General features: G+C 70.6%; 60 protein-coding genes and 6 pseudogenes (2 of these 66 running past the window's edge). 32 read left to right on the plus strand and 34 right to left on the minus strand.

The window, feature by feature from the left end; translation table 11 throughout:
* From ACZ7LV_RS04275 to ACZ7LV_RS04285, 3 genes are all read right to left on the minus strand, one after another.
* Positions 1-4,195: the 5' portion of a type I polyketide synthase gene (locus ACZ7LV_RS04275; RefSeq protein ID WP_471935513.1), read on the minus strand. Its footprint begins 1,397 nt before the window's first position; only the first 4,195 of its 5,592 coding nucleotides appear in the window; the start codon lies at positions 4,193-4,195; its stop codon lies off the left edge, out of view.
* A gap of 79 nt (positions 4,196-4,274) precedes the next feature.
* Positions 4,275-7,790 carry an acyl carrier protein gene (locus tag ACZ7LV_RS04280; RefSeq protein WP_471935516.1) on the minus strand — a complete coding sequence of 1,172 codons (3,516 nt, stop codon included), beginning with the start codon at positions 7,788-7,790 and terminating at the stop codon, positions 4,275-4,277.
* Entirely contained in the window at positions 7,783-10,158 is a 2,376-nt protein-coding gene (locus ACZ7LV_RS04285) for a lantibiotic dehydratase (RefSeq protein ID WP_471935519.1), read from the minus strand. The genes ACZ7LV_RS04280 and ACZ7LV_RS04285 overlap by 8 nt, the downstream gene beginning before the upstream one ends.
* Before the next feature lie 284 nt (positions 10,159-10,442).
* Between ACZ7LV_RS04285 and ACZ7LV_RS04290 the strand changes: the two genes are divergently transcribed.
* The 6 genes from ACZ7LV_RS04290 to ACZ7LV_RS04315 all read left to right on the plus strand — a co-directional run bounded on the left by ACZ7LV_RS04290 (position 10,443) and on the right by ACZ7LV_RS04315 (position 18,469).
* Positions 10,443-11,537, plus strand: coding sequence for a hypothetical protein (locus ACZ7LV_RS04290; protein WP_471935523.1), 1,095 nt, complete (start codon positions 10,443-10,445; stop codon positions 11,535-11,537).
* Positions 11,534-13,483, plus strand: a complete 1,950-nt coding sequence (locus ACZ7LV_RS04295; RefSeq protein ID WP_471935525.1) for a non-ribosomal peptide synthetase — start codon at positions 11,534-11,536, stop codon at positions 13,481-13,483. The genes ACZ7LV_RS04290 and ACZ7LV_RS04295 overlap by 4 nt, the downstream gene beginning before the upstream one ends.
* Positions 13,480-15,252, plus strand: a complete 1,773-nt coding sequence (locus ACZ7LV_RS04300; protein ID WP_471935527.1) for a beta-ketoacyl synthase N-terminal-like domain-containing protein — start codon at positions 13,480-13,482, stop codon at positions 15,250-15,252. The genes ACZ7LV_RS04295 and ACZ7LV_RS04300 overlap by 4 nt, the downstream gene beginning before the upstream one ends.
* A complete protein-coding gene (locus tag ACZ7LV_RS04305; RefSeq protein WP_471935529.1) occupies positions 15,249-16,607 on the plus strand; it encodes a DUF6002 family protein in 1,359 nt (452 codons plus the stop codon). The genes ACZ7LV_RS04300 and ACZ7LV_RS04305 overlap by 4 nt, the downstream gene beginning before the upstream one ends.
* A 267-nt stretch (positions 16,608-16,874) precedes the next feature.
* Positions 16,875-17,894: a winged helix-turn-helix domain-containing protein gene (locus tag ACZ7LV_RS04310; protein WP_471935531.1), complete on the plus strand. Its 1,020-nt coding sequence runs from the start codon at positions 16,875-16,877 to the stop codon at positions 17,892-17,894.
* A gap of 149 nt (positions 17,895-18,043) precedes the next feature.
* Positions 18,044-18,469: a hypothetical protein gene (locus ACZ7LV_RS04315; RefSeq protein ID WP_471935533.1), complete on the plus strand. Its 426-nt coding sequence runs from the start codon at positions 18,044-18,046 to the stop codon at positions 18,467-18,469.
* Positions 18,470-18,726: 257 nt separating this feature from the next.
* On the opposite strand, the gene ACZ7LV_RS04320 is transcribed toward ACZ7LV_RS04315, so the two are convergent.
* The 9 genes from ACZ7LV_RS04320 to ACZ7LV_RS04360 all read right to left on the minus strand — a co-directional run bounded on the left by ACZ7LV_RS04320 (position 18,727) and on the right by ACZ7LV_RS04360 (position 32,689).
* Entirely contained in the window at positions 18,727-21,276 is a 2,550-nt protein-coding gene (locus ACZ7LV_RS04320) for a beta-galactosidase (RefSeq protein WP_471935535.1), read from the minus strand.
* Positions 21,277-21,435: 159 nt separating this feature from the next.
* Positions 21,436-22,215: a formylglycine-generating enzyme family protein gene (locus ACZ7LV_RS04325; RefSeq protein WP_471936111.1), complete on the minus strand. Its 780-nt coding sequence runs from the start codon at positions 22,213-22,215 to the stop codon at positions 21,436-21,438.
* A 149-nt stretch (positions 22,216-22,364) separates the two neighbouring features.
* Positions 22,365-24,017, minus strand: a complete 1,653-nt coding sequence (locus tag ACZ7LV_RS04330; RefSeq protein ID WP_471935537.1) for an alpha-amylase family glycosyl hydrolase — start codon at positions 24,015-24,017, stop codon at positions 22,365-22,367.
* Positions 24,018-24,029: 12 nt separating this feature from the next.
* Positions 24,030-25,466: a sulfatase family protein gene (locus ACZ7LV_RS04335; RefSeq protein WP_471935539.1), complete on the minus strand. Its 1,437-nt coding sequence runs from the start codon at positions 25,464-25,466 to the stop codon at positions 24,030-24,032.
* A gap of 138 nt (positions 25,467-25,604) precedes the next feature.
* Positions 25,605-27,752, minus strand: coding sequence for a glycoside hydrolase family 3 N-terminal domain-containing protein (locus ACZ7LV_RS04340; protein ID WP_471935541.1), 2,148 nt, complete (start codon positions 27,750-27,752; stop codon positions 25,605-25,607).
* A 287-nt stretch (positions 27,753-28,039) separates the two neighbouring features.
* Entirely contained in the window at positions 28,040-28,933 is an 894-nt protein-coding gene (locus ACZ7LV_RS04345; RefSeq protein WP_471935543.1) for a carbohydrate ABC transporter permease, read from the minus strand.
* Complete coding sequence (locus ACZ7LV_RS04350) at positions 28,930-29,985, minus strand: carbohydrate ABC transporter permease (protein WP_471935545.1); 1,056 nt, start codon at positions 29,983-29,985, stop codon at positions 28,930-28,932. Before ACZ7LV_RS04350 ends, ACZ7LV_RS04345 begins: the two co-directional genes overlap by 4 nt.
* A gap of 3 nt (positions 29,986-29,988) precedes the next feature.
* A complete protein-coding gene (locus tag ACZ7LV_RS04355; RefSeq protein ID WP_471935547.1) occupies positions 29,989-31,236 on the minus strand; it encodes a sugar ABC transporter substrate-binding protein in 1,248 nt (415 codons plus the stop codon).
* 406 nt (positions 31,237-31,642) lie between these two features.
* The gene (locus ACZ7LV_RS04360; RefSeq protein WP_471935549.1) at positions 31,643-32,689 is read right to left on the minus strand and encodes a LacI family DNA-binding transcriptional regulator; all 1,047 of its coding nucleotides are present in this window, start codon (positions 32,687-32,689) and stop codon (positions 31,643-31,645) included.
* A gap of 414 nt (positions 32,690-33,103) precedes the next feature.
* Here ACZ7LV_RS04360 and ACZ7LV_RS04365 point away from each other — a divergent pair.
* A pseudogene (locus ACZ7LV_RS04365) lies at positions 33,104-33,479 on the plus strand (transposase); the annotation flags it as partial.
* A 6-nt stretch (positions 33,480-33,485) separates the two neighbouring features.
* On the opposite strand, the gene ACZ7LV_RS04370 reads toward ACZ7LV_RS04365, so the two are convergent.
* Together ACZ7LV_RS04370 and ACZ7LV_RS04375 are read right to left on the minus strand one after the other, a co-directional pair.
* On the minus strand, positions 33,486-34,985 hold the full coding sequence (locus ACZ7LV_RS04370; protein WP_471936113.1) for a hypothetical protein: 1,500 nt from the start codon (positions 34,983-34,985) through the stop codon (positions 33,486-33,488).
* A gap of 417 nt (positions 34,986-35,402) precedes the next feature.
* Positions 35,403-35,527 (minus strand): annotated as a pseudogene (locus ACZ7LV_RS04375) (helix-turn-helix domain-containing protein); the annotation flags it as partial.
* A 124-nt stretch (positions 35,528-35,651) separates the two neighbouring features.
* Between ACZ7LV_RS04375 and ACZ7LV_RS04380 the strand changes: the two are divergent.
* Positions 35,652-36,368 (plus strand): type 1 glutamine amidotransferase, encoded by a 717-nt coding sequence (locus ACZ7LV_RS04380; RefSeq protein WP_471935551.1) that lies wholly within the window; start codon positions 35,652-35,654, stop codon positions 36,366-36,368.
* Between the two features lie 109 nt (positions 36,369-36,477).
* On the opposite strand, the gene ACZ7LV_RS04385 is transcribed toward ACZ7LV_RS04380, so the two are convergent.
* Positions 36,478-37,050, minus strand: coding sequence for a TetR/AcrR family transcriptional regulator (locus tag ACZ7LV_RS04385; RefSeq protein ID WP_471935553.1), 573 nt, complete (start codon positions 37,048-37,050; stop codon positions 36,478-36,480).
* A 92-nt stretch (positions 37,051-37,142) separates the two neighbouring features.
* Between ACZ7LV_RS04385 and ACZ7LV_RS04390 the strand changes: the two genes are divergently transcribed.
* From ACZ7LV_RS04390 to ACZ7LV_RS04410, 5 genes are all read left to right on the plus strand, one after another.
* Positions 37,143-37,487, plus strand: a complete 345-nt coding sequence (locus ACZ7LV_RS04390; RefSeq protein ID WP_471935555.1) for an EthD domain-containing protein — start codon at positions 37,143-37,145, stop codon at positions 37,485-37,487.
* Between the two features lie 333 nt (positions 37,488-37,820).
* Positions 37,821-38,060, plus strand: a complete 240-nt coding sequence (locus ACZ7LV_RS04395; RefSeq protein ID WP_471935557.1) for a hypothetical protein — start codon at positions 37,821-37,823, stop codon at positions 38,058-38,060.
* Between the two features lie 428 nt (positions 38,061-38,488).
* Positions 38,489-38,701 (plus strand): MbtH family protein, encoded by a 213-nt coding sequence (locus ACZ7LV_RS04400; protein WP_471935559.1) that lies wholly within the window; start codon positions 38,489-38,491, stop codon positions 38,699-38,701.
* A gap of 467 nt (positions 38,702-39,168) precedes the next feature.
* Complete coding sequence (locus ACZ7LV_RS04405) at positions 39,169-55,158, plus strand: non-ribosomal peptide synthase/polyketide synthase (RefSeq protein WP_471935560.1); 15,990 nt, start codon at positions 39,169-39,171, stop codon at positions 55,156-55,158.
* 70 nt (positions 55,159-55,228) lie between these two features.
* Entirely contained in the window at positions 55,229-78,403 is a 23,175-nt protein-coding gene (locus ACZ7LV_RS04410) for a non-ribosomal peptide synthase/polyketide synthase (protein ID WP_471935562.1), read from the plus strand.
* Between the two features lie 68 nt (positions 78,404-78,471).
* Here ACZ7LV_RS04410 and ACZ7LV_RS04415 read toward each other — a convergent pair whose 3' ends face one another.
* Entirely contained in the window at positions 78,472-79,248 is a 777-nt protein-coding gene (locus tag ACZ7LV_RS04415; RefSeq protein ID WP_471935564.1) for a thioesterase II family protein, read from the minus strand.
* A 497-nt stretch (positions 79,249-79,745) separates the two neighbouring features.
* Between ACZ7LV_RS04415 and ACZ7LV_RS04420 the strand changes: the two genes are divergently transcribed.
* Complete coding sequence (locus ACZ7LV_RS04420; RefSeq protein ID WP_471935566.1) at positions 79,746-79,958, plus strand: MbtH family protein; 213 nt, start codon at positions 79,746-79,748, stop codon at positions 79,956-79,958.
* A 53-nt stretch (positions 79,959-80,011) separates the two neighbouring features.
* Positions 80,012-81,286, plus strand: coding sequence for an MFS transporter (locus tag ACZ7LV_RS04425; RefSeq protein ID WP_471935567.1), 1,275 nt, complete (start codon positions 80,012-80,014; stop codon positions 81,284-81,286).
* Positions 81,287-81,369: 83 nt separating this feature from the next.
* Here the strand turns inward: ACZ7LV_RS04425 and ACZ7LV_RS04430 are convergent, their stop codons facing one another.
* Complete coding sequence (locus ACZ7LV_RS04430) at positions 81,370-81,861, minus strand: SRPBCC family protein (protein WP_471935568.1); 492 nt, start codon at positions 81,859-81,861, stop codon at positions 81,370-81,372.
* Positions 81,858-82,247, minus strand: coding sequence for a metalloregulator ArsR/SmtB family transcription factor (locus ACZ7LV_RS04435; protein WP_471935570.1), 390 nt, complete (start codon positions 82,245-82,247; stop codon positions 81,858-81,860). Before ACZ7LV_RS04435 ends, ACZ7LV_RS04430 begins: the two co-directional genes overlap by 4 nt.
* Before the next feature lie 202 nt (positions 82,248-82,449).
* Here ACZ7LV_RS04435 and ACZ7LV_RS04440 point away from each other — a divergent pair, with 202 nt between their 5' ends.
* On the plus strand, positions 82,450-82,965 hold the full coding sequence (locus ACZ7LV_RS04440) for a putative immunity protein (RefSeq protein WP_471935574.1): 516 nt from the start codon (positions 82,450-82,452) through the stop codon (positions 82,963-82,965).
* A 93-nt stretch (positions 82,966-83,058) separates the two neighbouring features.
* Here ACZ7LV_RS04440 and ACZ7LV_RS04445 read toward each other — a convergent pair whose 3' ends face one another.
* Positions 83,059-83,484 (minus strand): SRPBCC family protein, encoded by a 426-nt coding sequence (locus tag ACZ7LV_RS04445; RefSeq protein ID WP_471935576.1) that lies wholly within the window; start codon positions 83,482-83,484, stop codon positions 83,059-83,061.
* 363 nt (positions 83,485-83,847) lie between these two features.
* Here ACZ7LV_RS04445 and ACZ7LV_RS04450 point away from each other — a divergent pair, with 363 nt between their 5' ends.
* Positions 83,848-86,211: a glycoside hydrolase family 95 protein gene (locus ACZ7LV_RS04450; protein ID WP_471935578.1), complete on the plus strand. Its 2,364-nt coding sequence runs from the start codon at positions 83,848-83,850 to the stop codon at positions 86,209-86,211.
* Positions 86,212-86,433: 222 nt separating this feature from the next.
* Here the strand turns inward: ACZ7LV_RS04450 and ACZ7LV_RS04455 are convergent, their stop codons facing one another.
* Entirely contained in the window at positions 86,434-86,631 is a 198-nt protein-coding gene (locus ACZ7LV_RS04455; RefSeq protein ID WP_471935580.1) for a hypothetical protein, read from the minus strand.
* A 52-nt stretch (positions 86,632-86,683) separates the two neighbouring features.
* Here ACZ7LV_RS04455 and ACZ7LV_RS04460 point away from each other — a divergent pair, with 52 nt between their 5' ends.
* From ACZ7LV_RS04460 to ACZ7LV_RS04475, 4 genes are all read left to right on the plus strand, one after another.
* Positions 86,684-90,202 carry a S8 family serine peptidase gene (locus tag ACZ7LV_RS04460; RefSeq protein WP_471935581.1) on the plus strand — a complete coding sequence of 1,173 codons (3,519 nt, stop codon included), beginning with the start codon at positions 86,684-86,686 and terminating at the stop codon, positions 90,200-90,202.
* Between the two features lie 253 nt (positions 90,203-90,455).
* Positions 90,456-90,740, plus strand: coding sequence for a hypothetical protein (locus tag ACZ7LV_RS04465; protein WP_471935582.1), 285 nt, complete (start codon positions 90,456-90,458; stop codon positions 90,738-90,740).
* Between the two features lie 98 nt (positions 90,741-90,838).
* Positions 90,839-91,171 carry a hypothetical protein gene (locus ACZ7LV_RS04470; protein ID WP_471935584.1) on the plus strand — a complete coding sequence of 111 codons (333 nt, stop codon included), beginning with the start codon at positions 90,839-90,841 and terminating at the stop codon, positions 91,169-91,171.
* A 132-nt stretch (positions 91,172-91,303) separates the two neighbouring features.
* Complete coding sequence (locus tag ACZ7LV_RS04475) at positions 91,304-92,074, plus strand: Stf0 family sulfotransferase (protein WP_471936116.1); 771 nt, start codon at positions 91,304-91,306, stop codon at positions 92,072-92,074.
* 292 nt (positions 92,075-92,366) lie between these two features.
* Here ACZ7LV_RS04475 and ACZ7LV_RS04480 read toward each other — a convergent pair whose 3' ends face one another.
* Positions 92,367-92,627, minus strand: a complete 261-nt coding sequence (locus tag ACZ7LV_RS04480; RefSeq protein ID WP_471935586.1) for a hypothetical protein — start codon at positions 92,625-92,627, stop codon at positions 92,367-92,369.
* 72 nt (positions 92,628-92,699) lie between these two features.
* Positions 92,700-92,867, minus strand: a complete 168-nt coding sequence (locus ACZ7LV_RS04485; RefSeq protein ID WP_471936118.1) for a TetR family transcriptional regulator — start codon at positions 92,865-92,867, stop codon at positions 92,700-92,702.
* Between ACZ7LV_RS04485 and ACZ7LV_RS04490 the strand changes: the two are divergent.
* Positions 92,790-93,023, plus strand: a pseudogene (locus ACZ7LV_RS04490) (IS630 family transposase); the annotation flags it as partial. The gene ACZ7LV_RS04485 and the pseudogene ACZ7LV_RS04490 sit on opposite strands and share 78 nt — an antisense overlap.
* Positions 93,024-93,053: 30 nt before the next feature.
* Here the strand turns inward: ACZ7LV_RS04490 and ACZ7LV_RS04495 are convergent.
* Together ACZ7LV_RS04495 and ACZ7LV_RS04500 are read right to left on the minus strand one after the other, a co-directional pair.
* On the minus strand, positions 93,054-93,371 hold the full coding sequence (locus tag ACZ7LV_RS04495) for an Imm51 family immunity protein (RefSeq protein ID WP_471935588.1): 318 nt from the start codon (positions 93,369-93,371) through the stop codon (positions 93,054-93,056).
* Between the two features lie 169 nt (positions 93,372-93,540).
* A pseudogene (locus tag ACZ7LV_RS04500) lies at positions 93,541-94,307 on the minus strand (transposase).
* A 67-nt stretch (positions 94,308-94,374) separates the two neighbouring features.
* Here ACZ7LV_RS04500 and ACZ7LV_RS04505 point away from each other — a divergent pair.
* Positions 94,375-94,977, plus strand: a complete 603-nt coding sequence (locus tag ACZ7LV_RS04505) for a hypothetical protein (protein ID WP_471935590.1) — start codon at positions 94,375-94,377, stop codon at positions 94,975-94,977.
* A gap of 460 nt (positions 94,978-95,437) precedes the next feature.
* Here the strand turns inward: ACZ7LV_RS04505 and ACZ7LV_RS04510 are convergent.
* A pseudogene (locus ACZ7LV_RS04510) lies at positions 95,438-97,436 on the minus strand (PA14 domain-containing protein).
* Here ACZ7LV_RS04510 and ACZ7LV_RS04515 point away from each other — a divergent pair.
* Entirely contained in the window at positions 97,357-97,542 is a 186-nt protein-coding gene (locus tag ACZ7LV_RS04515) for a hypothetical protein (protein ID WP_471936154.1), read from the plus strand. The pseudogene ACZ7LV_RS04510 and the gene ACZ7LV_RS04515 overlap by 80 nt on opposite strands.
* A 95-nt stretch (positions 97,543-97,637) precedes the next feature.
* Here the strand turns inward: ACZ7LV_RS04515 and ACZ7LV_RS04520 are convergent, their stop codons facing one another.
* Positions 97,638-97,829 (minus strand): hypothetical protein, encoded by a 192-nt coding sequence (locus ACZ7LV_RS04520; RefSeq protein WP_471935592.1) that lies wholly within the window; start codon positions 97,827-97,829, stop codon positions 97,638-97,640.
* Between the two features lie 524 nt (positions 97,830-98,353).
* Here ACZ7LV_RS04520 and ACZ7LV_RS04525 point away from each other — a divergent pair.
* Positions 98,354-98,986, plus strand: a complete 633-nt coding sequence (locus ACZ7LV_RS04525; protein WP_471935594.1) for a hypothetical protein — start codon at positions 98,354-98,356, stop codon at positions 98,984-98,986.
* Between the two features lie 370 nt (positions 98,987-99,356).
* On the opposite strand, the gene ACZ7LV_RS04530 is transcribed toward ACZ7LV_RS04525, so the two are convergent.
* On the minus strand, positions 99,357-100,031 hold the full coding sequence (locus ACZ7LV_RS04530; protein WP_471935596.1) for a TetR/AcrR family transcriptional regulator: 675 nt from the start codon (positions 100,029-100,031) through the stop codon (positions 99,357-99,359).
* Positions 100,032-100,177: 146 nt separating this feature from the next.
* Between ACZ7LV_RS04530 and ACZ7LV_RS04535 the strand changes: the two genes are divergently transcribed.
* The 5 genes and pseudogenes from ACZ7LV_RS04535 (at position 100,178) to ACZ7LV_RS04555 (ending at position 106,642) form a co-directional block, all read left to right on the plus strand.
* A complete protein-coding gene (locus ACZ7LV_RS04535; RefSeq protein ID WP_471935598.1) occupies positions 100,178-101,602 on the plus strand; it encodes an aldehyde dehydrogenase in 1,425 nt (474 codons plus the stop codon).
* A 1,285-nt stretch (positions 101,603-102,887) separates the two neighbouring features.
* On the plus strand, positions 102,888-103,598 hold the full coding sequence (gene uppS / locus ACZ7LV_RS04540) for a polyprenyl diphosphate synthase (protein ID WP_471936120.1): 711 nt from the start codon (positions 102,888-102,890) through the stop codon (positions 103,596-103,598).
* Positions 103,595-105,058, plus strand: a complete 1,464-nt coding sequence (locus tag ACZ7LV_RS04545) for an oxygenase MpaB family protein (protein WP_471935600.1) — start codon at positions 103,595-103,597, stop codon at positions 105,056-105,058. The genes uppS and ACZ7LV_RS04545 overlap by 4 nt, the downstream gene beginning before the upstream one ends.
* A gap of 170 nt (positions 105,059-105,228) precedes the next feature.
* Positions 105,229-105,648, plus strand: a pseudogene (locus ACZ7LV_RS04550) (endolytic transglycosylase MltG); the annotation flags it as partial.
* A 535-nt stretch (positions 105,649-106,183) separates the two neighbouring features.
* The gene (locus tag ACZ7LV_RS04555) at positions 106,184-106,642 is read left to right on the plus strand and encodes a cupin domain-containing protein (protein WP_471935602.1); all 459 of its coding nucleotides are present in this window, start codon (positions 106,184-106,186) and stop codon (positions 106,640-106,642) included.
* A 75-nt stretch (positions 106,643-106,717) separates the two neighbouring features.
* Here ACZ7LV_RS04555 and ACZ7LV_RS04560 read toward each other — a convergent pair whose 3' ends face one another.
* The 4 genes from ACZ7LV_RS04560 to ACZ7LV_RS04575 all read right to left on the minus strand — a co-directional run bounded on the left by ACZ7LV_RS04560 (position 106,718) and on the right by ACZ7LV_RS04575 (position 109,885).
* Entirely contained in the window at positions 106,718-107,584 is an 867-nt protein-coding gene (locus ACZ7LV_RS04560) for a hypothetical protein (protein ID WP_471935604.1), read from the minus strand.
* 121 nt (positions 107,585-107,705) lie between these two features.
* On the minus strand, positions 107,706-108,203 hold the full coding sequence (locus tag ACZ7LV_RS04565) for an allene oxide cyclase barrel-like domain-containing protein (RefSeq protein WP_471935605.1): 498 nt from the start codon (positions 108,201-108,203) through the stop codon (positions 107,706-107,708).
* 276 nt (positions 108,204-108,479) lie between these two features.
* Positions 108,480-109,697 carry an NAD(P)/FAD-dependent oxidoreductase gene (locus ACZ7LV_RS04570; RefSeq protein ID WP_471935607.1) on the minus strand — a complete coding sequence of 406 codons (1,218 nt, stop codon included), beginning with the start codon at positions 109,695-109,697 and terminating at the stop codon, positions 108,480-108,482.
* Positions 109,694-109,885 carry a hypothetical protein gene (locus ACZ7LV_RS04575; RefSeq protein ID WP_471935609.1) on the minus strand — a complete coding sequence of 64 codons (192 nt, stop codon included), beginning with the start codon at positions 109,883-109,885 and terminating at the stop codon, positions 109,694-109,696. The genes ACZ7LV_RS04570 and ACZ7LV_RS04575 overlap by 4 nt, the downstream gene beginning before the upstream one ends.
* 74 nt (positions 109,886-109,959) lie before the next feature.
* Here ACZ7LV_RS04575 and ACZ7LV_RS04580 point away from each other — a divergent pair, with 74 nt between their 5' ends.
* Both ACZ7LV_RS04580 and aceE read left to right on the plus strand, forming a co-directional pair.
* Positions 109,960-110,445, plus strand: a complete 486-nt coding sequence (locus ACZ7LV_RS04580) for an RrF2 family transcriptional regulator (protein WP_471935611.1) — start codon at positions 109,960-109,962, stop codon at positions 110,443-110,445.
* Positions 110,446-110,560: 115 nt separating this feature from the next.
* Positions 110,561-113,236 carry a pyruvate dehydrogenase (acetyl-transferring), homodimeric type gene (gene aceE / locus ACZ7LV_RS04585; RefSeq protein ID WP_471935613.1) on the plus strand — a complete coding sequence of 892 codons (2,676 nt, stop codon included), beginning with the start codon at positions 110,561-110,563 and terminating at the stop codon, positions 113,234-113,236.
* A 152-nt stretch (positions 113,237-113,388) separates the two neighbouring features.
* Here the strand turns inward: aceE and ACZ7LV_RS04590 are convergent, their stop codons facing one another.
* The 3 genes from ACZ7LV_RS04590 to ACZ7LV_RS04600 form a co-directional block, all read right to left on the minus strand.
* On the minus strand, positions 113,389-114,114 hold the full coding sequence (locus ACZ7LV_RS04590) for a hypothetical protein (protein ID WP_471935615.1): 726 nt from the start codon (positions 114,112-114,114) through the stop codon (positions 113,389-113,391).
* Between the two features lie 71 nt (positions 114,115-114,185).
* Positions 114,186-114,857, minus strand: coding sequence for a hemerythrin domain-containing protein (locus ACZ7LV_RS04595; RefSeq protein ID WP_471935617.1), 672 nt, complete (start codon positions 114,855-114,857; stop codon positions 114,186-114,188).
* A gap of 422 nt (positions 114,858-115,279) precedes the next feature.
* A protein-coding gene (locus ACZ7LV_RS04600) for a TetR/AcrR family transcriptional regulator (RefSeq protein WP_471935619.1) crosses the window boundary here: on the minus strand, positions 115,280-115,343 show its final stretch. Its footprint extends 560 nt past the window's final position; only the last 64 of its 624 coding nucleotides appear in the window; its start codon lies beyond the right edge, outside the window — the gene reads right to left on this strand; the stop codon is at positions 115,280-115,282.

Here is a 115,343-nt window from a genome sequence, read left to right on the forward strand (position 1 = left end):
CCGGGTGGGCGATCGGTATCACGCCGCTGCGGCCGGCCTCCGCCGCGGGTGCGGTCGTACCTCCGGAGGCACCGAGCCGTCCCAGGATGTCGCGGTCGGTGGAGCGGGCGGCCATCCCGATCCGCCCCCAGGCGCCCCAGCCCAGTGACAGCACTCGGGTCGGCCAGCCGTGCTCCGAGGCGGCATAGGCGTCCAGGAAGGCGTTGGCTCCGGTGTAGTCCGTGTCGCCGATACCGCCGACCACCGACGACACCGAGGAGAACAGCACCACCGTGTCCAGGGGCAGGTCGCCGAACGCGTCCTGCAGTGCCAGCGTTCCGGCCAGCTTCGGGGCGAGCACCGCGCGAGCGGCGTCGAGCGCCTTGACCTCGAGCATGCCGTCGCCCGGCAGGCCCGCCGAGTGCACGATGCCGTCCAGCCGCCCGAACCGTGCCAGGAGTTCCTCGCGGACCCTGCGCAGGGCGGCCGGGTCGCACACGTCGGCGGCCACCGGCAGCACCTCGCCGCCCGCGGCCTCCATCCGCTCCACGGCGGCGACTGCGGTGCCGGCGCGGCCCGAGGTGCCCCGCAGGGCGGACCACCGGTCCCGCGGCGGCAGTCCGGAGCGGCCCAGCAGCACCAGCCGTGCCTGGAAGCGGCGGGCCAGGTCCTCCGCCACGGCCAGTCCCAGTCCGTCGTAGCCACCGGTGATCAGGTAGACGCCGCCGGTGCGCCACGGGCCGTTGGCGGCGTCCGGCAGCGGCACCCGGTCGAAGCCGCGCACCCACAGCCGTCCGCCGCGCAATGCCAGGGGCCGGTCCCGGTCGTGGCCGGGGTCGCGCCACAGCGCGGCGACCGACCGGTCGGCGGCCGGCTCGGAACCGGTCTGTCTGGCGTCGAGGTCGAGATGGCGGGCGGTGACGGCGGGCAGCTCCCGGTTGACGGCCAGCATCGCTCCGGCCACGGTCGCGTGCTCGGGGCGCCGCCCGTCGCCCCCGACGACGTCGTGCACCCCGGCGGTGACCACATCGAGGTGCAGGGGGACGTCGGCGGCCTCGGCGGCCAGGGCGCGGGCCAGACAGACGAGGCTGAGGTAGCCGTGCTCCTGGGCCGACCACGCGGCCGCGACGCGGTCCTCACCGCTCCCGGGTGCAACCGACCAGGCGTGGACGATCCGTACGCCCTCGGTGAGGACGCCGTCGGCCAGCAGGGCCCGCACCAGGGCGAGATAGTCGTCCGGCTCGGCGGGACGCACGGTGTGGTCGCCGACTCCGTCGCGGGTGTGGCCGGTGCCCGTGCGCACCCGGGTCACGGCGGTCCCGGCCCGGGTCAGCGCGGCGAACAGGCCGTTCGCTCCGTCCTCGGTGTCGAAGAGCACGCAGACGGGGGCCGGCCGGGCCGCAGGGGTCGGGGCAAGCTGCCGCCACACGGGTACCTGGAACCAGTCCGCCGGATCGGCAGGGATCAGGTCGTCGGCCTCCGCGTCGGTGGCGTCGTCCGCCCGCGCGGCCGCGGGGGCCGGCGGATCCGGCTCGATCCAGCAGCGGACCCTCTCGTACGGGTAGGCCGGCAGCGGCACCCGGGCCGCCTGCTGCCCGAACGCCTCGGGGTCCAGCGGGAATCCGCGGGTCCACAGCGTGCCCGCGGCGGTGTAGCAGACGGTCGGGTCGTCTGCGGGCTCGGTCGGTCCGGGCAGGCTGGGCAGGACGAGCGCGTCGCGGCCGGTCTGCATCCGCACCAGTCCGGCGAGCTGGCGGCCCGGGCCGCACTCCACGAACGCCCACTCGCCGTCGGCCAGCAGGGTGCCGACACAGTCCCCGAAGCGGACGGTGTCGCGCAGGTGACGCGCCCAGTACGCCGGGTCCGTGGCGTCCTCCGCGGTGAACCATGTGCCCGTCACGTCGGACAGGAAGGGCAGCCGTGGCGCCTGCCGTGGCACCGCGGCCACGGCGGCGGTGAACTCGGTGAGGATCGGCTCCATCATCGCCGAGTGGAAGGCGTGCGAGGTGCGCAGCTCGCGACTACGGACGCCGTCGGCCTCCAACCGCGCGGCGAAGTCCGCTACGGCGGCCGCCGGGCCGGCCACCACGCACACGCCCGGCCCGTTGACGGTGGCCACCGATAGCCCCTCGGGCAGCCGCGGCACCACCTGCTCGGCCGCCCGCTGCACGGCGAGCATCGCCCCGGCCGGCAGCGCGTCCATCAGCCGTCCGCGCAGCGCCACCAGGCGCAGCGCGTCAGGGAGTGCGAACACTCCGGCGAGCGTGGCGGCGACGTACTCACCGATGGAATGCCCGATCATCGCGTCGGGGGAGTGGCCCCACGAGCGCCAGAGCACCGCCAGCGCGTACTCCACTGCGAACAGCGCCGGCTGGGTGTAAACGGTGCGCCGCAACTGCTCGTCGGCGGCGTCCCGTTCGGCCTGCGCGGCCTCGGTGTCCGGGCCGTTGCCGTCGGCGAACAGCAGCGTTCTCAGGTCCAGGCCCAGCTCCGGGGCGAGGAGTTCGGCACAGGTGTCGACGGCATCCCGGAAGACCGGCTCGGTGCGGTAGAGCGCAGCGCCCATCCCCGCGTACTGGGCGCCCTGGCCGGAGAAGAGCCAGGCCAGCCGGGGGCGATCCGGTGCGGCCTCGCCGGCAGGCCGGCGCTTGCCCGCCCTGAGCGCGGCCACGGCCGCTGTGCTGTCGGCGGCGACGACCGCCGTACGGTGCCGGTGTGCGCGACGGCCGACCCGCAGGGTGTGCGCCACGTCGGAGACGGGAAGTTCGGGCCGCCCCTCCAGGTGCGCGGCGAGTTCGTCCACCGCCGTTGCCAGGGCCTCGGGGGTGCGCGCGGACAGTTGCAGCAGGTGCGCGGGCCGCTCCGACGGGGTGCTCGCCGGGCTCGGCGCCTCCTCGAGGAGGACGTGCGCGTTGGTGCCGCCGATGCCGAACGAGCTGACGCCGGCCCGGCGCGGGGTGCCGTCGGTGTCCCATTTGGCCAGCGTGGCGTTGACGTAGAACGGGCTGGTGTCGAAGTCGATGGCGGGGTTGGGCGACTTGTAGCCGACGCTGGGCGGGATCATCCCGTGGCGCAGGGCCAGTGCCGCCTTGATCAGTCCGGCGGCCCCGGCGGCCTGACTCAGGTGGCCCATGTTGGACTTGAGCGAGCTCAGACCGCACCAGCCCCGGTCGGCGCTCTGTCGGCCGTACGCCTGTGACAGCGCCCGGACCTCGATCGGGTCGCCGAGGTTCGTGGCCGTGCCGTGCGCCTCGACATAGCCCACCGTCCGGGGATCGACGCCGGCCACGGACAGGGCCGTCGACACCACGGCGGCCTGTCCTTCCACACTGGGCGCGGTGAAGCCCACCTTGCCGGCGCCGTCGTTGTTGACCGCGCTGCCGCGGATCACCGCGTGCACGTGATCGCCGTCGGCCAGGGCGTCGGACAGCCGCTTCAGCAGCACCATGGCGCCGCCGGAGGCCCACACCGTGCCCGTCGCGCCGGCGTCGAACGGGCGGCAGCGGCCGTCGGCGGACTCCACCCCGCCGTCGGTCTGCAGATAGCCGTGGTTGAGCGGCAGTTCGATGGACGCGCCGCCGGCCAGGGCCAGATCGCATTCCCCGCCGCGCAGCGACTCGCAGGCCGTGTGCACGGCGACCAGCGAGGTGGAGCACGCCGTGTGCACACTGATGCTCGGACCGCGCAGGTCGAGGTGGTACGAGGTGGTGGTCGTGACGTAGTCCGCCAGGTTGGCGTTGGACAGGGCCATCGAGCCGTCCAGGGCGTCGGTCACTGCCCGGTTGGCGCCCAGGTGCCGCCAGTAGTACCGGGTGGGCCCGACCCCGCCGTAGACACCGATGTCCCCGTCGAAGCGCGCCGGGTCGTAACCCCCGTGCTGGAGCGCGGTGTTCGCCAGCTCCAGGAAGAGACGGATCTGGGGATCGGCCAGCTCCGCCTCACGGCGTGTCATCCCGAAGTAGCCGTAGTCGAAGGACTCGGGGTGGTCCAGGGACGACACCACCGGCACGTAGGACGGGTCGTCGATCTCCGCGGCGGGCACCCCCGCGGCGAGCAGTTCGGTGCGCGGCACGGTACGGGTCGACACGACGCCGTCGACGAGGTTGCGCCACAGCGTCTCGACGTCGGCCGCACCGGGGAGGCGGCACGCCATTCCCACGATCGCGATCGGTTCGACGTCGCCTTCGCCGCCGGGGATGTCCTGCGGGGTCGTCATTGTTGCCTCTCCGAGTCCGGAAGCGGGGCGGTGCTGCTGAGCGGGGCCCGCGCCGCCGTGCCGCGCGGGGCGGTGCTGTTCAGAGGGGCCCGCGCCGCCGGGCCGCGCGGCCGGGGGCCCGGCGGCGGCGCGCGAGGCCTCGGTCGGTGCCGCGGTCCGCGCCGGACGCCTGTGCGGCACCGTCGAGATGGGCGGCGAGCGCACGGACACTGGGGTGGTGGAACAGGTCCACGACCCGCAGCTGCCGGCCGAGCACGTCTTCCAGTCGCTGCCGCACGGTGACCAGCAGCAGCGACGTTCCCGCGGCATCGAAGAAGTTGTCGGTCACCTTGATGTCGTCGCGCTCCAGGACCTGCCGCCAGACTGCCAGGACGGCAGCCTCGGTGCCGCCGTCGGGGACAGGGGGGGCCAGGAGGGCCGGTGGCGCGGACGGCGCGGGCCCGGCGGTGGTGCCCTCGAACAGTTCGGCGTACGGGTCGAGGTCGATCTCCCCGGCCGGGCGGTCCGGAGATTCGAGGAAACCATTCAGCAGGTGTACGTAGGCGGCGAGGAGTTGTTCCGCACGGGCGGTCGTGAAGCGATCCGTGTTGTGGACGAGTTCGATTCGGTAGCCGCCGTCGGCCTCCGCGGCGTACAGCGTAAGGTCGAACGGGGCCCCGGGTGCCGGGACGGGCTCCGCCGTGACGTCCAGTCCGGGCATCTCGAGTCGCGGCTGCGGGAAGTTGTAGGCGTTGAACAGCACCTGGACCAGTGGCTGGCGGGAGGCGTCGCGGGGCAGGCGCAGCGCCTCCACCAGACGCTCGACGGGCGCCTCGGGATGGGCCAGGGCGTCGAGCAGTTCGTCGCGGGTGTCGCGCACCTGCGTCCGGAAGCTCCGCCCGGCGGCCGGGCGCAGCCGCAGCGGCACCACCTCGATGAAGAAGCCCACGAGATCCAGGAACGCGGGGTGCCGACGGTCCACCGCGGGCGTGCCGATGACCAGGTCGTCGCGCCCGGCGAGCCGTCCCGCGAGCTGGCCGAGCACAGCCAGCAGCACCGCCGACGGCGTCGCCCCGCAGTCCCGCGCCAGCGCGTGCACCGCCGCGGTGGTCGCGGCCCCGAGGGCAGTCTCCACACGGCCGCCCCGGAAGGTCTGCTCGGCCGGGCGGGGGTGGTCACCGGGCAGTTCCAGAACCGGCGGCACGCCGTCGAGGTGCCTCAGCCACCAGCCCAGGTCGGTGTCGGCGCGGCGGCTCGCCCGGTCGGAGCGCCAGGCCACGTAGTCGGCGAACGACGCCGCCGCCGGTGGCAGGGGCGCCGCACGGCGCGCGTACGCCGTCCCCAGGTCGTGCAGGAAGAGTCCCTGCGACCAGCCGTCGAAGACCGCGTGGTGGGCGGTGACCGCGAGGACGTGCTCGTCGTCGCCGACCCGGAGCAGGAGGGCCCGCCACAACCGGTCGGCGGCCAGGTCGAAGCGGTCCTCGGCGGCCAGCGCGAGCCGCGCGGCCAGGGCGCCGGCCCGCTCCCCCGGCGGCAGCGTCGTCAGATCGGTGATCGGCAGGGGCATGTCGGCGGGAGGGTCGATCACCACGGTCGGCGCGCCGTCGACGGTCGGTATCCGCCAGCGCAGCACCTCGTGCCGCCGGGCGACCTCGGCCAGCGCGGACCGCAGCGCCGCAGCGTCCAGCGGGCCCCGCAGCCGTTGCGCCAGCGCGATGTTGTAGGCGCCGCTGTCCGTCGTGAGCTGGTCGAGGAACCACAGCCGCCGCTGTGCCGCCGACAGCTCCGGCGGGTTGCCGCGGGTCAGTTCCGGTCCGGCGGGCGCGGCGGCGGCCAGAGCGGCGGCGATGCCGTCGACCGTACGGCCGCGCAGGACGTCCTCGATCCGTACGTCCCGGTCCATGTCGGCCCGCAGCCGGGCGACCAGCCGCATCGCACCGAGGGAGTGGCCGCCGGCGTCGAAGAAGGTGTCGTCGCCGGAGCGCACCGGCACTCCCAGCACGTCGGACCAGGCCCGGGCGACCACGGCGGCCTCCTCGCTGTCCGGCTGCCATGCGTCACCGGGTTCCGCGGTCGGTGACGACGCCAGCGCGTGCAGCGCCGCCCGGTCGGTCTTGCCGGACGCGTTGCGCGGCAGCGCGTCGAGCCGGACGAAACGCGAGGGCACCATGGCGGGCGGCAGCAGCCGGGCGCAGTGCTCGCGCAGGGCCGCGTCCGACGGCGTCCGCGCGGGGGTGAGGAAGGCCGTCAGCAGGGGTTCCGCGGCGGTCGGGACCAGATCGACGACCGCCTGGCGGACCTCGGGGTGGAGCGTCAGGGCCGCCTCCACCTCCCCGGGCTCCATGCGGTGACCGCGGACCTTGAGCTGCCGGTCGACACGGCCGAGGTAGCGCAGGGCTCCGTCGGGCTCCCAGACCGCCAGGTCGCCGGTGCGGTACAGCCGTCCGCCCGACCCGTCGAAGGGGTCGGCGACGAACCGCTGCGCGGTCAGCGCTGGTTGTCCGAGGTACCCGCGGGCCAGCCCCGTGCCTCCGACCAGCAGCTCGCCCGGCACGCCGACGGGCACCGGGCGCAGCGCCGCGTCCACCACGTACGCGCGCAGGTTCGGCAGCGGGCGGCCCATCGGGACCGGCCGGGTCCACTCGCCGACGGCGTCGTGGGCGGTGGCCTCGACCGTCGTCTCCGTCGGGCCGTAAGCGTTGATGAAGCGCAACCTCGGCGCCTCGGCGGTGCCCGCCCACCGCAGCACCTGATCGGGTGCCACCGGTTCGGCGGTGGCCACGAGCACCCGCAGTGCGGCGAAACCGGCCGGGTCCAGGAAGGGCAGCATCGACACCGGCGGACTGGCCCAGGTGACCTTGTGGGCGGCGGCGAAGCTGCCGAGCCGCTCAGGTGAACGGCGGTCGGCCTCCGGCACCAGGGCGACGGTGCCACCGGCGGCCAGCGTGGTGAAGACCTCCAGCACGCTCACGTCGAAGCCGAACGACGCGGTGGCCAGGGCGACGGTGTCGGCTCCGATCCCGAATCGATGGGCGGAAGCCGTCAGGAATGCCGTCACGCTGCGATGGGTGACGACCACGCCCTTCGGGGCGCCGGTCGAACCGGAGGTGTACATCACGTACGCCGGGTTGTCCGGGGACAGGGCCTCCAGGGCCGGGTTGTCCGAGGAGGCGGGGCCCCCGGCCGGCGCGGTCACGAACAGCCGATCCGGCGCCGCGTCGGCGAGCAGCGCACGGCCCTCGGCGTCGACGACCACCAACTCCGCACCGGCGTCGTCGAGAACGGCCAGAAGCCGGTCACGGGGGTGTGTCGGGTCCAGCGGCACATAGGCGCCGCCCGCGAGCATGACGCCCAGCATCGCCGCGATCGTGTCCGGCCGGCGCCGGCCGCACACGCCTACCGTGGTCTCGGGACAGACGCCGAGTTCCCGCAGGCTCCGGGCGAGTTCACCGGCCGAGGCGACGAGTTCGGCGTAGGTCACCGCACGGCGGCCCTGCCGTACCGCGATCCCGTCGGAGTACCGACGAGCCGCCGCGAGCACGGCGTGCGCCACGGTCGGCGCGGCCGGCGCCAGCGACTCTCCTCTGCCCCAGTCCTCGCGCACGGCCTCAGTCATCGGCGCTCCCGGCGGCGTGCGGCGGAACGAGCGGATCGCGGATCTGCACGCGCAACTCCGAGTAGTAGGTGCGGCCGTCGGCATCCGGTACCCAGGTGTCCTCGGGGAGCGGCAGCACCTCGGTGACCACCACCTCGACGTCGGGCCCCGCGTCCAGACCTGCGCGGCGCACCATGGACGCGAGTGAGTACACCAGCGGCGGGCTGGTCAGATCCGTGTATGTGGGCTTGAGTTCGGTGCCGAGGCGGATGAACACCCGGTCCGGCAGACCCAGTTCCGCCGCCCAGCGCCGGGCCGCGAGATACCGCTCGGCATAGCCCTTGGCCGTGGCCAGGCCGGTCGCCCCGACCGTGCTGCGCCAGGTCTCACGCTCCACGACCAGTCGGTCGATCGTCACCCGGGGGGTGTGCGGGCCGGCAGAGACCAGTTTGAACGCGTCCGCCGTGTGCATCGACAGGAAGTCGGCGAACACCTCCAGCAGCGGCCACTCCTGCCCGTCGGCGTGCCGCGCCACCAGGTCGCCGTCCCGCTCGGTCACCGTCAACGCGGTGACCGGGAGCAGCCGGGAGTGCTCGGCGCCCGGCGCCGGCGCGAAGCCGAGCTGCCAGTTGTCCCGCGACCACAAAAGGTCGGCGACCCGGGCGGTCATCCTCGGGAAGTCCTCCGGCAGCAGCAGCTGCACCCGGTCCGTGCCGAGATCCCGGTCGATCGCGGACCGCAGGGCGCCCGGCCGGGGGTGCGCCCAGCTGAACACACCGGTGCACAGCGTCAGATACGCCGCGTGCAGCTCGCCCAGCACCACCGTGTAGTCGCCCGCGGCCAGTCTCTCCGGACTGGGTGCGGCGATCTGCAGATCCGGGCTGTGGATGCGGGCGGTGGACCAGCCGGGCCCCGGCGCGTCGAACAACTCGGCGGACAGGTCGACGAGTTCCGTCGAGCGCAGCCGCACCCGGCGGGTACCCGGTGCGCGTTCCGTCCCGCCCGTCAACTGGGCCCACCGGTCGGCGAAGGCGGCCACGACGTCGTCGACCGGCCGCCGGCCGGCACCGAAGAACAAGCCGTGCGCCAGATAGCGCAGATCGCCCAACGGCACCTCCCCGGCGCCGAGGTCGGCGCACAGGTCGGCGTACACCTCCCGCAACGCCTGACGGTACGCCGACGCCAGGGTGTGGCTGAGCCAGCGCGCGGCCGTGAGCAGCACGTCGAGCGCCGGTGCCAACTCCTCCAGCAGCGGCCGGCCGAACGACAGCTCCAGGTCGCGTACGGCGTCCTCGTGGCACAGCGTGCGCCCGGCGTACGTCTGTCCCGCTCTGCGACGGCTGTCGCGTCCGGTCAGCTCGGTGAACACCTGATCCAGCTGGAGCGTCGCGGCACGCAGGGCGGCCGGATCGCCGGCCGCGGCGGCCACCGCGGAGCGGGCGGCGTCCAGTTGGCCGAACTCCTCGCGTGCGGACGCGCGGGCTACCGGATCGCCGATCGCGTCGAGCGCCCCGCGCAGGGCCGCTTCGGCGGAGAGGTTCAGCGGCAGGTCGATGCCCCAGCGCAGCACACCGCGCTCGGTGAGTCGCTCCAGCAGCACGAACCCGTCCGCGCCGCGCCGGATGGGGTTGCCGCCGTCCGCGACAAGCTCGGCGACCAGCCCGGCGGCCGGGCGCGGCCCGGTCAGCAGGCCGAGCAGCGCCACCTCGGCGGAAGTGAGCTCCACCGGCGGCTCCACGGGCCGGTGCAACATCCCTGCCCGGACGGAGAGGTGGGGTTGCAGTGCCACGGGCAGGTGAGGCCGGAAGCGCGGATCCGAGGCCAGCCGGTCCGCGAACGCCGCCAGGGCCCACCACTCGAAGTACACCTGCCGCCCCGTCACCAGGCCGGGTCCCGGACGGGTCGCCACCACCGTGTCGTCGTCGGTCAGCCGGACCCAGCACACCGGGCCGAAGAAGCCGATCGTGTCGTTCTTGGCACAGTACCGCTGCCAGTACCGGGCCACCACCGCCTGCCGGCGACGGGTCTTGCGGTCCGGCGGGGCGTCGGGACCGGCCGCGCGCAACCCGTCCAGGAACGCCAGTACATCGGGGTTCTGCCAGGTGATCGCCTCGCGGAACAGGGGGTCGCCCGCCACCTCGTACAGCTGCGCGCCGACGACCCCGGCGGCCTCCGCGAAGGCCGCGCGGTAGCCCACGTCGTCGATGTCCCCGGCGAGACGAGCCTCGGCGGCCGAGGCGGCGGCGGCCGAGGCGAAGACACGCAGGCCCCCTGCGGGGAATCCGGTGGAGCGCAGGACGGCGTCGCGCCACACCTGCCAGCGGGTCCCGGGGAGGTCGGCGAGGGCGACCGGCTCCTGGCCGTTCTTGTGCACGGCCGGTGTGGACATCGGCGACATCAACCCAAGCTCCCCCCGGAAAACGCCCACAGGTGTCCGGTGGTTCGCCGCCGGCACCGCACCGCCGCCAGGAACACCGGCTGGACAGGGCATAGTTGATCTAGCACTGCGTGGGCATGCTAACGACGCCGTCGGGTGCTTGGGAAGTGTTCGAATACCTTGCCGCGGAGCCCTCCCGGGCGGCCGGTGAGGGGTTAGTATCCAGCCGTGCCGATACCGAAGATCACATTTGTGACCGCGAGACCGCACGAACGGGCGTCGGTGCGATGACGGCGGTGCCCACTGTCGTGGTCATCGGCAGCGGCTCCCTGGCCGCCTCCGTCTGCGCCGGCTTGGCGCACTCGGTCGGCCCGCCCCTGCGGGTGGTCGTGGTGGCCCGCGGGGAGAGCGTCCAGCACCTCTGCGAGCTGGCCGGTACACGCGCCGCGCTGGCCGGACGCGCCGTGCGCTTCCGGCCACGGAGGACCGGCCCGGACCTGCGGGCCGCACTGCCCGAGGTGATCCGCGAGGAGGCGCCGGACGGTGTGCTCCTGTGCGCCTCCCACCAGTCGCCGTGGGAACGCCGCGAGGCGCCGTCCGCCTGGACCGCCCTGCTCGGGCGCGGCGGCTTCGGGCTGACGCTCCCGCTGCAGGCGGATCTCGCCGTGGTGGCCGGCCGGGCGGCGGCCGAGAGCGGCTCCTGGTTCGTCAACGCCTGTTTCCCGGACGCGGTCAACCCGGTGCTGGCCGCGCTGAGAGTGCCGGTGCTGTGCGGTATCGGCAACGTGGCGCTGATCGCCGCGAGCCTGCAGGCCCGGCTCGGCCTGCCCGACCAACGCCGGCTGCGGGTGGTCGGCCACCATGTGCACCTGAACGCGCCCGGCCCGGCGGGCGAGGCCCTCGCCTGGCTGGACGACGGGCCGGTGGACGGTGTCACCGAGGCGCTGGCCGGTCAGCGTGCCTGCGACCGGCCCGCTCTCAACCAGGTGACCGGACAGGCAGGCGCGATGGTCGTCGACGCGCTGGCGGAAGGGTCGGAGCTGGACACCAGCCTGCCAGGCGTGGAAGGGCTGCCCGGCGGCTACCCGGTGCGGATAAGCGGTGGCCGCCTCTCCCTGCGGCTGCCGGCCGGACTCGGCCGGGCCGAGGCGGTGGCAGCCAACCAGCGGTGGTCTCAGGCCGACGGGATCGTCGTCGACGGCGAGCGGGTCAGGTTCGCCCCGTCCGCGGCGGTGGCGCTGGCGGAGGCCGAACCGGGCTGGGAGGCCGAGGAGTTCGTCGCCGAGCGGATCCCGGAGGTCTGCCGTCGGCTGCTCGCCCTGCGCGAGCGCCTGCGCCGCACTTCGCCGGGGCCGTCCGCCGTACCGGAAGGAACAGGTGCGGCCGGATGACCGCGACGACTCCGCACGACCGGCGGTTGCCCGTGGAACCGGAGAGCGCGCCGCCGCTGCCCTTCGCCGACCACCACCGGCAGCAGACCGGATACCGGCCGCTCGCCCGCCACGGGACGATCCCGGCGGCGTTCGCGGCACAGGCCGCCCGGCGCCCCGACGCCGTCGCGGTGCTCGGCGACGGCGAGCCGTGGACGTACCGCACGCTGGCGGACGCGGCGAACCGGACCGCGGCCGCGCTCCGGAACGCCGGGATCCGGCGCGGCGACCGTGTCGGCATCCTGCTGGACCACTCGCCGGAGACCGTCGCCGCGATTCTGGGCGTCCTGTTCGCCGGCGGCTGCTACGTACCGCTCGACCCGGCCCATCCCGAACCGCGCCTGGCCCAACTCGTCGCCCTCGCCGGAATCGACCTCGTGATCGCCGACGCGGCAAGGCCGGTGGACCGGCTGCGGGCCGCACCCCTGCGCGTGGTGCCGCCGCCGGGGCGGGCCGCCCCAGGAGACCCGGACGTTCCCTTCGACGAACAGCCGGGCAGTCCCGACGACGTGGCCTATCTCCTGTGCACCTCCGGCTCCACGGGCCGGCCGAAGGGCGTGCCGCAGACGCACCGCAACGTGCTGCACGGAGTCGCCAACCACATCGAGAACTTCCGCATCACCCCTGCCGACCGGCTCAGCGTGGTGTCCTCCTTCAGTTTCGACATGGCGGTGACCGACACCTTCGCGGCACTGCTCGCCGGCGCGGCCACCGTCGTCGTGGACGTGCGGCGGCACGGCCCGGCCCACCTCGCACAGGCCCTGGCCGACCGAGGGGCGTCGGTCTTCCACTCCACACCGACCGTGTACCGCTATCTGATCGACGCGCTCGGCGAGCGGCGCCTGGACACGGTCCGCGCCGTGGTGCTCGGCGGCGAGACCGTGACCCGGCACGACGCGCTGCGCTGCCGGGCGCACTTCGCGCCGGACTGCGTGTTCGTCAACGGGTACGGGGCCACCGAGGCCAGCTTCGCCGTGCAGGACCACCTGCCGCCGGACGCCGTCCTGGAACACGACATCCTGCCCATCGGGCACCCGTTGCCCGGATACACCATCTCGCTCCTCGGCCCCGGCGGCGAGCCGTCGGCCGACGAGGGGGAGATCGTCATCCACAGCCCCTACGTCGCCCCCGGCTACTGGCGGGCACCTGAACTGACCGCCGAGCGGTTCGGCCGCGGCGGCTCCACAGGACCTGGCATGTCGAGCTACCGCACCGGCGATCTGGGACGCCGGCTGCCGGACGGCAGGCTGGCGTATTTGGGCAGGCTGGACCGCCAGGTCAAGATCCGCGGCAACCGCGTCGAACTCGGCGAGGTCGAGTACCACCTCGCGGCACACCCCGGCGTGCTGCGGGCCGTGGCGGTCGCCCGGCCCGGCGAGACGGGCGGCACGGAACTGCTCGGCTACGTGCAGCCCGTCGCGGGCACCCGCCTCGATGCCGCCGAGCTGCGCCGCGCGCTGTCGGCCCAGGTACCGCAGCATCTGGTGCCGCGCCTGCTCACCGTCCTCGACACACTGCCGCTGACCAGCACCGGCAAGGTGGACACCCAGGCACTGCCGGCTCCGCGGACACCCCAGCCCGCGGGACAGGGCCCGGGGCCCCGTACCGCCACCGAAGAGGTGATAGCCCGGGCGTGGTGCACGGTCCTGAGGAGAGCGCATGTCACCACCGACACCAACTTCTTCGACCTCGGCGGCAATTCGCTCCTGCTCGCCGACGTACACCAGCTGCTGCGGGAAAACCTCGACGCAACCGTGCAGATGATGGACCTGTACCGGCATCCGACCGTCGCCGCGCTGGCCCGTCGTCTCGACGGCGACGCCGCTCCCCCCACCGCGCCCGATCTGCGCCGCGTCACCGAGCGGGCTGCGCGCCGGGCCCGCCGCGACGAAAGGGGACGACGGTGAGCGAGTACGACGACCGCGTCGCCGTCGTCGGCCTCGCTGGCCGGTTCCCCGGCGCGGACAGCGTGCCCGAACTCTGGCGGCTGCTGCGCGAGGGCGTCGACGCCGTCCACGACTACACCGATGCCGAGCTGCGACAGCTCGGAATCGCCCCGGAGCTGCTGAACGACCCGGCGCTGGTGCGGTCCGGCGGGGTGCTGCCCGGCGGAGCGCTCGACGGCGTCGCCGGCTTCGACGCCGAACTGTTCGGTTTCGACCCCGAGGACGCGGCCCTGCTCGACCCGCAGCACCGGCTGTTCCTCGAGTCGGCCTGGAACGCCCTGGAGGACGCCGGCTGCGACCCGCGTCGCTACGACGGTGACATCGGCGTCTTCACCGGCGTCTCCACCAACCGATACTTCCTCTACCACCTGCTGGGCAACCCCGCGGCCTCGGACGGCCGGGCCGACGACTGGGAGGCGCAACTCGCCACCCGCCCGGGCGCCGACTACCTGCCCGCGCAGGTCGCGTACCGGCTCGGACTGCGCGGACCGGCGATGGCCGTCCAGACCGCGTGCTCCAGCTCGCTCACCGCCGTCTGCGTGGCCGCGCAGAACCTCCTCGACTACGGCTGCGACCTCGCCGTCGCCGGCGGTGCGAGCGTCTCGCTGCCGCGCCACCGGCACACGCCCGAGGGACTGGTCTCACCCGACGGGCGATGCCGGGCCTTCGACACCGCGGCCGCCGGCACCGGATACGGCACCGGCGCCGCCGCGGTGGTCCTCAAGCGCTACGCCGACGTCGACCCGGACCGCGATCGCGTCCACGCCGTGTTGCGCGGCTGGGCGGTGAACAACGACGGCGCCCACCGCGCCGGCTTCGAGGCTCCGGGGGCGGACGGGCAGGCCGCGGTGATCGCCGAGGCACTCGCCCGTGCCGCGGTGAGCCCGCACGAACTCGGTTACCTGGAGGCGCACGGCAGCGCCACGGTCGTCGGCGACGCCATCGAACTCTCCGCACTCCACCAGGTCTGGCGGACGGCCGGCGCCGCACCCGCCGGGGCCTGCGCGCTCGGCACCGTCAAGGCCAACATCGGCAACCTGGACGCCGCTTCGGGTATCGCCGGACTCGTCGCCGCCGTCCGCGCCGTCACCGAGGGCACCCTGCCCGCCCATGTGCAGTTCAGCGAGCCGCACCCGGAACTCGCGATCGAGAGCGGGCCGTTCACCGTGCCGAAGACGCCACGGCCCTGGCCGCACGACGGCGGCCGGCTCGCCGGCGTCAGCTCGTTCGGGCTGGGCGGCAGCAACGCGCACGTGGTGCTGGAACAGGCCGCCCGGCCCGCTCCGGCATCGACGGCCGGCCTGCACCTGCTGCCGCTCTCGGCGCATTCCCCGGCCGCCCTCGCCGAAGCCTGCCGACGGCTGGCCGGACATCTGGAGACCGCCGGTCCCGAGCTGCGTCTGGCCGACGTCGCCTACACCCTGGCCACCGGCCGCCGCGTCCTGCCGTACCGTGCGGCGATCGTCGCCCGCGAGCCAGCCGAGGCGGCCGCCGCGCTACGAGAGGCCGCGGCCGGACGGTGGACCGGGCCACCGCTGCCGGCCGAGACCGGAGCGGAGCTGCACGCGGCCGCGGAGTCCTGGCTGCGTGGTGAGGACACCGACTGGGCGAGCCACCTCAAGGACCGCCCGGGACGGGTCTGCACGTTGCCCGCCTACCCGTTCCGGCGGCGGCGGCACTGGATCGATCCGCCGGCCCATCGGGCAGCTGACCGGGGAGGACCCGCATGACCACCGCACTCGTCGCCGAGCGCAACCTGATCCTCGACTACTACGAGCGGTTGCCGCAGGTTGTCGCGGCCCTGGTGAAGGACCCGGCGCCGGTCACCGAACCCGGCGCTTTCGCCCCCGGCTTCGCGCTGCCGGAAGCGGACGCCGGCGTGCGCGACCTCTTCGAGCCGGCCCGGGCACAGTGGCGGGAACTGGGCGCGTACGGCAGCCACCGGCTGGTCCTGCTGGACCTGGCCGGCAACCCCGGTACGCACACCACCAAGACCTTCCCCTCCCTGCTGATCGTCGCCCGCGCCGTGGAGTACATCCGCCGCACGGGCGAACCGGTGATGATCTTCACGCCCACGTCGGCGAACAAGGGGACCGCGCTCCGCGACGCCGTGGCGCGGGCACTGGCCGCGGGGCTGGCCACCCCCGACCAGCTGAGGATCGCCACGCTGGCACCGGCCTCCAGCCTGCGCAAGCTGCGCGCCGGCAGTCTTACCGACGACGCGGAACTCCGGGGCCGCAACCCGCTGATGGTGTACCACGGCGAGCGCGCCGAGGACGTCAAGGCGCTGGCGCGGCAGTTCACCGACGCCTACGCGGCGGACCTCAAACGACGCCACGGACTGAACCTGTGGTTCTCGCTGGACCTGCGCAACTACCTGGTGGCGGACACCGCACGGGCCTTCTTCGAGCAGGACGCGGACCCGACCGACGATGCCGGGCCGCGGCTGCACGCGCACGCCGTGTCGAGCGCGTTCGGACTGCTCGGCTACCACGCCGGCCGGGACGTGCTGGAAGCCGCGGGCGAGGTGCGCCCGTCAAGCCGTCCGGCCAGTCTGCTCGTTCAGCACCTGGGCACCCCCGACATGGTGCTCAGCCTGCGCCGGGGCAGCTTCGACCGGGCCGGACTGCCACCCTACGAGCGCGGCGACGACGGGCTGTGGCGCCAGGGGTCGGACCCCCACTTCCCGAGTGTCGCCGACGACGTGGACGAGGTGCTCGACCCGACCTTCTACACGCACCGGCCCGCGACCTCGCCGGCCATGAACGCCCTGATCGCCCGGCACGGCGGCGACGGCATCGTGGTCTCGCGCCGCGAGTGCCTCGAACGCTACCCCGCGCTGTGGAAAATGGTCGCGGACCATGCGCGGCCACTGCCGGGCGATCCGCGGGCCTTGCGCGAGTGGTCGCTGGTCATGGCGCTGACCGGCGTGTGCAACGCCATCGACCGCGGACTGGTCGAGGCGGGTCGCGACGTGGTGGTCCACGGTTCTGGCTGGTACTCCGACGAGGATGTGCGGAGCCCCGAGGCGTCCGCGCTGGTAACGGTGTCCACGGTCGAGGACATCGCGGCCGCACTGCTGTGAAGGGCAAGCGGTCCTGACCGCACCGCCGGACGGCGGAGTGCCGGGCCCGGCGTGACTGACGGCGTGGGTGGGCCGGTCGGCACACCTTCGACGGCCTCATGAGGGCACTGTCAGACGAACAGATCGTGAGGGCCGCGGATGGCGGCGCCGCCGCTGACCGCCATGTCGGGGTGACGTGCCGCCCGCCTCATGCCGGCCGAGACCGGTGTCGCGTACCGCGACCCGTGCGCCAGATCGTTCGGCGGGTAAGAAATTCTGGGAGGCGCTGTGCTCAGGATCTACTTCACGAGCGAGGACCTGGCGCGCACCCGGATCGCGGCCGCCCCGGATCCGTTGTGGGAATTGGTGCTGAGTCTGCAGATGCTGCGCCCGCAACGTGGTGACACGCTCTTCTCCGCTTGGCGACGTGAGGCCTGCGGCCGGGTACGTGCCGCGCGACTGGGTCCGATCATGGATCTCCTCCTGAGCCTCACGCCCAACGTCGGATACTTTCCGGATTTTCTGAATCCCATCGCATCCACGAGGGGTCTCGACGATGGTCTCGACGCGATCCTCGGTACCACGAGGACCGTCCTGGCACGGGATCTTGGCCGTCTGGCGCATTCGCGGTCTGTGACACGAGATGTGCGGCGCCTCGCCGCGGGAGACGCGGAACTACTCGTGGAACTCACCGAGGCGATGCGAGCGTGCTACGACCTGCTCGTCACTCCCTACCGGCGCAGTATCGACGACGCCATCGGCGCTGATCATGACCGGCGTATCGGCGCGTTCGGTGAGGCGGGCGTCGAAGGGTTGCTGGCGAGCCTTCGACCGATGGCCTCCTGGTCGCACGGGGAGTTGCGGATCGCCACATACCGGGATCAGGAATTACATCTCGGCGGCCGGGGCCTACTGCTCATCCCCTCGTACTTCTGCGTATGGTCGCCCTTGACCCTGTTCGACTCCTCCTTGCCGCCGGTGCTGGTCTATCCGGTGCTGACCGGCCTTGAGTCGCTGCCAGGCCTCCTGCCGACGCCGCACAGCCTGGATGCCCTCCTCGGGGTCACCCGTGCGGCGGTTCTGGAAGCACTGAGAGGCCGGCCGTCGACCACCACCACCGAGCTGGCGCGGAGTGTCGGGATCGCACCGGCGTCCGCGAGCGAGCACGCCCGGGTGTTGCGTGAGGCGGGCCTGGTCACCAGCCGCCGAGACCGGAACCGCATGTTGCACAGCCTCTCCAGCTTGGGTCGCGTTCTGCTCGCGCACAACCGTCAGGTGGAACCGAACCTTCCGCACTCGGCTCGCTGACCTCCGTCATTCGGCCTCACCCGAATGACGTGGAGATTCCGGCACATGGGGCGCAGGATCGTCCCTGCATCGTCTCGTGTTCGACTCGCGTTCGACGGAACAAGGAGGACTGGGTGTTGCGAGCAAGGAAATCTGTGGCATCGTCACGCATGACTGTCGCCGTGGGCCTGACGGCCGTGGCCACCGTTGCCGGAATGATCCTCGCCGTGCCCGCCGCGGCAGGAACGACGGGCACCAACTGCGGCAGCTCGCCCGGAAGCGCCTTCGACTTCGATGTCCGTACCAAGACCTGGACGGGCTACATCAACGGTGTCTACCGCAGCGCCCAGGTCGTCCTGCGCAACGAGCAGATCAGCGACCACTCCTACGGCCACATTCTGACCGGATACAAGTCCGGAGACTCGGTGTGGGTGGACCGTTCCTACGACGGCGGAACCAACTGGACGCAATGCGGTCCCTTCAGCGGTCAGTGGTCCAACGACCTGCTGAACCGGGGCAACTGGATGCGCGCCTGCATGCGCATCTCCGCGGCCGCCACGACCGTGTGCACGACCTGGTACTACGACGCGGACTGACTCTCACGAGCCGCACCCGCCTTCCTGGCCACCGATCAGATGGACGGCCCACGCGGCACGACGAGCGGGGCTGGCGGGGCGGGTCCCGTAGGCCCGGGTGCGAGCTCGGTCAGGCTCCTCACTCGCGGTGAGGAGCCTGGTGCCCGTTGACCCACCCCTCCGCAGCGAGCCACCGGCCCGGGACGGATCAGGCGGCCGGAGAGGAGCGAGCAGGCCTGCGGGGATGCCGCCACCTCGCTCCGGCCACCGTCGCGCGCCTAGAGCCCTTGGCCGAGCCGGATCCGCAGCCGCGCGCCGTCCGCGCCGCCCGGCCAGCTGACCAGTCGGCAGCCGTTCTCCGCCTCCGTCACCTCGGCGCCGCTGCCCTCGTCGACGAGAACCTCCCGACCGGTCTCCAGCAGGGCGCTGCCGGGGCCCTCGCCACGGCGCAGCAGGAGCGTGGAACCGTCGCCCGCGCCGTCCAGTTCGGCGGTCGCCCACCGTAGGACGGCGCCGTCCAGTCGGATGCCGAGCGGCAGCATCCGCCCGCTGCGCACCGGCAGCTCCAGCGCGGCTCCGCCGGCCAGCGGCACGCCGTCCACGTCCAGGGTGAACTTCTGCGGGACCTGGGCGACGTTGACCAGGTGGAGCAGGCGCCGGCCGGTCGCGTCCGCCGTGCTGGTGACGACGAGACCGGGCGCCTCGCCGTGCGTGACCAGGCGCCGGCGCACTCCGAGCCTGGCGCTCACGGCGCGCCAGAAGTCGAGGTGGCAGGGGTAGTCGCAGGCCATGACGATCGCGTGGCCACCGCCTTCCGTCCGTACCTCGAAGGCGACCGGCGAGCCGTCGGCGACGTCGAGCACGAGCGGTCGCGCGTCGGTACCTCCCGTGGAGTGCAGGCGTTGCAGGACGCCGACCCGGACCTCGGGCCGCGGGCCGGCCCAGTCGCCGGCGCGCACGGACGGGAAGTAGTGGACCGTGGCGTCGACGGTCTCGGTGACGGCGACGCCGAGGGCGTCGGCGAGGACCGTGCACGGTGTCCCGTCGTCGTCCAGGACGGGCAGCACGCCGTGCAGCAGCAGGCGTCCGCCGGCCCGGACGAACGCGGCGAGGCGTTCCTGCACGGCCCGGCCGAGGACGGGCGGCGTGGCCAGGGCCACGGCCGGTCCGGCCGGGTCGAGTGCGCTGCCGGCCGAGGTGGGGGCGGCGGACAGGTCGACCGCCCCGAAGGAGTGACCGCCGAGCAGCAGGGCGCGGGCCAGGATGTCGCGCGGGCCCATGCCCCGGTACCGCTCGATCTCGTGGACAAGCTCGCGGCGCCGGGCGGCTTCGGGGTGCGCGTACTCGGTGAGGTAGTGGTCCTGGACGTAGCCGAGGACGAGGTCGTCGTGCTCCTCGTCCATGTCGGCCAGCAGGTGCTCGGCGCCGTGGACGGCCCGGACCACGTTGCGGACGGCCGGATAGGTGGGGCTGAGCCGGCCCTCGGGGTCGACGGGCGCGGCGAATCCGTGGCGCTCCCCGGTGAAGGCGATCCGGTCGTTGCCGTCCCCGACAGGCTCGTCGAGGGGAGGGTTGTGACCGCCTGCGAAGAGGTAGTAGCTGATCAGCCGGTTGCCTTGGGCGACGCACAGCCGGGTCTTGAGCTCGGTGGCCTCCGGGCTGGCCTCCCGGCTGAGGTCCTCGACGTAGTTGCCGGTGCCGGACTCGAACTCCAGGGAGGTCAGGGGCTGGTCGGCGTCGTGGACGGCGGCCATGAACGCGTTCATGACGTACAGGTCCGGGACGTTCTCGACGGTCAGTTCGCCGAGGTAGTGGTCGGAGCCCGACGTGGTCTGCGGCATGCCGGCGTACGCCTGGGAGAGCTGGCTGATGCCGATCGGGAAGGTTCGGCCGCGCCCCTCGGACGTGCCGTGCAGATTGACGAGGAACGGCACACCGTGGATGCCGTGCCGCACGGCGCTCTCGCGCAGCCGCGACAGGTACCGGGCGTAGCGGTCGCGGTGGTGGGCGCCGAGGTCGTGGTGGAGCGCCAACTGCTGTGCCTCGCTGCCGCCCCGGGTTCCTCCCGCGCGCCACTGGGCATCCCATGCCTCGGGGTCGCGCGGGTCGGCGCCGTAGCGCTGTCGCGAGCCGTCGGCTCCCCACTGCTCGATCGCCCAGGACGCCAGGTCATGGAGGGTGCGGTCGGTCAGTTCGGGGGCGTTGGTGACCCAGGAGAGCATCCCGACCTCGTTGTCGAGCTGCACCGCGGCGACGGGTCCGCCGCGGGTGACCAGCCGGTCGGCGAGGACGGGAATGATCTCGCCGAACCAGCGCTCGGCCTGGGCGAGGTAGCCGGGTTCGAGATAGTCGAGGGTCTGTGTCGGGCCGCGCTCGCCGTCCCAGCCGAGGGGTACGGCAGCAGGGTGTTCGCGGTAGACGCGGAACGGTATGCCCTCGTTCTTGAGCTCGGCCATGATGAACGGGCCGGGGCGGGCGATGACCAGGAGGTCGCGCTCGGCGGCGAGGTCGAGGAAGCCGACGAGGTCGCGGTACTCGCTGGTGGCGCCGGTCAGGTCGACCTCGCCGGAGGCGGTCTCGTGGACGAGCCACGGCATGTAGGCGGCGACGGCGGTGCATCCCGCGGCGACGAGTTTGTCGAGCCGGTCCGCCCAGTCGCGGCGGTGGAGGCGGAAGTAGTGCACCTCGCCGGCCATCAGGATCCGCGGGGCCCCGTCGACGAGGAGTCGGCGCCGCTCCAGCCGCACTCCTTCCGCGGGTCGGCCGGGGGTGTCGGCGTGGCCGGAGATCATCGCGGACGGGGGGTTGTCTGCGGGGGATGTCTTCACGGAGGAGTCCTCGGGTGATCGTCAGGGGGTATCGGACGGGCGGTGGTCCGCGGTGCCGGCCGCGCTCGGCGACGGGGGCGCGCCACGGTCATACCGAGGGGAGGTCGCCGGCGACCGCGCGGTCCGGGCCGAGGTCGGCGGCGAGCGCGGCCGCTCGACTCAGAGTTCTCGCCTCTCGCGGCTCTCCGGTCCGCGCACCACCCTGAACCCCGTGTTCCCGCTGGAGCTGTCCGGGGTGTTGCCCATGCGGGCCGACGTGCGATACCGGAGGCAGTACGACTCGTGGCACAGGTGCGAGCCGCCCCTGAGGACGCGGGCGCCCGGGGCGAACCGGTCCGCGCACCACTCCCACACGTTGCCCGTCATGTTGAAGAGGCCATAGGCGTTCGGCGGGAAGGCGTCCACCGGGCAGGTCGCGCGGTACCCGTCGGCGGCGGTGTTGTGTCCCGGGAACGTGCCGCGGAAGATGTTCATGCGGTACTCACCGCCCGGATCGCGTTCGTCGCCCCAGGGGTACGGGCAGCCCTCCAGTCCGCCGCGGGCGGCGTACTCCCACTCGGCCTCGGACGGGAGCCGTACCCCCGCCCAGCGGCAGTACGCGAGGGCGTCGTCGTACGAGACGTGGACCACCGGATGGTCCCGGCGGCCGTCGAGGACGGATGCGGGGCCTTCCGGGTGACGCCAGTCGGCGCCGTGGACCTGCCGCCACCAGGGGGTGTCGGCCGCCGCGCGCGTCGGCGGGAAGTCGTCGGGGAGGAAGCCGCCGAAGACGAAGGACCAGCCGAAGCGTTCGGCGTCCGTCCGGTGGCCGGTGGCCTCGGCGAAAGCGGCGAACTCGGTGTTGGTGACGGCCGTCGCGCCGATGGCGAAGGCGTCGACCGTCACCTCGCGGACCGGGCCCTCGCGGTCCGCCGGGTACGGGGAGTCGTCGCTGCCCATGAGGAAGGCGCCGCCGGGCAGCTCCCGCCAGCCGCCGTGCGGGACGGCGGCGGCGGAAGCATGCTCGACGCGGATCGCGGTCGCCGCCGCCGTGCGTGACCGCGGGGGCCGCCGCGGAGCGCAGCAGGCCGAGCGATCCGAGTCGTGACTCACCGGGCGGCCCTCACCTCGGCGGGGCGGAGATCGAAGATCCCGTACCCGAAGCCCGCGACGGTCAGCAGGTCGTCGTTCACCTCGACTCCGGCGGCCTCGACGGCTTCGGCGACGCCGCTGGTGACGCCTTCGGGCAGCGTGAACTCCGCCCGCTCACGGCGGGGGTTGACGACGATGAGGTACCGCCCGCCGCGCACGTACACGAAGGGGTACCCCTCGTGCAGCACCCGCACGTCCGCCTCGCTGCCCAGCTCGGGCGTCGACTTGCGCAGGGCTATCAGGCGGCGCACCAGATGGAGGAGGGAGCCGGGGTCCTCGCGCTGGGCGGCGACGGTGGGGCGGGCGGGGTCCGGGTCCAGGGGGAGGTAGAGGCGTTCGGGGGCGGCGGGGGAGAAGCCTGCGTTGGCGGTGGAGTCCCACTGCATCGGGGTGCGCGAGCCGGCCCGGTTGTAGCGGGGGCCGAGGACACTGCCCTCGTGCTCCGGCAGGCCGGGGACGTAGCGCATGCCGATCTCGTCGCCGTAGTAGACGGCCGGGAGGGTCGGCCAGGTCAGCTGGAAGGCGAAGGCGGCGGGGAGCTGCTCGGCGGTGCGCGGTCCGCAGGCGAGGCGGGAGAAGTCGTGGTTGGCGGTGGGCAGGGCGACGAAGCCACCGCGCCCGGCGTCGGAGATCGCGGTGGTGGCGGCCCGCCATCCGTCGAGGAAGGTCTCCAGGGACCCGGTGCCGTCGGCGCCGAAGTAGGGCTCCAGCGGGGCCCAGCCCTCGCTGACGGTGCCGGTGTTGTTGTTCCACAGGGAACGCAGCTTGAGGCCGTCGTCCTCGGCGCCGAACTGCAGGAAGAAGTCGGCGTGGAAGCCGGCCGGCACGGACACGGCCGGGTCGCCCCACTCGGACAGCAGCGCGGCCTGCGGATGCCTGCTGTCGATCCAGTCGCGCATGTCGCGCCACAGGCGGGCCGACTCGGCGTGGCCGGGGTCGTCCTTGACGAGCGAGGCGGCCATGTCGACGCGGAATCCGGACAGGCCCAGGTCGAGCCAGTGCTCCATGATGTCGCGCAGGGCCTGGCGGTTGGCGCGCGGTCCGTCGGCGTCGACGGGCTGCCGCCAGGGCTCGTCCGGGTGGGTGCGCGCGTAACCGAAGTTGAGGGCGGGCTGGCTGGGGAAGAAGTTCGGCTTGTACCAGCCGGGCCGGGTGCCGGGCGAGGGCTGGAAGCCGTCGCCCGGGTCGGTGTCGCCCTCGGCCCAGATGTAGCGGTGGTCGGAGGGGTCGTCGGCGGACGCCGTGAACCACGGGTGCTGGTCGGAGGTGTGGCCCGCCACCAGGTCGAGCAGCAGGCGGATGCCGCGGCGCCGGGCACTGTCGGCGAGCCTGGCCAGGCTGTCGTTGGTGCCGTAGCGGGGGGCGACGGTGAGGTAGTCGGACACGTCGTAGCCCGCGTCCTGGAACGGCGAGGCGAAGCACGGGTTGAGCCAGACGGTGTTCACACCGAGCCAGGCGAGATGGTCGAGCCGCTGCTCGATGCCGGCGAAGTCACCGATGCCGTCGCCGTCGGCGTCGGCGAAGCTCTGCGGATAGATCTGGTAGAGGACCGCGTCGGCCAGCCACTCCATGGCCGGGCGGTTGTCGGGGCCGGAGCCGTTCGTCGTCATGGGATCGTCCCTTCAGGAGGTGGTCGGCGCGGGCAGCACGCCCTCCGGCGTGTCGCCGAAGTGGCGCTGGAGTTCTTCCAGTTGTGCCGTGAGGTCCTCGACGATGTCCGCGTACAGCGGGTCGTCGTAGCGGTTGTGCAGCTCGTGCGGGTCCTGGGTCATGTCGAACAGCTCCCAGGCGGGCGTGCGCGGCGCGTCCTTCGCCCCGTCCGCGCCGGAGCCGTGGCCCGGGTAGTGGATGAGCTTGTGCGTGCGGGTGCGGATGCCGTAGCAGGCTTGGACGTTGTGGCAGACGTCCAGATGCATGTAGTAGCGGTAGTAGACGGCGTCCCGCCACTCCTGCCCGTCCTCCCCCTTCAGCAGAGGTACGAGCGACCGGCCCTGCATACGGGCATGAGGTGCCGTGCCCGCCATGTCCAGCAGGGTGGGGGCGTAGTCGATGTTGGCCACCAGTTCGTCGTGGCGGGAACCGGCCTCGGTGATGCCGGGCCAGCGCACGACCAGTGGGATGCGCATGCCTTCCTCGTACATGAACCGCTTGTCGAACCAGCCGTGTTCGCCGAGGAAGAAGCCGTGGTCCGACGTGTACGTGACGGCGGTCGAGGCCTCCAGGCCGGTGACGTCGAGGTAGTGCAGCACGCGGCCGACGTTCTCGTCGAGGGCGGCGATCACCCGGAGGTAGTCCTTGATGTAGTGCTGGTAGCGCCACTCGCGTTCCTCGCGCGGTGACAGTCCGGGCGGCACCGGTACGCCCTTGAGGTCCTCGTCGTTGAGGTCCTCCATGCTCATCCGCGCCTCGTGCGCGGCGGGGGCGCGGCCGCCGAGGTCGTCGTGGAGGGTGGGCGGAGCGGGGATCTCCTCGTGTTCGTACAGGTGCCGGTGGCGTTCGGCGGGCTCGAACGGGCGGTGCGGCGCCTTGTGCTGGATCAGCAGGCAGAAGGGCTTGCCGGGGTCACGCCTGTCGAGCCAGCTCAGCGCGAGGTCGGTGATGATGTCGGTGACGTAGCCCGGGCACGTCCTCCTGCCGTGGGCGGTGAGGAACTCGGGGTCGTGGTAGACGCCGTGTTCCGGCAGGATCTCCCAGTGGTCGAAGCCCTCGGGGTCGTGTCCCTCGCCGTGGCCGAGGTGCCACTTGCCGACGATCGCGGTCTGGTAGCCCGCTTCCTGGAGCATCTTCGGGAACGACGGCTGCCTCGCGTCGAACTTGTGGTCCGGGCCCTCCAACGAGGTCATGCCGTTGACATGGCTGTAGGTGCCGGTCAGCAGGGTGGCGCGGGCGGGCGAGCAGATCGCGTTGGTGCAGAAGGTGTTCTCGAAGACCGTGCCCTCGGCAGCGAGGCGGTCGACCGAGGGCGTCTTGTTGATCACGCTGCCGTAGGCCCCGATGGCTGCGGGAGCGTGGTCGTCGGTCATGAACAGGATGATGTTCGGACGCTGGTCGATGGTCATGGGCGGTGGGCTCCGGTGAGGGGGTGAGAGCGTGCGTTCCGGTGTGGGAGCCGGGGTGGCACCGCGGCGAGAGGCGACGCGTACGCCGGGGGGTCACGTCCGCCGTCGCGAACGGCGGACGTGACCGGGCCCGGCGTGTCAGGCGACCGTCAGGGTGCAGCGGGCTTCGGCCAGGGAGCTCGTGCCGGCGTAGAGATCGATCCTGCCCGGCTCGACCGTGAAGTGGCCGGCCTGGTCGTTCGTCCAGAAGCCGAGGTCCTCGGCGCCGAGCGTGAAGCGCACCTGCGTGGTCCGTCCCGGCTCGAGCGTGACGCGACGGAAGCCGCGCAGTCGGCGCACCGGCTGGGCGATGCTCGCCACCGGGTCGTGGACGTAGAGCTGGACGACCTCGTCGCCGGTGAGTTCTCCGGTGTTCGTCACGTCCACGCGGACCTCGACGCACTCGCCGCGCTCCAGCTCGTCGACGGTGACCGACTGCCGGTCGAGCCGGGGCTCCCCGACGGCGAACGTGGTGTAGCTCAGCCCGTGCCCGAAGGCGAACTGCGGCCCGTCGGCGAGGTCCAGGTACTTGGAGACGTACTTCTCCTCGTCGTCGGCCGGGTCGTAGGGGCGTCCCGTCCTTTCCCGGTTGTAGTAGAGCGGGATCTGGCCGACCGCCCGGGGGAAGGTGACCGGCAGCTTGCCGCCTGGGTTCACGGCCCCGAAGAGCACGTCGGCGACGGCGTTCCCGGCCTCGATGCCCGGGTGCCACGCCTCGATGAGCGCCGGGACGCCGTCCACCCAGTTGCCGATCGTCAGCGGACGGCCGTTGAGCAGCACGACCGCGAACGGCCTGCCGGTGGCGGCCACGGCGGCGATGAGCTCCTCCTGCCCGTTGGGCAGGGAGATCTCGCTGCGCACCGCGGCCTCACCGCTGAGCTCGGGCTCCTCACCGACGACGACGACCGTGACCTCGGCGGCCTCGGCGGCGGCGACGGCCTCGGCCACGTCGGACCCCGCGTGCACGACCTTCGCGGCGGGGGCGGCGGCGCGTACCGCGTCGAGGACGCTGACCGTCGGGAACCGGCGGCAGCCGGGACCGGCCCAGGTGCCGTGCAGGTCCGTGTGGTCGGCGAACGGGCCCACCACCGCGATGGAGCCGGCTCCGGTGTCCAGCGGCAGCACGCCGTCGTCGTTCTTCATGAGCACCATGGAGCGGGCGGCGGCCTGCCGCGCCGCCGCACGTGCCTGCGGTGTCGGCGCGTCGATGGCCGCGGACTCGTCCGTGTACGGGTCGTCGAAGAGGCCGAGCGCGAACTTCAGCCGCAGGATGCGGGCGACGGCGTCGTCGATCCGGTCCTCGGTGATCCGCCCGTCGGCGAGCAACCGCTCGCCGTGGGCGGTGATGTTCGTGCTGACCATCTCCATGTCGAGGCCGGCCGTCAGGGCCAGCCGCGCCGCGTCGGCGCCGTCCTCGGCGTAGCCGTGGGCGATGAGCTCCTCGACGCCCGTGTAGTCGCTGACGACCACCCCGTCGAAGCCCCACTCCTCCTTGAGGATGCCGGTCATCGTGTGCGGGTTGCCGTGCGCCGGGACTCCGCTGACGGTGTTGAACGCCGCCATGACGGTGGCGACTCCGGCGTCGACGGCGGCGCGGAACGGCGGCAGGTACAGATTGCGCAGCCGCTGCTCGGAGACGTCGACCGTGTTGTAGTCCCGCCCGCCCTCGGCGCCGCCGTAGGCGACGAAGTGCTTCGCGCACGCGGCGACCTTGTCGTCGGCGGTGAGGTCGTCGCCCTGGTAGCCGCGGACCTTGGCCACCGCGAGGACGGCGTTGAGGTACGGGTCCTCGCCGCAGCTCTCCGCGATGCGGCCCCAGCGGGGCTCGTGGGTGACGTCCATCATCGGCGAGAACGTCCAGCGCACGCCGTTGGACCTGGTCTCTCTCGCCGAGACCTCGGCGTCGCGCTCGACCACGGCCGGGTCGAAGCTGGAGGCCTGCGCGAGCGGGATGGGGAAGGTGGTCCAGAAGCCGTGGATCACGTCGAAGCCGAAGAGCAGCGGGATGCCCAGCCGGGACTCCTCGACCGCCATGCGTTGCAGGGTGTTGGTGTGGGCCGCGCCGTGCAGGTTCAGCACCGAGCCGAGCAGGCCGGCACGGGCCGCGCGCTCGACCTCCTCGGTCTGCCCGCCGCCGGGGCCGGTGTCGCCGGTCCAGGTCAACTGCTGGAGCTGGCCCAGCTTCTCCTCGATCGTCATCGAGTCGAGCAGGTCCTTGACCTTGTCTTCGAACGGTCCGCCGAGCATCTCAGTCCTTCTACTCGTTCGCGCCGCCAGGGCAGGGCTGACGCCCGCCTGTAAGCGCATACATTCTCATTTGCACGATATCCCCCGCACCCGCGCATGGGGCAAATCCGGTGGGCGCGGCACCCGTTGGGTCCACCGTCGGCGTACGCGACGCGCCTCCCGGCCGCCGTGAGTCCGGCGGCGGCATGACGGCGCCACGCCCCGGTGGGTGCGCCCCGGAGGTGGGCGGTACGGGGCCGGCGGATGTCAGGGTGCCGCCGGCCCCGTACGGATCAGGGGCGCGCCCGCTACTTGATGCCCGCCGTGGCGATGCTCTGCGTGAAGTAGCGCTGCAGCACCATGAAGACGGCGAGCACCGGCAGAACGACGAGGAACGCGCCGGCCATCAGCACGCCGTTGGAGCCGTTGGCCTTGGTCGGGTCGGTGGCGAAGGTGGCCAGCGCCACCGGGAGCGTGTACTTCTCGACGTCGTTCGTGGAGATCAGCGGCCACAGGAAGTTGTTCCACGAGCCGAGGAAGACGAAGATCGACAGGGTCGCCAGAGCGGGCTTGACCTGCGGGATCACGATCCGCCAGAAGATGTACCACTCGCGTGCCCCGTCCACCCGGGCGGCCTCCAGCAGCTCGTCGGGGACGGCCGACATGAACTGCCGCATCAGGAAGACCCCGAAGGCACCGGCAGCGGACGGCAGGACGAGCCCCGCGTAGGTGTCGAGGAGGTTCATCTTGCTCACCATCACGAACTGCGGCATCAGCATCAGGTTGCCGGGCACCATCAGGGCCCCCATGACGACGCCGAAGATCACCTTCTTGCCCGCGAAGTTCAGCTTGGCCAAGGCGTACCCCAGCATGGAGCAGAAAAGCAGGTTGCACAGGGTGACGATGAGCGCGACCAGTGTCGAGTTGAAGAAGTAGCGGGGCACGTCCAGGAGGTCGAAGAGCTTATTGAAGTTGGCCAGCGTCCAGTCCGTGGGGATCCACACCGGCGGACTCGCCGAGAGGTCCTGAGGGGTCTTGAACGCGGACAGGCCCATCCAGATGAACGGCGCGGTCGTGACCAGCAGCCCGAGGCCGAGCAGGGCGTAGGTGACGCCCCTGGTCCGGCGGGTACGGCGGTCCCGCGCCGCGTATCCGTCCCGGCGAGCGGCGGTGGTGGCACTCGTGTCGGTCGTAGTGCTCATTTCGTCCTGTCCTTCAGCAGCCGCATCTGGAGCAGCGTGATGGCCAGGATGATCACGAACAGGATGTAGGCCATCGAGCTGGCGTAGCCCATGTTGAAGAAGTTGAAGCCCTCGCGGTACATGAGGAGCGAGACCGTCAGCGTGCTGTCCGAGGGACCGCCGTTGGTCATCACGAACGGCTCCTCGAAGACGTTGAGGAAGCCGATCGTCGTCATCACCGTGACGTAGAGCATGGTGGGCCGCAGCAGCGGGACGGTGATCCTGCGGAACTCCTGGAAGCTGCCGGCGCCGTCGAGCTTCGCCGCCTCCCGCACCTCGGTCGGGATCGCCTGCAGTCCCGCGAGGAACAGCACCATCGACGTGCCCATGTTGCGCCATACCGCCATCGCGATCAGCGACGGCATGGCGAGGGACTCGGAGGCCAGGAAGTCGGGGGCGGTGAGCCCCACCTGGGCGGCCAGGCCGGCGATCAGGCCCTCACCGGGGTCGAGGACGAAGCGCCACACCACGGCGACGGCGACGATGGCCGTGACCACCGGGGCGTAGAAGCCGACCCGGAAGAAGGTGCGGAACCGTTCGATGCCGGAGTTCAGCAGCACCGCCGCCAGCAGGCCGCAGCCGATGGTGAGCGGTACGCCGAGCACCACGAAGTAGCCGGTGTTGAACAGTGCCCGCAGGAACTGCTCGTCCCCGAACAGCTCGGAGTAGTTCTCCAGGCCGACGAACTCCGCGTCGAACGGGTTGGTGACGTTGCGCAGACCGAAGTCCGTGAAGCTCATCACCAGCGTCGCCACGATGGGGATCGCCATGAAGGTGACGAAGAAGGCCAGGAACGGGGTCGAGTAGAGCCAGCCGGCGAGGTTGTGCCGGGAGAGCCGGTCGGGCCGCAGCGGTGTGCCGCCCGACGTCGTCCGGGTGCCGGATCCGGCCGCCCTGCCCGGCGAACGGGCGGCCCCCTTGCCGGTCACGTCCGGCTGGGCCGGGAGTTCGGTGGCGCCGGCGACGGCCCGCCCGCCGGGGGCGGACCGCTCGGCGGAGTTCGTACCGCTCATGCCTCAGGACACCAGGCCCTCGGTCTTCTTCTGCAGCTCCTCGGCGAGCGCAGCCGGGTCGCCGCCCTTGGCGAGCTTCTCCAGGGTGACGTCGATCTCGTGGGCGACCTGCTCCCACTTCGCCAGCGGCGGGATCTCCCCGGCGCTGTTCAGTGCCTCCTCGAAGACCTCCACATCGGCGCTCTTGAGCGCCGGCTCGTCCCAGGCCTTCTTGTTGGCGGGCAGCGACTTCGACATCTCGTACCAGTCGGCCTGCGTCGCCGGGCTCGTGAGGAACTTGGTGAACTCCTTGGCCGCGGCCTTGTGCTCACTGCTCTCGAAGGTGACGAGGTTGGAGCCGCCGATGATGGAGGCGGGCTTGTCACCGGCCGGGAGCGGGACCGCCGCCCACTTGCCCTCGATCTGCGGGGCCTGGTCGGCTATGTTCTGCACCATCCAGGGGCCGGAGGGGAACATCGGCACGCTGCCCGCGCCGAAGTCCTTGATCACGTCATAGCCCGGGGCGGCGGGAGTGTCCTTCGCCAGTCCCTTCTCGAAGTACTTGGCGTACTCGGTGAACGCCGTGACCGCCTCCGGCGAGTCGAACGCCAGCTTGCCGTCCTTGTCCAGGATGGAGCCGCCCGCCGAGAACAGGTAGGGCGCCCAGTTCTGCCAGGAGCCCTGTCCGCCCGCGGGGTGGGAGAAGGCCCACTTCGTGGTGTCGAGCTTCTTGAACGCCTCGGCGAGGGCGAGCTGGTCGGCCCAGGTCTCCGGCGCCTCGGAAACCCCGGCCTTCTCGGCCAGGTCGGTGCGGTAGTAGAGGACGCGCGTGTCGACGTACCACGGCACGCCGTAGACCTGCCCGTCCCGCTCGCCGCCCTTCCAGGCGGCGGGGAAGAAGTCGTCCGCCTCGAACGCCTTGGTGTCCACCGGCTCCAGCACGCCCAGGTCCATGAACTCACCCATCCAGGTGGAGCCGAGCTGCGCCAGGTCGGGCAGCTCGTCGGCGGCCGCGGCGGAGACGAGCTTCTGGTGCGCGACGTCCCAGCCCACCGGGGTCACCTTGACGGTGATGTCCGGGTGCTCCTCGTTGAACTTCTTGGCGATGTCCGCGACCCGCTTGCCCTCCTCACCCATGGCCCACACAGTGAGGGTCTGCTTGGCATCCGCGCCCAGCTGATCGCCGTCTCCGCTGCTGCAGGCCGTCAGCCCGAGCGACACAGCCGCGGCGGTGGCGGCGACGGCGGCACGCGACAAAGCAATACGGGACATGCGAGCTCCTCCATGAGTACGCGCGTCTTTCTGTAAGCGCATACATGATCCTTCAGGACACGTTCGGACTCACGCAAGCGACGTTTGATAACGCTTCCGTAAAGCTGCCGAAACCTTGCCTACAGCGGCCGCCCACGCGTGTATGCGCAGGAGTGCCTGGACCGCCGTACGCCGGGAGGGACAGGGCGCGACGCACGGGCCGCGCCGCCGCGGCGGTGCGGGGGCGACGCACGGGTGGGCGGTGAACGCCGTCGGCAGGGGCAGCACTGGGACGGTTCGCTGCATGCGCGTACCGGGGCACCGGGTATGGGCGGGGCGGGGCGGCGTGCGCGGGGCGGCGCGGTGCGGGGAGGGGCGGCGCGGGGCGGGGTGGCCGGACGCCGGGGACGTCCGGAGGCGAGGTGTCCTAGACCCCGCACCCGCAGCTGGCGCGCAGGGCCAGACTGGTCGGCAGGGTGCGCGAGAGCGTGGGGCGGCCACGGTCGGCGATCCGCGCGACGAGCAACTCCACGGCCTCCTCGCCGAGTCGGCTCATGGGCTGCCGGACGGTGGTGAGCGCCGGGGTGACCAGCCGGCCCAGCGGAATACCGTCGAACCCGGTGACGGCGAGCTCCGTCGGAACGCGGATCCCACGCTCGGAGAGCGCCTGGAGCGCCCCCACGGCCATCTGGTCGTTCGCGAAGACCAGGCCCTGCGGGCGCGGCCCCTCCCGGTCCAGCAGCTCCACCGCGGCCTTGCGTCCGGAGAGCAGGGTCAGATCGCCGCGCGCGGCGGGCCGCTCGGGCAGCGGCAGCCCCGCCGCGAGATGGGCCGCCTGGAAGCCGCGGAACCGGGCCTCCGCGTCCGGCGAGTCCTCGGCGCCGCCGACGAACGCGAGGTCCGTCAGCCCGTGGACGTCGATCAGGTGCCGGGTGAGTTCCAGCAGGCCGTCGAAGTTGGCCACCTCGACGCTGTCGAGCCCCGCGGACAGCGGCCCCGCGAGCACGACCAGCGGCAGCCGCCGCGAAACGACGTCCAGCACCGCAGGCGGGATGCGCTGAGCGAGGATCGCCAGGCCGTCGACCCGGCCGGCGACGTCCGAGAGCACCTCTCCCGCCCGGTCGGCGTGGGCGGCGGAGATCAGCAGCGCATAACCGTGCCGCCGCGCGGCGCGCTCCATCCCCCGGATGACCTCGTCGCCGTAGAAGCTCAGCTCCGCCTGGTCGGCGTCCGGCGCCGTCCCCTCGGCCTCCGGATCGGCGAAGTCAGGGAAGCACAGGCCCAGCACCCCGGTGGCCCGGCTGGCCAGCCCCCGCGCGCTCGCACTGGGCAGGTAACCGAGATCGTAGGCCGCGGAAAGCACCTTCTCGCGCGTGGCGGCACGCACCGAGTCGGGCATGCGGTAGACGCGGGAGACCGTCGCGATGGACACCCCGGCGCGCTCGGCGACGTCGTAAACGGTGGGATCACCCATGCTGGAGCTGCCCGCCCTCGATATCTGCTGAGATTTTCACAAATCTGCGCCGTTTGACTGTGGAAGCGCATTCAGCCTAGTTGGCGCACTCCGGGACTGACAACACGCAGCGGACGCCCGCCACGCGGTGTGTGGTGCAGGGGAGGGGTCGGGCTGATGCCCGACAGGAGGACGCGGTGGGCCGGGAGACGTTCGCACGGCAGACGGCGGGCATGGCCCGCGACGTTCCGGCGCAGGACACCGCGATCTTCAGGCGCAGGACACGGTGGACGCCTCGCTGGAGCGGATCGCTGCGTCGGCCACCGAGCTGGTCGAGGGCTGTTTGCCGGCGTGCTGGTCCTCGGCGACATGCAGGCGCTCAGCCTTGCTCCCATGGCGCAGCTGGTGGTCGACAGCGATCAGCTTTCGCGAGTCGTCATCACGGACGGCCAGGGCATTCCGCGCGCGGTGTCGCTGACCGGCGGGAACCGCGGGCGACGTCACCCAACTCCTGCCCGTGCTGGACAAGATTTCGGCCGTGGCCGGGCTCGTCGGCCGGCCGCGCAGGCGGCCCGACATGCTCTTCGCGGACCGCGGCTACGTCCACGACAAGTACCGCCGGCTCCTGCGGCAGCGCGGGATCCGACCGGTGATCGCCGAAGGGGGCCAGCCGCACGGCAGCGGCCCGGGCACCTTCCGCTGGGTCGTCGAGCGCACGATCTCCTGGCTGCACGGCTTCCGCCGCCTTCGCATCCGGAGGGAACGACGCTACGACATCCCCGAGGCCTTCCTCGGACTCGCCGTCTGTTAGGGCCAGTTAGCGCTGGACGGCCCCCGGCGGGGTGGTGGTTTCGTTCAGGCAGTGGTCGAGGAGAGCGTGCATGCGTGGCACGGCGAGGGACGGATTGGCCGCAGCGCCCTCGGCGGTACGGGAGTCGGCGAGGAGGGTCTCCAGGGCTTCGGGTGACAGGCTGGGGTTGGTGGCCGCTGCCAGGCGCACCGACGCGTCGGGGTCCTCCACCGGGGGGACGGGCAAGGCGGGATCGGCTGCGGCCAGGGCCCTTACCTCGGGGTCCGGGTGGTGGATGAGGTGGGCCCTGCCGGTACGTGGGAACGCGGGCAGGGTCAGCAGGTGCGGACGGTGGGCCGGGCGGGTGACGAAGACGTCCAGGAGGAGGTGCGGCGGAGCCAGCGGGTGGTGGCAGGCCAGCCGGATCCTCACCTCCTCGTCGTCGTCCTGCGCGAGGGCTTCGACGAGTTCCGCCGACAGGTTCGGCCAGCTTGCCGCGACCCGGCGGAGCACCGGTTCCTCGGACACCGCACAGGTGGCGTACCAGTCCGGCGACGGCTCGGTGGCCGGCTGCGTAATGAAGCAGGTGCAGTCGGGCCCGTGACCGACGACCTTTCGGATTTCCTGGAATTCGTCCCAGGTACGGATGGAAGGCTGGAGTCGGGCACGCATCCGTACGTCCCCGTCCGGATCCTGCCTCAGCTCCGCCACCTCCGGTCCCAGGTCGGGCCGGGTGGCGACCAGCCTACGGATCTCTGCATCGGGGTGGCGGGCGAGCCGGGCGAGGGCGTCGGCCGGAGTATGCCGGTTTCGGGCCAGCGGGTGCACCTCGTCGGCCGCGAAGCACTGTTCGACGACCGCGGGTGACAGGGCGCACGTGCTGAGCACGGACACCGCGTAGCGTGATCCGATGGGCGGCAGCTCGGCCTGCACCGCCTCCGGGTCCAGCTGCCTGCTGCCCCTCCTGGCTGCTTCCCGTACGGCGGGGTCGGGGTCGTCGTGCAGGGCATGGCGCTGCGCAGCGGTGAGCGACTGCCACTGGAAGGCGGCGTACAGACGGAGTGCGGGGTGGTCGTGCCCGGCCATGTCCTGCGGGAAGGACAGAGGTACCTGCCGGGAAAACCAGAGCTCTTCGACGATCTCCTTTTCGGTGACCCTGCCGTCCTCGCCTCCTTCCTGGGCGGTCAGGAAGGTGACGAGGATGTCGTCCGGCAGCGGCCGGATCCACCGGGGCTGGAGCCGGGTGCCGCCGGCGAGATGCGCACGGACGAGTCCCGAACGGTCCGATGCCAAGGGAGCGAGTCGTGCGGGGTCGACGTGCAGGTTGCGGGCGAGGGCGCAGCGGATCCGCTCGACCGGGTGGCGGAGGGCCGCGTCGATGACGGCGTCGGGCAGGTCGCGTCCCTCGCACATCAGCAAGCCGGCCTCACCGGCCGCTTCGTCCAGGAGACGTATCAGCACGTCGGGGGGCGCCGCTGCGTTGAAAGCGATGCCGCGCAGCCACAATTCTCGAAGAGAGTCGGACACCACGACATCCTGCCACCTCGCCTCCTGAACCGGGCCGCCCCATGGCTCCCTCGTCGGCGCTGACCGGCGGCTCCGTCGGCAGGGCCTCGGCCCGCGTGGCGAGATCCGATGCTGCCGCGCGCATGTCGGCCCTGGAGGCGAGGAGTTCGGAGCCAGGCGCATGGGAGTGCTTGCCCACGACTCCACGTTCGCAGGCCGCGACCGGCGTCGCGTGCGCTGTGGCCAGCCCTGGCCCGGGCGCGGACCTTGTCCACGTCGGCGGTGCGGTACGGGCGGGCGGCGTTCAGCAGGCGGTGCACTGTCTTCACCGGGCACCCCGTCCTTGGTCGGTCTCCAGCCCGGCGATGTGACACGGCCCTGCCTGTGCCCTGGGCTCGATCCCCTATGCAAGGGGCCACTGCCCGGCATCGACCACGAGTCGGAGTTCAACGCGGCCCGCACCGTGTTCCGGACCACTCCCAACCGCCGCGCGATCTCCTTGGTCGGCACCCCCTCCGCTCGGTGCAGCCGACGTATTTCAGCTAGTCCTCCACTTTCAGCACCCTCCAAGGATCAGGAGGGCGTCAATTTCAGGAGCCGCTCAGGGGAAGTTTTCACGAGTCGACAACACTGCGTATGGCCGGATGCGTAACTCGGCGCACACGAATTTCCAAGAGAGGCCTGCCTGTGACTGCCCTTCCCGAAGTCCTCGTCATCCAGAACTCTTCGACGAGTGGCCCACGCCGACTGCTGGACTGGTGGCAGGGCCGCTTGTCCGTGCACCTCGTGCAGGGTCAGGACGGGTTGCCGGCATCGCTGCACGGGTACGACGGGCTCGTCCTGCTCGGCGGCGGACTTCTGCCCGACGACGACCGGCGCGCACCCTGGCTTGCGCAGGAGAGGCGGCTCGCAGCCGCCGCGCTCGACGCGGATCTCCCCACTTTCGGCATCTGTCTCGGCGCGCAGCTGCTCGCCCATGTCGCAGGGGGGACGGTCGAGGGGGAGTGGGGTGAACCCGAGCGTGGCGCGACGCGGATAGATGTGACGGAGGACGGTGGGGCGGACGGCGTGCTCGATGCGTACGCACCGTTCGCATACGTCGTCCAGAACCACCGGGACGCGATCACGGCGCTGCCGCGCGAGGCTGTTCTTCTCGCACGGAGCGCGAAGTGCCCCTACCAAGCGTTCCGGCTCGGCCGCCACGTGCGCGGTGTGCAGTTCCACCCCGAAGCAGGAGCCGTCGACCTTCGGCGATGGGACGAGGCCGCACTGCGTGGCGGCGGCTTGGACCTCACTGACCTCGTCCGTCGCGCGGAGGCGGTGGAGGAGGACTCCAGCCGCCGCAGTCGGGAGGCCATGAACAGCTTCGCCGATGAGGTCGCCGGCGCGCGGCCACGACGCTGACCTCATGTCCGGCAGCGACCGGCTCGGTGTGCTGACGCTGTTGTTGTTGAGGTGCTGCGCCGCTTTTTCGGCGTCCAGGGCGTCGGAGGAGGTGGCGAAGTCGAGGGCCCTACCGGTCGATCCCCTGGAGGATGAGGTCGAGCAGTCGGTGGGAGCGCTGGTCGTCGCCGGTCTCGGCGGCCGTGGCGACCGCGTTGACCAGTGCGAGCAAGTCGTCGACGTGCAGATCGGCGCGCACGGAGCCTTCCTTCATGGCGGCGAAGAGCAGGGATGTCGCTGTTGCCAGGACGGCTTCCCGGCATGCCGCTATGAGGGCTGAGTCCTCGGTGTGACCGGTGTTGAGGGCGGCGGCCAGGCCCCTGTGGGCGCTGACGTGCTGGATGTAGGACCGCATCCATCCGACGAGCGCGGCGCGGGGAGGACTGTCGGTGCTGAGACGGTCGCCGAGCGCACACAGCGCCTCGACCTCGTTGACGCAGACCGCGACGATGAGGTCCCGCCGCGTGGGGAAGTGCCGGTAGAGCGTGGCATTGCCGACGCCCGCGCGCCGCGCGATCACATCGAGGGGCGCGTCAGGTCCCTGCTCGGCGTAGACGTCGCCGGCCGCGGCGACCAGCGCCTCGTAGTTGCGGCGGGCGTCGGCGCGGAGCGGGGGCTGGGCGAATCGTCTTGCTTCGGTCACTGAGACCCTTCTTGTCAACCGGGGGATTCCCCGGTTAGCCTACCAAGCGTGTAACTGGGGAGTTCCCCGTTTTCGTCCAGAGGAGCCTGATCATGCTGAAGCGCCTGTCGTACATCAAGAAGCGGGACGACATGAGTACGGAAGCCTTCATCGACCACTACGAGAATCGGCACGTACCCCTGATCCTCAGCGTCGCCCCGACCCCTTTGGTCTACAAGCGCCATTACCTGGTGCGCGGCGACGCGTACAACCTTCGAGAAGAAGGTGTCGACTTCGACGTCGTGACCGAGATGGCCTGGGCGGACCGAGCCGAGCAGCTGGCCTGGTTCGCCAGGATTCAGGAGGCGGCCGACCTTGTGGCGGCCGACGAAGCAAGATTCCTCGACCGCTCCAGCATGCGCTCACTGCTTGTCGAGCAGAGAGTGACCGCGGGCTGACGGCCGGCCGGACCCCGACAGCGGCGGCGCGGCGCGGACAGCGTCTCCGCGCGCCCGTGGGTCCATACTCCAAGTCCCAGACCGGTCAACCAGGTTGGTACCGGCTCTCACGCACCGGCCTCACGAACGAGGAGCCTTGATGAAAGGCGCGCACGTCGCGATACCCCGCTTTGCCGTGAATACCGGGATCATCGTGACCACTGGGATCATCCTGGCCGGCTTCGCCGGCCTCACCGGCGGAACGGTCGGCTTTTGAGGGCCCGTCGGTGGATCTTTGCCGCCTGGGCTGGGCTGTGCCTGGCCGGCATCGCTGCCACCTCCGCCCTCAACGCCGTGCCGGACACGGACAAGAGGGAATCTCCGGCCGAGGAGCCGTCACCGACCGGCACGTACGTCGTCGACTGCCAGGCCCTTGCCGATGACATCGAACGAGCTCGCGCCAAGACGGAGCGAGAGCGGCGGGAAGCGCTCGACCCGTCCGCGACCCCGATGTACCCGGGCAGAGACACCTTGAAGGTAGTGGCGGTACCAGAGGAGTGCGCGGACGAGCTCGAAGAGCGCGGGCTGGGCTGAGCTTGGGGCAGGCTGCGCTGCGGCAGGCCGGTGACGAACCCGAACATCAGGATCCCCGCGCATGAGGGGTGCGCCGGCCTGTTGTGACAACGCACAACGCCGCGGCGACGCGACACGGTGTGCGGTGTGAGTCGCGATGAACGGTGTGCGGTGCCGGTGGCACGGGGCAGTGTGAACGCCGTAGGGCCGGGCCCTCCTGGGAGGGGAGGTGAAGTGTGAGTCCCCGGGGGCACGATGGCATCCAACACACCCACTGCACCCAACGAAGATCACCAACAGTGACGGAGCGTCACCAAAAAGGGTCTACTCACCATCGCAAGATCATCCCGCAGCCGACCGGGAGTACCTCCGTGTTCACTTGCGGTGGTTGTACTCCTCTGAGTCAAGTTCACCAAAAACACAAGTAATAAGTACTAGAAAGTCCAGATGTGACGAATCCGTTCGAGGATCAAGAAGCTACTTACCTGGTGCTGGTCAACCCGGAGAAGCAGTACTCGCTCTGGCCGACCTTCGTCGACGTCCCCGAGGGCTGGCAGGTCGCGTTCGGCGAGGCCTCGCGACAGGACTGCCTGGACTACGTCGAGCGCACTTGGACCGACATGCGGCCCCAGAGCCTGGTTGATGCCATGGGCGGGAATTGAGGGCTGCGACTCTTGTGGTCCGCTGGATCCCAGCGGACCACTCTCGGGGCCGCTCAGTCCCGGGAATCGGTGCCGTCGCGCGCTGCATGTCTTCGCCGACCATTTTCTTCACCGCCCGGACGTGAGCCCTGAGGCAGGTGCCCGATCCGCCGCCGGGGAAGGCGGACGTGGGCCGATGTGCGCCCACAGGTGACCCGTAGGGCATCGAATTGTTCGCGCGGGCCTTGTCCAAGGCGGCGGAGAATCGTTCTCAAACGACATCAGCGAACTCCCCCATAAGCGGGGAGGGTTCCAAGGCTTCGCCTGCGGCCACCCCTGGTGGTCCAGCATGACACCACGCTCACAGCCAGGCTTCCGAGAGCCGAAAGAGCGTGTAGACCACTTCTCTCGCTGACAGACGCCGAGTCTGCGCTGCACAGGTTTTTTCCTGATTTCTCGCTGGATACCAAGTACACGGGACATTCGATATGTCGAACCATGCCAAAAAGGCCCTGACCGCAGCTCAAGAAGGCATCTGGTACGCCCAGGCACTGGATCCGGAGAGCCCGGCCCAGAACATGGTGGACTACCTGGACATCGCCGGCGCTCTGCAGCTTGCCCTGCTGGAGAAAGCGTTCCACCAGGCGCTGGCCGAGACCGAGTTGTTGCGTGTGCGGTTCGGCCAGAGCGGCGACGAGCCGTGGCAGGTGGTCGACCCCCTGCTCGACTTCCGGTTGCCCGTGATCGACCTACGGCAGGAGCCCGAGCCGGCTGCGGTCGCAGAGGCATGGATGCGTACCGAGGCGGCCCGCCCCGCCGATCTCGAGGACGGCCGCATCTGGGCCCTCGCCGCGCTCCTGGTGGGCGAGGACAGGACCATGGTGTACCTGGGGGCCCATCACATCGCGCTGGACGGCATCGGATACTCGGTGTGGCTGAACCGGGTGGCGGAGATCTACACCGCACTGGAGGACGGGCAGGACTGCCCGTCCACGCCGTTCGCGACCCTCGACGAGATCGTGGCCGACGATACGTCGTACCGCGGGAGCGAGCAGTTCGCACGGGACCGGGCGTACTGGGCGGAGCAGATGGGGGACGCACCCGAGGCCGTGACCCTGGCCTCGAAAACGGCGTTCGCATCCCGTCACTCTCACCGCCGGACCGCCGTGGTCTCGGCCGAAGTCGCGCAGTCGCTGCGGCAGTTGGCCCGCGCGTCGGGCGTCGCCTTGCCCGCCCTGTTGATCGGGGCCGCCGGGCTGTACGTGCATCGGGTGGCGCAGGTGCAGGAGGTCGTGCTGGGACTGACCGTCACGGCACGCAAGGGGTCGCGTGTGCGGGGGTCGTTGGCGAGCATGGCCCAGGCGCTGCCGCTGCGTCTGCCCATGGCGCCGGGCATGAGCGTGCGTGACCTGGCTCGGGGGGCGTCCGCACGGAGCCGGGGGGTCCTCCAGCATCAGCGATACCGGTACGAGCACCTGCACCGCGACCTGAAGCTCGCGCGTACGGGCGGTCGCCTGTTCGGCCCTGTCATCAACTTCCTTCCCGACGACCGGACAATGCCCCGGTTCGGGCGATGCGAGACCACCGCGCGCACCTACCTGGCGAACGGTGCCGTGGACGACCTGACGATCCTCGTCTACGAGCGGGACGCAGGTCTGCGGGTGGACTTCCTGGCCAACCCCGCGCTCTACACCGAAGAGGAGAGCGCCGCCCACCAGACGCGCTTTCTTCATCTGCTCGCGGCCCTGGCCCGCTTGGAGCCGGATTCGCCGATCGCCCGGCTTGGTCTGGCCACCCCCGTCGAACACCACCGCACTGTGGTGGAGTGGAACGCCACTACCCGGGACGTTCCACCGCTGACGCTTCCCGAGCTGTTCGAGGCGCAGGTCGTGCGCACGCCGGACGCCACCGCGGTGGTGTTCGAGGACACGAGGACGACGTATGCGGAGCTGAACGCCCGGGCGAACCGTCTGGCGCGGCTGCTGGTCACCAGAGGTGTGGGGCCGGAGGGCCGGGTGGCCGTACTGATGGACCGCTCGGCGGAGTTGGTGGTCGCCCTGCTGGCGGTGATGAAGGCGGGGGCGGCGTACGTGCCGCTCGATCCGGGTCATCCGGTCGAGCGGATCGGGTATGTGAGGGACGATGCCCGGCCCGCGCTGGTGGTGACGACCCGTGCGGTGGAGTCGGTGCTGCCCGAGGGTGTGGCGCGGCTGGTCGTGGACGCCCCGGAGACGGTCGAGGCAATCGCACGCCTTGATGGCGGGGACCTGTCCGACGCCGACCGTGGCGTGGCGCTGCTGCCCGCTCAGCCCGCGTACGTGATCTACACCTCGGGTTCCACGGGCCGTCCCAAGGGTGTGGTGGTCTCGCACGAGGCGCTCGGCAATTTCGTGGCGGCCCTGCGTGAGCAGCTGATGTTGGACGCGGACGACACCCTTGTCGCGGTGACCACGGTGGCCTTCGACATCCATACGCTGGAGCTGTACGTACCGCTGGTGTCGGGCGCCCGCGTGGTGCTGGCCGACCGCGACACTCCTCGGGATCCGCAGGCGCTGGCCAGGCTGATCGAGCGGTCGGGTGCGACGGTGCTGCAGGCGACGCCCGCGGTGTGGCAGGCCTTGGCCGACGATGCCCCGGACGTGATCAGCGGGTTGCGGGCACTGGTCGGTGGTGAGGCCCTGTCCCCGGCGCTCGCCCAGCGGTTGATGGCGGCGGCGGTGTCGGTGACCAACCTGTACGGCCCGACGGAGACGACCGTGTGGTCGACCTCGGCGGCTTTGCATGCCGGACACGACGGCCGTGTGCCCATTGGTCAGCCGATCTGGAACACCCGGGTGTTCGTGCTGGACGCCACGTTGCGGCCGGCGCCGGTCGGGGTGGCGGGGGAGTTGTATGTGTCCGGGGCCGGTCTGGCCCGGGGATACTTCGACCGGCCCGCGCTGTCCGCGGAGCGGTTCGTCGCCAATCCCTACGGCGGGCCGGGCGAGCGGATGTACCGTACCGGTGACCTGGCCCGGTGGAGCAGCGACGGGCAGCTGGAGTATCTGGGCCGTACCGACGACCAGGTGAAGGTGCGCGGCTTCCGTATCGAGCTCGGTGAGGTCGAGGCGGTGTTGGCCGCGCACCCGGCCGTGGCTCAGGCCGCGGTCGTCGTTCGCGAGGACCGGCCCGGTGACAGGCGCCTGGTCGGCTACGTCGTCCCCGCCGGGGACTTCGCGTCGCACACGGACGGTTCCGCCCTGCGTGCCCACGTCGCGGGCTTGCTGCCGGACTACATGGTGCCCGCCGCGGTGGTGTTCCTGGACGCGCTCCCGCTCACGGCGAACCGCAAGCTCGACCGCAAGGCGTTGCCCGCCCCCGATTACGGCTCCGGTGTCACCGGCCGGGGTCCGGGAAGCGCGCAGGAGGAAATCCTGTCCGCGCTGGTCGCCGAAGTGCTGAACATGCCGTCGGTCGGTATCGACGACAACTTCTTCGAGCTGGGTGGGCACTCCCTGCTCGCGACCCGTCTGGTCAGCCGCATCCGGTCGGTGTTCGGGGTCGAGGTACCGATCCGGACACTGTTCGAGGCAGCGACGCTACGTGAACTGGCGAGCCGGTTGACCACTTCCGGTGTGTCCCGCTCCCCGTTGGCGCCCGTGGAGCGGCCGGAGTCGGTGCCGTTGTCGTTCGCGCAGCAGCGGCTGTGGTTCCTGGGCGAGTTGGAGGGGCCGTCCGCGACCTACAACATTCCGATGGTGTTGCGGCTGAACGGCACGCTGGACACCGAGGCCCTGCATGCCGCCCTGCGGGACGTGGTGGGCCGGCACGAAGTCCTGCGCACGGTGATCACCGCCGTGGACGGTCGGCCGTACCAGCGGATCATGGATGCCGAGGCGGTGGGTGACCTGCTCACCGTCGTCGACGCCGAAGACGTCACGCAAGCCGGAGTGACCCGCCTGGTCGCCGAGGCGGCGGAGCACCGGTTCGACCTCGCGGCCGAGATCCCCTTGCGGGCCTGCTTGTTGCGGACCGGTCCCGACGAGCACGTGCTCGTCGTGGTGATGCACCACATCGCGGGTGACGGCTGGTCCTTCGGCCCCCTGGCCCGTGATCTGTCGGCCGCCTACGCCGCCCGCACCACCGACGACGTCCCCACCTGGGATCCGCTGCCCGTGCAGTACGCCGACTACGGCATGTGGCAGCGAGACCTGCTCGGCGACGAGACCGACCCTGACAGTCTCCTGACCGAGCAACTCGCCTACTGGCGCCACGCGCTGCACGGGACGCCGGAGGAACTGACGCTGCCGGCCGACCGGCAGCGTCCGCCGATGGCCTCCCACCGCGGTGGCACCGTCGACCTGCACATCGACGCCGAAGTCCACCAAGCGGTAGTGTACCTGGCCCGAGCACAGGGTGTGACAGTGTTCATGGTGATGCAGGCGGCACTGGCCGCCCTGCTGCACCGCCTCGGCGCCGGGGACGACATACCCATCGGCACCCCCGTTGCCGGACGGACCGACGAGGCACTCGACGACCTGGTCGGATTCTTCGTCAACACCCTCGTCCTGCGCGCCGACGTGTCGGGTGATCCCACGTTTTTGGACATGCTGAGTCAGGCGCGAGAGGCAGCCCTTGGCGCCTACGCGCACCAGGACGTGCCGTTCGAACGCCTGGTGGAAGAGCTCACGCCGGCCCGGTCGATGGCCCGCCACCCGCTGTTCCAGGTCATGCTGACCCTGCAGAACAACATCACACCGGATCTCGACCTGCCCGGCCTGACCGTCGAGGTACTGCCCACCGGCAACGGTCCCGCCAAGTTCGACCTGGACGTCCAGCTCAGCGAACACCTCACCGACGACGGAAGCCCCGCGGGCCTGCACGGCGTCCTCACCTACGCCGCCGACCTGTTCGACCACCACACCGCCACCGGCTTCGGTGAACGACTCGTCCGGGTCCTGGAAACAGTGACGGCGACGCCGTCCGTCCTGGTGAGCCGGATCGCCATGCTCAGTCCGGCCGAACAGCACCGCGCTCTCGTGGAGTGGAACGACACGGCCCGGCAGGTGCCGCGGACCACGGTCACGGAGTTGTTCGAGTCGCAGGTCATGCGTACACCCTCGGCGCCGGCCGTGGTGTTCGAAGGCGTGGAGGTGTCCTACGCGGAACTCAACGCCCGCGCCAACCGGCTCGCCCGCCTGCTGGTGGAGCACGGGGTCCAGCCCGAGCAGCTGGTCGCGCTCGCGCTCCCTCGGTCCGTCGACCTCGTCGTCGCCATCCTGGCCACACTCAAGGCCGGGGCTGCCTACCTCCCGATCGATCCCGGTCACCCGGCCGATCGCATCGGGTACGTGATGGGCGAAGCCCGGCCCGCGCTGGTGGTGACGACCCGTGCGGTGGCGTCGGTGCTGCCCGAGGGCATGGCGCGGCTGGTCGTGGATGCCCCGGAGACGGTCGAGGCGATTTCCCGATGTGAAGGTGGGGACCTGACCGACGCGGACCGTGCCGCGGTGCTGCTGTCCGCTCACCCCGCCTACGTGATCTACACCTCGGGCTCCACGGGGAGGCCGAAGGGAGTGATGGTCTCCCACGAGGCGCTCGGCAACTTCGTGGCTGCCATGCGCGAGCACCTGACGTTGGACGCCGACGACACCCTTGTCGCGGTAACGACGGTGACGTTCGACATCCATACGCTGGAGCTGTACGTACCGCTGGTGTCGGGCGCCCGCGTGGCACTGGCAGACCGGGACGCCGCCCGAGACCCCCAGGCGTTGGCGGAACTCATCGACCGGTCGGGTGCCACGGTGCTGCAGGCGACGCCCGCGGTGTGGCAGGCCCTGACCATGGAGGCTGCGGACGCGATCAGCGGGCTGCGGGCACTGGTCGGCGGCGAGGCACTGCCTCCGGCGCTGGCGCAACGGTTGACGGCGGCGGCGGTGTCGGTGACCAACCTGTACGGTCCGACGGAGACCACCGTGTGGGCGACGTTGGCCCCCGTGGATCCCGGACACGACGGCCGTGTGCCCATTGGTCAGCCGATCTGGAACACCCGGGTGTTCGTGCTGGACGCCGCGTTGCGGCCGGTGCCGGTCGGGGTGGCGGGGGAGTTGTATGTGTCCGGGGCCGGTCTGGCCCGGGGATACATCGACCGGCCCGCGCTGTCCGCGGAGCGGTTCGTCGCCCACCCCTACGGCACGCCCGGCGAGCGGATGTACCGCACGGGCGACCTCGCCCGATGGAACAGCGACGGGCAGCTCGAATACCTCGGCCGTACCGACGACCAGGTCAAGATCCGCGGCTTCCGCATCGAACTCGGCGAGATCCAGACCGCCTTGCTCACCCACCCGTCCGTCGGCCAGGCGGCAGTGGTGGTGCGTGAGGACCACCCCGGCGACAAGCGCCTGGTCGGATACATCGTCCCGGCGAGCGGTCCGGACGGTGTGGACACCACGGACGTCCTTGCCGGGCTGTCGGCCGCGTTGCCGGACTACATGCTGCCGGCGGCGATCGTCGTATTGGACGCGCTCCCGCTGACGGCGAATCGCAAGGTGGACCGGAAAGCCTTGCCCGCCCCCGAGTACGGTGCCGGCGCCGTCGGCCGGGGTCCGGGAAGCGTGCAGGAGGAGATCCTGTGCGCGGTCTTCGCCGAGGTGCTCGACGTGCCCGAGGTCGGGGTCGACGACAACTTCTTCGACCTCGGCGGGCACTCCCTGCTCGCGACCCGTCTGGTCAGCCGCATCCGGTCGGTGTTCGGAGTGGAGGTACCGATCCGGACCTTGTTCGAGACCCCCACCCCGGCCGCCCTCGCGGGCAGGTTGACCACCTCCCGGGTCTCCCGGCCTTCGTTGGTGCCCGTGGAGCGGCCGGAGTCGGTGCCGTTGTCGTTCGCGCAGCAGCGGCTGTGGTTCCTGGGGGAGTTGGAGGGTCCGTCCGCGACCTACAACATTCCGATGGTGTTGCGGCTGACGGGCATGCTGGACACCGACTCCCTGCATGCCGCCGTGCGGGACGTGGTGGGCCGGCACGAAGTCCTGCGCACGGTGATCACCGCCGTGGACGGCCGACCGTACCAGCGGATCATGGATGCCGAGGCGGTGGGTGACCTGCTCACCGTCGTCGACGCCGAAGACGTCACGCAAGCCGGAGTGACCCGCCTGGTCGCCGAGGCGGCGGAGCACCGGTTCGACCTCGCGGCCGAGATCCCGCTGCGGGCCTCCCTGTTGGGGATTGGCCCCGACGAGCACGTGCTCGTCGTGGTGGTGCACCACATCGCGGGTGACGGCTGGTCGTTGGGTCCGCTGGCACATGACGTGTCGGCCGCCTATTCCGCCCGCTCCGCCGGTGGTGTCCCCACGTGGGTGCCGCTGCCCGTGCAGTACGCCGACTACGGCATGTGGCAGCGAGACCTGCTCGGCGACGAGGCCGACCCTGACAGCCTCCTGGCCGAGCAACTCGTCTACTGGCGGGAGGCATTGGACGGGGTGCCCGAGGAGTTGGCGCTGCCGGTCGACCGGCAGCGTCTGCCGGTGGCCTCGCATCGCGGCGGCAGGGTCGAGCTGCACATCGACGCCGAAGTGCACGAGGCGTTGGTCGAGTTGGCGCGGGCACAGGGTGTGACCGTGTTCATGGTGGTGCAGGCGGCGCTTGTCGTCCTGCTCAACCGCCTCGGTGCGGGGGAGGACATCCCCATCGGCACCCCCGTTGCCGGACGGACCGACGAGGCACTCGACGACCTGGTCGGGTTCTTCGTCAACACCCTTGTCCTGCGCTCCGACGTCTCAGGCGACCCCGGCTTCACCCAGCTCCTCGGGCGGATCCGTGAGCGCGCGCTGAACGCCTACGCGCACCAGGACGTGCCGTTCGAGCGGCTGGTGGAAGAGCTCACGCCGGCTCGTTCGATGGCCCGCCACCCGCTGTTCCAGGTCATGCTGACCTTGCAGAACAACACGCAGGCCAAGCTGGACCTGCCGGGCCTGACCGTCGAGGTACTGCCCACCGGCGACGGTCCCGCCAAGTTCGACCTGGACGTCCAGCTCGGCGAACACCTCACCGAGGACGGAAGCCCCGCGGGCCTGCACGGCGTCCTCACCTACGCCACCGACCTGTTCGACCACGACACCGCCGCCGGCATCGCCGAACGCTTCCTCCGCGTCCTGCACACCGTGACCGCGAATCCGTCGGTGCCGGTCAACCACGTCGAGGTACTCGACACCGCCGAACGCCATCGCGTCCTGGTGGAGTGGAACGACACAGCCCGGCAGGTGCCGCGGACCACGGTCACGGAGTTGTTCGAGTCGCAGGTCATGCGTACCCCCTCGGCGCCGGCCGTGGTGTTCGAAGGCGTGGAAGTGTCCTACGCGGAACTCAACGCCCGCGCGAACCGGCTCGCCCGCCTGCTGGTGGAGCACGGGGCCCAGCCCGAGCAGCTGGTCGCGCTCGCGCTCCCTCGGTCCGTCGACCTCGTCGTCGCCATCCTCGCCGTGCACAAGGCAGGGGCTGCCTACCTCCCGATCGATCCCGGTCACCCGGCCGATCGCATCGCCTATCTCCTTTCCGAGGCACGACCCTCGGTCCTCATCGCCGACGATGCGACGTGGGAGCGTCTGACGGGCGTCGACGTGGCCCGTTTGTCACTCGACGATCCCCAGTTGAGGCAGGACCTGTCGGGCCGCGCCGATCATGATCTGTCCGACGGGGAACGGCGCGGGCCGCTGCTGCTCGACCACCGCGCGTACGTCGTCTACACCTCCGGCTCCACGGGGCGTCCCAAGGGCGTGGTGGTCACGCACCGCTCGCTCGCCAACAACATCGCCGCCGTCGTGCCGGAGTACCGGATCGACGCGCGATCGCGGGTGCTGGGCGCGACGGCGTTCAGCTTCGACGTGTCGGTACAGGACCTCTTCCTCACCCTGACCTCCGGCGCGGCCTTCGTGCTCGCCGCCGATGAGGACCGGGTCGACCTCGACCGCCTCCAGGGATTGATGCGTACGCAGAGCGTGTCGATGGCGCATGTGACGCCCGGCGTCGCGCGGTCGCTGGACCCCGCGCGGTTGCCGGAGCTGCGGTTGCTCGTCGTGGGGGGTGAAGCGCCGGACGGGGGTCTGATCGACCGGTGGGCCACTGCCGATCGGGAGTTCTACAACAGTTACGGGCCGACGGAGACGACCATCGGTGCCACGCTGATGCGGTGTGCCGCGCCCTCGGAGGGCCGTACGCCGCCCATCGGCCGTCCTCTGGCGAACACCCGGGCCTTTGTGCTGGATCGATCGTTGCGGCCGGTGCCTGTGGGGGTGGCCGGTGAGTTGTACCTGGCCGGTGTCCAGCTGGCGCGGGGATACCTGGACCGTCCCGGGTTGACGGCGGAGCGGTTCGTCGCGAACCCCTTCGGAGGGCCGGGGGAGCGGATGTACCGGACCGGGGACCTGGTCCGGTGGAACGCCGAGGGGCAACTCCACTTCCTGGGCCGTACCGATGACCAGGTCAAGATCCGCGGCTTCCGCATCGAACTCGGTGAGGTCGAGACCGCCTTGCGCAGCCACCCGTCCGTCGCCCAGGCGGCGGTGGTGGTGCGTGAGGACCAGCCCGGCGACAAGCGCCTCGTCGGCTATGTCGTTCCGGCGAGCGGTCCGGACGGTGTGGACCTCTCGGACGTCCGTGCCGGCCTGTCGGCCGTGTTGCCGGACTACATGCTGCCGGCGGCGATCGTCGAACTGGACACGCTCCCGCTGACGGTGAACCGCAAGCTGGACCGCAAGGCCCTGCCCGCCCCCGACTACACCGCCGCGAGCCCGGGCCGGGAAGCACGGACTCTCCAGGAGCACCTCCTCGGCCAGGCCTTCGCCGACGTCCTCGGTCTCCCGCACGTCGGGGTGGACGACAACTTCTTCGACCTCGGCGGCCATTCGCTCCTGGCGACGCGTCTGGTCAGCCGCATCCGCACCGCCCTCGGGGCCGAGATCCCGGTGCGGGCTCTGTTCGAAGCCCCCACCGTCGCCGGACTCGCCCTCCGTCTCGCCACGACCGGCGCCGGCACCGCACGCCTGCCGCTGACGGTCCGGCCCCGGCCCGGCACGGTGCCGCTGTCGTACGCCCAGCAACGCCTCTGGTTCCTGGAGCAGTTGGAAGGGCCTTCCGCGCTCTACAACATCCCCGTCGCCCTCCGCCTGACCGGGGACCTCGACATCGATGTCCTGCGCACCGCGCTCAACGACGTCGTCGCCCGCCACGAAGTCCTCCGCACCGTCTTCGGACATGCCGACGGCGTACCTGAGCAGCGAGTCCTCACCCAGCAGGCGAGCGACCTGCCGTTCCTTATGGAGGAGACGCCGGAGGGTGAGTGGGCCCGGGCAGTGGTCGAAGAAGCGCGTCGCCCCTTCGACCTCACCAATGAACTCCCGCTTCGGGCACGGCTGTTCACCGTCACGCCGCAGGAGCACGTGCTGGTCCTGGTGCTGCACCACATCGCCGGCGACGGCTGGTCCCTCGCACCGCTCGCCCGCGACATCTCCACGGCCTACACCGCCCGCGTAGGCGGCCGGACGCCGGACTGGGAACCGCTCCCGGTCCAGTACACGGACTACACCCTCTGGCAGCGCGCCCTCCTGGGCGAGGACCACGACGCGGCGAGCATCCTCAACCACCAACTGGACTACTGGCGTGAGACCCTCGCCGACCTGCCGGAGGAACTCACCCTGCCCACCGACCGGCCCCGGCCACCGGTGGCCACCCACCGCGGCGGCACCGTCGGCCTGCGCATCGACGGCGAACTCCACCAGCGGATCGCCGGTCTGGCCCGCGCCGAAGGCGTCACCGAGTTCATGGTGCTCCAGGCCGCCCTCGCGACCCTGCTCTTCCGCCTCGGCGCGGGCACCGACATCGCCATCGGGACGTCACTGGCGGGACGCACCGACGGAAGCGTGGACGAGCTGGTCGGCTTCTTCGTCAACACCCTGGTCCTGCGCACCGACCTTTCGGGCGCACCGTCCTTCCGTGAACTGACGCACCGCGTACGCGAACGGGGTCTGGACGCCTTCGCCCACCAGGACGTGCCCTTCGAACGGCTGGTGGAAGACCTGGCCCCCACCCGGTCCATGGCCCGCCATCCCCTCTTCCAGGTCATGCTCGCCCTGCAGAACGCCGCTCCCGCGAGCCTCGCCCTGCCCGGCGTCGAGGCCCACCTCCTCGACACGGGGGACCGGCCGGCCAAGTTCGACCTCGACATCCAGCTCCGCGAAGCCCCCACCGGTGGCCTGACCGGCTCCATCGTCTACGCCACCGACCTGTTCGACCACGGCACGGTGCAAGCACTGGCAGACCGGTTCGTCCGCGTCCTCGCCTCCGTGACCGCCGACCCCGCACGACCCGTCACGGACATCGACCTGCTCGGCGCGGACGAGCGGCACACCGTGCTGGCGGAGTGGAACGACACCGTGCACGAGGTGCCGGAGGCGACGCTTCCCGACCTCTTCCGGGCACAGGTCACGCGCACCCCCGACGCCACCGCCGTCGTCTTCGAGGACGTCCGGCTGTCCTACGCCGACCTCGACGCACGTGCCAACCGGCTCGCCCGTCTCCTGGCCGGACGCGGGGCCGGGCCCGAGACCCTCGTCGCGGTCCACCTGGAACGCTCCGCCGATCTGGTCGTCGCCCTGCTGGCCGTCCTCAAGACAGGCGCCGCCTACCTCCCCATCGACCCCGACCACCCCGCAGACCGCGTCACCCGTCTCCTCACCGACGCCGCTCCCGTACTCCTGCTCACCACGGATGCCCTGAGCCCGGCCGACGGCGGACCGGTCCCCTGTCTCCTCCTCGACGACCCGCGATTCGCCACCGCCCTCAGTGGGCTGTCCGCAGCCGACCTCGGGGACGGGGACCGCACCCGTGACCTTCTCGTCGATCACCCGGCGTACGTCATCTACACCTCCGGGTCCACCGGACGTCCGAAGGGCGTCACGCTGACCCACCGGGGGCTGGTCAACCGGCTGACGTGGATGCAGGACGCCTACCGGCTGACGCCGGACGACCGGGTGGTGCAGAAGACGCCGTTCGGGTTCGACGTGTCGGTGTGGGAGTTCTTCTGGCCGCTGATCGAGGGCGCCACCCTCGTCATGGCCCGGCCGGGCGGACACCGTGACCCGGTGTACCTGGCCGAGCTGATCCAGCGCGAGCAGGCCACCATCGCCCACTTCGTCCCGTCGATGTTGCAGGTGTTCGTCGCCGAACCCACCGCCCGGCAGTGCGTGTCCCTGCGGGCCGTGGTCTGCAGCGGCGAGGCGTTGTCCGCCGCGTCGCGCGACCAGTTCCACGCGGTGGTGCCGATCCCGCTGCACAATCTCTACGGCCCGACCGAGGCCGCCATCGACGTCACCGCCTTCACCTGTGAGCCGGGCACCGGCGCCGGTGGCGGGGTGCCGATCGGACGCCCGGTCTGGAACACCCGGGTGTTCGTGCTGGACGCGGCGCTGCGGCCGGTACCGGCCGGGGTGGCGGGCGAGCTGTACCTCTCCGGTGTGCAGCTGGCCCGGGGCTATCTGGACCGGCCCGGACTGACGGCCGAGCGGTTCGTCGCCCACCCCCACGGCGGGCCGGGTGAGCGGATGTACCGCACGGGTGACCTCGCCCGGTGGAACGCCGACGGTCAACTGGAGTACCTGGGCCGCACGGACGACCAGGTGAAGATCCGCGGGTTCCGTATCGAACTCGGCGAGATCGAAGCCGCCCTCCTCACCCACGCGTCCGTCGCACAGGCGGCCGTGGTGGTGCGGGAGGACCGGCCGGGCGACAAGCGCCTGGCCGGGTACGTGGTGGCCGCCGGCGACACGGATGTCGCGGAGATCCGCGCTCACCTGGCTCGCGTGTTGCCCGAGTACATGGTCCCGGCCGTGATCGTGGTGCTCGGCGAACTGCCGTTGATGGTCAACGGCAAGCTCGACCGTAGGGCGTTGCCTGCACCCGATTACGGTTCCGGTGCCACCGGGCGTGGGCCGTCGACGGTGCAGGAGGAAATTCTCTGCGCGCTATTCGCCGAGGTGCTCGGCCTGCCCTCCGTCGGTGTCGAAGACGACTTCTTCGAGCTGGGCGGGCACTCCCTGCTGGCGGTGACGCTGGTGGAGCGGGCCAGGGCGGCGGGTGTCGCGGTGGATGTACGGACGCTGTTCACCAGCCCGACCGTGTCCGGTCTGGCGGCGCTGCAGGGTGCTCCGAAGGTGGCGCTGCCGGCCAACGGGATCCCCGCCGGTGCCACGGCGATCACTCCGGAGATGGTGACGCTGGCCGACCTCACGGCGGAGGAGGTCGACAGAATCGTCGCGGAGGTGCCCGGCGGCGCCCCGAACGTGGCGGACGTGTACCCGCTGGCCCCGCTCCAGGAAGGCATCCTCTTCCACCACCTGCTGGAAGGCGAGAAAGGCACCGACCTCTACACGCTGCCCTACGTCCTCCGCCTCGACTCACGGCCGCGGGTGGACGCCTTCCTCGCCGCCGTGCAGCAGGTGGTCGACCGGCACGACATCCTGCGTACCGCCTTCCTGTGGGAAGGGCTCCGCGAGCCCGTCCAGGTCGTCCTGCGCACCGCCCCCGTCACGGTCAAGACGCTCGAACTGGACGGCGCGGACGTCGTGGGCGGCCTGCTGGCCACCCGCACCGCGCCGATGGACGTACGGAGCGCCCCCCTGTTGCAGGTCGGCGTCGCCCAGGACCCTGGCGACCAGCGGTGGTACGTCCTGCTCGAAGTGCACCACCTCGTGCAGGACCGTACGTCCCTCGCCCTGGTCTTCGACGAGATCCGCGCGATCCTCTCCGGAGACGGGGACACACTGCCGGCGCCGCTGCCGTTCCGTGAGTTCGTCGCCCAGGCACGGCTCACGATCCCGGCACACGAGCACGAGCGGTTCTTCGCGGAACTGCTGGGGGACGTGAGCGAGCCGACCGCGCCGTACGGCCTGCTGGACGTGCACGGCGACGGCAGCGGCGTGTCCGAGGTACGCATGCCACTCGAAGCGGACGTGGCGCGGCGACTGCGGGAGCAGGCGCGACACCTGGGGGTCAGCCCGGCGACGCTGTTCCACGTCGCCTGGGCGCGTGTCGTGTCCGCCACCTCCGGCCGTGACGACGTGGTGTTCGGCACCGTGCTCTTCGGCCGGATGAACGCGGGCGCCGGAGCCGACCGGATACCCGGCCTCTTCGTCAACACGCTGCCCGCCCGCCTCGACATCGGCTCCGTGAGCGTGCGGGACGCCGTGTACGCCATGCGGCGACAGCTCGCGGACCTGATGGTGCACGAGCACGCACCTCTCATCCTGGCTCAGCGGGCCAGCGCCCTTCCCGCGCGCACTCCCCTGTTCACCTCGCTGTTCAACTACCGCCACAGCGAGGACACCGCCGCACCGAGCCCCGACGGGATCGAACTGCTGCACGGGCACGAGCGCACCAACTACCCGCTGGAATTCTCCGTCAACGACACGGACCCCCTCTTCACCCTCACCGTCCAGTCGGTGGCCCCCGTCGATCCGCGAGCCGTGGGCGCCTTCATGCAGACCACGGTGGAGGAGCTCGTCACGGCGCTCGAGAAGGATCCCGGGCGACCGTTGCGCGCGCTCCACGTGCTGGACGACAAACAGCGCCGGGTGCTGGCCGACTGGAACGACACCGCTCGCGAGGTCGCTCCCGCGACGCTGCCCGAGCTGTTCCAGAGGCAGGCCGCCCGTACTCCGGAGGCGACCGCGGTGGTGTTCGAGGGTGTGCGGCTCAGCTATGGGGAGGTGAATGCGCGGGCCAACCGGCTGGCGCGTTTGCTGGTGGCGCGTGGGGCGGGTCCGGAGCGGCGGGTGGCGGTGATGATGGACCGCTCGACGGATCTCGTCGTCACGTTGCTCGCGGTGGTCAAGGCCGGTGCGGCGTATGTGCCGGTCGACCCGGAGTACCCGGCGGAGCGCGTGGCGTATGTGCTGGGGGACGCGAAGCCGGCGCTGGTGGTGACCACCGGTGAGGCCGGGGGCGTACTGCCGGAGAACGTGGCACGGGTGGTGCTGGACGACCCCGCGCTGATCAGCGAATGGGGGATCCGGGCCGAGGGCGACCTGTCGGATGCCGACCGGGGTGGGGTGCTGCTGCCGGCCCACCCGGCCTACGTCATCTACACCTCGGGATCCACCGGGCGGCCCAAGGGTGTGGCGGTCCCGCACGCGGGTGTGGTGAACCGGCTGGCGTGGATGCAGGACGCCTACCGCCTCACCCCCGACGACCGGGTGGTGCAGAAGACGCCGTTCGGGTTCGACGTGTCGGTGTGGGAGTTCTTCTGGCCGCTGCTGGAGGGTGCCACCCTCGTGGTGGCGCGTCCGGGTGGGCACCGTGATCCGGGATATCTGGCCGAGCTGATCCGGCGCGAGCAGGTGACGGTCGCCCACTTCGTGCCGTCGATGTTGCAGGTGTTCGTCGCCGCGGCCGAGGCGTCGGATGGGACGGTGCCGTCGCTGCGGGCGGTCATGGCCAGCGGCGAGGCTCTGCCGGCCGAGCTGCGGGACCGGTTCACGGCGTCCTTCGGGATCCCGCTGCACAACTTGTACGGGCCGACCGAGGCGTCGATCGATGTCACGGCCTTCACCTGCGAACCGGGTGCGGATGCCGGCGGTGTGGTGCCGATCGGCCGCCCGGTGTGGAACACGCGGGTGTTCGTGCTGGACGCCGCATTGCGCCCGGTGCCGCCGGGCGTGGCCGGAGAGTTGTATCTGGCCGGTGTCCAGCTGGCCCGCGGGTACGTCGGCCGGCCCGCACTGACGGCCGAGCGCTTCGTCGCCAACCCCCACGGCGAACCGGGTGAGCGGATGTACCGCACGGGCGACCTGGCCCGGTGGAACACCGAGGGCGCCCTGGAGTACCTGGGCCGCATCGACGACCAGGTCAAACTCCGCGGCTTCCGCATCGAACTCGGTGAGATCGAAGCCGCATTGCTCACCCACCCCTCGGTCGGTCAGGCAGCCGTGGTCGTCCGCGAAGACCAGCCGGGCGACAAGCGCCTCACCGGATACATCGTGCCCGCCCGAGAGTTGACCGCCGAGGACGTCAGCGCCTTCCGGGCTGCGGGCGGCGCTCTGCGGACCCATGTCGCGGCCCTGCTGCCGGAGTACATGGTCCCGTCCGCCATCGTGGTCCTGGAGGCGCTGCCGCTGACGGTGAACGGCAAGCTGAACCGCTCCGCCCTCCCGGCGCCCGAATACGCCGGCCAGCGCGAGAGCAGGGAACCCGCATCAGCCGAAGAGGCGGCTCTCTGCCGCATCTTCGCGCAGGTGCTGGGCGTCCCCGACATCGGAGTGGACGACAACTTCTTCGACCTCGGCGGGCACTCTCTCCTCGCGACCCAGCTCGCCGGTCACATCCGCGCCACCCTCGGCAGGGAAGTCCCGATCCGCGCGATCTTCGAAGCTCCCACACCCGCCGGCCTGGCGAAGCGGCTGGGTCCGGAGAAGCGCAGCCGGCCCGTCCTGAGTCCCCGGCCGCGCTGACGCCGCCGATCCTCTCGTTCCCGCGCCCCCATACCCGTTCAGTCCGTCACTTGTCGTAGAGAGCACTTCGATGATTCCTCTGTCCTTTGCCCAGCAGCGGTTGTGGTTCCTCGGTGAACTGCAGGGACCCAACGGCATGTACAACATCCCGATCACTCTGCGACTGACCGGCGACCTGAACCACGAGGCACTGCGAGCGGCACTGGCGGACCTGATCGGGCGGCACGAGGCTCTGCGCACGCTGATCGCGACGGAAGACGGCGTTCCTCAGCAGAGGATCCTCACCCCGGACGCCGCCGGCGTGCCGCTGCCGGTGATCAAGGTGACGGAAGCCGAGGTGGCGCGGGTCGTGGCCGAGGAGTCCGTCCGCCCGTTCGACCTCTCCCGTGAGATCCCCTTGCGGGCATGTCTTCTCGCCGTTGCCCCGCGGGACCATGTGCTGGTCCTGGTGGCTCATCACATCGCGAGTGACGGCTGGTCCCTGGCGCCTTTGGCACGGGACGTCTCCACCGCGTACACCGCCCGGTCGGACGGCCACGCCCCCGCCTGGGAACCACTCCCGATCCAGTACGCCGACTACGCCCTCTGGCAGCGTGAACTCCTCGAAGGTGAGGACGACCCGGCGAGCTTCCTGAACCAGGAACTGTCGTACTGGCGGGAGGCTTTGGCCGACCTGCCGGAGGAACTGCCCCTGCCGTTCGACCGTCCGCGCCCCTCCGTGCCGAGCCACCGCAACGGCAGCGTGGACATCGTCGTCACCGCCGAACTGCACCGGCGGATCGCGGCCCTCGCACGGGCCGAGGGCGTCACCATGTACGCGGTGCTCCATGCCGCGCTCGCCACCCTGCTCTCCCGTCTCGGCGCCGGCACCGACATCCCCATCGGCACGCCGGTGGCCGGGCGTACCGAGATCGCGCTGAACGATCTCATCGGCTTCTTCGTGAACACCCTGGTGATCCGCGGCGACCTGTCCGGACGCCCGTCCTTCCGTGATGTGCTGGCCCGGGTGCACGAACGGAACTTGGACGCGCTCACCCATCAGGAGCTGCCCTTCGAGCGGCTGGTGGAGGACCTGGCGCCCGCCCGGTCGCTGGCCCGTCAGCCCCTGTTCCAGGTCATGCTGGTGGTGCAGGACAACGTCGAACCGGCCCTCGCCCTGCCCGGACTCGACGTGGCCGTGCTGTCGAGCACGGAGGTGCCGGCCAGGGCCGACCTCTCCGTCTCCGTCAGGGAGACCTTCGGCCCCGGCGGCGTGCCGACCGGTCTCAGGGGCGGGATCGGCTACGCGGCGGAGCTGTTCGACCACGCCACGGTGCAGACGTTGACCGAGCGGTTCGTCCGGGTGCTCGACGCGGTGACCGCCGACCCGGGACAGCCCGTCGACGACATCGACCTGCTCAGCCCGGCCGAGCGCCGGCAGGTCGTGAGCGGATGGAACGACACCTCGCACGACGTCCCGGCCGCGACGCTCCCCGCCCTTTTCGAGGCTCAGGCTGTTCGCACCCCCGGCGCGACGGCGGTGATGTTCGAGGACATCGAGGTGTCCTACACGGACCTCGACGCCCGCGCCAACCGGCTCGCCCGCCACCTGGCCGACCACGGCGTCGGTCCGGAAACCCTCGTCGGGGTGCATCTCGAACGCTCCGTCGAGCTCGTCGTCACCCTCCTGGCGGTGGTGAAGGCCGGCGGCGCCTACCTCCCCATCGACCCCGACCAACCCGCCGACCGGATCGCCCACATACTCTCCGACGCGCGGCCCGCCGTGGTCGTCACCACCGGCGCTCTGCACCCGCATCTCCCCGCCGGTGAGGTGCCGCAGCTCGTCCTCGACGACTCCGACACGACACTCACCCTTGCCGGCCTGTCCCCGGCCGGCCTCGACGACCGTGACCGCCACGGCGTGCCGCGGCCCGCGCATCCGGCGTACGTCATCTACACGTCCGGCTCCACCGGACGGCCCAAGGGTGTCGCCGTGCCCCACCAGGGGGTGGTCAACCGCCTGGAGTGGATGCAGCACCAGTACCCGATCGGGGCCTCGGACCGGGTACTGCAGAAGACACCCTTCGGATTCGACGTATCGGTCTGGGAGTTCTTCTGGCCCCTCCTCCAGGGCGCGGTCCTGGTCGTGGCCCGCCCCGGCGGACACCGCGACCCCGCCTACCTGGCCGACCTGATCCAGACCCGGCAGGTCACCGTCAGCCATTTCGTCCCCTCGATGCTGAAGGCCTTCCTCTCCGAACCCTCGGCAGCCCGCTGCACCACGCTGCGCGCCGTCCTCTGCAGCGGCGAAGCCCTCAGTCCCGAACTCCGCGACCACTTCCTGCGGACGCTGAACACCCCCCTGCACAACCTCTACGGCCCCACCGAAGCCTCCATCGACGTCACCCACGCCTCGCATCTCACGGGTGACGACCCGGTCGTCCCCATCGGCCGACCCGTCTGGAACACCCGCACCTACGTCCTCGACGCCGCCTTGCGCCCCGTTCCCCCCGGCGTCCCCGGCGAGCTGTACCTCGCCGGCGCCCAGCTCGCCCGCGGCTACCTGGAGCGCCCCGGCCTGACCGCCGAGCGGTTCGTCGCGAACCCCTACGGTCAGCCCGGCGACCGCATGTACCGCACCGGTGACCTCGTCCGCTGGACGGCCGACGGCCTGCTGGAATACCTCGGCCGCACCGACGACCAGGTCAAGATCCGCGGCTTCCGCATCGAACTCGGCGAGGTCGAGGCCGCCTTGGCCGGGCATCCGGCCGTCGCTCAGGCCGCCGTCGTCGTCCGCGAGGACCACCCCGGAGACAAACGCCTCATCGGCTACGTCGTCCCGAGGACCGGCGCCGACGGCACCGACGGCACCGACGTCCGCGCCCACGTCGCCGGCCTCCTGCCCGACTACATGGTGCCCTCCGCCGTCGTGGTCCTGGACGCCCTCCCCGTCACGGTGAACGGCAAGCTCGACCGCGCCGCCCTGCCCGCGCCCGAGTACACCTCAGGGCAGGCCGGCCGAGGGCCGCGCACCCCCCGCGAGGAGATCCTGTGCGAGGCCTTCGCCGAAATCCTCGGGCGGCCGCACGTCGGGGTGGACGACAACTTCTTCGACCTCGGCGGGCATTCGCTGCTGGCGGTGACGCTGGTGGAACGGCTGCGCGCCCGCGGCCTGTCGGTCGACGTACGGTCCCTGTTCACCACGCCCACCGTGGCCGGTCTCGCGGCGACCACCGGCCGGGCGGAGGTCCGGGTTCCCGAGAACCGCATCCCGGTCGGTTCGCCGGTGATCACGCCGGACATGCTTCCCCTGGTCGACCTGGACGCCGGGCACCTCGCGGAGATCACGGCCCGCATCCCCGGCGGCGCCCCGAACGTGGCGGACATGTACCCGCTCGCCCCGCTGCAGGAGGGCATCCTCTTCCACCACCTCATGGGCGGCGAGAACCCGGACGAGGACGTGTATGTCCTCCCCACCGTGCTCCGCTTCGATTCCCGCGACCGGCTCGACGAGTTCGTGACCGCCCTTCAGAAGGTGGTGGACCGGCACGACAACCTGAGGACCGCGGTGCTCTGGGAAGGGCTGCCCGAACCGGTGCAGGTGGTGCTCCGGCACGCCGTGCTGCCGGTGACGGAGGTCCTGCTGCCCGGCGACGCCGACGCTCCGGCGACCGACCACGAACTCGTCGGCCGGCTGCTCGCCGCGTGCCCCCCGTCCATGACCGTCAGCAGTGCTCCGCTGATCCGGCTGCACGTGGCCGCGCAGCCGGGCGGCGAACAATGGCTCGCGCTGGTGCAGGTCCACCACCTGATCCAGGACCACACCGCGCTCGACGTCATCCTCGGCGAGGTGCAGGCGTTCATCGACGGACGCGACGACGAGCTGCCCGCGCCCTCGCCGTACCGCGAGGTCGTCGCCCAGGCACGAGGCCAGGTGTCCCGGCAGGAGCATGAGGCGTACTTCGGGCGCCTGCTGGGCGACGTCACCGAGCCGACCGCCCCGTTCGGACTGGTGAACGTCCATGGAGACGGCACGGGGGCCACCGAGTCCACCGTCCGCATGGATGCGCACCTCGCAGGAAGGCTCCGCGAGCAGGCGCGGCGCCTCGGCGTGAGTCCGGCGACGTTGTTCCACGTCATGTGGGCCCGCGTGCTCGCCGCGACCTCGGGCCGCGACGACGTGGTCTTCGGGACGATCCTGTTCGGCCGGCTGGGCGCGGGGGCCGAGCGAACCGTGGGTCTGTTCATCAACACCCTCCCGGTCCGCGTCGACACCCACGGCGCCGGCACGAGGGACGTCGTACGCGCCGTACAGGCCCAGCTCGCCGAGTTGCTGCTGCACGAACACGCGCCCCTCGCGCTGGCACAGCGGACGAGCGGGATACGCGGGGACGCCCCGCTGTTCACCTCGCTCCTGAACTACCGTCACAACAGGAGGGATTCCGGGCCGGCAGGTGACGGGCTCGTGGGCGTGGACGTGCTGTTCATGCAGGAGCGAACGAACTACCCCGTCGGAATGATCGTCGACGACACCGGCGACGGGTTCGTCCTCACCGCTCAGGTCGTCGCACCCGGGTCGCCCGACGTCCTGTGCACCATGATGGAGGCGGCCGGCGAAGGGGTCGTCACCGCGCTCGAATCGGCACCGGACGCGCCGCTCACCGACATCGACGTGCTGGGTGGCGAGGAGCGTCGGCGTGTCCTGGTGGAGTGGAACGACACTGCGCGCGATGTGCCGGTGAGGACGCTGCCCGAGCTGTTCCAGGGCCAGGTGGTCCGTACCCCGGACGCGACCGCGGTGGTGTTCGGGGACACCGAGGTCTCCTACGCGGAGCTGAACGGGCGCGCCAACCGTCTGGCGCGGCTGCTGGTCGAGCACGGCGTGGGTCCCGAGCGGCTGGTGGCGCTGGCCCTGCCGCGGTCGGTCGACCTGATCGTCGCGATGCTGGCCGTGAGCAAGGCGGGCGGTGCCTATCTGCCGGTCGACCCGGCCTACCCTGCCGAGCGGATCGCCTACCTCCTCGCCGACGGCCGGCCCGCGCTGGTCGTCACCGGTAAGGGGGCGGGGGAGAAGGTGACCGCGGCCGGTATCGCGCGGCTGTCCCTGGACGATCCCCGGCTGCGGCAGGCCCTGTCGGAACTTCCCGAGCACGACATGACGGACAGCGAGCGGCGGGGTGGGCTGCTGGCGGGCCATCCTGCCTACGTCATCTACACCTCCGGTTCCACCGGGCGTCCCAAGGGTGTCGTCGTCACCCACCAGGGCCTGGCGAGCCTGGTCGCCGCGCAGGCGGAGAGGTTCGCGATCACGGCTGACAGCCGGGTCCTGCAGTTCGCCTCGCCCAGCTTCGACGCCGCGACAGCCGAGATCGCCGTCACCCTGTGCAGCGGCGCCACCCTCGTCACGGCCACCCGCGACGACCTGCTGCCCGGCCCGGCCCTGACCCGGCTCGTCACCCACCAGAACGTCACCCACGCCACGCTTCCCCCCGCCGTCCTCCCCGACCTCGACCCCCACGACCTCCCTCACCTCACCACCCTCATCACCGCGGGCGAAGCGCTTCCCGCGCATCAGGTCACCCCCTGGGCGGCCGACCGCACCCTCATCAACGCCTACGGACCGACCGAAACCACCGTCTGCGCCACCACCGCCCAGCTCACCCCTCCCACCGACGTCCACATCGGCACGCCCATCACCAACACCCGCCTCTACGTCCTGGGCACCGCGCTGCGACCCGTCGCCCCCGGCGTCCCCGGTGAGCTCTACATCACCGGACCCGGCCTCGCCCGCGGCTACCTAGGACGCCCCGGCCTCTCCGCCGAACGCTTCGTCGCCAACCCCTACGGTCAGCCCGGCGAGCGCATGTACCGCACCGGCGACCTGGCCCGCTGGACCACCGGCGGACAGCTGGAATACCTCGGCCGCACCGACCACCAGGTCAAGATCCGCGGTTTCCGGATCGAACCCGGCGAGGTCGAAGCCGCCCTGGCGGCGCACCCGGCCGTCGCCCAGGCCGCGGTCGTTCTCCGCGAGGACCAGCCCGGCGACAAGCGCCTGGTCGGCTACGTCGTTTCCGCCACCGAGGACGTGGACGGCGCCGCGGTCCGCACCCACCTCGCCGGCCTGCTGCCCGACCACATGGTCCCCTCGGCCGTGGTGGTCCTGGACGCGCTCCCGCTGAGCGTGAACGGCAAGCTCGACCGCGCCGCGCTGCCGGCGCCCACCTACGGCACGGCCGAGGCGAGCCGGGAACCACGAACGCCGCAGGAACAGCTCCTGTGCGAGCTGTTCGCCGATGTCCTCGGCCTACCCAAGGTCGGGACGGACGACAACTTCTTCGACCTCGGCGGCCACTCGCTGCTGGCGACGCGTCTGGTCAGCCGCATCCGCACCACCTTCGGCAGGGAACTCCCGATCCGGGCCCTGTTCGAGGCCCCCACCGTCGCCGCACTCGCCGACCGGCTGACCGACGCCGGAACGGCGCGCCGGAGGCTCGCCACCGGGCCGCGCCCCGAGGCCGTCCCCCTGTCCTTCGCCCAGCAGCGGCTGTGGTTCCTCGGTGAACTCGAAGGACTCTCCGGGCTCTACAACATCCCCATCGCCCTCCGTCTCACCGGAGACCTCGACCACGAGGCCCTTCGCACCGCCGTCCACGACGTCATCACCCGGCACGAAGTCCTGCGCACCGTCTTCCCGAGCGCCGACGGCTCGCCCAGCCAGCGCATCCTCGGACCGGACGCGATCGACGCCCAGCTCCAGCTGCCGGTGACCGGCGTGGTCGAGGCCGGGATCGTCCAGGCCGTCCGCGAGGAAGCCGCACGCGCCTTCGACCTCAGTCGCGAGATCCCCCTGCGCGCACGGCTGTTCACGGTGGCACCGCAGGAACACGTCCTCGTGGTGGTCCTCCACCACATCGCCGGCGACGGGTGGTCGCTCGCCCCGCTGGCGCGCGACATCTCCACCGCGTACGCCGCCCGGTCGGGCGGCCACGCCGCCGCCTGGGAACCCCTCCCGGTCCAGTACGCCGACTACACGCTCTGGCAGCGCGACCTCCTCGGGGACGAGGACACCCCCGGAAGTCTGCACAGCACGCAGCTGACCTACTGGCGTGAGACCCTCGCCGGGCTCCCGGAGGAACTCACCCTGCCCACCGACCGGCCCCGGCCGCAGGTGGCGTCCCACCGCGGCGCCACAGCCGCCGTCCGCATCGACGCGGACCTGCACGCACGGCTGACCGTGCTGGCCCGCGCCGAGGGCGCCACCATGTTCATGGTGCTCAACGCCGCACTGGCGACCCTGCTCTCCCGCCTGGGCGCGGGCACCGACATCCCCATCGGCACGCCCGTCGCCGGACGTACCGACGAGAGCCTGAACGACCTCGTCGGGTTCTTCGTCAACACCCTGGTGATCCGTACCGACGTGGCGAGCGCCCCCTCTTTCCGGGAGGTGCTGCGCCGCGTCCGCGAGCAGAGCCTGGGCGCCCTCGCCCACCAGGACGTGCCGTTCGAACGGCTGGTGGAGGACCTGGCGCCCGCCCGGTCCCTGGCCCGCCACCCCCTGTTCCAGGTCATGCTCGCCCTGCAGAACACCACCGACCCGGCACTCGACCTGCCCGGCCTGGACAGCCACCTGCTGGCAGGCGGGGACCTGCCCGCCAAGTTCGACCTCGACCTCCAGCTCCGCGAGACCCACACCGACGGCCACCCCGCGGGCCTGACCGGCACCCTCACCTACGCGACCGACCTGTACGACCGCGCCACCGTGGACACGCTCGTCCAGCGCCTCGTCCGCGTGCTCGACGCCGTCACCACGGATCCCGCGCTTCCGGTCACCGGCATCGATCTTCTCGGCGACACCGAGCGCCGACAGGTGCTCGTCGACTGGAACGACACCGGGCGGGAGGTCCCGCACGCCACGCTGGCCGAGCTGTTCGAAGCCCAGGCGGCCCGCAGGCAGGACGCCACAGCGGTCGCGTTCGACGGCGCCGAGGTGTCCTACACGGAGCTGAACGCGCGGGCGAACCGGCTGGCGCGACTCCTGGTCTCTCACGGCGTCGGGCCGGAGGACCGGGTCGCCGTGATGATGGACCGCTCGGCCGATCTCGTGGTCGCGCTGCTGGCGACGGTCAAGGCGGGAGCGGCGTACGTGCCGATCGACCCCAGCTATCCGGCCGACCGGATCGCCTTCATGCTGGCCGACGCCCGGCCGGCTCTGCTGGTCACACGACAGGCCCATGTCCGTGCGGACATCCCCGAGGAGCGCGTGGTCGTGGACGACCCCGCCACGGCCGCCGAGCTGGCGGAGCTCCGTGGGGAGAACCTGTCGGACGCGGACCGGGGCGGCAGCCCGCAGGCCGTCCACCCGGCGTACGTGATCTACACCTCCGGGTCGACCGGACGTCCCAAGGGCGTGGTCGTACCGCAGCAGGCCGTCGTCCGCCTCGTCCGGCACGCAAACTACGTCACGCTGGGCACCGACGACGTCGTCGCCCAGGCGTCGTCGGTGTCGTTCGACGCGGCCACGTTCGAGATCTGGGGCGCGCTGACCAACGGCGCGACGCTGGTGGGCGTCGACCGGGATGTGCTGCTCTCGCCCGAACGGCTCACCGCGCAGATCGAGCGCAGCGGAATCACCACGATGTTCGTCACCACCGCGCTGTTCAACCGCCTCGCCGCGGAGGCGCACGAGGGCCTCGGACGCCTGCGGTACCTGCTGTTCGGCGGCGAGGCGGTGGACCCCGCCATGGTGCGGCGGGTCATGGAGCTCGCTCCGCCGCAGCACCTGCTGCACGTGTACGGGCCGACGGAGACGACGACGTTCGCGACCTGGCACGTGGTGGAGCGCGTCGAGGGCGGTTCCGTGCCGATCGGCGGACCGGTCTCCGGCGATCGGATGTATGTCCTGGACGCCGCGCTGCGCGCGGTGCCTTGGGGGGTGGCCGGTGAGTTGTACGTGTCCGGGGCCGGCCTGGCCCGGGGCTACCTCGACCGGCCGGCGCTGACCGGTGAGCGGTTCGTCGCGAACCCGTACGGCGGGCCGGCTGAGCGGATGTACCGCACCGGAGACCTGGTCCGCTGGACGGCCGGCGGACAGCTCGCATTCCTCGGCCGCACCGACCACCAGGTCAAGATCCGCGGCTTCCGCATCGAACTCGGCGAGGTCGAGACCGCCCTCGCCTCCCACCCCGACATCGCCCAGGCCACCGTGGTCGTCCGCGAGGACCACCCCGGGGACAAGCGCCTCGTCGGCTACGTCGTCCCGAGCGACGACGACGCCGACGGCGCGGCGGTCCGGGAGTATCTGTCCCGGCTGATGCCCGACTACATGGTGCCTTCGGCCGTGGTGGTCCTGGAGGCGCTCCCGCTCACGGTGAACGGAAAGATCGACCACCGGGCTCTGCCCGCCCCCGACCACACCGCCACGAGCCCGGGTCGTGCGCCACGGACTCCCCAGGAGCACCTCCTCAGCCAGGCGTTCGCCGACGTCCTCGGTCTCCCGCACGTCGGGGCGGACGACAACTTCTTCGACCTCGGCGGCCACTCCCTGCTGGCCACCCGCCTGGTCAGCCGCATCCGCGCCACCCTCGGGGCCGAGGTCCCGATCCGGGCCCTGTTCGAAACCCCCACCGTGGCCGGACTCGCCCAACGCGTCACGGACTCCGGGACGGCACGCCAGAGGCTGACCACCGGACCTCGCCCCGCCATGGTGCCGCTGTCCTTCGCCCAGCAACGCCTGTGGTTCCTCGGCGAACTCGAAGGACCCTCCGGGCTCTACAACATCCCCCTCACCCTCCGCCTCACCGGAGACCTCGACCGCGACGCCCTGCGCACCGCCCTCACCGACGTCGTCGCCCGGCACGAAGCCCTGCGCACCGTCTTCCCGAGCGTCGACGGCACTCCGGAACAGCACATCCTCGACCCGGACACGATCGACCTCGACCTGCCAGTTGCCCAGGTGCCGGACGGCGAGCTCGACCAGGCGGTGGCCGACGAGTCCCACCACCCCTTCGACCTCGCCCGCGAGATCCCGCTGAGGGCACGGCTGTTCACGGTGGCGCCGCAGGACCACGTCCTGGTCCTCGTCCTCCACCACGTCGCCGGCGACGGGTGGTCGCTCGCCCCGCTGGCGCGGGACCTCTCCACCGCGTACGCCGCCCGGTCGGGCGGCCAGGCCCCCGTCTGGGAACCCCTCCCGGTCCAGTACGCCGACTACGCGCTGTGGCAGCGCGACCTCCTGGGAGACCCCGACGACCCCGGGAGCCTGCACAACGCCCAACTCGCCTACTGGCGGGAGGCACTGGCCGATCTGCCGGAGGAACTCGCGCTGCCCAGCGACCGCCACCGGCCCCCCGTGGCCGGCCACCGCGGCGGCACCGCGCGCCTGCACATCGACGCCGACCTCCACCAGCAGCTCAGCGCCCTGGCCCGCACCGAAGGCGTGACCATGTTCATGGTGCTCAACGCCGCGGTGGCCACGCTGCTGTCCCGCCTCGGCGCGGGCACCGACATCCCCATCGGCACGTCGGTCGCCGGCCGCACCGACGAAAGCCTGGACGAGCTCGTCGGGTTCTTCGTGAACACCTTGGTGCTGCGCACCGATCTGTCGGGCGACCCGTCCTTCCGGGAAGTGCTGCGCCGCGTCCGCGAGCAGAGCCTGGGCGCCCTCGCCCGCCAGGACGTGCCGTTCGAACGGCTGGTGGAGGACCTCGCCCCCGCCCGGTCCCTGGCCCGCCACCCGCTGTTCCAGATCATGCTGGGTCTGCAGAACACCACGTCGCCCGCCCTCGACCTGCCGGGGCTCGAAGCCGCCCCGCTGCCGAGCGGCGACCAGCCGGCCAAGTTCGATCTCGACATCCAGCTCCTGGAGACCTTCGCCCCCGAGGGCCGGCAGAGTGGCCTGACCGGCGTCATCACCTACGCGACCGATCTGTTCGACCACACCACGGTCGTCACCCTCGCCGAACGCCTCGTCCGGCTCCTGACCGCCGTGGCCACCGACACCGCCCAGCCCGTCACCGGCATCGACCTGCTCAGCCCGGCCGAACGCCGCAAGGTCCTTGTGGAGTGGAACGACACGGCCCACGAGGTGCCGGCGTCAACCCTTCCGGGGCTGTTCCAGGCGCAGGCGGCACGCACCCCGGACGCCACCGCCATCGTGTGCGAGGACAGCGAGGTGTCCTACGCCGACCTCGACGCACGCGCCAACCAGCTGGCCCGCCTCCTGGTCACTTACGGCGCCGGCCCCGAACAGCTCGTCGCCCTGGCGCTTCCCCGCTCGACCGACCTCATCGTCGCCGTGCTCGCGGTACTGAAGACGGGCGGCGCCTACCTCCCCATCGACCCCGACCACCCCGCCGACCGGATCGCCTACCTGCTCTCCGACGCACGGCCGGCGCTCCTGGTCACCACCGAAGCCGTCCGTCCGGAGGGGAACGTCCCCCGGCTCGTCCTCGACGACCCCCACACGGCGGGCGTCCTCGACGGGCTGCCCGTCGGCGACCTCGACGACGCCGAGCGGCACGGCCCGCTGCTGCCGGCGCACCCGGCGTACGTCATCTACACCTCGGGCTCCACCGGCCGGCCGAAGGGTGTGGCCGTCACCCACCAGGGCGTGGTCAACTACATCGCCCGCGCCCGGGACGCCTATCCCCACCTCGGCGGAAGCACCCTGCTCCACGCGTCCATCGCCTTCGACCTCGGTGTCACCGCCCTGTACGGCGCGCTCACCAGCGGCGGACGCCTGCACATCGCCACCTGGGACGAAACCCTCCCCGCCACCCTCGCCGACCACGAGATCACCTTCCTCAAGGCCACACCCAGCCATCTGGCGTTCCTCCAGACCCTCCCCGGCAACTGGGCACCCACAGGTCAGCTGATGCTCGGCGGAGAACCGCTGCGCACGGCGCAACTTCAGCAGTGGCACCGCGACCACCCGGACGTACCGGTCGTCAACCACTACGGACCGACCGAGACCACCGTCGGCTGCACCGACCACCCCGTGACCGGCCCCGCCGACAACAGCCGGGGGATCACGCCCATCGGCCGCCCGATGTGGAACACCCAGATCTACGTCCTCGACCCGGCCCTGCGGCCGGTTCCGCCCGGCACCCCCGGCGAGCTGTACGTCGCCGGCGCCCAGCTCGCCCGCGGATACCTCCACCGCCCCGCGCTCACCGCCGAGCGCTTCGTCGCCCACCCCTACGGCGGACCGGGGGAGCGGATGTACCGGACCGGTGACCTCGCCCGCTGGAACACCGACGGGCAGCTGGAGCATCTGGGCCGCACCGACGACCAGGTCAAGATCCGCGGCTTCCGCATCGAGCTCGGCGAGATCGAGGCCGCCCTCACCTCCCACCTCGCGGTCACACAGGCGGCCCTGCTCGTCCGCGAGGACAGCCCCGGCGACAAACGCCTCATCGGCTACGTCGTCGCGGGAACGGACGTCGACGGCGCCACCGTCCGCGCCCACGTCGCCGGTCTCCTGCCCGACTACATGGTGCCGTCGGCCGTGGTGGTCCTGGACGCGCTCCCGCTCACCGACAACGGGAAACTCGACCGCCACGCCCTGCCCGCACCCGCGTACGAGACGACCGAGGGGGGCCGGGAGCCGCGGACCCTCCAGGAAGAACTCCTGTGCCAGGTGTTCGCCAGCATCCTCGGCCTGCCGCACGTCGGGGTGGACGACAACTTCTTCGACCTCGGCGGCCACTCGCTGCTCGCCGTACGGCTGGTCAGCCGCATCCGCACCACGCTCGGCGCGGAGGTCCCGATCCGGGCCCTGTTCGAAACCCCCACGGTCGCCGGACTCGCGGCCCGGCTGGGGGACATGGACGGGACACGGCCTCAGGTCACGCCCAGGCCGCGGCCGGAGATCCTGCCGCCGTCCTTCGCCCAGACGCGACTGTGGCTGGTGCGTGAACTGGAGGGCGGAAACGCCAACTACAACATCCCGGTGGCCCTGCGCCTGACCGGCGACCTGGACATCGAAGCGACACGGGCCGCCCTGCGCGACGTCCTCGCACGGCACGAAGTCCTGCGGACCGTCTTCCCGGACCTCGAAGGCGCACCGCGGCAGGTGGTGCTCCCCTCGGAATCCGTGCCCTTCGACGTGCCGCTCATCGACGTCGCCGAGGCAGACCTGCGGGCGGAGGTGGCGCGGGTGTCGCGCTCCGCGTTCGAACTGCGCACCGACATCCCGCTGCGCGCCTGGCTCTTCAGGCTGAGCCCGCGCGAACACGTACTGGTGATCGTGGTGCACCACATCGCCGCCGACGCATGGTCATTGGTCCCCCTGGCCTCAGACGTGTCGGCCGCCTACACGGCCCGGACCGAGGGCCGGCCCCCCGCCTGGGAACCCCTGCCGGTCCAGTACGCCGACTACACCCTCTGGCAGCGTGACCTCCTCGGCGACCCGGACGACCCCGCAAGCCTGCACAACACCCAACTCGCCCACTGGCGGGAGAGGCTGGCCGGGCTCCCGGAGGAACTCGCCCTGCCCACCGACCGCCCCCGACCCCGGACGGCCACCCACCGGGGCGACACCTCCGGCGTGCACATCGACGCCGGCCTGCACCAGCGACTCACCGCCCTGACCCGCGCCGAAGGCGTCACCATGTTCATGGTGCTCAACGCCGCACTGGCGACGCTGTTCTCCCGCCTGGGCGCGGGCACCGACATCCCCATCGGCACCCCCGTCGCGGGCCGCACCGACGAGAACCTCGACCAACTCGTCGGTTTCTTCATCAACACCCTCGTCATCCGCACCGACCTCTCCGGCGACCCCACCTTCCGCGATCTCCTCCACCGCGTCCGCGACGAAAGCCTGGGCGCCCTCGCCCACCAGGACGTGCCGTTCGAACGACTGGTGGAAGACCTCGCCCCCGCCCGCTCCACGGCCCGCCATCCCCTTTTCCAGACCATGCTCGTGCTGCAGAACGTCGCGCCCGCCACGCTCGATCTGCCCGGACTGGACATCGAGAGACTGGACGTCGGCGACAACCCGGTCTTCGACCTGTCCTTCGTCCTGGGAGAGGAATTCGACGCCGACGGCGGTGCCGCCGGTGTGAACGGCATCGTCACGTTCGCGGCGGATCTCTTCGACCGCGCGACCGTCGACCAGCTCGTCGACCGACTCGTCCACCTGCTGGACGCGGTGACGGCCGACCCGGACCTTCCGGTGGGCCGCCTCCAGGTACTGGGTGGCGAGGAGCGTCGGCGTGTCCTGGTGGAGTGGAACGACACGGCGCGGGATGTGCCGGTGAGGACGCTGCCCGAGCTGTTCCAGGGCCAGGTGGTCCGTACCCCGGACGCGACCGCGGTGGTGTTCGGGGACACCGAGGTCTCCTATGCGGAGCTGAACGGGCGCGCCAACCGTCTGGCGCGGCTGCTGGTCGAGCACGGCGTGGGTCCCGAGCGGCTGGTGGCGCTGGCCCTGCCGCGGTCGGTCGACCTGATCGTCGCGATGCTGGCCGTGAGCAAGGCGGGCGGTGCCTATCTGCCGGTCGATCCGGCCTATCCCGCCGAGCGGATCGCCTACCTGCTCACCGACGGCGGGCCCGCGCTGGTCGTCACCGGTGAGGGGGCGGGGGAGAAGGTGACCGCGGCCGGGGTCGCGCGGCTGTCCCTTGACGATCCCCGGCTGCGGCAGGCCCTGTCGGAACTTCCCGGCCACGACCTGTCGGACAGCGAGCGGCGGGGTGGGCTGCTGGCGGGCCATCCTGCCTACGTCATCTACACCTCCGGTTCCACCGGGCGTCCCAAGGGTGTCGTCGTCACCCATCAGGGCCTGGCGAGCCTGGTCGCCGCGCAGGCGGAGAGGTTCGCGATCACGGCTGACAGCCGGGTCCTGCAGTTCGCCTCGCCCAGCTTCGACGCCGCGACAGCCGAGATCGCCGTCACCCTGTGCAGCGGCGCCCGCCTGGTCCTGGCGGCTCAGGAGGACCTCGGGGGCGGGCCCGCACTGACCCGCGTCATCACCACCCACGAGGTGACGCATGTGACGCTGCCGCCTGTCGTGCTGGCCGAGCTCGCGGCGGACAGCCTGCCCACGGTGACGTCGCTGGTCACCGCCGGTGAGGCGCTGCGGCCGGACCTGGCCGGCCGGTGGGCGGCAGGGCGTCGTCTGGTCAACGCCTACGGCCCGACGGAGTCGACGGTCTGCACGACGATGGCGGTGCTGAGCGCCGACAGCGCGATCCCGTACATCGGGGAGCCGATCGCCAACACCCGGGTGTTCGTGCTGGACGCCGCGTTGCGGCCGGTGCCGGTCGGGGTGGCGGGGGAGTTGTATGTGTCCGGGGCCGGTCTGGCCCGGGGATATCTCGGCCGGCCCGCGCTGTCCGCAGAGCGGTTCGTCGCCCACCCCTACGGCACGCCCGGCGAGCGCATGTACCGTACCGGCGACCTGGCCCGGTGGAGCAGCGACGGGCAGCTGGAGTACCTGGGCCGTACCGACGACCAGGTGAAGGTGCGCGGCTTCCGTATCGAACTCGGCGAGATCGAGGCGGTGCTGGCCTCGCACCCGGCCGCGGCTCAGGCCGCTGTCGTCGTCCGCGAGGACCGGCCCGGCGACAGACGCCTGGTCGGCTACGTCGTCCCCGCCGATGACTTCGCCCCGCAGACGGACGGTTCGGCTCTGCGCGGGCACGTGGCCGGTCTGCTGCCGGACCACATGGTGCCCGCAGCCGTGGTGTTCCTGGACGCGCTCCCGCTCACGGTGAACCGCAAGCTGGACCGCAAGGCTTTGCCCGCCCCCGATTACGGTTCCGGTGTCACCGGCCGGGGTCCGGGAAGCGTGCAGGAGGAGATCCTGTGCGCGGTCTTCGCCGAGGTGCTCGACGTGCCCGAGGTCGGGGTCGACGACAATTTCTTCGACCTCGGCGGGCACTCCCTGCTCGCGACCCGTCTGGTCAGCCGCATCCGGTTGGTGTTCGGAGTGGAAGTACCGATCCGGACCCTGTTCGAGACCCCCACCCCGGCCGCTCTCGCCGGCAGGCTGACCACCTCCGGTGTGTCCCGGCCTCCGGTGGCGCCGGTGCGGCGGCCGGAGTCGGTGCCGTTGTCGTTCGCGCAGCAGCGGCTGTGGTTCCTGGGCGAACTCGAAGGGCCGTCCGCCACCTACAACATCCCGATGGCGTTGCGGCTGAACGGCATGCTGGACACCGAGGCCCTGCACGCCGCTTTGCGCGACGTGGTGGGCCGGCACGAGGTGCTGCGCACGGTGATCGCCACGGTGGACGGCCGGCCCTACCAGCGGATCGTGGACGCCGGCGCGGTCGGTCACCTGCTGACCATCATTGACACCGATGGCGTCGCGCGGACCGGGCTGACGAGTCTTGTTGCCGAGGCGGCGGAGCACCGGTTCGACCTCGCGGCCGAGATCCCGCTGCGGGCCTGCCTGTTGCGAACCGGTCCCGACGAGCACGTGCTCGTGGTGGTGATGCACCACATCGCGGGTGACGGCTGGTCCCTGGGTCCCCTGGCCCGCGATCTGTCGACCGCCTACGCCGCCCGTACCACCGGTGACACCCCCACCTGGGATCCGCTGCCCGTGCAGTACGCCGACTACAGCATGTGGCAGCGGGAGTTGCTGGGCGACGCGGCCGATGAAGTGAGTCTGCTGTCGGAACAGTTGGCCTACTGGCGCCACGCGCTGGACGGGGTGCCCGAGGAGTTGGCGCTGCCGGTCGACCGGCAGCGTCCGCCAGTGGCCTCGCATCGCGGCGGCAGGGTCGACCTGCACATCGACGCCGAAGTGCACGAGGCTTTGGTCGAGTTGGCGCGGGCACAGGGTGTGACCGTGTTCATGGTGGTGCAGGCGGCGCTCGTCGTCCTGCTCAACCACCTCGGTGCGGGGGAGGACATCCCCATCGGCACCCCCGTTGCCGGACGGACCGACGAGGCACTTGACGACTTGGTCGGGTTCTTCGTCAACACCCTTGTCCTGCGCTCCGACGTCTCCGGCGACCCCGACTTCACCCAGCTCGTCGGGCGCATCCGTGAGCGCGCGCTGAACGCCTACGCGCACCAGGACGTGCCGTTCGAGCGGCTGGTGGAAGAGCTCACGCCGGCTCGTTCGATGGCCCGCCACCCGCTGTTCCAGGTCATGCTGACCCTGCAGAACAACACCACACCGGATCTTGACTTGCCCGGCCTGACCGTCGAGGTAGTGCCCACCGGTGACGGGCCCGCCAAGTTCGATCTGGACGTCCAGCTCGGCGAACGCCTCACCGCGGACGGAAGTCCCGCGGGCCTGCACGGCGTCCTCACCTACGCCAGCGACCTGTTCGACCACGACACGGCCGCCGGCATCGCCGAACGCTTCCTCCGCGTCCTGCACACCGTGACGGCCGATCCGTCGGTGCCGGTCAGCCGCATCGAGGTACTCGACACCGCCGAACGCGACCGGATCCTGCTCGGCTGGAACGACACCGCCCGCGACGTGCCCCTCGCCACCCTTCCCGAGCTGTTCCAGGCCCAGGCCGCCCGCACCCCGGACGCCACCGCCGTCGTGTTCGAGGACACCGAGCTCTCCTACTCCGAACTCAACACCCGCGCCAACCGACTCGCGCGCCTTCTCATCGACCGCGGCGTACGGCCTGAGGACATCGTCGCTCTGGCACTGCCACGGTCGATCGACCTCACCGTCGCCATCCTGGCGGTGATGAAGGCCGGTGGCGCCTACCTGCCGATCGATCCGCGCTATCCCGCGGACCGGATCACGTACATGCTGACCGACGCCCGCCCGGCAGTCCTCATCACCGGCGAGGCAGTACAGGACGCACAGCCGCCCGCCGGCGTGGTGCGACTGTCGCTGGAGGAAGCCCGGCTGCGGGGAGGCCTGGCGGGCCACCCGGGCCACGACGTGACCGACGCCGAACGCCACGGCCCGCTGCTGATCGGCCACCCCGCCTACGTCATCTACACCTCCGGCTCCACCGGCACCCCCAAGGGCGTCCTGGTCACCCACCGAGGCGTGCCGAACCTCGCCGCCGACCACATCGAGCGGCTCCGGATCGGACCCGAGAGCCGACTGCTCCAGTTCGCCTCGCCCAGTTTCGACGCCTCGGTGGCAGACATGTGGCCGGCCTGGCTGGCGGGCGCGGCCGTGGTGCTGGCTCCCGCCGACCAGATGTCGCCCGGTGAGCCGTTGGCTCAACTGGCCGCCCGGCAGCGCGTCACGCACGCGACCCTGCCCCCCGCGACACTGCCGTTGCTCGCCTCCGCGGGTGGCCTCCCGAAGGACATGACCCTGGTCGTCGCCGGTGACGTGTGCCCGCCGGAGACCGCGGAGCGGTGGTCTCGCGGCCGGCTCATGCTGAACATCTACGGGCCGACGGAAGCGACGGTCGCCTCACTGGCCAGCGCCCCCTTGTCCGGCTCCGGCGTCCCGCCCATCGGCGCGCCCCTGTGGAACATGCGCGCCTACGTCCTGGACTCCGCTCTGCGGCCGGTACCCCCCGGTGTCGCGGGCGAGTTGTATCTGGCCGGCGTCCAGCTGGCCAGGGGATACGTGGGCCGTCCCGCGCTGACCGCGGAGCGGTTCGTCGCCAATCCCTACGGCACGTCCGGCGAGCGGATGTACCGCACCGGTGACCTCGCACGCTGGAACACCGACGGGCAGCTCGCGTACCTGGGGCGCACCGACCACCAGGTCAAGGTCCGCGGCTTCCGCATCGAACTCGGCGAGGTCGAGGCGGCCCTGGCCTCGCACCCGGCCGTGGCACAGGTCGCCGTCGTCGTCCGCGAGGACCAGCCCGGTGACAAGCGCCTGGTCGGCTACGTCGTCCCCGCCGAGGACTCCGTCCCGCAGACGGACGGCTCCGCCCTGCGCGCCCACGTCGGGGGCCTGCTGCCGGACTACATGGTGCCCGCGGCGGTGGTGTTCCTGGACGCGCTCCCGCTCACGGCGAACCGCAAGCTGGACCGCAAGGCGTTGCCCGCCCCCGATTACGGCTCCGGTGTCACCGGCCGAGGTCCGTCGAGCGTGGGGGAGGAGATCCTGTGCGCGGTGTTCGCCGAGGTGCTCGACCTGCCCTCGGTCGGGGTCGACGACAACTTCTTCGAGCTGGGCGGGCACTCCCTGCTGGCGGTGACGCTGGTGGAGCGGGCGCGGGAGCGAGGCGTCGCCATCGATGTCCGCGCGCTGTTCGTCAGCCCGACGGTGGCGGAACTGGCCGCGGCCGTCGAACAGGCGGCCGGACAGGTGGCCGTCCCGCAGAACGGCATCCCGGCCGACGCCACGGTGATCACGCCGGAGATGGTGACGCTCGTCGACCTCACCGCCGAGGAGATCGATCGGATCGCCGTCACCGTTCCGGGCGGGGCGGCCAACATCGCCGACATCTACCCGCTGGCCCCACTGCAGGAGGGGATCCTCTTCCACTCCCTGATGGAGAACGGGAACGCCCGCGACCCCTACGTCCTGCCGATCGCGCTGGGATTCGACTCCCGGGCGCGGGTGGACGCGTTCCTCGCCGCGGTGCAGCGAGTCGTCGACCGGCACGACATTCTGCGGACCTCCTTCGCCTGGGAGGGGCTGCGCGAACCGGTCCAGGTGGTGGCGCGCCGGGCGACGCTCGGCGTCCGGGAGGTCGACCTCCCCCCAGAGACGGACGGCAGCCCGGACATGGCGGACCAGCTCCTCTCGGCATGCCCGCCGAACATGGACCTCTCCCGAGGCCCGTTGCTGCACGCCCACGTGGCCCGGCAACCGGGCGGGGACCGCTGGATGGCGGTCCTGCAGGTGCACCACCTGATCCAGGACCACACCGCGTTGGACGTGGTGATGGCCGAGGTGGCCGCATTCCTCGACGGGCGGCAGGACACCCTGCCCGAGCCGCTGCCGTTCCGGGAGTTCGTCGGGCAGGCAAGGTCGGGAGTCTCCTCCCGGGAACACGAGCGGTTCTTCGCGGATCTGCTCGGCGATGTGAGCGAGCCGACCGCGCCCTACGGCCTGTTGGACGTGCTCGGAGACGGCCGTGACGTGACCGAGGCGCGCATGCCGCTGGACGGGGGCCTCGCGTCGCGGCTGCGGGAGCAGGCGCGGCGCCTGGGCGTCAGCCCTGCGACGCTGTTCCACGTCGCCTGGGCGCGCGTCGTGTCCGCCACCTCCGGCCGTGACGACGTGGTGTTCGGCACCGTGCTCTTCGGCCGGATGAACGCCGGAACCGGCGCGGACCGGGTGCCGGGTCTCTTCATGAACACCCTTCCCGTCCGGGTGAACGCGCGTGCCGGGGGCGTCCTTGACGCGGTACGGGGCATGCAGCGGCAGCTCGCGGAACTGCTGGTGCACGAGCACGCCCCGTTGGCGGTGGCGCAGCAAGCCAGTGGAGTCGCCGCGCAGACCCCGCTGTTCACCTCGCTGTTCAACTACCGCCACAGCGAGGCTGCCGCTGCCGGCGCCGGGCTTGACGGTGTCGCGCTGCTCCAGGCACACGAGCGCACCAACTACCCCGTTGCCGTCAGCATCGACGACACCGGTGAGGGCTTCGTCGTGAAGGCTCAGACCGTCTCCCCGATCGATCCGCACGTTCTTGCCTCGATGACGACCACGGCGGCCGACGCCGTCGTGGCGGCGCTGGAGACGGCACCGTCGACCGCACTCAGCCAGGTCGAGGTGCTCGAAGACGTCGAGAGGGAGCGGCTGTTGGTGGAGTGGAACGACACCGCTCGCGATGTCGCTGCCGCGACGCTGCCCGAGCTGTTCCAGAGGCAGGCCGCCCGTACTCCGGACGCGACCGCGGTGGTGTTCGAGGGCGTGCGGCTCAGCTATGGGGAGCTGAATGCGCGGGCCAACCGGCTGGCGCGGTTGCTGGTGGCGCGTGGGGCGGGTCCGGAGCGGCGGGTGGCGGTGATGATGGACCGCTCGGCGGACTTGGTCGTCACGTTGCTCGCGGTGGTCAAGGCCGGTGCGGCGTATGTGCCGGTCGACCCGGAGTACCCGGCGGAGCGCGTGGCCTACGTTCTCGGGGACGCGAAGCCGGCGCTGGTCGTGACCAACGGTGAGGCCGGGGGCGTACTGCCGGAGGACGTGGCACGGGTGGTGCTGGACGACGCCGCGACCGTGTCCGAGCTGGGCAGGCCGGCCGACGGTGACCTGTCGGATGCCGACCGGGGCGGGGCGCTGCTGCCCGCCCAGCCGGCGTATGTGATCTATACGTCGGGGTCGACGGGGCGGCCCAAGGGTGTGGCGGTCCCGCACGCGGGTGTGGTGAACCGGCTGGCGTGGATGCAGGGCGCCTACCGGCTGACGTCGGACGATCGGGTGGTGCAGAAGACGCCGTTCGGATTCGACGTGTCCGTGTGGGAGTTCTTCTGGCCCCTGCTCCAGGGCGCCGCCCTCGTCGTGGCGCGTCCGGGTGGGCACCGTGATCCGGGATATCTGGCCGAGCTGATCCGGCGCGAGCAGGTGACGGTCGCCCACTTCGTGCCGTCGATGTTGCAGGTGTTCGTCGCCGCGGCCGAGACGTGGGATGGGACGGTGCCGTCGCTGCGCGCGGTCATGGCCAGCGGTGAGGCCCTGCCGGCCGAGCTGCGGGACCGGTTCACGGCGTCCTTCGGGATTCCGCTGCACAACCTGTACGGGCCGACCGAGGCGTCGATCGATGTCACGGCCTTCACCAGCGAACCGGGTGCGGATGCCGGCGGTGTGGTGCCGATCGGCCGCCCGGTGTGGAACACGCGGGTGTTCGTGCTGGATGCCGCATTGCGCCCGGTGCCGCCGGGCGTGGCCGGAGAGTTGTATCTGGCCGGTGTCCAGCTGGCCCGGGGGTATCTGGACCGGCCGGGCCTGACGGCGGAGCGGTTCGTCGCCAACCCCCACGGCGAACCGGGTGAGCGGATGTACCGCACCGGTGACCTGGCCCGTTGGAACACCGAGGGCGCCCTGGAATACCTGGGCCGCACCGACGACCAGGTCAAACTCCGCGGCTTCCGCATCGAACTCGGTGAGATCGAGACCGCATTGCTCACCCACCCCTCGGTCGGTCAGGCAGCCGTAGTCGTCCGCGAAGACCAGCCGGGCGACAAGCGCCTCACGGCGTACGTCGTCCCGGTGAGTGGTTCGAGCGGCGGTGTGGACATCACGGAAGTCCGTGCCGGCCTGTCAGCCGTGCTGCCGGAGTACATGGTGCCGTCCGCGATCGTCCAGCTGGCCGACGGGTTGCCCCTGACGGTGAACGGCAAGCTCGACCGCGCGGCGCTGCCGGCCCCGGAACAGTCCACCGCACCTGCGAGCAGGCAACCGGCAACCTCCCACGAATACCTGCTCCGCGAGGTGTTCGCCGACGTCCTCGGCCTCCCCACGGTCGGGGTGGACGACAACTTCTTCGAACTCGGTGGGCACTCGCTGCTCGCCGTGCGGCTGCTGGGTGAGGTCCGCAACGCCACCGGCATCCGACTGCCGCTCGCGAGCGTGTTCCAGAACCCGACCGTGGCGGGCCTGGCGTCGCTGCTCGGCACCGGCACGGAGGAGGACCTCTTTCAGCCGGTGGTGGCGCTGCGAGGGCACGGAGACCGGCCGCCGCTGTTCTGCCTGCCCCCTGCCAGCGGTGTCGGCCTGTCCTACGTCGGTCTTGTGCGGCACCTGGACGCCGACCAACCCGTGTACGGACTGCAAGCTCCGGGCGTCACGCTCGCGCAGACGACCCCGTCCGACCTCGACGCGCTGGTCACCTGGTACGTCGACCACATCACGAGCGTCCAGCCGAGTGGCCCCTACCACCTGCTCGGCTGGTCGATGGGCGGCAACCTCGGGCACGCCGTCGCGGTACGGCTCCAGCAGGCCGGGCAGGAGGTGGCTCTGCTGGCCGTGATGGACGCCTACCCGCCGGACACCGAGGCCCCGCATGAGGAGGCCGACGACCACACCGTCATGGTTCAGCTCCTGCACGCCCTGGGGCACCCGGTGGACAGCCCGGACCAACCGCTCACCGTGCCCGAGACCTTGGAGATCATCAGGGAGGAGATCCCCGCCCTGAAGGAGCTGACCGAGGACCACATCCGAGGGGTGGTCCAGAACACCCGCGACAACTGGCGGATGGTCCGGCGCACCACGCCGGGACATTTCACGGGCGACATCCTCCACTTCCCCGCGACCGAGAGCGGGTTCCCGGAGGAGGAGGTCCGCCGGCGGTGGGCGCCCTACTTCACCGGACGCCTGCACATCCATCCGGTCGCGTCCGCGCACAATGACATGACCCGGCCCGAGCCCCTGCGCCAGGTGGGGACAGTACTGGCCGCCGTCCTGGCGAGGCGTTCGCAGTGACGTCGGGGCCCACGCGCGAGATCGCGCGTGGGCCCCACGAGCCGTCTACGGAACGGAAATCCGCTCCCTCAGGTCGATGCCGTTGCCCCGAGGCGGCTGATCAAGTCCCTGACCAGCGGGGCGGTCTGCTCCTCGAGGTAGAAGTGCCCGCCGGGGAAGGAGCGTGCGAGAAAGGTCGAACGGGTCACTGCGGACCAGGCATGCACCGCATCTTCGTCCAGCTCGTCGTCCTGGTCCCCGTAGTAGGCGTAGACGGGCATGTCCAGAGGCGACGACGGGATCGAGGCCGCGTACCGCTCGATGAGGCGGTAGTCGGCCCGCACCGCCGGCAGCAGCAGTTCCCGCAGCTCCTTGTTGGCGAGGGCCTGCGCAGTCGTGCCGCTCATGGCGGCGAGATCCTGGACCAGCTCCTCATCGGTCGCCTCGGCGAGCCCACGCGAGCGGTTCTTGCCCGGCCCGGCTCTGCCCGAGAGGAACAACGCCTCGGGTCCGGCGGCGCCGGGTGCCGCCGCCAGGCGTGCCGCGACCTCGAACGCCACGGAAGCGCCCATGCTGTGGCCGAAGAACGCCAGCGGAAGGCTCGCCAGGCTCGCACAGGCATCCGCGAGCGAATCCGCCAGCTCTTCCATGCGTGCGACCGGTGGTTCGAAGAGCCGGTCTTCGCGCCCTGGGTATCGCACGGCCAGGAGTTCGACGTTGTCAGGCACCAGAGGAGTCCAGGAGCGGAAGAAACTTGCCGCACCCCCAGCGTGTGGGAAGCAGACGAGCCGAAGGGCCGGGGCGCGACTGCCTCGTACCACCCGGAACCACTGGAAAGCCGATGTCCCAAGGGGCATCGTGTCCATCACCGCATTTCTCTGTCGTCGCTGCCGAACCGGCATGTGCTGCGCCGAGCCTTCGGGCATGCGTCCGCGGCGAGTTCAGCCGAAGTGCCGTCGACTGGTCCGACGCGGTCGGCGTGGTCGGCGCGGTGCCGTGCAGCATTGTCACAGCCTGGCACGGCGGGTCGCACCAGCCTGCCGTCGGCCCCGTGCCGAGTGAACACGACCACCTGTCCACAACGACGCTTCACATGTTGTTGGCCCGCTGTCGCCTTGGCCCTCCCCAGCCGTTAGGCGTCCCCACGAACGATGGCAGACGATTCGGAGGTGTCGCCGGGGAGGCAGCCGACTGGCGTGTCCGTCGCGCGACAGGCCTCGGTTGCGACACCCGCCGAAGTCGGCGACGTCTGGGTGATCGGACATTCGCTCGCTGACCTGGACTGTCCGCACGTCTCGTGAGTGAGGCGATCCACGCGGATCCGAAGCACGGTCTGACTCAACGCCAGGGCAAGGACGCACACATGACGAACCCCTTCGAGGATCAGGACGCCCAGTACCTCGTGCTGGTCAACGCGGAGAAGCAGTACTCGCTGTGGCCGACTTCCGTCGAGGTCCCCCAAGGTTGGGATGTGGCGTGTGACGAGTCCTCCCGGCAGGACTGCCTGGACTTCATCGAGAAGACGTGGACGGACATGCGTCCCAAGAGTCTGGTGGACGCCATGGGCGGCAACTGAGTCCAGCCCTGCACGTCTCCCCTCTCACGGTCCGAGGAACTCCAGAACCCTCCATGCGTTCTTCCAGCAAAAGCGCCAGTCACCGGCTGCCACGGCAGTTCCATGCTGTGTGGGCCGCGGTGACTGTGTCGAGTATCGGCGACGGTATGCGGACGGTCACCCTTCCTCTGCTCACGGCCCGCCTCACGGACGACGCCCGGTTGGTCGCCCTGGTGGCTTTCGCCGGACAACTTCCCTGGCTGCTCGTCAGCATCGCCTCCGGTGTCCTCGCGGACAGGTTCGACCGCCGTCGTCTCCTGTGCTTCGTCGACACGGCACGCGCCGTCATCATGGCCGGCCTGGTGCTTCTCACGATGCTCGACGGCCTGTCCATCCCGGTCCTGGCCGGTGTCGCCTTCCTCCTGGGGTGCGGCCAGACTCTCTTCAACGGAGCATGGTCCGGCATGGTGCCCTCCCTGGTGCCACCCGAAGGACTGACCAAGGCGAACACATACCTGCACATCACCGTGCTGTTCGCCGGCCCCCTTCTGGGCACCCCGGTGGGGGCGGTGCTGTACGGGGTGACGCCCGCGCTCCCGCTCGCCGCTGACGCGCTGTCGTTCATCTGCTCCGCGGGACTGATCCTGGTGCTCGCGGGCGGCACACGGACCGGTCGTGACAGGAGCGTTCCGGCACGGCAGTCCCTGCGCCAGGACGCTCTGCAGGGTCTCGTCTGGCTGTGGCGGCACCGTCAGATGCGTCGGCTGTGCGCGGCTTCCGCTGTGAACAACCTCGTGGTGGTCGGTCTCATGTCCGGCCTGGTCCTGTATGCCGGGCAGACGCTGGGACTGGGCAGCTCGGGCTACGCGGTGCTGGTGGCGGCGTTCGCGGTCGGAGGCCTCGTGGGTGTGCCCCTCGCACCTCGTCTGAACAAGCGGATCGGGACGCTCCGGTTGCTACGGCTCGGCATGCTGCTCACCGGGGTCCTGTGCGCCGGCATGGGCGCGGCCCGGTCGGTCCTGGTGGGGGTGCTGGTCATCGCCGGGTACGGCGCGGTGAGCCTGGTGTGGGGCGTCACCGCGGTGTCGTTCCGTCAGTCGCAGGTTCCGACCGAACTGCTGGGCCGGGTCACCATGGCCTTCCAGATGGCTTCCGTGAGCGGGGGAGCCCTGGGGGCTCTGCTGGCGGGACTGGTCTACCACGGTCTCGGCCCCCGGGCCCCCTTCTTCGCCGGGGCGGCACTGCTCTGCCTGGCCGCGGCCCTTCTCCACCGATCTCCCGCCGACGCCTCGGGGGAAACGAGGACGGCGGCGCCGGCCCGGCCGGTGAGCCCGGCTCCTCCTGACTGAGGCGCTGTCGTCCGGCCGGGCATGAGCGGCACACCGGTGCCCCGTCCGTGGGGCCCAGGTTCCTCGCTGACGGGCGTGAGGGGTCAGACCAGCGACTCGAAGTACGCCTTCTGGGCGGGGTAGTAGTCCGCGAAGTCGGGGCGCGGCCCCTCTGTGCGGCTCGCGGTGAGCATGTCCAGGTAGTACTCCCAGCCAGGTCCGGTCTCACCGAGCTGTTCCGTGGAGGTGAGGTGATGGATCAGGCGGAGCTCCGTGATGCCGTCGCTCTCGGTCACCAGCAGCTCCAGTGACCATGAGCCGGATTCGTCCTGCGTCGAGACCGCGAGGCGGCGGGGTGCCTCGCAGGCGTCGATGCGGACCGGGATCCAGTCGTCCGACTCCTCGAACACCATCTGCACTTCGACGGTGCGGCCGGAAGCCCCCTCACCGCGCCAGGGGCCGAACCAGCGCGCGGTGCGCTCCGGCTCGGTGACGCTCGCCCAGACGTCGGCGGCGGAGGCGCGGTAGGTGCGGGTGAGGATCAGGTCGTGGCCCGTCGCGGTGGGGACGAGCTGTCCGGAGGGTTCGAGAGTCATGCTGTGCCCTTCTGTCGTGCTGTGCTCTGGGTATCGGTGGGCTCGGATCGGTCGCGTTCCCGGCGCGCGCGGTGGACCTCGGTGTCCAGTGCCGCGAGTTGGCGCGACCAGTCCGGGGCCTGACGGACCTCGAACTGGACGAGCCACTCGGTGAGCCGGCCGAGCGGGAGGCGGACGAGCGTGTAGCGCCGGTGGCGACCGTGCTGCTCGTCGCGCACCAGTCCGCTTTCCCGCAGTACTCGCAGGTGACGGCTCACCGCCGGACGGCTGATGGAGAACCGCGCCGCGATCTCGCCCGCCGTCAGCGGGCTGTGCCGCAACATGACCAGGATCTCCCGGCGCACCGGATCAGCGACGGCAGCAGCCACGTCGGTCAGTTCGTCCACGGGAAAAGCGTAACCCATGGGTTACGCGTCACGCCGTAGCGGCGATCGTTACGCCCCGGTTCCAGTCGAATTATGAAGAAAAACGATCCATCTGCTGCGCACGCCCCCCTGCCTGTTGGACCGGGCTACGGGAGGCGGGCTTGCGGATCAACGAGCGGGTTCGCAGGCTTTGCTTCCATGGCAGCAGGAAGGAAAGCCGACCATGATCCTCCCGAAGGTCAGGGACCCCCGCTTCGTGACGATCCGCCGCGGTGGCACCCTCACCGATTCGGATCACCAGCTCCTCGCCCTCTGGGCGGCGGTGTGCGCGGAGCACGTCCTTGATCTCTTCGAGTCGGCCCGGCCTGAGGACCGGCGGCCGCGCCAGGCGATCGAGCATGCCCGCGCCTGGGTGCGCGGCGAGGTCAAGATGATGCAGGCCCGCGCGGCGGGCGGCCACGCGATGGGTGCGGCCCGAGACCTGCGCGGTGCGGCCCGGCACGCCGCCTACGCCGCCGGCCAAGCTGCGGTCGTCGCACACGTCGCCGCACACGAGCTCGGTGCGGCTGCCTATGCGATCAAGGCCGTACGCGCTGCCGCGCCGGCCGGCGAGAGCGAGGCCGCGGGACGACTCGAGTGCCGCTGGCAGCGCGACCAACTCCCGGAGACGATTCGCGAACTCGTACTCGACGACCAGCGATTGCGCAACGACATCTGCTGGTCGGCGTTCGACTGCTGAGCGTGCGTCGCGCGGCTCCACCGTGCTCACGAAGCTCACCGCCGCCGGCGTCTTCCGACCTCAGAGCCGTCGCAGTCGCGAGGGGCCACCGCATCAACCGCGGCAGGCTGCTGCCAGGAAGGCGGTGAGGCCGTCCAGGAGCATGTTGCTGCCGAACTCGGACTGGTCGCGGTCCGTGGTGTTCTCGAAGGTCTGGGAGAGGGTGATCCGGGTGCGGTCGCCGTCGGCGACCAGGTCGACGGTCATGAGGACGAGGTCCTCGCGGCCCGGAACGCTCATGCCGATCACCAGCCGCTTGTTCGGCACGACCTCGGTGTAGCGGCCGGACAGCGGGACGCGGGTGCCGCCGGGGATGACCATGACGGAGCTCCAGGCGCCGCCGGGGCGGACGTCGAGGACGACCTCCTCGGCGCCGGCCCACTGTCCGTACTGGTCTGCGCGGGTCCAGGCGGTCCAGACCTGCTCGACCGGAGCCTCCAGGGTGCGGGTGATGGTGTAGTCGTAAGCGACGGCGGTCATGTCTGTCTCCTTGTGTCTGATCCCGCGGGTGCGGGACCGGGCTGCACACTCACGGAGAACGTCGGAGCCGATACTCCGTTCTCGACACCGCCCGGCAGATTCTTTTCTCAACTCGCTGTCGCTGTGCTGCGCGAGGCCAGGCTCAGCTGCCTGGGGGGAACCCGTGTCGGGTCCGCGACCACGCCACGTCTCTTGTCGCGTTGAGGCGACACAGCCCAGTAGGAGCCACGCAATTGGTCGGACCACCACGCAAGGAATCGGTGACAAATCGCGAGCGAGGGGTGTCGAGTTGGGAAAGTGGTCTGATAAGTATACGTGGCACTTGCTCGATCACGCGCTACTGCTCCTGTGGAAGGGATCCCCGTGCCCGCTTCCTCTCGTCGCGACTTCCTCCGCATCACCGGTGCTGCCGGTGGCGGACTCGCCTTCGCCGGCGGTTTCCGCCCGTTCACGGCGCATGCGGCACCGGCCCGACCCTCCGACGTCCCCTTCGTCCCGGAGGACAAGGCCACCACGATCTGGTACCGCACGCCCGCAGACGAGACGCACATCATCCAGGAGGCGCTCCCGGTCGGTAACGGCCGCTTGGGCGCGCTCGTCGGCTGTGACCCCGCCGACGACTTCATCTACCTCACCGACGGCTCCTTCTGGTCCGGTGGGCGCAACGACACCCTCACCGATGACGGCCAACTTCCCTACGGGAGAGATGACTTCGGCAGCTTCGGCCTGCTGGCCAAGCTCCGGATCGCCCTGTCGGGCCATTCCGGTGACACAGTGACCGACTACCGTCGCCAACTCGACCTGAGCAACGGCGTGGTGTCCGCGACCTACCGGGTGCGCGGGGCCTCGTACCGCCGCGAGGTCTACGCCAGCCACCCGGACGACGTGCTCGTCATCCGGCTCACCGGTGGACCGCACACCGGGACGATCTCGCTGGCCGGCACGCACGACGAGACCACCTCGGGTGGCAACGGGCACCTCTCCTTCTCCGGAAGCCTCGCCAACGGCTTGCGCTACGCCGCCGCGGTGACGGCGGTAGGCACCGGCGGACGGGTCTCCGTGGAGGAGGACAAGCTCTCCTTCGCGGGCTGCCGTGAACTCCTGGTCGTGGTGTGCGGCGGCACCAACTACTCCCCGGACGCGGCCAAGGACTTCCGCGACGCGAGCAGCGACCCGCTGGCCACGGCCCGCGACAAGGTCACGGCCGCCGCGCACGTGTCGGGCACCCGGCTCCTGAAGACCCACGTGGCCGACTACCAGCGGCTGTACAACCGCTTCTCCCTCGACCTGGGCGAGTCGACGGCGCTTCAGCGGTCGCTGGACTCCTGGTCGCGCATCGCGGTGCGCTACACCGACAAGTCCACGCCGGACCCGGAGTTGGAGGCCGCCTACGTCCAGTACGGCCGCTATCTGACCATAGTAGGCTCCCGCGACTGGCTCCCGATGAACCTGCAGGGCATCTGGGTGCACAACAACACACCGGACTGGTACGCGGACTACCACACCGACATCAACATACAGATGAACTACTGGCTGGCCGATCCCGCCGGCCTGGGGGAGAACTCGTACGCCCTCGCCCGCTACTGCGTCTCCCAGCTCCCGGTCTGGACCGACGTCACCAAGCGCCTCTACAACAACGAACGCAACAGGTTCCGCAACAGCAGCGGGAAGATCGCGGGCTGGGCGGTCGCGTTCTCCACGAACATCCACGGGGGCAGCGGTTGGGCCTGGCACCCGTCGGGGAACGCCTGGCTCTGCAACTCGCTGTGGCGGCACTACGAGTACAGCCAGGACCGGGAATACCTGGAGCGGATCTACCCCGTCCTCAAGGGTGCGGCAGAGTTCTGGCAGGCGCGCCTGATCACCACCAAGGTCTCCGACGCGGACGGCACGTCGCGTGAGGTTCTGATCGACGACACGGCCTGGTCGCCCGAGCACGGCCCGGACGCCAAGGGCATCACGTACGCGCAGGAACTCGCCTGGGAACTGTTCGAGGAGTTCAAGACCGCCAGTCGCGTACTGCACCGCGACGCCGACCTGGCTGCCGATCTGGCCGCGATGCAGGAGAAGCTCTATCTCCCCCGGGTCAGCCCGAAGACCGGATGGCTCGAGGAATGGATGAGCCCGGACAACCTCGGGGAGATCACCCACCGCCATCTGTCCCCCCTGATCGGCTTCTACCCCGGCGACCGCATCGCTGCCGACAGGAGTCCGGCAGACCTGCTGAACGGGGTGCGTGAACTGCTCACCGCCCGCGGCATGGACAGCTACGGCTGGGCCTGCGCCTGGCGCTCCCTGTGCTGGGCGCGGCTGAAGGACGCGGAGAAGGCGTACCAGCTCTACCTGACGGTGCTGCGGCCGTCGATCACCAACAGCAACGGCACCTCGGCGAACTGGTTCGACATGTACAGCCAGGGCAGTTACACGATCTTCCAGATCGACGCGAATCTGGGCGGAGCCGGCGCGGCGTTGGAGATGCTGCTCTACTCGCGTCCCGACGTCATCGAGTTGCTGCCCGCGCTCCCGGACGCGTGGGCGGCAAAGGGCTCGGTGCGCGGCATCGGGGCCCGCGGCGGTTTCACGGTCGACCTGGCCTGGCGCAAGGGCAAGGTCACCGAAGTCACCGTTCGCAGCGTCGGCGGCACCACGACCGAGCTGCGCGCCGGCGGTTTCCGCAAGCAGATCAACCTGAAGCCCGGGAAGTCGGTGACGCTGAACATCTCCTGACAGGCCATGCCTCCGGCCAGGTCGTGCTGGAGAAGCCGCTGATCTGCCAGGTTGGCCGTCCGGGGTGTCGCGGGCGGCCAACCTCATGGCACGGTCGCGGGCTGGAAGGCATCGCGCGGATGCGTTGGCGTTCTTGTGACATGGCGCGGATGCGCCATTGCACTGTCTTCACAACATTGCGTGAAAGGTGAGTGACTGCGTGGGTTCTCACGCACATCAAGCTCACGAGGTTCCCTTGCGCATGCCTCCATCCCGCAGACGCGGGCTGACAGCGGCTGTCGCGGTACTGGTGGCGCTCACCGCCCCCGGCCCGTCCGCCTCGGCCGGCACACCGGCCTCCACTCCGGCTTCCACACCGTTTTCCACGAAGGTGTCCTCCGCCGGAAGTGCCGGCACCCAACGTGTCATCACGTTGATCACCGGGGACAAGGTGACGTTCACCCCGACCGGGAGCGGGCGTCCTCTGACGTCGGTGCTCGATCCGCAAGGGCGGCCGACCGGTGCCCATGTGATGTCGGTGGGCGACGACACCTACGTCTACCCGGACGCCGCGATCCCGTTCATCGCGTCCGGAGCCCTGGACAAGAGGCTCTTCAACGTCACCGAGTTGCTGGAGGACGGCTACGACGACGCCCGCAGCGACCGGCTCCCACTGATCGTCACCTACACCGACGCCGCCGTCCGCTCCCGCAGCACCCGAACCCCTGAGGGAGCACGCAGGACCCTGTCGCTGAGCAGCGTGCAGGGAGCCGCGATATCGGCCGAGCACAAGCACGCGGCCGATTTCTGGTCGTCTCTCACCGGTGGCGAGGAGGCCCGCGCGACCGCTGCCCCGCAGCCGTCCGGGCGCCTGGCCGGCGGGATTGCCAAGGTGTGGCTGGACGGCAAGGTCAAGGCCACCCTGTCCGACACCACCGCGCAGATCGGAGCCCCGAAGGTCTGGGAGAGCGGGAACACCGGCGAGGGCGTCGACATCGCGGTCCTGGACACCGGGATCGACGCCGGGCACCCGGACTTCGGCGGCCGGATCGCCGCGACGCGCAGCTTCGTGCCCCACGAGGACGTCACCGACCGGAACGGTCACGGCACGCACGTCGCGTCCACCGTCGCCGGGACGGGTGCCGCGTCCGGCGGGACCGAGAAGGGGGTCGCCCCGGGTGCCAGACTGCACATCGGCAAGGTCCTCAACGACATGGGCGAGGGCGGAGACTCCTCGGTCCTGGCCGGCATGGAATGGGCGGCCCGCGACCAGCGCGCGAAGATCATCAGCATGAGCCTGGGCGGTGAGCCCACCGACGGCACCGACCTGCTCAGCCAGGCAGTGAACCGGCTCAGCGAGGAGACCGGCGCGTTGTTCGTCGTCGCCGCCGGAAACTCCGGCCCGGCCGCGAGGACCGTGGGCGCACCGGGTGCCGCGGACGCCGCGCTGACGGTCGGTGCGGTGAACGGCCCGGGCAGGGGCGTCGACCAGTTGGCCGTGTTCTCCAGCCGTGGCCCGCGCGTCGGCGACAACGCGCTCAAGCCCGACCTGACCGCCCCCGGCGTCGACGTGCTCGCGGCCCGATCGCAGTACGTCCCGGAGGGCGAAGGCGCGTACACGACGATGAGCGGCACCTCCATGGCCACCCCGCACGTCGCAGGCGCCGCCGCCCTGCTGGCCGTCGAGCACCCGGACTGGACCGGCCGACAGCTCAAGGACGCGCTGGTCAGCACCACCACGGGCACCAGCCGGTACAGCCCCTACCAGGGTGGCGCCGGCCGCCTGGACATCGCGGCCGCCACCAAGGCCGCGCTGATCGCGCCGGCCTCGGTGTTCACGCAGGCCCGGTACCCGTATACGCCTGGCCAGACCGCCCGCAAGGACGTCACCTACACCAACACCGGGGACACTCCGGTCACCGTGGACCTGGCTCTCGCCGGGTCCGGCCTGCCCGAGGGCCTGTTCGCCCTGTCGGCCGACCGGCTGACCGTACCCGCGCACGGCACCGCCACCGTGGAGCTCCGCACCCATCTCGACAGGGGGCAGGACAACGCCGCCTACAGCAGTTTCCTCACCGCCACCGCTCCCGACGGCACGGTACTCACCCGCACGCCCGTCGGGGTGAACAAGCAGGGCCAGCGCGTCACCCTCTCCGTCACGGCGAAGCACCGCGGCGGCGGGTTGCCCGGCAGGCTCTTCCTCAAGGACGTCGAGCGGAACACGGTCCCCGAGGTGTACACCGTCGACGCCTCCGGCACCCTGGACCTGACCCTGGTCCCGAGCACCTATGCGGCCTGGATGATCGCCGACGTGCCCGGCGTCGACGGCACGCACGCGCTCGGTCTCGGTGTCCTCCCCGTTCCGCAGATCGACCTGAGCGAGAGCCGCACGCTCGCGCTCGACACCTCCCGGCTGCGCAAGGCGGCCGCGATCACGCCGCAGGAGACGGCCAACGGCGGCTTCCGCGTGGACCAGTACCGGTCGTACGGCGACCGGGTCCCCTACGGCCACAGCTACCTGCCCGAGCACCGGGACTACGACAGCCTCTGGCTGCTGCCGACGGAGAAGGTGACGCGAGGCGCGTACGGCCTTCACACCCGCTGGCGGCAGGTCCAGCCCCCGTTGACGTTCTCCTCGGGCTCGCAGACGTACGACGACGTCGCCGTCCAGTCCAATTCCCCGATCCTGCCCGAGGGCACCGGCGGCTACCGGGCGGTGTGGCTCGGTGACGGCTCCGCCGAGGACTTCCGCAAGGCCAGGGTGCGTGGCCTGGTGGCGGTCGTCCGCCGTAGCGACACCGTGCCGGCACCGGACCAGGCGCAGGCGGCGGCCGACGCCGGCGCCAGGCAGTTGCTGATCCTGAACGACGGCTACGGAAGGCTGGCCCACCTGCTCGAGGCGCCGCCACTGCCGGTGGCCACCCTCGGCGCGGACGACGGCGCACGCCTGCTCAGCCGGCTCAAGAGGCCCGGCACCGATGTGCTGAAGGTCGTCTCGCACCCGTACCCGCACTACCTGTACGACCTGGTACGACGTCACACCGGCGGCGTCCCGAGCGACCCCTCGTACCGGCCAGGTCCAGGCGACCTCGCCAGGGTCGACGACTCGTTCCGTGACACCAGACAGGGCCGGGTCGCTCACTCGCGCTGGGACCTGTCCTTCAGCGGTACGCACCTCGGGGTCGACTCCAGTCTGGTCCCTGCCCAGGGCGACCTCACCTCCTGGGTCACGGCAGACCCCGACATCACCTGGATGTCCACCGCGTCCGCCGACAACACCGAACTCATGCAGTCCAGCACGGCACGGTCGTACAAGCCGCGCAGCGCCGCGGAGGACGTCTGGTTCAGTCCTGTCCTCCACCCCCGCTTCGTCCAGGGCGGAGACATCTCGACGCCCTTCCGGGCGGGCGACGGCATGAGCACGTCCATCGTCATGGCGTGGGGAGACTCCGGCGCGCACGCGGGCACCTCCTCGACCCCTGGGGCCACGAAGGTGGCCCTCTACCAGGGCGACAACCTCCTCGCGGAGAACACCAACGACGGCTTCAGCATCAACGGCCTCGCGCCGGAGCCACTGCCCTACCGCCTCGTGGTGGAGGGCAGACGCGAAGTGCCGGGCCGCCCGTACTCCCCCCGGACCCACACCGAATGGGGATACACCTCCGCCTCGCCCGATGACGTCGAGATCCACCCGCTGCCGCTGATCCAGCTCGACTACGCGGTGGCCACGGACCTGTCCGGCCGGGCACACCGCCGGACCGGCCTCGCCGTCACCCCGTCGCACTTCAAGGGCGCGCCAGGTGCCGGACCGATCCGCACCGTCACCCTGGACGTCTCCTACGACGACGGTGCCACCTGGCAGCGCACGCCGATGCACGCCGGCGGTGACAACTGGAGGACATCGCTCGACGCTCCGCGCAGCGCCCAGTTCGCGAGCCTGCGCACCACAGCGACGGACGACAGCGGGAACACCGTCAGCCAAACGGTGATCCGCGCCTTCGGCCTCAAGTAGAAGGCACACGCCGTCCAGGGCCCTGTCCGCGCGACACACCGCGGACAGGGCCCCGCCATGTCGCGACGGGCCACGAGCCGAAGCGCCGGTCCACCAGAGCGTCCGCGTCCCAGGCCCCGACAACAGCCGAGCCCGGATCGGTTCACCGATACACCTATCCGTGCCCTCTCCCGACGTCCCGCGAGCGGGAGACGCGCGAGGGGGGTATGCCATGTCGCGCAAGGTGACCTTCGGATCCACGAGGAGAGCAGCTATGTACGCAGTAGTTCGGCGCTACGAAGGGGTGACCGACCCTGCCGAGGCGGGACGCCGGGTGAACGACGGATTCGTACCCATCGTGCGCCAGGTCTCCGGGTTCGTGGCCTACTACTGGGTCGACGCCGGGGACGGAGTGATGGTCTCCACCAGCGTCTTCGAAGAGCAGGCCGGGGCCGAGGAGTCGACCAGGAGCGCGGCGGACTTCGTCCGGGACAACCTCGCCTCGCTGCTCCCCAACCCTCCCCAGGTCGCGGCCGGCCAGGTGGTGGCTGCTGGGTAGTGACCCGCGCACCGGCGCAGGCTCCACATCCCCCCAACCTGTCGCCGCAAAGGTCAGGGGCCGCCGCTGGTTGCCGAGGGGCGGCCGGTTCTCTCGCGATGACGCTCTGGGCATTCGCGCAACAGGATCCCCCCGCCGCACGCGATATCCTCCTGCCGAGCACACAGGACGGCGATCAGGACCTTCGCAGGGCGGCGATCTGGCTCTCGGCTTCGTTCCCGCACCCGCGACGACGGGTGGGGGAGATGGTTGGCTACAGCCGTGATGGAGCAAAGCGCCCGAGGCATCCGCACCCGTGCAAGGACTGCGAGCGCCTGGCCGTCAGCCTGAGCGCGGGCCGAGTCGACGACCGCATGCGCCAGGAGCAAGAGCGTCGCGTCCGGCATGAGAAAGCCGAGCAGGGCCTGCCGAAGACCGGCAAACTGCGTTGAGCGGGTGCTGCGTGCCCGGTCCACGGTACGGACTACGACGCCCCCCGTCTGTTCCCTGTACGACAGCGACTTGCGTCGTCGGTAATCGGGTTGCGTGTCGTGATCGCGTCGGCCTTTCCTTGCGTTGTGACGATGCGAACGGACGCTGGGGAACAGGTCGACTCGTACTTCATCTGTGCCACTCCCCGCACCGGTAGTTCATTGCTTCTCGGGCTGCTGGAGTCGACCGGTGTCGCCGGCCGACCTCAGGCGTATTTCCGTGCTCCTGACGAATCGCTCTGGGCTCGCAGATGGAAGATCCCGCACGCTGCCAACGGTGGCTTCGTTTACGGCGACTACGTGCGGGCGGCTCTTGCCGCTGGCCGGACCGAGAACGGAGTGTTCGGGGCGAAGCTCATGTGGGGAACCCTTGACGAGGTGGTCGACAAGCTGGAGAGGGTTTGGCCGGACCTCGCCGGCCAGGACGTAGCCCTGTTGAACCAGGCCTTCGGCCTCACCCGCTTTGTCTGTCTGCGACGTGAGGATGTCCTTGCGCAGGCAGTGTCCTGGCTGCGGGCCGAGCAGACCGATACCTGGTACGTCGGCGGCAACGGAGAGATCGGCGGTAACGGCGGCGGTGGGCAGCTGCCCACCTTCGACGCGGACCGCATCGGCGAGCTGATGCGGACGATCGGTGAGCACAACGCGGCGTGGGACGCCTGGTTCACCTCGTGCGGCATCGATCCGCTCCGGGTGCGCTACGAGGAACTCGATGCCGACATGGCCGGCGTAACGGAAGGCATCCTCAACTTCCTCGGTCTCAGGTCGCCGGACGGACGGGCAATCGTGCCCCGGCACAGGCGTCAGGCTGACGACCTCAGCCTCCAGTGGATCGACCGCTATCGGACGGAGACATCGCAGTAGGCAAATGCGCGATTCGAGAATGAAGCAGGTCACGGTCACGCGCACCCTCGTCCCTGGGCCTCGGATACAACAGCCCCATGAACTGGCACTTTCGGCGCGCATAACTGGCACCACCATCGAGGCAAGTACGCGGCGACGGGCCCGGTCTGATGCGCGGCCTCGGACGCGCATCAGATGGCCGTACCCGCATTTCGGGCCTGTGGCGGTCAACCGCAAGCGACGTGATCGCGCCGTCCTGCCGCACGCCGCGTACACCGCGGCGCCGGTGGCTCGGTTCACCGCATTGTTGGTGTCAGGGGCGCATGGCCTGCAGGAAGAGTTCGCCGTAGCGCTGCCAGTGCGCCGGTTCCCGCTTCGACATCCGCATGAGTTGGAGGACCGGGCCGCACAGCATGATCTGCAGGTCGGGGATGCCCGAGTCGGGTCGGACCTTCCCCGAGTCTTTCGCCCTTTCCATGGCCGCGCACAGCCGCTCCATCAGGGCGACCGCAGGAGACGACTCCGGGTCGGCGAGCACGTCGGCGAGCAGCCGGTCGCCGGCCAGAGCGTTCATCAGGGCGAGGATCTGGCCCCTGAACTCGGCGTACCCGTCCGCGGCGGGGGCGCGTTTGTCCAGGGACTGTTCTTACAGAGCGAACCGGTGCCGGGCCACGGCCTCCACCAGGTCGTCCCTGGTGGGATAGCTGCGGTACACCGTGGCCTTGCCGACACCGGCGCGTGGGCCAACCCGATCGAGGCCCACTTCGGGCCCTTGCGGCAGTTCACGATCGCCAACTCCAGCCACTGCAACCACACCGTCCAGACCCGGGCCCTGCACGCCTACCTGCACTGGCGTAACACCAACGGCCGCTACCCCGACGTCCTGGCCGTTCAACGCAAGGAGCGTGCTCGCATCCGCAGCGAGAAGGGCGTCTGCTGGGGCGGACGACCACTCGCCGCAGCAGCCTGAACGAACTGGTGTTCCTGCCCTCTGGAGCTCCTAGTCGTCGAACTCGAAGCCCGAAGTCTCCGCCCGAACGATGATGTCGCGGACCGCGTCGGGACTCGTGATGACTGACTCGAGGGCCGTCGTGAGTCGCGCAAGGTCACTCGGAGTCCCGACCGCGCAGACCATGCCGGCCTCGCTGTCGAAGTCGAGGCGCTCAGCAATATCCGGCCAGGCAAACCGCACGAGACCTTCCCAGAAGTACCCGTTCGGCTCGTGCCCTGCATCGGCTACTGCCACGTCAGCAGCCAGGCCACCGACGTCCAACGTCAGCGACTGTTCGCCGTCGAAGTCATGAAGCTTGATATTCACGGCTGCGATGTTCTCACGCCCAGCACCGGCCGCCGGATCCGCACCAGCGGCCCATCCCTTCCTCGCCACTCTCTTCCTCAGTAGACCTTTCCGGTCATGGCACAAAGGGCTGTCCCGTAATGATCTCTGAGTGACCTCGGGCGTGGTCGACTGCTGCACTGCTGGGGGTCTATTCGGCGAGGGCGAGGTTGTGCATTCGTGCGAGACCGAGCAGGGCGTGGTGGACACCATCGCCTTCGAGACGGCAGTCGCGGAGGATTTTCCAGGTCTTCATGCGAGCGAAGACGTGCTCAATGCGGGCCCGGACCTGCTTGTGGGAGTTGTTGTGAGCCTGCTTCCAGCCGGGCAACTCCTCGCCCCTACAGTGCCGATGGGGCATCGCGAGCCCAGTGCCCGGGTAGCCACCGTCGGCGATCGTCGTGGTCGTGCCGACGGCGGCCTTTGCGCCGGATTCCTCCCACGCCTTGCAGTCGTTACGGTTGCCGGGGAGGGGCCGGCCGACGAGTACGACCAGGCGGGTGTCGGCATCGACGACGACCTGGTGATTGGTGGAGTACTGGTAGTTCTTCGACTGCTCGGCCACTGTGTGATCGCGGGTGGGCACCAGGGTGCCGTCCACGATCAACACAGGTGTCCTTCCCGAACCGCTTCTGGGGCTGGTGGGCGAGCATCGGCCCGAGGTGGTCGATGATCCGGTCCGCCGACTTGGAAATCCCTAACAGCGGGGCCAGTTGGCGCATGGTGACATTCGTGCGCCAGTAGGCCGCGATTGGCAGTGCCCGGTCGTTCAGCGGCAGGCTCCACGGCGGGTCCCTGCGGACCGCGTCCGTACCCTCGCGTCGCAGAACCGTTACCAGCTTGCCGAAGTGCCTCGGGCTCAGCCCGGTGAGCGGGGTTGTCCAAGGACGGCTCCGATGCCGTGATCACACCAGCCACATCAAGATCATCTCGCCAATGACCGGAAGTTGCTGGACAGCCCTTGTGGCGCTCGTAAATTGCGTTCATGGACGAGATCCCCTGGTTCGAGTACGACGAGGGCGACCTGGGCGTCGCGCAACGCGCCTTCGTGGACGTTCTGGCCGAACGCGCCCGCTCCTGGCTGGTGGACCCGCTCGACACGGTCGTGTTGCCACCGACACACACCTCGAATGGCCAGCTGATCACCTATCTGGATATTGGTGACCCGCAACGCAACCAGGGCGTTCTGACGGTGGGTACCCACTTCGACGGCTCGGTCGTCCGTGGGGGTGAGCTCCACAATCAGGACTTCTCCATCAAGGAGACCGAGGCTGCGCTCACCATCCGAGCCGCAGGCGGTCCCGCGGAGCTGGCGGGGGCAACCGCGGAGTGGATAGAGGCGGTTCTTGCACGACCGCTGGTTCGCTGCGAGTGGCATCACCGAGGACGGATGTACGCGGTCCGCTACGAGTACGCGGATACGGGGCAAGGCCTCAGTGAGGGCTTCGAAAATCCACTCGCGCCCCTCGCTCTGCAGAGCCGACTGGCCGTGGCCGGCGTCGAGCGAGGTCGAGGCTGGATCAACCGTGCCGGCCTTGGCGAACCAGACGTGATCGCACATGTCCGAGGCGCCCACCCCGGTCGGTAGTTTCGGGACAACGCTTAACGAGCTCGTGTCACCGCCTACCGTGCACGAGCTCGTGAGGCGTGAGCAGGTTCGGCCAGATCCTGGACGAGCTCGTCAGGGTCCTTCCTTCGACGGCCGGGTAGTCCGAGGGGACGCCACGACAGCCGCACTCCGGCGGGCCTTTGGTCCTCGGTGTTGTGTTCAGCAGCACGGGCACGGCTGCCGACAGCGACTTGATCGCCATGTGGGGCTCGACTGCACAGGACCCACCAGGCACTCGGCTCCGGGTCGGTGAGCAACGGGGCGCCTGATGACTTGGCGATCGACGTGGTCCTCCTCCCGACGGCGACGAGTGGCTCGTGCTGAACTGCGTTGCCTGCCCAAGAGATTGCGGCGCGCGCCAGCCCGGTGCCGCATGGTGAAGGGACCGGAAGCCCGTGTCCGGTCCCCTCCTTCGATGTCGCCGCCGACGCGGGCGGGCTCAGTCGGTCACGACTGCGCGCTCGGACGCTCCCGACTCCGTGCCGTCCGCATAGACGGCTGTGACGCGGTAGTAGACCGTGGTGGCGGAGGGCTGGGGGCGGTCGTACCAGTCCCAGCCCGTGGAGTCACCTCTGGACACCGTGCCGAGCATGTCGAAGGTCCCGCTCTCGCGGTTCCATCGGCGGACGGTGAAGGACACCACCGGACTGCCGTCCGCGTTCTCGCCGGTGGTGAGGAACCAGTGGATGCCGCCGTTCGAGTCGGCGCTCAGCTGGATCGGGGCGCCGGTCGCGGGCGGGGCGCTGGGGTGGAGGTCGAGTCCGGTGACCTCGGCGGCGCTGGCGCCGGTATCGGGGGTGAGCAGGTTGCCGTACTGGACGACGGCGTAGCGGACGTGCTGGCCGTCGGCCGCCACCTTGTGGTGGAACGTCGTCGTTTCGATCTCCCGGGGGCGCAGGGTCCACGGATCGGTGAGCGGCCGGTACGTCCACTGCCCGTCGACGAACGTGCCGCGCAGCACGCGGTAGTGGTCGAAGCCGGGAGTGGTGTCGGCATCCCAGGACAGGACGATGCCGTTCTCCTTCGACTTCACGGTCAGACCGGTGACCGGGGCAGGGGGCGTCGTGTTCCCGGCGACGGTGAGGACGACCTGCTGGGACGGGGTGCCCCCGTTGCCCTCGTGGTCCAGTGCGACCACCCCGTAGTAGTAGGTGGTGCCGGGTGGCGGCGCCGGGTCGGTGAACGTGGTGCCCTTGATCCACCGGCCCACTTCCGTACGCGTGCTCCCGGCGGTACCGCGCGGCTCGGTCGACCGGAACACGGCGTAGCCCTCGAAGTCGCTGCTGGTCCGCTCGGAGGGGTCCCAGGTCAGCGTGACGCCTGCCTCGTCCTCGTGGGCGCGTGCGTTGAGCGCGGTGTCGACCGGGCCCGTCAAGTCGCGGGTGTAGTACATCGCCGCGCCGGAGGCCGCCGACTCGTTGCCGTGTGTGTCGACGGCGGTGACCACGTAGTAGTGGATGTCGCCGGTCTGCGGCAGCGGCCCCGAGTAGCCACCGCCCGACAGGGTGTCGCCGGTGACCCGGTTCTCCGGGGTGAGGGCGACCGGGAGGGACGTCGATCGGTAGACGCGGTAACCGGCGAGGTCGGTCTCGGCGTTGCTGTCCCAGTAGAGTCTGATGGCGGTGGGGAAGCCGATGACCCCGTTCTCCTCGACGCCCTTCGGGGCGGCGGGCGCGGTGCGGTCGACGGTGGTGACGCCGAGATCGGCGGTACCCGACGACGTGTTGCCGGCCCTGTCGTAGGCGCGGACCTCGTAGTAGTAGACGTTGCCGTCCTTGGGGACGGTCGTGTCGGAGTACGAGGTGGACGTCGTGGTGGCGATCGGCTTCGCGGGGTAGGGGGCGCCCTTCAGGCGCCGGTAGACGCGGTAGCCGGCGAGGTCCATCTCCTTGTTCCTGCTCCAGCCGACCTTCGTGGACGTGGTCGTCGCGCTGTAGGCGACAGTGGTCCCGGTGGGGGCGAGGGGCTTGACCTTGTCGACCGTCGCCGACGTACGAGGAAGGTACCCGAACTTGACGTTGGCTGAGCCGGTCCAGTTGACGAAGTCGATGCGCAGGGTGTGCCGGCCCGCGGGGATGGTGACGTTGACGCTCTTGCTCACCCGTGGTCGACACGTTCGTCCAGAGGTCGACCTTGCGGGCGCCGTCGAGATAGACGCGGATGCCGTCACGGGACGCAGCGGTGAACGTGAAAGGCCCGCCGGAACCGAAGTCGCGGGTGGTGGAGCAGCGGACGCCGAAGTTGTCGACCGGAAGGCCCGCGTAGGGTGCGCCGGTGCCCCAGCTCTGGTCGATCACGGAGTCGCAGTCGGTGCGCCTCGGCGTGCCGGAGAACGTCGTGTTCGCGTAGAACGTCCTCTTGAACACCGGCGACGTGCAGGTCACGGCGGCGGAAGCGGAAGTGGCCGCGGAGAGCAGGCCGCCCGCCGTGGCGAGCACGACGGCGACGGCCGTGGCGACTGTCGCACCTCTGGGTCGGTTCATGCGTTCCTTCGTCTCTGATCGTCGGCGGCGTGGCGACGCCGCCGACGATCAGGACTTGTGAGGGACGTGCTTGCTTGTACGCCTGGGACCTGCGTGTTTCCGTGCAGCTCCAGCACAGCTGAGCGGGGCCCGCGCGCCTGGGAACGGTGACTCCGGTCAACCGTTGTCCGACAGTGCCTCACGTCGTCGTGTCGGGGGCCTTTCGGGGGTGCCGGAGTACATCCAGACAGCACACATGAGGGCGCCCGCGATCAACATGCCGACCGGAATGGCGACGGCGGGCGGCCAGTTGGGCGCGGCGATGGTGTGGTCGCGGGTGGGGACCACAGTGCCGTCGACGGTGAGCACGGTGTACTTGAAGAGCCCCTGCCAGCTGAGGAGCGAGCCTTGCCCCGAGGTGAGGCTCCTCGGGCGGGGGCAGTCGAGCCTTGACGGCGACGGCGACGGCGACGGCGACGGCGACGGCGGCCGGGGCGGCACCAGCGAGCTGCGCTTGTACGCGCGGGAACCTTTTCGGACGACTCCGAGGCGACACTTCGGCAGGCCCAGGAGGCGGGCGACCGCCCCAAGCTTTCCTTCGACAGCAATGCGGACGAGGGGTGCGGCGACCAAATTCAGCGGGAGGCACCCTCCTGGTGCCGCATCAGACGCGGCGTCGCCAGGCTGTCGGGCTGGCAGAACGAGTATGCGTCCGCGTGAGCGATGATGTGACGTGGCGGTAGGGCCCAGTCGGCGGCCATATACAACGATGCGGTCTGCGACATGCGCGTTGGGGAGTCGGTGGGTAACGACTGAAGGCTCTCCCGTAACTGGTGAGCTCCGGCGCCTGCCCCGGTGCGAACTTTGTCAGCGGCAGGTGACAGGCTTGCGGGATGCTGATCGAGGGATACTACGACGGCCCGTTGGCTGCCGGGGAGTCTCTGCTTACCCGCCCTGGGTTCTGGTCGAACTACCTGGTGGAGATCTGCGCTGGTGGGACGGGGGTTGAGCGACCCACCCCGGAGTGGTTCGGCGATGACGGCGCTGACACCGACGCCTTGTCCGAGACCCTCATGGACCCCGCATGGTGGCCTGTGTTCCGTGTTCCTGCCTCGGGTGGCCCCGGAATCGTGGTGGTCTACCGCAACTTGGTCGGCGACTACGGCACCGACTTCTTGCTCGTTCCCGAAGGCCGAAGCGGCGGACCACGGATCGCCGGCTGGGAAGGGGGACTGTCAGGAACCGGGCTGATGTGGAAGGACCTGGTGAGGATCGCCGACAATCCAGCAACCGAGGCCGCTGGAGTCGACGACTGCGCCGCCCGCCTCCTGCTGATCCTGCCCCTCCTCAGCGATCCAGACGTTCCAGAGGATGCCTCTCAAAGGGTCGGCACCGCTCTCAGCGCGGTCGGGGCCCCGCAAGCCACTGCCTCCAGCACAGCGGACCATCTCCTCGGTCGCCTGACGGACAGACCGTGGCACGACCCCACATGGGCCTCACCCCTGAGCGGCAATCGAAGCGCCTGAACGGCTGACCCCGACTGGCATGATCTCCACATGGCCGGCGTGATCACGGCGTCGGAACCTTCTCGATTCGGTGCGAGCGACAGCCGCGAGGGACGTCTTCCCCCCCGGCTGTTCGAGTAGTGACGACGGGCACGGTGACAATCGCGGGGGCTCTGGGCTGACGCCTTGAGCCGTCCAACCCGGCAGCCCCGCGCTCGACGGGTCCGCACTCGTCGGCACTCGTCGACGTTCCCCGGACAGACCGGGCTACATCGCCGGGCCCGGTGCGACGTGCCGATGTCGACCAGCCAGGCAGCCACGTACATGGCGCCGTCCGCCGACGGCCGGCGTGCACCTACAGCCCCTGCGCGCCGCACGACTGCTGGCGGCGTCAAGGAGCGGCGCGGGTCAGCGTGCCCGCGATGAGGGTGGCCAGCATCTGCCGCAGGGAGGTGGCGAAGTCCATCTTCAGGACGGCGAGTGAGGGATCGGACTCGTAGGCGGCGAGCACGGCCTGCGAGGGACGGGCATGCGTCCACACCGCACCGGAGACGATGATGACCGCGGCTGCCAGCTCCTGGGCCCGCTCTCCGACTTCCGGCAGGTGCAAGCGGAGGAGCGCGTCGAGTTCACCGACGTTGTCGATGGCCGCCCGCTTGTAGCGGGCGGCCACCTGTGTCGACACGTTGTGCTCCAGCACGCTCGCCTGCGCGCTGAGCAGGTCGCACAGGACCCGCCGCTCGGCGAGGGAGTTGGTCACCGCGGCGGCGAACCGCTCTGCGCGCTCGCCCGGCGCCGCCCTGGCGTCGATGGTGGCGGCCAGCTGATCGGGCAGGTCGGCTGTCCACTCCTGCCAGGCGCGGTCGAGCAGCTCCAGCAGGACCGCCTCGCGGGACTCGAAGTAGCGCAGCACGTTCGACTTGGCCAGCCCGACGCGGCGGCTCAGCTCGTTCAGGCTGACCTCGCTCACCGGCATCTCGTCGAGCATGGCGGCCGCGGTGTCGAGGATCCCCTGGCGGCGGATCTCCCGCTGCTCCTCGCTCCGTGCGCGCTGGAAGGTCGTCATGCCCCCACTTTACAGACTCGCGGTCTTTTGACATCAGACCGTCGGTCCCTTACGTTGAAGGCGATAACAGACCGACGGTCTGCAAACGGGCCGCGCGGGCTCCGCACCTTGCGCAACCCCACCCCATAGCCGAAAGCAGATGCGCCATGACATCGCACGACAAGCTCTTCATCGGTGGCCACTGGACTGCCCCGGCCAGTTCGGCAGTCATCGAGGTCCACTCCCCGCACGACGGATCACTGGTCGGCACGGTGCCGCACGCCGATCCGGCCGACGTGGACGCCGCGGTGGCCGCGGCTCGGGAAGCGTTCGATCAGGGCCCGTGGCCGCGGATGGCGCCCGAGGAACGCCAGAAGGCGGTGGCCCGCTTCCAGGAGCTGTACAGCGCCAGGGCCGCCGAGATGGCCGCGCTGATCACCTCGGAGAACGGCTCGCCGATCACGTTCACGACCGGCTTGAACGCGCACTTCCTCCCCGAGCAGACCGCCGCCTACTTGCGTGCAGCCGCGGACCTGGACTGGGAGGCGAAGCTGCCGTCCGGAGCGCTGCTCCGCCGCGAAGCGGTCGGGGTGGTCGCCGCGATCATCCCGTGGAACGCTCCGCACCAGTCGGCCCTGGTGAAGATGGTGCCCGCGCTGCTGGCCGGCTGCACCGTGGTGCTGAAGGCATCTCCGGAGACGGCGATCGACGCCCTGGCGCTCGCGGAGGTCTTCGCCGAGGCCGGCTTCCCCGACGGAGTCGTCTCCGTGCTGCCCGCCGGCCGGGAGACCAGTGAGTACCTGGTCGCCCACCCCGGCGTCGACAAGATCGCTTTCACCGGCTCGACCGCGGCCGGGCGCAAGATCGCCGCAACGGCGGGGGAGCAGCTCAAGCGGGTGAGCCTGGAGTTGGGCGGCAAGTCGGCCGTGATCGTCCTGGAGGACGCCGACCCCGTCGCCGTCGCCGAGGGGCTCAAGCATCACTCGCTGGGCAACAACGCGGAGAACTGCCAGGCCCACACCCGCATCCTGGCCCCCCGCAGCCGCTACGAGGAGATCGTCGAGGCGGTACGGACCATGATGGAATCCCTGACAGTCGGCGACCCTTCAGATCCGGACACCTTCATCGGCCCCATGGTCCGCGCCGACCAGCAGCAGCGTGTGCGCTCCTACATCGACATAGGCATCGCCGAGGGCGCCCGCCTCGTCACCGGCGGACCGCAGGTTCCCGAGGGGCTGGAGGGCGGCTACTACGTCACCCCGACCCTGTTCGCCGACGTCGACAACTCCATGCGCATCGCCCGCGAGGAGATCTTCGGCCCGGTCCTGGTGGTCATCCCCTTCGACGACGAGGACGACGCCGTCCGTATCGCCAACGACTCCGCATACGGACTGGGCGGCGGTGTCTGGTCCGCCGACCGTGAACGGGCCCTCTCCGTCGCCCGCCGGGTCCGCACCGGCTTGATGCTCGTCAACGGGGCGATGCCCGCCCTCGACGGGACGTTCGGCGGCTACAAGGCCAGCGGAATGGGTCGCGAGTTCGGCAGCGTCGGCCTGAACCAGTACGTCGAGTACAAGACCATCGCGCTCTGAACCGCAGCGCCTGTGAACTGAAGTGACCTGACCGGCACGGCCTTCAGCCAGCCGGTCAGGTCACTGGGGCGGCGACAAGGAGGACCACCACCGGCGTCAGCCGTGCTCGGGCGGCCCCTGGTCCTCGGTGTCGTGTTCAGGACTGCCAGACTCATCGGCTCCTCGCCTGTTGCACCGAAGGGCACCAACGAACAAGCCGCCGCGAGGGCGAGGGCGAGGGCGAGCGCCGGAAGGACACCGCCTGGGGTCAGGCGGCCGCTGCACGCCGGCCGGGATCGCGGCCTGCGCGCCTTGAGCAGGTGCCCGAAGCACGGCACCCGTCCCACCCCTGCAGGTGATGCGCGAGGGGTGCGGGGTCCCGGGCCGGGCACCCCGGCATCCCCCTACGGCAACGCGCCCGCAGAGGGCGGCTGACACATTGGCGGGGGACTGGGGCGCTCCCCTCTCCGGCCACACTGGAGCTGGCCCGCCAGAGCGCCGTCGACACCTGCGGCTGATCGCCCGCACCACACCCTGCCGACCGCCCAGTGGCACGACCGCACAGCGGAGGCATGTGGCCGACCCCTGACCACCCCTCGCACGGGCGCCACGTCAGCGCCGGCCGGACAAGCACCGCCGAGCCGGAGCTCCGCCCGTCCGACCGGACCTCGTAACAGGTCGTTGGCGACACCGCCGTTGACGCCGGCCGCTACCGCCACCCGGTCCACTTCGTATGGCTGCCCGTTGACTTCACTCCGCACGAGACGCCGCCGCCCGAAACCGCCCGACCGCCCGACCGCCGACAGGCCAGGTCACCGGCACTGCGGAGGGACCGAGCACTACTTGAAGCTCACGACTTCGTGGGTAGCCCCGTGGCGATGATGTGGTCGGCGGGGGCCGCGGGCGACCATGGCCTCGACGCGAACGGCAGGCCTGGCATGCGCGCGTCGACACGGATGGAGGTCGCGGCGGAGGCGGATGAGGTCGTCGATCGTGGCCACCGGAGACATGCGAATGCCGATGAGGATTCGGGCATCTGAGCCAAGGGTGAGGGTCCCCCGTTCGGCCGGTCAGGACCCTTCCGTGCCCTCAGACTTGTGGAAGGGAACGCTCTGGCGGGCGGGCGTGTGGGCGATGCGAGGTGGGCGTGACCGAGCGCGGCAGGGCCGACCATGCCGCCCCGGGCGGGACGGGGCTGGGTGCGACGGACCGTAGCGTCCAGCGCGCACGCCCGGCGGCGGGGGAGCGGCCGGGTGGCCCGCAGGACGAGGGCGAACAGCAGGGGGACGACAGGCCTGCCCGCGCGGTGCCGCGGCACGTGGCCTGCGTGATGGACGGCAACGGACGCTGGGCTCAGCGGCGTTCGCTTCCCCGAACGGCGGGTCATCGGGCTGCGGAGACCACCGTCATCGACATCATTGAGGCGGCCCGTGCGGCCGGCGTCGAGTGGCTCAGCCTGTACGCCTTCTCCACCGAGAACTGGAACCGCCCCGGCACCGAGATCGACTACCTCATGCGTCTGGTCCGCCGGGTTGTGCGCAAGCACGCGCCGCTGCTGCTCGCCCGCGGCATCCGCTGCCGCTTCCTGGGGGCCTCGGACCCGCGCATCCCCCGTGCGCTGGCCCAGGACTTCGTCGACCTGGCGGAGCTGACCGCAGACAGCCAGGGGATGACGCTGACCGTCGCCTTCGACCATGGCGGGCGGCGGGACATCGTCGAGGCCGCAAGGTCGCTGATCCGCAGCGGGACACCCGCCGACGAGGTCACCGAGCAGCTCTTCGCGGACCACCTGCCGTTCCCGGACACCCCCGACGTGGACCTCGTCATCCGCACCTCCGGCGAGCAGCGCATCTCCAACTTCATGCTCTGGCAGGTCGCCTACGCCGAGTGGGTCTTCCCCGAGGTGCTCTGGCCGGACTTCCGGGCTCCCGACTTCCTCACCTGCCTGCACACCTACCGGCACCGCGACCGCCGCTTCGGCGGCGTGCCGCCCCAGACGAACGGAAACCCGTCATGACGACTGGAACCACGGGAAAGGCCGACGAGGCATCCTTGTTCGGCCCGGAGTCGCAGTTCCGCGCCTTCTTCGACGACCCGCGCTGGGCGCTGGCCATGATCCGGGCCACCGTACTGGAGGCCGCTCACCCCCAGATCGGCGCCGCCCTCGCCGACAACTCCACCTTCGTCGCCCACCCCTGGCGTCGGCTGCGCAACACCTTCCTCAGCATGCGGCGCATGTTCAACGCCGACCCGGCGGTACGCGAACGGGAAGCCGACCGCCTCAACAGGCTGCACGCGCGCATGAGCGGCTCCGACTCCCGCGGCCGCACCTACGACGCCATGGACCGCGCCACCCGCGCCTGGGTGGTCGCCACCCTGTTCGAGAGTGCCGTCACCATGTGCCGACTGAGCGGCCAGCCGCTCGACCAGGACACCATGGAGCGCATGTACGCCGAGTACCGCGCGTTCCTCGCCGCGCTCGACGGCGACGCCGGGGGACTCCCCGAGGACCTCGCCGACTTCTGGCGGTACTTCGACAGGGTCGTCGAGAACGAGCTGGAGAACACGGAGGCGGCCCGCGTCATCCTCTACCGGCTCTTCGACCACCTGCCCGCCCCGGCACTGCTGGACGGCGCGCCGACACTGTGGGCCGCCGGCCGGGCCGTCGTCGGTCCGGTCCTCGGCGCGATCACCGTGGCCTCACTCCCCGAGCCCTACCGGCGCAGGGCCGGCCTGCCCGAGATGCCCGGCGCCCCGACCCTCATGCAGGGCGCCTACCTCGCCGCCGGGCTGACCCGATTCCTGCCCGATGGCTGGATCAATGCCGAAACCATCATCGACGTCCTCTCCCTCTCGCCGGACAGCGACGACCCCCGCGCCCGGACCGTTACCGCGCTGCGCGCCCGTATGAAGCGGGCATCCGCCCTGCTCCGCCTCCTCACACCACTGAGCGGTGACGCCGCCCCCGACCCGGTCCCCTCGGCGACCACGGGAGAGCGCCGCCGCTCGGCGGAGGAATTCTTCCGACAGGTGCTGGACCAGACCGGGGACGGCCACCTCGACTGGCCGGATCTCGCCGCCATGGCACGCGAACTGGCCACCCGCCTCGACCTGGACGAACCCGAGGAGACCCGGCTCTACGACGCCTTCGCCGCCTGGTGGCGCGAACTCCAGGCCGACCTCGACACGGACGGCGACGGCCGTGTCAGCGCCGATGAATACGCCGCCGCCGTACCCTCCCTCGCCGGTCCCGCGCTCATCCGCGTCGCCGAGGTGCTCTTCGACGCCACCGACAAGGACGGCAGCGGGACCATCGACGCGGACGAGTACCGAGCGCTCTTCCGCACGGCCTTCCACCGCGATCTCACCACGAGCGACGGCACCTACAGCCGCAGCGCTTTCGTGGGCGACTTCCTTTCCTTCATGTCAGGCCGCCGCACGAACACCCCGTATGACCCCCTCCTCGCCGACGCCTGACAACTCGCGCATGTTTCAGGAGGCCGTGAGGCAACACGTGAAAACGGTCCGCAGAAGCGCTGGCCACACGATGGGCGTTCCGGCCGCGAGGAAGGCGTGTTCGAGGGCTGGGCCGCATCTTCTTCACGTTGTGGCGCGACGAGCCGGACGCACCACTTCGCGTGCCTCCTGAGCCGCAAGACGTTCTCACGGAGATGGTGGCGCGCGCCACTTCGACGTACGCACAGCTGGGCGTCGAGAAGAAGGCCGAAGGGCTTGGCCTTGACGACCCTTGGGAGCTGCTCACTGTCGCAAGTCTGGTGCAGGTGGAAGGGACCAGCCACGACGACTTCCGGAAAATGGCCGAGGTGGTCTACAACCGTCTCGACCGGGCGAACCCCCAGACCAACGGCATACTTGAGTTCGACTCCACATACAACTACCTCAAGAATCAGAGCGAGATCGACCTGAGCCTGAGCGAACTCCGTAACGGCGACAGCCCTTACAACACCTATTACCGCAGGGGTCTCCCGCCCGGACCGATCAGCAACCCGGGTGAGGAAGCTCTGCGAGGCGCACTCGAACCGACAAATGAGGGCTGGTATTACTTTCATCGCGCGGCGGAGGTAGGCGGCGCGACTGCTGCCCCACCGGGCAGGGCCCCGTGACTTCACGAGCCGTGGTCGGGATTCGCACCCTGCTTGTCATGGTCATACTCGGCCCCGGAATGCTTCGGTCGTTGCTTCGTCACGCCGGTTGTGGTCGTCCGTCGGGCTCCGCCGTACCCGACCGTTGTGGCCGGCGGACGGTGCTGGGAAGGGGCGCCCCGGGGTGTCGATACCGCCGTGCGGGGACCCGGGTTCAGTCGTACGGTTTTCGTATGTGCGCTGTCCAGGCGAAGGGCGACGTCGCCACATAACCCCTGCTCCCGCCAGACGCGCGCCGACGTGAGGGAGTGCTCTTCCCGCCTTCGGCGCGAGGGGGAGTGCCCGTGTCGGCAAGCTCGTCACTGACGCAGCGTCATTGGTATCCGAGCTGAGCCACTCGACTCTTTTCTCTCGCTGCTCGTCATCCCCCTCATAGTGCCGGATCGCGCTCGCCACGCGCGTGTACTCGGCGGGGGCTGACGGGCCGAACAGGAGAAAAATGAACGGAATACGTGTCTCCTGCGGCTGTCTGGTTGCCGGCATGGCTGCCGTGGCGCTCTCATGTGCCCCTGCGGCAGATCGTGCGAGCAGCCAGGCGCCAGTCGCTGCGGTATCTTCGGAACGCCCGTCCGAAACACTGACGCCTATTCTCGAACAGGCGATTCCGAATGTTCAGGGGAAGACGTTCACCTCGGCGATCGTGAGCTTCCCGCCCGACGCGCGGGCGGTGCCGCATCGCCACGGTGAGGCGTTCGTCTACGCCTATGTACTCGATGGCACGATGCGCAGCCAGCTTGACGGTGAGCCTGCACGTACCTATCAGCAAGGCGAACACTGGGTGGAAGAACCGGGCGCCTATCACGTGCTGACGGAGAACACCAGCAAGACGGAACCTGCGAAGCTCCTGGTCGTCTTCATCTCGAACACAGGGGACGAGCTCAAGGTTCCAGAGCCCTGACATACAAACGGTGTGGGGCGGCGGGGCGCAAAGACTCACCAATGCCCGGCCCAGGCTGGCACGGCAGATTGACTGTCAATCGTCGACGCTCGGCACGTATCGCGTGCGTGGCGGCGGAGTGCCGTGCGGGGCGTCCATGCGGTGGGAGGTGCGAGCCCGTTCGCTCAGGTGCCGGGTGATCACCTGGGACAGGATCTGGAATGCGGCCTGCACTTCCAGGTGGTCGAGGGTGTCCAGGTCGCCGCCGACCAGCGGCGTGTCACTGGACAGAGTGGTCCAGCCGGTTTCGTCGCCGCGGAGTTCGACCCTGACTGTTTCACCTGTGGGTGCGGTCACCGAGAGCGTGGCGGCGTCGGTGACAGCACTCCGGCCGGTGTGGAGGAGCGCACGTCGTTGCTCGTCGGTCGAGGCCGCGAGTCGGTGACGCCCGGCGGTCGCGGCCAGTGCCTGGTGGGCCAGGCGGGAGACCGCCTGGCCCTCCCGCGCCAGTTGGGCCAGGCTTGCCTCCTGCCCCCATCCCGGCCCCTGGTCCTTGGGTGGGTCCAGTACGTCGGCGGTGGCTTCCCATGCATGGGTCGCGGCGCGGGCGGCTCGTGTGACAGGGTCCGCCGGATCATGTGTGTGGGCAGGCCGGGTGACGGCGTCCGCGATCCGCGCGATCATGCGCACCGACTCGGCGTTCAGCGGCGCGCCCTGGCCGGCCAGGGGCCCGGTGCGCTCACCGCGTTTGCTTACGTCGACGCTCCGGGCGGCGAGGTCGGCGTAGACGGTGTCCCGCGAGACGCGGGCCAGTCTGGCCAGTTCCGCGACGCTCCGGGTGCCGGTGCGCCATGCGTCGGCCATGAGGTCGGCCCGGTCGGAAGCGAGGCGTTCCCTGCGCTCGGCCCAGGCGATGAGTGCGGACAGGGCGGTCAGGCGATCGGTCTCGGAATACTCGGCCATGCGGTGATGCTATGTCGAATGAATCGACATGTCGAATGGCTCGACACCATGGCTCGCGAGCCGGCGCCTGCCCGCGCCGCCCGGCGGCTGGCCTTGCGGCCCCCGTTCCGCCCCTCAGTGGTCAGCGCTGAAGGTGCACGGTGAAGTGCCGCTCCGTCTCACCCGCGGGAACGGTGCGGACGAAGCCCTGAGCCGTGCTGTAGGCGCCGGATCCTCCGGTGATGGCGACGTCGACCGAGCTCGGCGCAGGCAGATGCAGCAGCGACTGGGCGGCAAACTGGCCCTCCGGAAGCGCGAAGGTGCCCACGCACTGGAGGGCGGCGGGACTGGCCTGGGTGTAGGTGCAGATCGCGCTGTGGTCGCCCACCTTCTTGCCGCCACGGTAGAGGTCCTCGTGGACGATCCGCTGATCGCCCACGCCGACTCCCGGTTTGCCCAGATCGACCTCCCCTGCCGAGGTCTGCTTGCCGACCAGATCAAAGGTCTTCATGCGGGGCTTGCGGTCCGGCATGTCGGCCGACGCCGACGACGCGAGTACCGCGCCGCCGACGAGAGCAACTGCAACTCCCGCTGCGACGCCCAGGTAACGCGCCTTGCTGGTCTTGGTGGTGTGCGGCATGTCTACTCCATGTACTCGGGTGTTTACGTTGTGTTCTTGCACATACGGCCGACGGCCTGGGCCGGTCGGCCGCTCGGGTCACTGGGCGGGCGGCGTCCCCCATTGCGGGGTGCCTCATCATCCGCACCGGAGCGCGCCTCCCGTGCCAAGCATGCCGAGCGAGACCTGCGGCGGCACCCTCGCGCTTCCCTTCCGGGGCTGCGATGAGGAAGGTGGCCGTTGTCGGCCAGGCGACCGCCGACGGATGATCCGTCCCGGAGAGGCGGGCGATGCGGCTCAGGCTCTGACTTCCTCCACCGACCAACTGTCGCCATGGTCGGCGAGTTCGAGGATGGCGTCGGCGTCGTCGACCGGCGGATAGATCCACTCGGCGTTGATCTGCTTCTTGAGCGACTTCCCCTGCTCGCCCGTCTTCTCCACGACCCGATCCCAGCCCGTGGTGACCACGGCGCCGGCGGATCCGAGGTCCAGACACGTGACGTAGGGGTTCGAGGCGAAGGGCACCAGTTCCAGTCCGAGGAGATCGGCAGCGACGTTGTGGCCCGCGAACTTGCCCAGAGGAATGGCGTGCTGGCAGCTCTGCATGACCGTCTGCTCCTCGTCGGCGGCAGCCGCAGCGGTGTCACCGGACGCGAACACCCCGGGCACTCCCCGTACGCGCAGGAACTCGTCCACCCGCAGTCGCCCGTGCCGGTCACGCTCCGCAGGGATGTCCTGAGTGAGCGGGCTGGCTGCCATGCCGGCCGTCCAGATCACGGTGGACGCAGGGATGCGTTCACCGTCGGAGAGCTCGATCTCGTTCTCGGTGACCCGTTCCACCGTCTTGCCCAGGCGCACCTCTACTCCCAGTTCGCGAAGGGCGGAGTCGATGTGCGGGCGCGGACCCTCGCCCAGTTCGGGTCCCACCGCGTCGGCGCGTTCCACCAGCACGACGCGAACGTCGGTGGCGTCTCCCGCCAGTTCCCGCAGTCGGCCGGTCAGCTCCGTGGCCACCTCCAGGCCGGTGAAGCCCGCTCCGATGACGACGGCGGTGAAGGACCCTGACTGCGACGCACGCTGCGGCAGCCGGCGCAGATGGTGGTCGAGCCACGTGGCAGCATCGAGGGTGTCCACGTCGAAGATCCGTTGGGCGCCAGGGATTGTCGGACGCACGACCTGGCTGCCGGAGGCCAGGACCAGCCGGTCATAGCTCAGCACGGTGTCACGTCCGCTGCGGTCGACCGCGTTCACCGTCTGGGTGCTGGTGTCGATTCCGGTGACCGTCGCGGCGATCCGCCGTACGCCGATCGGTCCGAGAACGCGGTCCAGCGCCACACGCTTCCCCCCGGGATCGGACTCGTAGAGCCGCGGTCGGAGCACCAGGTCGTCGCCACTGCTGACCACCGTCACCTGCAGCTCCGACTGCGGCACGCCATGGGCGCGCGCCGCGCGCACCGCGGCGGCCGCCGACCACACGCCGGCGAAGCCACCGCCGATAACCAGGATCTTTTTCATCCAGAATCACTCCACGTGAGCGCCGCGCCGAGGGCGCGGAACAAAGGATCGGACAGCTCGAACGCCCGGTTCACCCGTGACGTTGCTGAGATGAGCGGGCGCATCATTCCGCCGCCGACGGGCGTCCAGTCGCTGTCGGCCGCTTTAGTACCTGGATAGTAGACATCCAGTTTGTGCTCGTCAAACACGGCACCACCTCGACCACCCCGGGAGGCGGGGGTAACCTTTTGCCCGTATGAAACTGGATGTGTAGTATCCAGGTATGCGAACCGGTAAGGGTGTGGAATGGGCACTGCACACGCTGCTCAACCTGGCGTGGCTGGGGGGCGGCGAGCCGGTGCCGACCACGCAGCTGGCCGCTGGGCACGACCTGTCGCCGTCCTACCTGAACAAGCAACTCCAGCAGCTCGTCAAGGCCGGCCTGCTGGAGTCCGTGCCCGGTGCGCGAGGCGGCTTCCGGCTGGCCAGGCCGCTGGAGGCGGTGTCGCTGCTGGACGTGGTGGTCGCCGTCGAGGGTGATGAGCCCCTCTTCCGCTGCGCCGAGATCCGCCGCTGCGGGACCATCGGCGAGCGATGCCCGGATGCCAGCTTTGCGCGGCCGTGTGCGGTGAAGACCGCCATGGGGAAGGCCGAGACGGCCTGGCGGAAGGCGCTGGCCGAGCAAAGTCTCGCAGACATCCAGGCCACGGCCGATGCCTACGTCCCGGCCATGGCGAAGCGGGTGCGGCAGGCCATCGGGGGCGACTGATCCATCCGGCGCGCGGTCCCGCCGCGCGTTTTTCTTGGAGAGATTCTGGATGAAAAATGTCCAGAAAATTTCCCGGGGGGGCGTTGCTGTCAGGAGTAGGAAAGGGACGATCAGCATGATCGAGAACATCCATGGCCCGAGCGAACTCGATCAGGTTCCCGACCGGGACCCCGAGGAGACCGCCGAGTGGGCGGCCTCCTTGGACGCCGTCGTCGCGGCAGCCGGCCCCCAGCGCGCCTCGTACCTCATGCGGCGCACGCTCGAGCATGGCGAGCGGGCGGGCCTGATCCTGCCGAGGCTTCTGGAGAGCGACTACATCAACAGCATCCCCACAGCTGCGGAACCGGACTTCCCGGGCGACGAGGAGATGGAGCGGCGCATCACCGCGTGGAACCGCTGGAACGCGGCCGCGATGGTGACCCGCGGCAGCCGCTTCGGGCTCGGTGGGCACATAGCCACCTTCGCCTCGGCCGCCTGGCTCTACGAGACCGGCTTCAATCACTTCTTCCGGGGCAAGGAGGCGGACGGCTCGGGCGACCAGCTCTTCCTCCAGGGTCACGCCTCCCCAGGCATCTACGCCCGGGCCTTCCTCGACGGTCGACTCTCCGAGGACCACTTGGATCGCTTCCGGCAGGAACCGGGGACCGGAGGCCTGCCTTCCTACCCGCACCCGCGTCGGCTGCCATGGCTGTGGGAATTCCCCACCGTCTCCATGGGCCTGGGCCCGCTGTCGGCGATCCACCAGGCACGCTTCAATCGCTACCTGCTCCACCGAGGCATCAAGGACACGGGCCTGTCCCGCGTGTGGGCGTTCCTGGGGGACGGCGAGATGGACGAGCCCGAGTCGAGCGCGGCCCTGGCCCTCGCGGGACGCGAAGGACTGGACAACCTCACCTTCGTCGTTAACTGCAACCTGCAGCGGCTCGACGGACCCGTACGCGCCAACTTCAAGATCGTCCAAGAACTCGAGGCCCAGTTCCGTGCAGCGGGCTGGAACGTCGTCAAGGCACTCTGGGGAAGCGCCTGGGACGATCTGTTCACCCTGGACACCACCGGCGCGCTCGTACGCCGACTGCGCGAGTTGCCCGACGGGCAGCTCCAGACCTACGCGACACGGGACGCGGCATACATCCGTCAGCACTTCTTCGGTGCCGACCCGGCCTTGGTCGAGATGGCCAAGGTGCTGACCGACGCGCAGATCAGCGACTGTTTCCACAGCTCCAGGGCTGGGCACGAACCGCGCAAGGTCTACGCCGCGTACCGTGCGGCGGTCGACCACCGGGGCGCACCCACGGTCGTACTCGTCCAGACGGTCAAGGGCCACACACTCGGCAGCGGGTTCGAGTCGCGCAACGCCAATCACCAGATGAAGAAGCTGACAGGCAGTCAGTTCCGCGCGCTGCGAGATCTGCTGGACCTGCCGATCCCGGACATCAGGCTGGACGACGAGCTCATGCCGTACGCCCACCCGGGTCCTGACTCCCCGGAAGTCCGCTATCTCCACGCCCGTCGGGCGGCACTGGGCGGTCCCGCACCGGCCCGCACGTTCCATCCCGTGGCGCTGCCCGCCCCGCCGGTCAAGCCCTTCCAGGCGCTGGCCCAGGGATCGGGGAACCAGGAGGTCGCGACGACGACGGCACTCGTCCGCCTGGTCAAGGACCTGATGCGCGAGTCCGACACCGGCAGGCGATGGGTGCCGATCGTGCCGGACGAGGCCCGGACCTTCGGCATGGAGTCCTTCTTCCCCGCCTTCGGGATCTACTCCCCGGCCGGCCAGAACTACGAGCCCGTCGACCGCGACCAACTGCTCTACTACAGGGAATCCCGGGACGGCCAGGTTCTCAACGAAGGCATCACCGAGGCCGGTTCCATGGCCTCCTTCACGGCTGCCGCCACGTCCTACGCGACACACGGCGAACCGATGATCCCCTTCTACATTTTCTACGCCATGTTCGGCTGGCAGCGCACGGCCGACCAGATGTGGGCACTGGCCGACCAGCTCGGCCGGGGCTTCCTCGTCGGAGCGACCGCCGGCCGCACCACCATGACCGGCGAAGGCCTGCAGCACGGTGACGGCCATTCCCACCTGATCGCCTCCACCAACCCGGCAGCCGTCGCCTACGACCCCGCCTTCGCGTACGAGATCGCGGTCATCGTCCGTGAGGGGCTGCGGCGCATGTACGGGGCGAATCCGGAGGACGTCTTCTACTACCTCACCGTCTACAACGAGCCCAGGATCCAGCCGCCGATGCCGCGTGAGCCGGACGTGGAGGACGGCATCCTCAAGGGCTTGTACCGCTTCCGGCAAGCCGAGCACCACCCGGCAGCGGACGTCCCGCGCCTCCAGCTCCTCGCCTCCGGAACGGCCATCCACTGGGTGCTGGAAGCGCAGCGGTTGCTCGCCGAGGACTGGGGCGTGGCGGCCGACGTGTGGTCCGCCACCTCGTGGAGCGAGCTGCGACGCGAAGCGTTGGAGTGCGACGCCGCGTGGCGGCGGGGAGGCAAGCGGGTTCCGTACGTCACGCGTGCGCTGGCCGGTGCGCCAGGGCCCGTTCTCGCGGTCAGTGACTGGATGCGAACCGTCCCGGACCAGATCAGCCAGTGGGTGCCCCAGGAGTGGCATTCACTCGGCACGGACGGGTTCGGGCTGTCCGGCACACGTGAAGCGGTACGGCGCCACTTCGGGGTCGACCCTCACTCGATAGTGGTCGCCGCTCTCTCCGCCCTCGCCCACAGTGGCACGCTGGACGTGCAGACCGTGCGGGAGGCCCGAGCGCGGTACGGGCGCTGAATCCGCCGTCGCAGCCGCAACGGCGCAACAGCCCGGCACAGCCGCGCAGTTGCTCATCGAGGCGGCGACGTCGTGTCGAACCCAACTGCGAGCGCGCCAGTGCTGGGTGCGGTGCGCCTGCTCGTGTCGCGCAGACCTTCAGGTGTGTGGGCCTATGGCGTGCCTGCGAGGGCGATGTCCATTTCGGAGCTGAAAATGATCACTGAATCGATGAGATCGCCGTTGAGGTGCAGTATCTCCGACCCCAGTGCCGTGTTGTTGCCGGCGAAGTCGAAGTCCCAGACCCAGTGGATGTATTCCCTGTTCTGCGCGTACACCACGACGCGGCCGCACAGGGGAGGAGCTTGTCGCTGCACGATGTCGATGTAGTCGTTGAGAGCCTCCCTGCCCGTGAAGACTCGATCGGGCTCCATGAGCCGGATGTTCTTTGTGTAGATGGTCTCCATTGCTCTGGCGCGTGCGTTCGCGTCCGGGATCATCCAGACCTCCAAGTGCTTGGCGATGAGCACTCGGGCCTGATCCGATCCGCCGGTCAAGGTGACGTGGAGCCGGGAAATGCGTCCGTCGGGGGCAAGGGAGACGGAGAAGTCGCCGTTCTCCGTGCAGTCGTTGCCCTCCAGGTCCAGCCCCGCCCGGCTCCAGCTGCCGGCGATGGAACCGTCGGTCTCGGTGGAGGAAGTCCAGTGAAGCTCGGACTTCCTCCATTGGATCGCATGTGACCGGTGAAGGTCGACGGCCGGGGCCCGGCCCCGCACCATCTCTCCGCTGTGCATCACGAGCACGTCCTCGGTGAATACGTCATGGAGAGCGCCGAGCCCGAACGAAGCACCGTCAGCCGAGTCCACGATGGCGAAATACCGGTCAAGTGCCGTCGTCATGCTTGAACCACTTTCAGAGTGCGGGTGTTGCTGTGTACTGATCGTTGAAGGGGGAAGGGGCGGCCGCAGGGTCAGGAGCCGAAGCCCCGCAGAAGCCGCAGGTCGCCGGCGGCCTGGGCGCGCATGACGGGAAGGCGGGGACGTACCGATTCGGGTAGGCCGGCGAGAGCGACGTCCACCTCTGCGGACGTGCCCACCTCGTCGAGGAAGCCGATCATCAGGTGCCCGGCCGCATGCGGTCCGGACTCGATGACGCGCCGTGAGAAGTCCTGCCATGCCGCTGTGCTGATGTGGTCGCGAAGCGCGGGGAAGAGCAGCGGTTCTTCACGGGCCAGGTACTCATGCACACTGTCGCGCACCGCCGCGGCCGCATCACGCAGCGCTTCCCGCGCTTGCCGCATCCCACTGCCGACGCCGCTGATCGCCACCGCGTCCAAGCGGTCCAGCGCCGCGACCAGGTGGCCGTGCTGCTCGCGCAGGTCTTCAATTGCCCATCGCGTGGCCGGTGCCACCGCGATGATGTGCGGCCACAGGTCACAGGCTTTGGTCTCGTGATGGTGGCGCAGGGTGGCCGTCAGGAAGTCGCGGAGGCAGGCCAGCGTGCCGAGTGGCACCGAGGGGTGGATGGCGGACTCGGCCAGCAGGGAGGCGGCGGAGCGGTGCACTGCGTGGACAAGCCGGGTCTCGACGACCGCAGAAGGTTCCTCGAGAGCATGTCTCATCATAGAGCGCAATGTATTCATTAGAAGTCTGTAAGGTCAATTCGGTCACGGATGGTGGACCGGGCTCCGACATCGAAGCGGGAGTACGGCGACGCACGGCGCCACAACTCGGCGGCAGCCGCACGGGGATGAGCGGTGTCCGCTGTCTTCTTGGCCTGGGAGTACGTCCACGTCATTCATCGGCTGGATCGCGAAAGTCGCGAAGGCCGCCGCATGGACCGTCCATGACGAGTGTGGTGCGCTAGCCGTGCCCTCGCGGCCTGCTGTGCTTCAACTCTCTGCGTCCAGCATCGACGAGGTCCTCGCGCCGTGGAGGTCTGCGGCGACCCGTGCACGGTGGTCGAGTTGATGGCTTCGGGCGGCGGGCGGGCTCATGAACCCAATGGGGGGTGCGGGTTGCCCCAGAACGCGCGGGTCGGATCGGTGCACGAAGCACCGTGGACCTAGCGGTCCTTCAGCAGTGCCTGACAGGCGGATCGGGTGGCCCAGGTCTGGGCGCGGTCGAAC

The organism is Streptomyces sp. NPDC107562 (genome assembly GCF_055657325.1).

Coding starts and splice junctions, on each gene's coding strand:
- ACZ7LV_RS04570 (WP_471935607.1), bottom strand. CDS start 109,697: ATGAAAAAGATCCTGGTTATCGGCGGTGGCTTCGCCGGCGTGTGGTCG.
- ACZ7LV_RS04475 (WP_471936116.1), top strand. CDS start 91,304: ATGCGAACGGACGCTGGGGAACAGGTCGACTCGTACTTCATCTGTGCC.
- ACZ7LV_RS04440 (WP_471935574.1), top strand. CDS start 82,450: ATGATCCTCCCGAAGGTCAGGGACCCCCGCTTCGTGACGATCCGCCGC.
- ACZ7LV_RS04425 (WP_471935567.1), top strand. CDS start 80,012: ATGCGTTCTTCCAGCAAAAGCGCCAGTCACCGGCTGCCACGGCAGTTC.
- ACZ7LV_RS04410 (WP_471935562.1), top strand. CDS start 55,229: ATGATTCCTCTGTCCTTTGCCCAGCAGCGGTTGTGGTTCCTCGGTGAA.
- ACZ7LV_RS04465 (WP_471935582.1), top strand. CDS start 90,456: ATGTACGCAGTAGTTCGGCGCTACGAAGGGGTGACCGACCCTGCCGAG.
- ACZ7LV_RS04505 (WP_471935590.1), top strand. CDS start 94,375: ATGGACGAGATCCCCTGGTTCGAGTACGACGAGGGCGACCTGGGCGTC.
- ACZ7LV_RS04565 (WP_471935605.1), bottom strand. CDS start 108,203: ATGCCGCACACCACCAAGACCAGCAAGGCGCGTTACCTGGGCGTCGCA.
- ACZ7LV_RS04355 (WP_471935547.1), bottom strand. CDS start 31,236: ATGTCCCGTATTGCTTTGTCGCGTGCCGCCGTCGCCGCCACCGCCGCG.
- ACZ7LV_RS04325 (WP_471936111.1), bottom strand. CDS start 22,215: ATGGGCAGCGACGACTCCCCGTACCCGGCGGACCGCGAGGGCCCGGTC.
- ACZ7LV_RS04295 (WP_471935525.1), top strand. CDS start 11,534: ATGACCGCGACGACTCCGCACGACCGGCGGTTGCCCGTGGAACCGGAG.
- ACZ7LV_RS04525 (WP_471935594.1), top strand. CDS start 98,354: ATGCTGATCGAGGGATACTACGACGGCCCGTTGGCTGCCGGGGAGTCT.
- ACZ7LV_RS04390 (WP_471935555.1), top strand. CDS start 37,143: ATGCTGAAGCGCCTGTCGTACATCAAGAAGCGGGACGACATGAGTACG.
- ACZ7LV_RS04280 (WP_471935516.1), bottom strand. CDS start 7,790: ATGACTGAGGCCGTGCGCGAGGACTGGGGCAGAGGAGAGTCGCTGGCG.
- ACZ7LV_RS04560 (WP_471935604.1), bottom strand. CDS start 107,584: ATGGCCGAGTATTCCGAGACCGATCGCCTGACCGCCCTGTCCGCACTC.
- ACZ7LV_RS04580 (WP_471935611.1), top strand. CDS start 109,960: ATGCGAACCGGTAAGGGTGTGGAATGGGCACTGCACACGCTGCTCAAC.
- ACZ7LV_RS04330 (WP_471935537.1), bottom strand. CDS start 24,017: ATGACGACGAACGGCTCCGGCCCCGACAACCGCCCGGCCATGGAGTGG.
- ACZ7LV_RS04590 (WP_471935615.1), bottom strand. CDS start 114,114: ATGACGACGGCACTTGACCGGTATTTCGCCATCGTGGACTCGGCTGAC.
- ACZ7LV_RS04340 (WP_471935541.1), bottom strand. CDS start 27,752: ATGCTCGGCGGACCGTTCGAAGACAAGGTCAAGGACCTGCTCGACTCG.
- ACZ7LV_RS04405 (WP_471935560.1), top strand. CDS start 39,169: ATGTCGAACCATGCCAAAAAGGCCCTGACCGCAGCTCAAGAAGGCATC.
- ACZ7LV_RS04415 (WP_471935564.1), bottom strand. CDS start 79,248: ATGGACACGATGCCCCTTGGGACATCGGCTTTCCAGTGGTTCCGGGTG.
- ACZ7LV_RS04335 (WP_471935539.1), bottom strand. CDS start 25,466: ATGACCATCGACCAGCGTCCGAACATCATCCTGTTCATGACCGACGAC.
- ACZ7LV_RS04545 (WP_471935600.1), top strand. CDS start 103,595: ATGACGACTGGAACCACGGGAAAGGCCGACGAGGCATCCTTGTTCGGC.
- ACZ7LV_RS04535 (WP_471935598.1), top strand. CDS start 100,178: ATGACATCGCACGACAAGCTCTTCATCGGTGGCCACTGGACTGCCCCG.
- ACZ7LV_RS04430 (WP_471935568.1), bottom strand. CDS start 81,861: ATGACTCTCGAACCCTCCGGACAGCTCGTCCCCACCGCGACGGGCCAC.
- ACZ7LV_RS04345 (WP_471935543.1), bottom strand. CDS start 28,933: ATGAGCACTACGACCGACACGAGTGCCACCACCGCCGCTCGCCGGGAC.
- ACZ7LV_RS04555 (WP_471935602.1), top strand. CDS start 106,184: ATGAACGGAATACGTGTCTCCTGCGGCTGTCTGGTTGCCGGCATGGCT.
- ACZ7LV_RS04420 (WP_471935566.1), top strand. CDS start 79,746: ATGACGAACCCCTTCGAGGATCAGGACGCCCAGTACCTCGTGCTGGTC.
- ACZ7LV_RS04315 (WP_471935533.1), top strand. CDS start 18,044: ATGACTGTCGCCGTGGGCCTGACGGCCGTGGCCACCGTTGCCGGAATG.
- ACZ7LV_RS04445 (WP_471935576.1), bottom strand. CDS start 83,484: ATGACCGCCGTCGCTTACGACTACACCATCACCCGCACCCTGGAGGCT.
- ACZ7LV_RS04305 (WP_471935529.1), top strand. CDS start 15,249: ATGACCACCGCACTCGTCGCCGAGCGCAACCTGATCCTCGACTACTAC.
- ACZ7LV_RS04470 (WP_471935584.1), top strand. CDS start 90,839: ATGACGCTCTGGGCATTCGCGCAACAGGATCCCCCCGCCGCACGCGAT.
- ACZ7LV_RS04360 (WP_471935549.1), bottom strand. CDS start 32,689: ATGGGTGATCCCACCGTTTACGACGTCGCCGAGCGCGCCGGGGTGTCC.
- ACZ7LV_RS04480 (WP_471935586.1), bottom strand. CDS start 92,627: ATGAACGCTCTGGCCGGCGACCGGCTGCTCGCCGACGTGCTCGCCGAC.
- ACZ7LV_RS04350 (WP_471935545.1), bottom strand. CDS start 29,985: ATGAGCGGTACGAACTCCGCCGAGCGGTCCGCCCCCGGCGGGCGGGCC.
- ACZ7LV_RS04285 (WP_471935519.1), bottom strand. CDS start 10,158: ATGTCCACACCGGCCGTGCACAAGAACGGCCAGGAGCCGGTCGCCCTC.
- ACZ7LV_RS04530 (WP_471935596.1), bottom strand. CDS start 100,031: ATGACGACCTTCCAGCGCGCACGGAGCGAGGAGCAGCGGGAGATCCGC.
- ACZ7LV_RS04595 (WP_471935617.1), bottom strand. CDS start 114,857: ATGAATACATTGCGCTCTATGATGAGACATGCTCTCGAGGAACCTTCT.
- aceE (WP_471935613.1), top strand. CDS start 110,561: ATGATCGAGAACATCCATGGCCCGAGCGAACTCGATCAGGTTCCCGAC.